We start from the raw sequence: 115343 nt of genomic DNA, 5'->3' as shown, positions 1-115343 counted from the left end.
ATATTGACAAAGAAGCCTATACTGGCGATGGTGAACATATTAACTCTGAATTCTTAAATGGCTTGGATAAAGCAGAAGGCATTCAAAAGATGATTGCTTGGTTAGAAGAAAAGGGAATCGGAACGAAGAAAGTCACTTTCCGTTTGCGTGACTGGCTATTCAGCCGCCAGCGTTATTGGGGCGAACCGATTCCAATTATCCATTGGGAAGATGGCACAATGACTGCGGTTCCTGAAGATCAGCTTCCATTGATGTTACCAAAAACGAAAGAAATTCGACCATCTGGAACTGGGGAATCCCCGCTGGCAATTATTTCTGATTTCGTCAACGTGGTGGACCCAGAAACAGGTAAAAAGGGCCGTCGTGAAACCAATACAATGCCGCAATGGGCAGGCAGCTGCTGGTATTATTTACGTTACATTGATCCGAACAATGATCAAGCACTTGCTTCTCAGGAGAAATTAAACCACTGGCTTCCTGTTGACATTTACATTGGCGGGGCAGAACATGCTGTTTTACATTTACTTTATGCGCGTTTCTGGCATAAATTCTTGTATGATATTGGTGTTGTTCCAACCAAAGAACCATTCCAAAAGCTATTTAACCAAGGCATGATTTTAGGTGAAGGAAATGAAAAAATGAGTAAATCAAAAGGGAATGTCGTAAACCCTGATGATATCGTCGGCAGCCATGGTGCTGACACCCTTCGCCTCTATGAAATGTTCATGGGACCGCTTGATGCATCAATTGCTTGGTCAACAAATGGACTGGATGGTTCCCGCCGCTTCTTAGATCGCATCTGGCGTTTATTGGTTGAAGAAAACGGGGAATTAAATCCAAAGATTCAAGTAAATGAAGAAGCCTCAAATTTGGAAAAAGTTTATCATCAAACGGTGAAGAAAGTGACTGAGGATTACGAAGGCTTAAGATTTAATACGGCGATCTCACAGATGATGGTATTTATAAATGAGGCCTATAAAGCAACCGTACTGCCAAAAGAATATATTGAAGGTTTTGTTAAAATGCTTGCACCTGTTTGCCCGCATATTGCTGAGGAGCTTTGGGAGAAGTTAGGTCATAGTGAAACAATATCTTACGAAGCATGGCCAGCCTATGATGAGGCAAAACTAGTAGATGATGAAGTTGAAATTGTTGTCCAAGTCAATGGTAAAGTAAAGGCAAAGCTTTTGGTACCAGTGGATGCAAGCAAAGAGTCCCTTGAGGGAATCGCAATGGAGGATGCCCAAATTAAGGAACAAATTGAAGGGAAAACAATCCGCAAAGTCATTACTGTTCCTGGCAAGCTTGTAAATATCGTCGCAAATTAATCTATAGAATGGCCCCTTTTTCGGGGCTGTTTTTCCTAAAGGGGATGGACTTGATGGAAGAAATTCAAACAATTACACCAGAAGAATTACAAAAGAAGCTTGAGTCAGGGGAAAAACTTGAGCTAGTCGATGTAAGGGAAGATCATGAGGTCGTTTTCGGGATGATCCCAGGAGCAAAGCATATTCGCATGGGAGATATCCCTGATAAACTCGACTACTTTGACAAGGATAAAGAATATATCTTTATCTGCCGCTCCAGCGCAAGAAGCGGAAATGTCTGCCATTATTTGCAGGATCAAGGCTATAAGGTTCGTAATATGACAGGCGGCATGCTCTCTTGGACTGGTGAAACAGAATACACAGAATAACCGATTCCACAATGGAATCGGTTTTTTTGTGCGGCGGCAAATCAATCTGCTGGTGACAATGTAGGTATTCATTAAGTACCACCAGTAGTTGTATAAAAGCCTCCACTCAAAATAATCTTAACTTTTTATAAAGATTAAATTTTTAAAATTTCAGAAAAGTGGTAAGAATAGTAGTAAAAAAAGAGAGGGAGAGAACATTGATACAGGTAAAGTTGTTTGATCGGGAGCATGAGAAGGATCTGGAAAAGGAAATGAATCGATTTTTAAAAGGACTGGATGAAACAAGTCTGCTTGATATTAAATATAATGTGGCAGCAATGGCAGAGGAAGAAGAAGAGGAACAGATTTATTGTTTTTCAGCGATGATTATTTATAAGGCCTGACAACTTGTCAGACCTTTTTATTTTTCACATATATGGCTGCATTACTTCCAGCTAATCTTCCGGTTACAAGTGCAGAAGTAATATTATACCCTCCGGTGTACCCATGGATATCTAAGATTTCACCGCAAAAATATAAACCATTCATAAGTTTCGAGCCCATCGTTTGCGGCTCAATTTCTTTAACTGACACACCGCCGCCCGTGACAAACGCTTTTTCAAGTGGCAGGGTGCCATTAACTTTAATTAGGAATTGCTTACAACTCTTGGAAAAGCTGCGTATTTTTTCATTAGAAATCGTTCCAGCTTGCTCAGCAGGATCGATTCCATTTTGGTCTAATAGAAACAGGAGGTACCGTTCAGGGACGAGCCCTTTGAGTGTATTTTTAATGCTTTTCTTAGGCTCACTTTTTACAAGTGAGAGAATTTCTTGAAAAACTTCTTCCTCTTTCTTATCTGGTAAGACATTAAGGCTCATGGTTACTTCTTGTAACTTCCATTTCTTCATCGCTTTCACCACGAACTGGCTGCAGCGAAGGACAGCAGGACCGCTTAGTCCAAAATGGGTAAAAATCATATCCATTCGATGAGAGATGAGGGGCTTACCCTTTGGGTTCAAGACACTTAATTCGATATCTCTTAACGACAACCCTTGAAGGACTTTGTTTTTTATAAATGGTTCATTCGAGGTCACTGGAACCTCGGTGGGAAAAAGTTCAGTAATGGTATGGCCCGCTTTTTCAGCCCAGGCATAGCCATCACCCGTCGAACCTGTATGAGGGACAGACTTTCCTCCTACAGCAATCACGACGGATTGAGCAGATATGGTTTGTCCGTTCTTAAGTACCACAGCCGAAACACGCTCATCCTCATACATGAGTTCGCTGACAGGGCTATTTGTAAAGACACGTACATGAAGTTTTTCTAGTTGATTTAGTAATGCATCCACAACGGACTGTGCTTTATTAGAGACTGGAAACATCCGGCCGTGATCTTCTTCCTTTAAGGCAATTCCTAATTTCTCAAAGAATTTAATAATATCTTCATTACTAAAGATAGAAAAAGCACTATATAAAAATTTCCCGTTTCCAGGCAAGTGCTTGATAATTTCCTCTATTGGCAGACGATTGGTCACGTTACAGCGGCCGCCGCCAGATATCGCTAGTTTTCTGCCAAGTTTGTCACCTTTATCTATTAAAAGGACTTTTGCGCCTTTTTCACCAGCGGCAATAGCAGCCATTAAACCTGATGGGCCGCCGCCGATGACAATAACATCATATTCCATATTTACACCAACTTTTTATTAATCCATCACTCCATTATAAACATTTATCATCAAAATAAAACGAATGTGCCCATATTTTCATAAATTTCACTTGGTTGTTAGTAGCGTCCGGGGACAAGAAGTTGTAAACTACTATAGTGTGCAAAAAAATAGTCGATTTATATATGTGAAGAAGCGCACGTATTTCTTCGGGTAGGAAGGGATTTTATGCAGTCTAAGCTTTTAAGAGGAACATTTATATTAACGCTAGGAACGATACTTTCAAAGGTTATCGGCTTAATTTATGTTATACCATTTTTTCAAATTGTCGGTAGGGAAGGGACTACGCTTTATCAATTTTCCTATGTACCGTATACGATTTTTATTAGCGTTGCAACAGCCGGTGTGCCGCTCGCCGTTTCGAAATTTATTTCAAAATATAATGCTCTAGAGGAATATGCAGTTGGCAGGAAGCTGTTTAAATCTGGTTTAGTCATTATGATGTTAACAGGGATTATGGCTTTCTTAGTGATGTATCTTGCGGCACCGACATTAGCGGAAATGAGTGTTGGTGATAAAAAGGCAAATTTAGATTCGGTCACCACGGTTATGCGAGCTGTAAGCTTTGCGTTAATTGTTGTTCCATTTATGAGCCTCATTCGAGGATTCTTTCAAGGGCATCAATCGATGGGCCCCTCTGCACTTTCACAAGTTGTGGAACAAATTGTCAGGATTGCCTTTACTCTTCTAGGGGCTTTTGCCGTCTTACATATTTTTCATGGAAAAATGGTAACAGCGGTAAGTGTGGCGACGTTTGCTGCCTTTATTGGCGCGATTGGCGGTTTATTTGTTTTATTTTGGTATTGGTATAAACGAAAACCGTATTTAGACGAACTCCTTTCACAGGATAAGGGCACAATAGATATCTCTCTTAAGGATATCTATAAGGAAATTCTTATTTATGCATTTCCGTTCGTGTTAGTGGGGATTGCCAACCCTTTATTTCAGGCGATTGATCAATTCACCTTTAGTCAGGCAATGGCAGAAATCGGGAAAGCGAAATTTGCAGAATCCTTTTTCTCTATTTTGAACTTTGAATCCCATAAAATTGTCATTATTCCAGTATCTCTGGCAACAGGATTTTCGTTAACGCTTGTACCAAGTATAACGAGGGCCTTCGTTGAGGGGGAAGGAGCAAGCTTAAACCAACAGTTAAATCAGACATTTCAGGTCCTGCTATTTTTAACATTACCAGCAGCTATCGGTCTTTCGTTATTGGCAGAACCTGTATATACAGCGTTTTATCAGCATGATGTAATTGGTACGGAAGTATTAAGGGCATACGCACCTGTAGCCATTCTTTTTTCCTTATATTCTGTTACTGCAGCCATATTACAAGGAATCAACGAACAACGATTTACGGTGTTAAGTTTACTTGTCGGATTATTAATTAAACTGTCTCTAAATATTCCGTTAATAAAAATGATGGAAACAAGAGGAGCAGTATTAGCCACAACACTTGGATATGTTGCAGCCATTCTCATCAATTTTATTGTTATTAAGATATATGCCCGTTATCCATTCCGACTTGTATGGAGAAGAAGCTTGTTAATTGTTATCTTTGCTGGATTCATGTGGGTGGGCACAGAATTAATGTACAAACTATTATTGTTATTCCTCTCTCCTGCATTAAAAGTTCAATCAGTAATAATAATTGTTATTTGTGCCGCAGTAGGAGCTGGAATTTATTTTTATCTTGGCTTAAAATCAGGACTTGCGACCCGTTTATTTGGGGATAAACTTGATCGGATCATGAACAAATTAAAATTACCTGGGAGGAAGAGAAGCGTTGAGAATTGATAAAATGCTTGCAAACCTAGGCTATGGAAGCAGAAAAGAAGTTAAGCAATTGTTAAAAAGCAGTGCGGTTAAAGTGGATGATGTGGTAGTAAAAGATGCAAAACAGCATGTGGATCCATCCTCACAAACTGTAACCTTAAACGGAGAAATTATCGAATACAAAGAATTTATTTATTTGATGATGAATAAGCCACAAGGAGTCTTATCTGCTACAGAAGATAGTTCGACTGAAACAGTCATCGATTTATTAGAACTCGAAGACCAAGTTTATGAGCCTTTTCCGGTTGGACGATTGGATAAGGATACTGAAGGGTTGCTGCTAATCACCAATGATGGCCAATTGGCCCACCGTTTGCTTTCTCCGAAAAAGCATGTTCCGAAGACGTATTTTGCGGTCATTGATCGTGAAGTGACTGAGGACGATATTGAAGCGTTTGCTAACGGCGTTACCTTGGATGATGGCTATGAAACCAAGCCAGGTGAATTGAAAATCTTAAAGTCTGGAATCCGATCCGACATTCAATTAACAATTACTGAAGGGAAATTTCATCAGGTGAAAAGAATGTTTGAAGCTGTTGGGAAAAGAGTAGTCTATCTCCAACGGATTTCGATGGGTCCATTACCACTCGATGAGACACTTGAATTAGGTGAATATCGAGAACTAACAGATGAAGAAGTGGAGTTACTCCGAAATTATCAAGTGAAATAGACTTATATATGAAAAAGCAGCCTCATTTGAAGCTGCTTTTTCTCTTTTTATAGCTTGTCCTTACAGTATTAAGCCTGTAAAAAAGATTGTAACATCCAGTTATGTTTCTTAAGTTTTCCAATTAAGCCTAAAAACATGTCGCTAGTGACTTCGTCATCATTTTGCTCGGCGACTTCCATCCCAACTTTTAACTCATCAATGAGTAAAGAAAAGTCATGGATGATTGCTTGTACCATTTCCTCAGCTGTTAGTGTTTCGTTCGTTTCTTCAATCGTTGCAAGTTGAAGATACTCTTTTAGGGTAGAAACAGGACGGCCTCCAATCGTTAATAATTGTTCTGCAAATTCATCAATGGAAGCGGCTGCTTCTTCATATAATTCTTCAAATTTTCCGTGCAAGGTAAAGAAGTGAGGACCTTTCACATACCAGTGAAAACGATGTAATTTAGTATATAGGACATTCAAGTTAGCGATTTGTAGGTTGAGCATTTGTTCGACTGTCATTTAACATTCCTCCTAATTTCTTATCTGAATTAATTATAACACATATCAGTTAAAAGTAAATATTAAATTATAATTATTATAAATAAGGCGAAAAATAATTAACTATACGGTTCTCTGGGTATCTTAATAATATTTACTTGAAAAGGATACCTTAATATTAAGGGGGAACTGTCATGAAACTTACACACGAGCAGGCAATTGAGTTACACGGCTTTAATAACTTAACGAAATCGTTAAGCTTTAATATGTATGACATTTGTTTTACGAGAACGAGGGAAGAGCGTGAAGCTTATTTAAAGTATATTGATGAACAATACAGTGCGGAAAGGCTGCAAAATATATTAAAGCATGTTTCAGATATCATTGGTGCCCATGTATTAAATGTTGCGAGTCAGGACTTTGAACCGGCTGGGGCGAGTGTGACCCTGTTGGTTTCTGAGGGGCCGGTTGCGAATGCACCAGATGAATCATTTGAAGAATCACCGGGACCACTGCCAGAATCGGTGGTTATGCAGTTAGACAAGAGCCATATCACGGTTCATACATATCCTGAATTTCACCCCGATGAAGGAATCAGTACATTTAGAGCGGATATTGATGTTTCCACTTGCGGCGAGATTTCGCCGCTTAAGGCTCTTCATTACTTAATTAGATCGTTTGAAACGGATGTCATGACAATTGATTACCGTGTGCGCGGGTTTACACGGGATAAATCGGGACACAAGCTCTTTATTGATCATGAAATCAATTCGATTCAGAATTATATCCCGGAAGATGTTGGTGAACTATTCGATATGATTGACGTCAATGTCTATCAGGAGCATATTTTTCACACGAAATGCAAACTGCGTGAATTCGATTTAAATAATTATTTATTTGGATATAGCAAAGACACTTTAACACCTGAAGAACATATTGAAATCACTGAGCGGTTAAAGATAGAGATGGATGAAATCTTTTATGGGAAAAATATTGTTCAATAATAGGAAAAGGAGCAGTAATATTAAGGTCACTGGAACAGATGTGTGGTCGGTTCTTAGGTGGCTCAAAAAGTAATTGATTAAGACTAAGGTCACGTAGAAGGAGTCTACGTGACTTAAATCATGTCAGAATAAAGACGAAGGTCACGGAGAGGTTAGCAGCCTTAAAAAAATCGCTTGACGCGAAACCAAATGGTGTTATATAGTCTTTATATGAAACCAAATGGTTTCGTATTGAAAAATATCGCAGCAAAATTCGAGGAGGCAATTAATATGAGTAACGAGTCACAGGCAACATTAGAGGATATAAAGTATACGGTTGTTTATAATGCTCCGATTGCAAAAGTATGGGATGCAGTAGCGACTGCAGAGGGTCTAAGTGCCTGGTTTATGCCAAATGATCTACAGGCAGTTGAGGGACATGAGTTTCATTTAAATGCAGCGCAATTTGGCATGTCGCCATGTAAGGTAACCCATGTTGATCCTCCAAACCGTCTATCCTTTAATTGGGGGAAAGATTGGACACTAACATTTGAATTAAAAGAACTGGATGATAAAACGGAGTTAACATTAATCCATGGAGGTTGGGACGCGAATAAAGTCACTGAATTTGGTCAACCGCATACTCCAATCCGTGAACATATGAATCAGGGCTGGGCAGGTATTGTGAAAAAATTGCAGGGATATGTTGAGGCATAAATGGCGGCTTCCTCGGCAAAGCATGATGTCTTTCAAGCCATCGCTGATCCAACAAGAAGAAAGCTGTTAAAACTGCTTAGCAAGGAAGAGATGCCCGTAACGGCAATAAGTGAACACTTCCCGATAAGCCGTACCGCCGTGTCTAAGCATCTTCGTGTTTTAGCGGAGGCTGGGCTGGTTAAGGAACGAAAAGCTGGCAGGGAAACAAGGTACAAGCTGGAGCCAGAACCGTTATATGAATTAAAAGATTGGCTCCAATATTTTGAGCTATTTTGGGAAAATAAATTATCCGCACTTAGGCTATTTGTAGAGTCAGATGATCAAGATACCCCAACGGATCCAAAGGATTGAGATTGAAAAAGCAAAAAGGCCAACCAATATTTGGTGGCCTTTTTAAGTTCATATTAAACAGTAATTTCATTCAACCCATTTTTTCTAACAAGAAATGAGAGGGTGATTAGCAAGCCTATTATTGTTAGGCTTACCGATGAACCAATAATATTATTTGGATTAAACACAAATCCAATAAAGATAATACTTAAAGATGCAAGTGCGAAAATGGTCGTATATGGAAACCATTTTATTTGGAACGCTGGTTGATTTTTGTAAAGTGGTCTTAATTTTAACTGCGCTGCACAAATACTACTCCAGAGTAACATGACTGTAAATCCTGGAATGGTCATAAGATAGCCGATAACCTGACTAGGTGTTAAATAAGCTAGAAAAACTCCTGCTAGTATACAGACACCCGTAAGGAAAATTCCTGTTAATGGGATTCCCTTTGCGGAGAGTTTTGCAAAAACCTTAGGCGCAACACCACTTTGTGCCATCGAAAATAGTGTTCTTGATGTCGCATAGATTCCTGAATTTGCAGCCGATAGGACAGCTGTCAAAAGGACAAAGTTCATAATATGTGCTGCTCCCGGTAACCCGGTTGCGCTAAAGACCTGAACGAAGGGACTGTCTGTACCAGTAACTTTGTCCCAAGGCATGAGTCCACAAATGATTAGAATTGGTAAAATATAAAAAATCATGACACGCCATACGGCACCTTTAATAATTTTTGGCAATACTCGCTCGGCATCCTTTGTTTCGGTTATAGCTACCCCGATTAATTCCGCTCCGCCATAAGAAAACATGACTACTAAAAATGCGCTGAACATTCCACCCATTCCGTGCGGGAAAAATCCGCCATTAGCTGTATAGTTAGAGAGTGGGTCCTGAATCGAGCTGGGAATAATACCAAAAAGGAGTGAAAAGCCTAAGATAATAAAGGCCACAAGTGCAATGATTTTAATCCCTGCAAACCAAAATTCAAGCTCCCCATAATTTTTTACTTGAGTTAAATTGATTCCTACGATTACAACTGCACAAAGGAAACTTAACAGCCATAAAGGTATCGCAGGAAACCAAAATTGTAGAAAACTTCCCGCAGCTAGTAATTCAACAATCGTAACAAGAGTCCAATTGATCCAGTACAGCCATCCGACGATATAAGAAACTTGGAAACCAAATGCTTTGTTTACTAAATGCTGTACATTTAAATTTGGAAAAGCAAGGGCCATTTCCCCAAGGGCAGCCATTATGATAAATAGTAATAGACCGCCAAGTAAATAGGCCACGACTACACTAGGTCCAGCAATGGCTAATGTATCGGAACTGCCTTTAAATATCCCCGTCCCAATCATACCAGCCAAAGCAATAAACTGGACATGCCTTGATAATAATCCTTTTTGTAAGTTCTGATGATTTTTTTTCATATCTTCTCCTATTAAACTTTTTTGCTTAAACGCTTTTAAGCACTAAAGTATTTTTCTATAATAATATACTACCATACTATTTAAATCTGTCAAATGGAGTCGAGAGACTGAGCAGTTAAGCCATATCCCTATTTTGACCTGGACGGTCGCATTATTTCATTGGGAATTTTGAAAACAGTTTAAAATATTAACCAGAAGAATTTTTTTTGGTTGAAGGAAACTTTGTTTGAAGAGGAGAATATAAATAAAGTAAATTAGGAGGATGATGCATATGTTTATTACCCCTCGATTGCAGCGGAGAATTTTCATGTATTCATATGTTTTTAGAAAGCTCGGCATCATAAGTGAACAAGAATATAACAAAATCACTAATCATGTACATGGCAGGACTTAATATTTTGACAAACAAAAAGCACCGAGAGTATCTCGTGTGCTTTTTTATGCTATCCTGTTACGTTACTTTTCGTTTTAAGAAGACATTTTAACTCTTTTTTGTGTAGTCGTCCATTTTCCGCGGCTTGGGCTTATTACCAAGTCATTATAGGCTAAGACATTTAAATCTCGTTGTATGGTGCGAGGAGTGATACCAAATTCCTCTACAAGTTCCTGCGTTGTGACTGTTCCATTATTGCGAATAAACATGTAGATACATTTGATGCGGTTTAACATCCGGTTAGTCGAAGGTTTCAAAAAACCACTCCCTATCCTTTTTTCAAACCTATGGCTTAATCCCTCTACCGACAGCCTGTTTGAAGATTCCTCTTCAAGAAATATGTAGTTTTCTTTTCCGCGCAGACAACTCCTTTTTATGGATGTTTACTGTGGATACTTAGATGGTGTCCACCTATCCTTATTGTAACCACAAAAACTGAAAATTTCCACCAATATACTTTATTTTACAAAATAATCTTCAAAAATTAACAAAAATTGTTCGGATATTCTCCCTCCCTTGTAGTACTCTTACTATAGGTTATGGGTTATAATGTATGGATTATGACAAATTATTTGAATTTTTAGTTAAATTATTATTTTTAATTTTGCATAATAAAAAGTCGAAGTTAAATTGATAACAGATTTGAAAAAATGATATGGTTACATTTATGAAGATTTAAATAAAATGCTGTGTTAATGCATAATTTTGATTTACACTCTGTTGATTGGAGCGGAAATCAACAGACAAGTTTAACACAGCAAATAAAAAATAAAAGGGGAAATGGGAGAATGAAATATGCAATCATGGATGGAAAAATAATTGAGCGAAGTCAGGCAAAGGTGGATGTAGAAGACCGAGGCTATCAATTTGGGGATGGAGTGTACGAAGTGATCCGTGTCTACAACGGAAAAATGTTCACAGTAACCGAACATCTAAATCGTTTATTGAAAAGTTTAGATAGTATCGGCATCCAACTACCATACACAATGGATCAATTAACAAATTTGCTGGAAGAACTGATTGAGAAAAATAACCTTCAGTTAGGAACGATTTATATGCAAATTTCAAGAGGAGTTGCCCCTCGTAATCATGCTTTCCCAACAGAAAATGTGAGGCCAAGTCTAGTAGCATATACGAAGGAAGTGTCTAGGCCATTAGAGAGTTTGAAGATGGGCGTAAGAACAATCATTACAGATGATATACGCTGGCTGCGCTGTGATATAAAAAGTTTAAATTTGCTTGGAAATTTATTAGCAAAGCAAAAAGCTGCCGAAGCAGACTGCTTTGAGGCAATTCAACACCGCAGCGGGAATGTGACGGAAGGAAGTTCATCAAATATCTATATGGTTAAAAATGGCAAGGTAATCACACATCAGTCGGATAACTTAATTTTAAAAGGAATTACAAAAGATGTTATTTTGCATGTCTGCGAAAAAAATAACATTGTTGTTGAGGAACGAACATTTACACTTGATGAACTTATAGATGCTGAGGAAATATTCCTTTCTAGTACGACCGCAGAGGTAATGCCAATTATTGAAGTGGATGGGAAGCGTGTAAGGGATGGTTTGCCTGGTCCTGTCACAAAATTACTGCAGGAACGTTTTGAGTTAGAAATTGAAAAACAATGCGGAGCACTTATTGACAAAATTCTTCATTAGCAATTAAGACGTGTACACAGAAGTGTCCACGTCTTAATCTTTAATCCATATGCTTGGTACCTTTAGGGGAAAAAATGAACTACTTTTTTCCCACATCAAGGAACGTCCACTTTTTATTTTTAGGCTGTGTTAAACTTGTCTGTTGATTTCCGTTCCTGGCACTTCGCTTTCCGCGGGCGTGCCGGGGAGCCTCCTCGCCGCTTTTAGCGCCTGCGGGGTCTCCCCTGCCCCGTACTCCCGCAGGAGTCTTCGTGCCATCCACTCCAATCAACAGAGTGTTAAAAACAACATTAATCTTTAACACAGCCTATTTTTAATACTGGAACAAATCGCTCGATAAGTATCTTTCGCCTGTATCACAAGCAATACATACAACGACATCATTAGGGGTTAATCGTTTGGCAACTTCTATCGCTGCAAAGCAAGCCCCGCCTGAGGATGGCCCGACAAGAATTCCTTCTTCTACAGCCAACCTGCGTGCGATATCATAGGCATCTTCATCATTAATTTGATGGATTTCGTCATAGACATCCTGATTAAGAATGTCTGGAATAAATCCTGGACTTGTTCCAACAAGTTTGTGCTTACCAGGTTTTCCGCCTGACAAAACAGGCGAGCCTTTTGGTTCCACCACGTGGACAGATATATTTTCAAAATGTGCTTTCAAGGTTTCGCCTGTACCAGTTATGGTCCCACCTGTTCCAGCGGTGGCAACAAAGGCAGCAAGCGGTTTGCCAAGTTCGTTCATTGCTTCAATGATTTCTACAGCGGTAGTATGACGATGTGCATCTGAGTTCGCATGATTTTCAAATTGCATTGGAATAAAACTATTGGGAATCTCGTTAGCTAATTCAATGGCTTTTTTGATGGCCCCTGGCATTTTTTCATCTCCAGGTGTAAGGACAACTTCCGCACCGTATGCCCTTAAAATACTGATTCTTTCTTGCGTCATCGTATCTGGCATGATGATAATCGATTTATATCCTCGTGCAGCAGCATTCATGGCAAGGCCAATCCCTGTATTTCCACTTGTTGGTTCGATAATCGTGGAACCTGTGGTTAATTTCCCAGCCTTTTCCGCTTCAACAATCATATTAAATGCAGCACGGTCTTTTACGCTTTTACTAGGGTTAAAGTATTCCAACTTTAGATAAACCGATGCCCCACCCCTAGGTGCTAATTGATTTAGTTTAACAAGTGGTGTATCTCCGATTAGTTCAGCTATATTATTGACTACTTTCAAGAGGCCCGCGTCCTTTCCATCCTTTGAAGTAAATAACTATTACTTGATTCATAACTAATAATAAATAAAAATTAATACTTTGTAAAAAAATCGGCTAATTGTCTGTTTGCTAATAGATACATTTAGGACAAAATAGACTAGAATTATTTATAGAAGGGAACATAACGATGGAAAAACGCCCCCATTATTTCTTTGCCGTAAGAATACCAGAGCATGCGAAACTAGTGATGAAAGACCATTTGGAAAAAATCAGAGACATGATCCCGTTTAGTCGCTGGGTCCATGATCAGGATTTACATATAACCCTAGCGTTTCTTGGTGGTGCAACGTCAGATATATTAACAGAAGCAGTTAAAAACGTTAAAATTGCCCTTAGCGATGAGAAAACACTAACATTGAACATCAACAAGCTTGGTATTTTCGGTAGTGTGACTTCTCCCCGTATTTTTTGGGCCGGTATAGAGGAAAGCACACATTTACAAGTTATTAGAAAAAAAGTATTTTTCGCTTGTGAGCTGGCAGGGTTCCAACTGGAAACAAGACCATTCCGTCCCCATATTACTCTTGCGAGAAAATGGATAGGTGAACATCCTTTCCAAAACGAAATGCTTAAACTGTGGGAAGAGCTCCAGCCTACGCCCCTTTCATTTGATGCTGTTGATGTGGTGCTTTATCAAACACACCTGAACAAAACACCAAAGTATGAAGCAATTAAAACATATCCTTTAACCAGCACAAAAACATTAAATAAATAAAGGTTGGTAGTATGAAACAAGTATACTTTATTATTAATCCCAAAGCTGGCAATGGTCATTGCTTTAAGATTTGGGAAAGAGTGGAGCACCAACTAAAAGTTAATCATGTAAATTACCTTGCATTTTTTACTGAATACCCTGGACATGCAAAGATTCTTACAACGCAAATTGTGCAAAAGACTTCTGAGCAAAAGATTGTTATTGCTGTGGGTGGAGATGGAACGATGCACGAGGTGATGAATGGGGCAGTCAACGATAATAAAATTACACTAGGATTTATTCCTGGAGGGTCTGGAAATGACTTTTCTAGAGGTTTTCAAATTCCTGTTGATCCTGTTGAAGCCATAGGAGTAATACTCCGTCTTGCAAAACAAAAGGGTTTGTCAATCGATATCGGGAAAATTAAATTGGCTGAATCAAATGAGCGCTTTTTTATTAATAACATGGGTGCTGGATTTGATGCCCTCATTTCCTATGAAGTAAATCAATCCCGGATGAAAGCCATATTAAATAAACTCATGATGGGTAGAATGGTTTATGTTTATTTTTTGTTAAAAAAATTATTTACTTATAAAACCACTACAATTGATTTATCAATTGACGGTAAAAAGCATATATTTGAACAGACATGGTTTGTAACTGTTTCGAATCAACCCTTTTATGGCGGTGGGATGAAAATTGCCCCTGATGCTGAACCAGATGATGGCCTTTTTGACATTACCGTGGTCCATCAATTATCACGATGGAAACTGCTGCTTGTTTTTATAAGTGTATTTTGGGGAAAGCACACCCATTTTAAAGAAGTGAAAACTTATACGGGCAGGAGTGTGTCCATCCATTCTCCAACAAAACTTTTTGTTCATGCAGATGGAGAGCATATCGGAACTACACCATTTAAGATAGATCTTCAAGTAAGCGCTCTAGAAGTGTTAACAAGAAGAAATCATCCGAAAGAAGTGGAGATGAAAGAGAGGGACTCGAATGATTGCTACTGACCGAAATTTCTTCGCCTATCTAGATGAGATGAAGATCATTACGATTCTTCTACCTCTTTCCTATCATCACGGATTGTCATCCTCCTTTTCGATTACAAGTGATTTTCAAGAACACCCATTGAAAATCATCGAGAAGAGACAAATAGATAATAAAATGAAATATATTTGCGAATTTTCAAAAGAGTATTCCTTTGAAAAACAATATCTAATTATCGATGAGCATGGAGGGAAAACTGACCTCCAAATTGGTGCCGTGATTCGAACAGAGGAATTTGACGAGAAATTTTATTATGACGGAAAGGATCTCGGTGTTACCTTCCAACCGGGGCTAACCCGGTTTAAGCTTTGGGCACCCACCGCAACCCAGGTTAAATTAAAGTTGCGTCCATCTAAAAGTACTTTTTCAGAAATTGTAAAAATGAAAAGAGAAGATCACGGCATTTGGACCGTAGCTGTTAACCGTGATTTAGAGCTCTATCAATATAGTTTTCTAATCTTAGTCAATCAAGAATGGCGTGAGGCTGTGGATCCTTATGCTAAAGCTGTGACCGTTAATGGAGAACTTGGAGTGATTGTAAGATTTGACGAAACCCAGCGAACGCGTCCTAACTTACCTAAAATTGAAAATCCAGTGGATGCCATTATATATGAGACCCACATAAGGGATTTAACGATTCATCCTAAAAGTGGTGTGAAGAATAAGGGTCTGTATCTAGGTGCTGGTGAGCAAAATACAAAAGGAATGGATGGGGAACCCACGGGGTTAGCGTATATTAAAGACTTAGGTGTTACCCATATTGAATTCCTTCCTTTCCATGATTTTGCTGGTGTGGATGAACTGCATCGAAATAAGGAATATAATTGGGGATACAATCCTCTTCATTTCAATGCCCCTGAAGGAAGCTATTCAACGAATCCTGCCAATCCATATTCAAGAATCATCGAATTAAAGCAGTTAATTGATCAAGTTCATAGTCTTGGTCTTAGAGTAATCATGGACGTCGTATATAATCATGTATATGTTCGTGAGACCTCATCCTTTGAAAAGGTGGTTCCTGGGTATTATTTCCGTCATAACGAGATTGGACTTCCTTCAAACGGTACGGGAGTTGGAAATGATATTGCATCGGAACGCAAAATGGTCAGAAAATATATTGTGGATTCCATTCAATATTGGTTGGAAGAATATCATATCGATGGGTTCCGCTTTGATTTAATGGGGATCTTGGATGTGGAGACCATGAAAGAGGTAAGGAAAGTTTGCGATAGGCATTCAACAGGGACGATCATCATCGGTGAAGGCTGGAACCTCAATACACCACTTCCAGCAGAGCAGAAAGCAACAATTGGAAATCAGGCAAAAATGCCAAGTATTGCTCAATTCAATGATAAATTTCGTGATTCTATAAAGGGAAGTTCTTTTAACTTATTTGATAAAGGCTTTGCCTTAGGTAATGACCATTACCTCGAGGCAGCTAATGAAGTGATAACTGGGAGCATCGGTTTTACTAAACACGGTCCGGGTACTTTTAATGAACCTTTTCAATCATTAAATTATGTAGAATGTCATGATAACCACACGATGTGGGATAAACTTCAAGCATGTCTCCCCGATGCTGATGAATCGTTACGAATAAAGTATCATCGGCTCGCTACAGCGATTGTTTTGTTGTCCCAGGGAGTCCCCTTTCTACACAGTGGCCAAGAGTTCTTTCGAACAAAAAAGGGGGAGGGGAATAGTTATCGTTCCTCTGATGAAATCAATCAACTGGACTGGGAAAGAAAAATTTTATATAAAGATAATGTAGAATATGTAAAAGGACTTATTCAAGTACGTAAGAAATTTTCTTGTTTCCGAATGAGAACTTCTGCAGAAATCCGATCAAATATCCGCCAAATGCCATTAGCTTCACCACTGTTAGGATATAGGTTTATAGGGGATAATGAACTAATTTTACTAATCAATCCCACCACGAAAGAGCACAATATAACGTTACCTGACGGGGATTGGACGGTCTTAGTTGATGATGTAAACGCAGGGATTACTGCCGGGCGGATTATGTATAGGAAAGAATTGAGTATTGAACCAGTCTCCATAAATGTTTTGCTAAAAAAATAGTTTCTGCAGATATACTTGACGAAAAAAGGTAATCCGAGATAAAATTTAATAAGATGGCTATTGTGTGCAATGGTTTCAATAGCTTTTTTTTTATTTCAAAAAAATAAAAGCTGTTGATGAAACTGTGGTAATATAAGACCTTCCGGCAACGCAGGTTATACCTCTAAATATAGAGGAATAAGCCCATAAGAACGGCATAAATTGAAGGTGAGCAATTTTGGATCATATACTAGGACAAGAGTGGGAAATTACCCCTGCTGGAGGCAAAACAGGTGAAGCCTTTTATGCAAAATATCAAGACCAAAGGCTTTTTTTGAAGCGGAATTCGTCTCCGTTCCTTGCTGTACTCTCAGCAGAAGGTATTGTCCCAAAGCTTGTTTGGACAAAAAGGTTGGAAAGTGGAGATGTAATTACTGCACAGCAGTGGCTTCCCGGCAGAGAACTAAAGCCGTCAGAAATGAATCAAGAACTCGTGGCAAGACTGCTGAAGAAGATTCATTGCTCAGAGCCAATGCTGGGAATGTTAAGCCGGATAGAGACTTCTCCATTACATCCAGAGCCTATATTGAAATCGGTGGTAAATGAGTTAGATGAGCAGACACTTTCCTTGCCTGAAGTGCAAAATGCAATGAGCTTTTTAAAAAAGGAAGCATTAAATGTCTATTGCGATGAGAAAGTGGTTTGTCATGGTGATGTTAACCATAACAACTGGCTGCTTGCAGAAGACAACCAGTTGTATTTGATTGATTGGGACGGGGCAATGATCGCCGACCCCGCCATTGACCTAGGATTGCTCCTATATTGGTATATTCCAAAAGAGAATTGGCAGGATTGGTTAGGCATGTACGGCAAAGAGCTGACCGATAACCTAAAGTTACGAATGAAATGGTATGTTACCATTCAGACGCTTTCTTCAATTCAATGGTATAAAAATAAAAATCGCTTGGAAGAAATGAACAAATGGATAAAGTTCTTGGGTGAAATTCTCTAATCAGGAAAATTGGTCTATATTACTTACCCAGCTTGATAAGTTTGCTTGGTTAGATAAAATATGTTGATCTAAATCAGCAGTACCAACTCCATGGTGGCTGTATTGATATACTTCCTGTAAGATATTCTTAACATTTTGATCCACCTCGGTGTTCACCATTAGAGATTTCACCAATCGCTCTAATTGTTCACATTCGGCAACGGACCCACAGCAATCGGTTTGATGATTGTTTAATATATCTTTTAATAAAGTGACTTGGTCATCATGACTTAATGGCATGAATGGACACCCTCTCAAGTGTTATTTAAAAACAAGAATTCACACTGTTAGGTTGTGAATTCTTTTTTTGTTTATTCATGATCTTATTTTCCATTAAGTTAAACTTGTACTGAAAAATGGTGCATGATATATGTAACGAACAAAATTATTATTAGGAGTGTCATAAATGAGAGTTAGACATAAACCTTGGGCAAAGGAAAAAATAGAGCAGCATCCACAATATATTGTTGCCAATCCTGAAGAATATAAAGGAAAATGGCATGAAGTATTTAATACCGATCAGCCGCTACATATTGAGGTGGGTACAGGCAAAGGTCAATTTATTACGGAAATGGCTAGAGCGAATCCGACGATAAATTATATTGGTATTGAATTATACGACAGTGTCATCATTACTGCTTTAGAACGATTAATTGAAGCGGATTTACCGAATCTAAGGCTCCTTAATGTAAATGCAGTGGATTTGCCGAAATATTTTGCCAAAAATGATGTGGACCAGGTCTATTTAAACTTCTCTGATCCATGGCCAAAATATCGTCATAGAAAAAGAAGATTAACATATAAGGATTTCCTAAAGCTTTATGAGGATATTATGGTTGATGGTGGTGAAATCCATTTTAAAACAGACAATCAAGGCTTATTTGAACATTCCTTAATTAGCTTTTCAGAGTATGGATTGTTATTAAAGTACATCAGTCTAGATCTTCATAAAAGTGATTATGAAGGTAACATCATGACAGAGTATGAAGAGAAATTCTCAGAAAAAGGAAGCCGTATTTATCGCTGTGAAGTAAAATATCAAAACTAACTTTTTAAGGACAGTTCATTAGTGAACTGTTCTTTTTATTTCTTCAAGTATATACAAAATGTTAATATATAGAAAATGTGCAAAGGGGGCAGAAGGATTGGAAACAGTAAAAGTTGGCGGTGTGACACTTACCTGGTTATCAGGAGGAGTAACAAATTTAGATGGCGGGGCTATGTTTGGGGTTGTACCGAAAGGAATGTGGTCGAAGAAATACCCCTCCAATGAAAGAAATCAAATTGAATTACCAACGGATCCGATGTTCATTCAAATGGATGGGAAAAATTTCTTAGTTGAAACAGGAATTGGTAAAGGGAAATTATCAGAAAAACAATTAAGAAATTTCGGTGTAACGAAAGAATCAGAGTTGGATGAATCTTTAGCTAAGTTAGGTTTCCATCCAGAAGATATCGACTACGTCTTGATGACTCATTTGCATTTTGACCATGCAGGCGGCTTGACAAAACTAGAAAATGGACGATACGTTTCAGCCTTTCCCAATGCAAAAATCATTACATCACAAGAAGAATGGGATGAAATGCGTAACCCTAATATCCGCTCGAAAAATACATATTGGAAAGAAAACTGGGAAGCGATTGAATCGCAGGTAGTTCCTTTTGAAGAAAAATGGAACTTAGGGGCGTTGACCTTGGTTCATACCAGCGGTCATAGTAACGGACATTCCATCCTTATTATAGAGGATCGGGGAGAAATGTTGATTCATATGGCTGATCTGATGGCAACTCATGCCCATCAACCAGTGTTATGGGTGATGGCTTATGACGACTATCCGATGACATCGATTGCAGCAAAGGAAAAATGGCTTCCATACGGATTACGGAATCACGCATGGTTTAGTTTTTATCATGATGCTTTTTACCGGGCAGTGAAATGGGATACAGAAGGAAAGCAAATTGTTGAAAGTATTAAAAGAGAAAATTAAGTAAAAAAATAGCCGTAACCATTCAGGTACGGCTATTTTTACTATGAAACAAGTTCGTTGGACAAAGATCGAATATCCAAAAGGGTACCAGTTTGGGCATCGGCAATGAATTCGAATTGCTCAGTTGTCCCATTATTGTTTTTAGAAATACCGCCTTTATAGACGAGGTAATCGATGTGTTGTTTTTCATACGGCTCTGCTTCCATATGTATCCATGAACCATTGATTGGTCCATTCTTAGTAAATTGCTTTTTTACTTGTTCTAATACTTTTTCGGGCGATACATTTGTTCTACCATAAATGATTTCTTTGGCAGCATACCCGCTAATCAATCCGACCGCTGTACCAAGGAGAAATGACTTCCAATTCATAAAGGACCTCCCAAGGATAAAATTTGGAAAAGATAGGATTCTCTTCTCAGTATATCGTATTTAGGGATAGGAACATACTATTACAAATATTAAATTCAATTGATGGAAAGAGAACTCAAAGTTCTGTAAAATTATAATATACATAATTAAACCTGAGAAACCTAAAGGAGCTCAAAAAATGAACGATCAAACCTTAAAACTTTTTCAAACACTAACAGAACTTCCCGGTGCTCCCGGAAATGAACATTTGGTCAGAAAATTTATGAGAGAACAATTATCTCAATACGCAGATGAGCTTGTTCAAGATAATCTGGGCAGTATTTTTGGCATGAAAAGAGGAGAAGAGACAGGCCCGACGGTCATGGTTGCAGGTCATATGGATGAAGTAGGCTTCATGGTGACGGCGATTACGGAAAATGGCATGCTTCGCTTTCAGCCTCTTGGCGGCTGGTGGAGTCAAGTAATTCTTGCTCAGCGTGTTCAAGTGATGACCAATAATGGTCCAGTAATTGGTGTCGTTGGTTCGATACCTCCACATCTTTTAGACGATGCAAAGCGTAATAAACCAATGGAAATTAAAAATATGCTGATAGATATCGGCGCAGATAATCGTGAGGATGCCAAACGGATAGGGATTAAGCCAGGTCAGGCAATTCTGCCAATTTGTCCATTTACACCGATGGCTAATCCGAAAAAAATATTAGCCAAAGCATGGGATAACCGCTATGGTTGTGGTTTAGCTATTGAGTTACTGCAGGAATTAAAAGATGAGACTTTACCAAATACACTATTCTCAGGGGCAACAGTTCAAGAAGAGGTTGGTTTACGTGGTGCCCAAACTGCTGCTAATATGATAAACCCGGATATCTTTTTTGCACTTGATGCAAGTCCTGCAAATGATATGACAGGTGATAAGAATGAGTTTGGCCAATTAGGTAAAGGGGCATTGCTTCGCATCCTTGACCGGACAATGGTCACGCACCGCGGGATGAGAGAGTTTGTCCTTGATACAGCTGAAACGAATAAAATTCCTTACCAATATTTTGTTTCACAGGGAGGAACAGATGCCGGCCGGGTTCATCAATCAAATGAAGGTATTCCTAGTGCGGTTATTGGAATATGCTCACGTTATATTCATACCCATGCCTCAATCGTTCATGTGGATGATTATGCAGCTGCGAAAGAACTAATTGTTAAACTAGTCAAGGCGTGTGACAAAACAACGGTTGATACGATTAAAGCTAACAGTTAGGTTACCTTTTTAGGGGGGCATTTTTATGCTCCCTTTACTTTGTTAAAAGGAGTAAATATCATCATGAAAATTATCATTGGGTCAAAGAATCCTGCTAAAATTAGTGCGGTGAAAAATTGTTTTACTGAGGACCATGAGTTTGTTGACTTAGACATCCCATCAGGTGTTAATGAGCAGCCGTTTTCCGATGAGGAAACAATTAAAGGTGCTATTAATCGGGCAAAAGGTGCTTTAAACCTAGGAAGTGGTGATATTGGGATTGGACTTGAAGGAGGTGTACAAGAAACCAGTTACGGTTTATTTATATGTAACTGGGGAGCACTTGCAGCCAATGATGGAGAACCGATTATTGCCGGCGGGGCAAGGATCCCACTTCCGGAAGAAGTTGCGGTCCGATTAAGGGCGGGTGAAGAACTCGGACCAGTTATGGAAGATTATGCGAACAGTAAAAATGTAAGGAAACAAGAGGGTGCGGTTGGTATTTTTACTAACGGAATGGTAAATCGCACTGAAATGTTCACTCATGTTATGAACCTGTTAGTGGGACAATACAAAAGGGGCAGATGATTGGACTGAAAAGTAGTCTACTGCTATGATTTAAGAAGATAGCCATAAAAATGAGCAAAAGATTCTAACGGAGGCGTTGAATTTGAAGAATTTAGAGTCAGTTGAGCAATTTGAACAGCTGCGCGATCATGGAAAAACAATTTTCATGTTTTCAGCAGGCTGGTGTCCAGATTGTCGAATTATTGAGCCGATTTTACCAGAAATAGAATCAAAATTTAATGAGTATACATTTATTCATGTTGATCGAGATGAGTATATTGATATATGCCAACAATTAGATGTCTTCGGAATCCCAAGCTTTATCGCATTCGAAGACGGAAATGAACTAGGCCGATTCGTAAGCAAAGACCGAAAGACACAAGAAGAAATAGAAAACTTTATCTCAGGTTTAAAATAATTTTTGTACTCTGTTGATTGGAGCAGAAATCAACATACAAGTTTTAGCAGAACCAAAATTATGTAGAACTCTCCATCACTTTGAGATGGAGGGTTTTTCATGTAAAATAGAAAAGCAGCTCCTAAAATGGAGGAATTTAAAATGAAAATGGATAGCAGAAAAATGAAAACCGAATTAGAGAGACGCCTGGCTCGTAAAGATCGGGTGATTACCTATGATCGAGAGAAGGACCAATTGCGCTTTGAAAGCAAAGAGTCAGGAAAAGGTATAACAGTCGCTTTACCTGGGATTATTGCCAAATGGCATATCGAAAAGGAGAAAGCCATAGATGAAGTCGTTTATTATATTGAAGAAGGGCTTCGTGCGATGGAAGACACAGTTCAGTTAACCGATCATGAGAGGAAAATCTTCCCCGTCATTCGCTCCTCATCCTTCCCAAAGGAGGCAGAAGAGGGGGTGCCATTTTTAATTGACGAGCACACAGCTGAAACAAAAATTTATTATGCCTATGACCAAGGTAACACCTATCGGTTAATCGACTCTCGTATTATGGCAAAAGAGGGCTGGGAAGCAAACAGAATTAAGGAAATTGCTTTATTTAATGCCAGATCCCTTTCTACTCCCCTAAAAGAGGATCAAGTTGCAGGTAATAGCTTTTACTTTTTAAACACAAATGATGGATACGATGCGAGCCGGATCTTAAATAAGGTGTTCTTAAATGAATTCCAAAAGAAGATGACGGGGACAATGGTGCTAGCTGTTCCACACCAGGATGTGTTAATTATTGCTGATATTCGTAATGATCGAGGATATGATGTGATGGCACAGATGGCCATGAGCTTTTTTGCAAACGGTCATGTGCCAATAACAGCTTTATCATTTTTATATGAAAATGGTGAATTAGAACCCATTTTTATTTTAGGAAAAAACAAATAATTAAACATAGATGAAGGATCACATTCACAGTGATCTTTTTTCATTGAACTATTTTCACAGAGTGTATTTTGCCTCATTTATAAGAATTATGTCGATAAAATCTAAAAAACTGATAAAATAAAGTGATAGATTTAAAGTAGTTAGTAGAAAGAGTGATAGTTTTGAGCTGGTTCCAAAACCTATTTCAAAAATTAAGAAAAGAAGAAGATGATGAATTTGAGAGTTACTTAATACATAAACAAGAAGGCCAGCCGTTTCTAAACAAAAAAGAAAATTTTAAGGATTTAGAGACCAAGGTGTCCTATCAGTACCCAAAAGGCAGTAATCATCCTTTTCATCCGCCAAAACTTAAGGAAACACCAAAGGAAAAAGAACAAACATTACGACAAAAAAGAAAAAATTCCCATCCAGAACCGCCTAAGCGGATCATTAGGGAAAAGCCAGAAGTTCAAATGGTAAAACAGGAAATGCCCAAGAGAATCATTAAGGAAAAGCAAGAAGTTCAAACGGTAATTCAGGAAATGCCTAAACTTAAAAAAGAACCATCTCTGAAGAAGAACGGTACCTTCCAACCGACAGAAATTCCTTCTCCCGTTTTTGGGTTTAATCGGCCCAAGAATACGGATAAAATTGTCGAGCATGAATTAAGCCGCTTTTTAGAAGAGAATGAAGGAAGTCTGGTTGACAGTCCAACTGCTTCAGAAGTGATGACAACTGAAATAGAAATCACTAAACAATCAGAAATTGACATGGAAATTTTCGAAGTGGAAACAATTCCTGGAGAAATGATTCAAAAAGAAACCGTAGTAGAAGCACTTGATGAAGACTCATATGAAGAGGTTAAAGAATTAATAGCAGCAGCAAACGATTCAAATGATGCAGAAGAGGATTTACCTGAACTAGAGACCTTATTAGAACCAGAGTCCGAATCAGAACTAGAGATCATCTCAGAACCAGAGACTAACTCAGGATTAAAGATCATCTCAGAACCAGAGACCAACTCAGGATTAGAGGTCATCTCAGAACCAGAGGCCATCTCGGAACTAGAGGCCACACCAGAACCCACAGTACCAAAGCGTTCCCATTTGCCATTTAATGTGATGATGTTAAAACAAGATAAACAAAAATGGGAAGAGCGAAAGAGAAACAGTGGATTGGAAGCACAAGTTGTGCGGTCACAAGAACATGTACCTCCTGAACAAAATAACCAAGTGATTGACCTATTCCCAAAAAAGGAAGAAGTCATCCAAGATAAACCAGATGATACTGATTATGTGCTGCCAACATCTAGTTTGCTAAACCCTCCTGTGACAGTGGGGAATGATACGAAATGGTTATTAGAGCAAGAGGAAATATTAAACGAAACCTTAAAAAACTTTAATGTGGGCGCTAGTGTCGTTAATGTAACACAGGGTCCTTCAGTAACTCGTTTTGAAGTTCAGCCGGAGCCAGGTGTTAAGGTAAACAAAATTACCAATTTAACGGATGATATTAAGTTAAGCCTTGCTGCTAGAGATATTAGGATGGAGGCCCCCATCCCAGGAAAGCATACGATTGGGATTGAAGTTCCCAACCAAAAGTCACGTCCTGTATTCATTAACGAAATTATTCAAAGTAATACTTTCAAAGAATCTAGCTCTCCCTTAACAGCTGTGCTTGGTCTGGATATTGCCGGAAAGCCGATTGTCACAGACTTAAAGAAAATGCCGCACGGTTTGATTGCTGGTGCGACAGGATCAGGGAAGAGTGTGTGCATTAACACGATTTTAGTTAGCTTACTTTTTAAAGCCAGTCCTGAAGACTTAAAGCTATTATTAATTGACCCAAAAATGGTGGAACTCGCACCATACAACCGTATTCCGCATCTTGTCAGTCCAGTTATTACGGATGTTAAGGCGGCGACAGCTGCTTTAAAATGGGCGGTCGATGAAATGGAAAGACGCTACGAATTGTTTGCCCATACCGGTGTTCGTGACATTAATCGCTTTAACGAACTGGCAATAAAGCATAAACAGTATGCGGACAAACTTCCATTTATTGTGATTGTTATTGATGAATTAGCTGACTTAATGATGATGTCACCAGCAGATGTGGAAGAAGCTATTTGTAGAATTGCTCAAAAGGCAAGAGCGTGTGGGATTCATTTAATAGTCGCCACACAAAGGCCATCAGTGGATGTAATAACCGGCTTAATTAAAGCCAATATTCCTACCCGAATCGCCTTTTCTGTTTCTTCCCAAGTGGATTCACGCACAATCATAGATATTAGTGGGGCAGAAAAGTTACTCGGCCGCGGTGATATGCTATTTTTAGAAAATGGTTCATCTAAGCCTGTCCGTTTGCAGGGAACGTTTGTCTCGGATGAAGAAATTGATCTGGTCGTAGGTCATGTAAGGGAACAGCGAGAACCAGATTACTTGTTTGAGCAAGAGGAATTATTGAAAAAAGCTCAAGTATCGGAAACAGAAGATGAACTTTTTTATGAGGCCTGTGAATTTATCATTGACCAAGGCGGAGCATCAACATCAAGTCTGCAAAGGCGTTTTAAAATAGGCTATAATCGTGCGGCAAGATTGATGGATATGCTTGAGACTAGTGGCTATATCACTAGTGCAAATGGAAGCAAAGCGCGTGAAGTATTAATTACCCATGCAGATTTAGAATCGATTTTAGAGGCTAATGCAAATAATTAATTGATAGTATTCTTTCATGACTAGGACAAATAATATATAGTGAAATAACTAGTCAGAATCTAAAGAATTTGTTTACAAATAGTTTTTCAGTGTGATTAATGATATAATAATTAAATATGTTTTTTAGAGGTTATTGAAATTATAGTGTACAATAGCTCTCTGTTTTCTTGTTAGCAAATACAGACAGATGTCATATACTGTTCTACAGATAGACGTTGTTGGAGGTTCTTCTATGACTATTTACCATTTTGTCGGTATAAAGGGGTCTGGAATGAGTGCACTCGCACAAGTTCTACATGATATGAAATTTCAGGTGCAAGGCTCCGATGTCGAAAAGCGCTTTTTTACACAACTGGCCCTTGAGCAATCAGGGATTACGATTCTTCCTTTCCAAAAGGAAAATATCAAGCCAGGAATGACGATAATTGCAGGGAATGCTTTTCCGGATACACATGAGGAAATACAGGAAGCGATGAAACTTGGGCTTCCTATTGTGCGTTACCATCGCTTTTTGGGTGACTTTATGCAAAACTTTACAAGTGTGGCAGTTACTGGTGCGCACGGAAAGACGTCTACAACAGGCCTGCTTGCCCATGTGATGGAAGGAGCTAAGCCAACATCATTTTTAATTGGTGATGGGACTGGTAAAGGAAAAGAAGGCTCAGAATATTTTGTATTTGAAGCTTGTGAATACAGAAGGCACTTCTTGTCTTACTTCCCTGACTATGCAATTATGACGAATATAGATTTTGATCATCCTGATTATTTTGCAAATATTGATGATGTCTTTTCAGCGTTTCAAGAGATGGCCATCCAAGTGAAAAAAGGAATATTTGCTTATGGTGATGATGAACAGCTTCAGAAAATTCAGGCAAAGGTTCCCGTTTTGTTTTATGGTTTTGGCGATGAAAATGATTATCAAGCAAAAAATCTTGTGAAGACAACTACTGGAACGACGTTTGATGTCTTCATTCGTAATACATTCTATGACACATTTACTATTCCAACTTTCGGCGATCATAGTGTATTAAACGCACTTGCCGTTATCGGTTTGTGTCATTATGAAGAAATTAGTGTAGAAATAGTCAAGAACGAATTAATTACCTTTCAAGGTGTAAAGAGAAGGTTTTCAGAAAAAAGAATCGGTTCACAAATATTAATCGATGATTATGCCCATCATCCGACTGAAATTAAAGCAACAATTGATGCGGCAAAGCAAAAATATCCCGACCGTAAAATTGTGGCTGTATTCCAACCACATACTTTTTCGCGAACTCAAGCGTTTCTTGAAGACTTTGCCAAAAGTTTAAGAGAAGCAGATAAAGCCTATTTATGTGAGATTTTTGGGTCTGCTCGTGAAAATCATGGGAAACTAACCATCAAGGACCTTCAAGCAAGAATCGAAGGATCTGAAGTCATTACGGAAGAGCATACTTCGGTTTTAAATGACTATGACAATAGCGTCATTATTTTTATGGGTGCTGGTGACATTCAAAAGTTCCAGGAATCCTACGAAAAACAGTCAGCTAAATAAGAAAGAAAGGATGCCAGCAAGTTGTTGGCATCCTTTCTTTTATTTTAAGTTTTCCGGATTTAATACCTCTAACTCTGGAAGAACAAATAGGCCATCTTTTCGTATTAAGACATCGTCAAAATAGATTTCTCCTCCGCCATACTCCGGCCGTTGAATGTTAACCATATCCCAGTGGATATTGGAATGGTTGCCATTAAAGGCATCATCATAACATTGTCCAGGTGTAAAATGGAAGCTGCCAGCGATTTTTTCATCGAACAAGATATCTTGCATTGGATTAAGAATGAACGGATTAACGCCAATAGCAAATTCACCAATATAACGTGCACCTTCATCGGTATCGAAGATTTTATTAATCCGACTAGAATCATTGGATTCCGCTTCAACAATCTTCCCTTCTTTAAAGGTTAACTTCACATTTTCAAACGTAAACCCTTGGTATGGTGAAGGAGTGTTATACGTAATTACGCCATTGACTGAGTCGCGAACAGGAGCCGTATAAACCTCACCGTCAGGAATATTTAATCGTCCGGCACATTTTATGGCTGGTATATCCTTAATGGAAAAGCTAAGGTCAGTTCCTGGACCCGTGATTCGAACTTTGTCTGTTCGGTCCATTAGCTCTTTCAGACTATCCATTGCTTTATCCATTTTACCGTAATCAAGGTTACAAACATCAAAATAAAAGTCTTCAAATGCCTCTGTACTCATCTTAGCTAATTGAGCCATGGAAGAAGTTGGGTAGCGAAGAACAACCCATTTTGTCTTTGGAACACGAATGTCGCGATGAACTTTTTTACCAATCGTATTTCCGTGGATTTTCATTTTATCATCTGGGACATCGGATTGTTCACTGATGTTATCCCCGGAACGAAGGCCTATGTATGCATCCATTTTACTCATTACATTTGCTTCGAATTCGGCCATCATGTTATATTGCTCTTCTTGGGCTCCAAATAAGAGTGAGCGGTCTACCTGATGGTCCTTTAACAGCACAAAAGGGTATCCCCCCGCTAAGTAGGCTTCCTTTACGAGGGCGGTCACAAGCTCACGCTGCAGCCCGAAGTTCTCAATTAAAACCTTTTCTCCTTTTTGGAGCTGGACCGAATAATTAATTAAGTTTTTTGCTAGTTTTTCAATACGAGGATCTTTCATACTTTACGCCTCCAACAAAAAATAATGTTCTTACTAACATATTGTAACCGAATAAGCCTTAAAGTTGATAAATAAAACTATTGTAGCCCATACTTGTTGAAATTTTTTAAAGAAACGGCAGGAAAAGAGGACAAAAATATGGAAGTAGTATAAGATAATTAGCGAGGTTTATATCTTTCCATGATGGGATATACATATTGATAGGATTAAGGCGGAGGTGCACGATGCAAATAATTTTATACTTAAGCGTAGCCTTGATAGCAATCGCGTTTTTTGTGCTTGTCATCTTTTTATCGACAACGCTCAAATCATTTCAAGTTACACTTACAAGCGTTTCGAAAACTTTAGCAGGATTGGAAAAACAGTTGGATGGTGTAACAGCTGAGACAACCGTACTTTTACAAAAAACAAACGCATTAGCAGATGATCTCAAAGAGAAAACGGAAAGCTTAACAAGCGTTGTAGATGCGGTAAAAGATGTGGGTACAACAGTCAATAGATTCAATGGAACACTTAAAAATATTACAAAAACAGTGGATATCCAAGTTGAGGAAAGCAAAGAAAAAATTTCGCAAATTGTGCAATGGAGTAATGTCATTCTAGAATTGAAGGATAAATGGCAGGCAAGAAAGCAACAAAAAAGTGAGATAAGCGTAAATGAAGGTAAGAAGGTTAGATCCCATTAAGAACTAGAGGAGGAATTTGAAGATGTCAAATAGGGAATTTGATTCAAGAGAGACGAATCAAACTCGAAATGAGGAGTCATCCAATAGTTTTCTGCTTGGTGCAATTATTGGAGGAGTAGTTGGTGCTGCTGTTGCTCTCTTTCTGGCTCCCAAATCGGGAAAAGATCTGCGGAATACGTTTAGTAACCAAGCTGGGTCCATCATCGATAAGACATCGACAATGAAAGAAAATGTAATGAGCAAAAGTAATGAATTAGTCTCTAAGAGTTCCTCGCTGTCCCAAGGAATCGTCCTGCAATCTACAGGACTATTGGATAAGGTTAAAGGGAAAATAACAAACCAAGGCGAACGAGAGGACGAAACAGAATCAACCTATATTCCCATTCAGCCCTTGAAAGAAAAGAGCAAAGCAAAGAAATCCATCGAAATTGGACACTTAGATAGCACTGAAATAAGAAAAAAACTCGAGGAAGCGGAAAGGGCATTAGAAGAGGAAGAAAATAAGGTTAAGCTTTAAAAACATGGATGAATTGAATCAGTTTATTTGTGATAGAAACGGTGGAGTGATAAAATTACTTCACCGTTTATTTCATTTTTGGAGGAATGTACATATGTTAGAGAAAATTGATTCCATTGAACAATTTGATGAAGTATTGAAAAAGGAGAGTAAGTTCTTTCTCTTAAAGCACAGTTTAACATGTCCCATTAGCCATGCAGCATACAAGGAATATGAAAAGTTTGCAAATGAAAATCAGTCTGTACCCACTTATTTCCTTGCTGTTCAGGATTCTCGTCCATTGTCTAATGAGGTGGCTGAAAAATTCCAAATTAAACATGAATCACCGCAAACGATTCTATTTTCAAATGGGGAGCCATTATGGAATGCTTCCCACTGGAAAATTACAAACCGCTCCCTAACAGGTGCTATTGCTGAAAATCAATAAATTCATTAAAGTTTGTGGTAAATAAAGTGCAGATTTCGTTCTAATATTATACACGATGCTTTAGTGCTTAAAAGCGTTTAACCATTAAAGAAAAAATTAGTGACAAATAAAAACATATCCGATATAATAAGCCTAATTATAAAGATGAATATATTTGAATGTACACGTTAAGCTTTTCACAAAAGAACATATATGCATTCAGAACTTTTTAACGGAAGATCTGTTTAGCAAAGGAAAAGGCGGGGACGAAGGATGGGCAAAAAAATCGAATTAGAACAATTGAGGGCACGGGTCGATGAGCTAAACTTAGAATTGTTAAGATTAATTAATGAAAGGGCACAGCTGGTTCAGGATATTGGCCGAGTGAAAGAAAACCAAGGTGTGTACCGTTATGATCCAGTCCGTGAAAGAAAGATGCTTGATATTATTAAAGAGCATAATGATGGTCCTTTTGAAAATTCAACAATTGATCATATTTTTAAAGAGATTTTTAAAGCAGGTCTTGACCTCCAACAGGATGACCATAGTAAGGCATTGCTTGTTTCTAGAAAAAAACAGCCTGAAGATACCATTGTAACATTAAAAGGTGAAAAGATTGGCGATGGCAAGCCACACTTCGTATTTGGTCCGTGTGCAGTCGAATCATATGAACAAGTGGCAACAGTAGCGAAATCGATGCAAGAAAAAGGCTTAAAGCTTCTTCGTGGCGGAGCTTATAAGCCAAGGACATCTCCTTACGATTTCCAAGGGTTGGGGGTAGAAGGCTTAAAAATCCTAAAACGGGTTGCTAAGGAATTTGATATGGCCGTAATCAGTGAAATTGTCAGCCCTGCCGATATTGAAATGGCGATTGATTATATCGATGTCATCCAAATTGGGGCACGTAATATGCAGAACTTTGAATTGTTAAAAGCAGCGGGTTCTGTAAATAAACCTGTATTGTTAAAAAGAGGGATTGCGGCGACAATCGAAGAATTTATTAATGCGGCCGAGTACATTGCCTCACAGGGGAATAGCCAAATCATTCTTTGTGAACGAGGCATAAGGACTTATGAGCGCGCTACAAGAAACACTCTTGATATTTCAGCGGTACCAATTTTAAAACAAGAAACACATTTACCTGTCATGGTTGACGTAACTCACTCTACTGGCAGAAGAGACCTTTTATTACCATGTGCGAAAGCTGCTATTGCAATTGGTGCAGATGGTGTGATGGCTGAGGTACATCCAGACCCGGCCGTGGCGCTTTCCGATCAAAAGCAGCAAATGGATCTTAATCAGTTTGATAAATTCTATAACGAACTTCTCGCATCCAACTATGTTCGGGTTTAATTGTAAGAAATAGTAATAAAAACCTTCTGCATCTTCATTGCAGGAGGTTTTTTTGATATTATTTAGTATTTTTGCAAAAAATGTTGACAAATGCAATTGCGGCTTTTCCCTTCTTATCGTATGATTAAATACATATTAAAGATTGTTTACGTTCTCACAAACAAAAACAAAAAACAAATGATTAAGTTTATACAACCTGTTGTAAAATAATGAAAACAATGATCGTTTTAGGAGAGTGTGTATTAGGTGAATATAACAATTTATGATGTCGCAAGAGAAGCAAATGTTTCGATGGCTACGGTTTCCCGTGTAGTAAACGGAAATCCGAACGTTAAACCAGTAACACGGAAAAAAGTGTTAGAAGTGATTGAAAGACTAGGCTATCGTCCGAATGCTGTAGCAAGGGGATTGGCTAGTAAAAAAACAACCACTGTCGGGGTAATTATTCCCGATATCTCAAATATCTTTTTTGCAGAATTAGCTCGTGGGATCGAAGATATTGCCACAATGTATAAGTACAACATTATTTTAAGCAATTCAGATCAAAACAAAGACAAGGAATTACATTTGCTTAATACAATGCTTGGCAAACAAGTGGACGGGCTAGTATTCATGGGTGGCAATATCACAGCAGACCATGTCGAAGAATTTGAAAAATCACCTGTACCAATTGTGCTTGCGGGTTCAATTGAAGAATCCAACACAATACCTTCCGTAAATATTGATTATGAGGAAGCGGTATATGACTCCATCAAGGAATTTATTGAAAAAGGTCATAAGAATATTGCTTTTGTCGTGGGTCCACTTCATGAACCTAAGAATACAATCAAGAAACTTAGAGGGTACCAAAGGGCATTACAAGAAGCTGGCATTGCTTATAACGAGGAGCTTATCGTTGAAGGTGATTATACCTACGACTCTGGGATTGAAGCAATCGAAAGACTACTGGAAATCTCAGCTAGACCTACGGCGATCTTGGTTGGATCTGATGAAATGGCTCTTGGCGTTGTGCATGGTGCAGAGGACAAAGGTTATAAAATTCCTGAGGATTTTGAGATCATCACATCTGATAATACAAGGCTGTCACTGATGGTGCGTCCGCAATTAACAACCATCGTTCAGCCGTTATATGATATTGGAGCAGTTGCGATGCGACTTTTAACCAAATTGATGAACAAAGAAAAGGTATCAGATCAAATTGTGGTTCTTCCACACCGGATTGAACACCGTCGTTCAACAAAATAATTAAAAAGATGGGTTGACCAAACTTAGTCAACCCATCTTTTTATATTGACTCACTTTTTTGTTGGCTTCTAATTGGGTAAAGAGCTTTTTCGAGTGTTAATAAATTCTTTTCGGTAATCTCTGCTTTTCTCGGGATGGGGGTATATAAATTTTCTGGGTCATCCCATTCCTTTGGTAATGCCACTGGAGATTCTTTTTGCCAAGTATCTATCCATTCTTGAGGTAAACGGCCATAACAGTTTGAGTTTTCGGTCATCTCATGCCAAATTATAGCCCAGGCTCTTGGAACGACACGCCAAATATCATAGCCACCGCCGCCAACAGCAATCCATTTTCCGTTACAATATTGATGGGCGATTTCATGGGCTAGTCTAGGTATTTCCCGATAGGTTTTCATGGTTGAAGATAGATGTGTTAATGGGTCCAAATAGTGAGAATCTGCACCGTTTTGGGTAAGAATCACATCGGGTCTAAAAAAATCAGCTACTTCTCTAAGGGCATGTGTATAGGCGTAAAGCCAAGATTCATCTTCGGTAAAAGCATCAACGGGTATGTTAAATGAATAACCATAGCCCATCCCTTGACCGCGTTCATTTACATTGCCAGTGCCAGGGAATAAATATCTTCCTGTCTCATGGATGGACAGTGTGCATACCTTGGGATCATCGTAGAAGGACCATTGAACACCATCTCCATGATGAGCGTCAGTATCTACGTATAAAACACGAGCATTATATTTTTCCTGTAAATATTTGATGGCGACCGAACTGTCATTATACACGCAAAACCCAGACGCTTTTCCCCTGAATCCATGATGCAGCCCTCCGCCTAAATGGAGAGCATGCAGAGCCTTTCCAGTCATAACTTGATCGACGGCTGTTAATGTCCCTCCAACAAGTAAAGCGCTCGCTTCATGCATGTTAGGGAATATAGGGGTATCTTCTGTACCAAGTCCATAGTTTTCGGCTATTCCTGGAGATAATAGACCATTGCCTGCTTTTTTTACTGCTTCTATGTAATTTATGTCGTGAATTAAGGCTAGCTCTTCATCAGAGGCTATTCTTGGCGGGATGACATTTTCTGAATGAAGCGCATTCATCTTTTCTAATAAGTCCACTGTTAATTTAAGCCGGAATTGGTCAAAAGGATGTTGATTACTGAATTTGTATTTCAGAAGCTCATCTGAAAATACGAAGGAACACTTATCACTCATAGTGAAATCCCCGGCAGATTAGGCCAAAGTACGTGAAAACCCGCCTGTTTAAGATCTTGAATTAATAAAGTGGGATTCATTGTCTGTACTCTAATCACAAGTATTTTAAACTGATCATCCAACTTATCAGGGTAAACGAGGACACTCAGAATATTTGCATTCCGTTGCTTAATCACAGTGGTTATTTCACTAAGTTTACCGGCAAGATTAGGAACCTTGATTTCAATTTGAGAACCTGGCTGATGGGCACCCGTTAATTCCACCATTGTCCAAAGTAAATCGGTTTCAGTCACGATTCCGACTAATTCCCCATTATTGATGATAGGAAGACAACTGATTTTATGTTCATAAAAAACGCCAGCTACTTCCTCTACAAAATCTAAGGGATGACCGGTAATAACGTTTCGTTCCATAATTGAGTTAAGTGGTTTTTTTATATCTTCTGGATGCTCATTCGCATGGAAAATAGATGGAGTTGCTTCATGGATTTTTGCCACTGTTACAAGGCCCACTAAATGTTTTTCATGGTTGATAATAGGGATATGGCGTATTTTTCTTGATTCCATTAATTGAATGGCGTCTGCAATGGTATCTGTCGGAAGGAGTGTGGCGACATCTGTTTTCATAATTTGTTCTATTATCATTTGAACATCCTCCTTTTCTTAAGCATTTAACATTGAGTTAGTACATAAACCGGTTCATAAATCTGAGGCGGTCAAATTTTTGGATGGTTTCTTGATCGATCCTTTTCCCCATCCGTGCCATGAGACAGTTGGCAGGGTGCGAGCAAATTTCAGGATCATCGGTTGCATACCATTCAAGACCACCTGCATTCATCATTTTCTCCATAACTTTCCGGTACTCCCACACATTCAACTTGGTACTTTTTAAATCCCAGTGCCAATAATACTCTGTCGTGATAATGAGGTAATCTTCCATCGCATCATCCATCATGCCGACGATAAGAAGATTTTTACCCACAGAACAGCCCCTATATTTTGGAATGACTTCGATTGCGCCTAGTTCAATTAAATTTTCAATTTTGCCCTCTGACCATCGTTCAAGCGGATCAGGGTATAGGAAGGTCACATAGCCGACAATAGTATTTTGATGTCTGGCGATAATAATTCTGCCTTCTGGAAGGTTTGCTATTCCAATTAAGGCCTGATGCTGCTGCGGGGGCTGGCGGAATGCAACGAGGTCTTCATGGAAATCAAATCCTGCCAGTTTATCTGCATTAATGGGTCCTTCAATAATTATAGAACCATGGGGTGTTTTTAATTGTTTGGCATTGTATGTCTTTTTGTGTTCCATACGATCACCTACCTTGGGAAAATCCATCAATATTAATTCTATTATACATAAAATCTATCAATGATAAGTAACTTCACAAAATTTTCTGTAAGATAAAAATAATATTTTTCTAGGCATTTAGTAAGTAAAAATAAAAAATGTATATAATTTACTTTTTAAAAAATTGCGAATAGTATATATTTGTACTATAGTAATTTTAAAATAAGTTCAAAGGGGGAGATTGAATGAAAGTGGAAGCGTTACCAGTCGTACAAGGGGATCATAATCTAGTAAATTATCAAGAAAAGTATAGGGATTTTGATTGGAAAGAAACGGAAGGGGAATTTACATGGAGTGAAACAGGTCTTGTCAACATGGCTTATGAGGCCATCGACCGTCACGCGAAAACCTTCCGGAAAAATAAAGTAGCCCTATATTATCGAGATGGTTCAAGAAATGAAAAGTATACTTTTAAGGAAATGAAAGAACTATCAAACAAAGCGGGCAATGTTTTAAAAACATTCGGGGATGTCGATAAAGGCGACCGTGTCTTTATTTTTATGCCGCGCTCTCCTGAACTTTATTTTACGGTATTAGGTGCCATCAAACTTGGGGCAATTGTTGGACCATTATTTGAGGCATTTATGGAAGGGGCTGTCAGGGACCGCTTGCAAGACAGTGAGGCGAAGGTTTTAGTTACCACCCCTGAACTGTTGGAACGTGTACCTGTTCAAGAGCTGCCAGCTCTTAAGTCTATTTTCCTTATTGGTGGGAATGTAGATGAACAAGGACCATACATTGACTTTCTGAAAAAATTTGAATCTGCAAGTAAAGATCTTCAAATTGAATGGGTAGACAGAACCGATGGTCTCATCCTGCATTATACATCCGGGTCTACTGGGAAACCAAAGGGCGTACTGCATGTACATAATGCCATGATTCAGCATTATCAAACAGCAAAATGGGTGCTCGATTTAAAAGAAGACGACGTATACTGGTGTACAGCTGACCCAGGCTGGGTAACAGGGACAACATACGGAATCTTTGGACCATGGCTTACAGGAACATCAAATGTGATTGTAGGAGGGCGGTTTAGTCCAGAAGCTTGGTATCAAATGATTGAAGACTTTGGAGTAACGGTCTGGTACAGCGCACCAACGGCGTTCCGGATGTTAATGGGTGCAGGTGATGAGTTGGTGAAGAAATTCAACTTAAGCAGCCTCCGCCACGTCCTGAGTGTTGGAGAGCCTTTAAACCCAGAGGTAGTTAAATGGGGGGCAAAAGTATTCAACAAGCGCATTCATGATAACTGGTGGATGACAGAAACTGGTGCGCAGCTGATTAGTAATTATCCTTGTATGGAAATTAAGCCTGGTTCCATGGGGAAACCAATTCCAGGTGTAGAGGCAGCGATTGTTGATAATCAAGGAAACGAACTGCCTCCATACCGGATGGGGAACCTTGCGATTAAAAAGGGCTGGCCTTCCATGATGCATACAATTTGGAATAACCCTGAGAAATATGAATCTTACTTTATGCCAGGTGACTGGTATGTCTCAGGCGATTCAGCTTACATGGACGAGGATGGCTATTTCTGGTTCCAAGGCCGTGTAGATGATGTCATTATGACTTCAGGTGAGCGTGTTGGACCGTTTGAAGTAGAAAGCAAGCTTGTCGAGCATCCTGCCGTTGCAGAAGCTGGCGTCATCGGTAAACCAGACCCAGTTCGCGGGGAAATCATTAAGGCGTTTATAGCACTACGGGACGGTTACTCAGCTACAGACGAACTAAAAGAAGATATCCGTCAGTTTGTCAAAAAAGGACTAGCCGCTCACGCTGCTCCACGTGAAATTGACTTCCGTGATAAACTGCCAAAAACAAGAAGCGGTAAGATCATGAGACGGGTTCTAAAGGCGTGGGAACTAAACCTTCCAACTGGTGATCTTTCTACGATGGAAGATTAAAAACCAGCCGAACAATAGGAAAATAATAAAACGCACCGACACATTGCTGTCGGTGCGTTTTAATTATTTACGGCGTTGGTGGATTAGTCGGTTGATTCGGTTGATTCGGCTGAGTTGGAACGTTTGGGTCATTCGGTACAACGGGGATCGTTGGTTCCGTTGGTTCCGTTGGTATAATCACTCCTGCATCGACTAAATTCGATGGAGCAGACTCCCTGCCGGCAATATCAACTGCTGTTACATAGAAAGATCCGGTCCCCACTTTAAATGACCGCTTAGAACCATTGACTACACTTCCTACTTTTTTAGCACTTGCCCCACCTTGATAGATGCGGTAACCAACAACATCCTTATCCCCTGAGGCTGACCATGATAAGGTATTTCCTTTTGCGTTTACGCTAACACTAGCAGGAGTTTTTCCGTTATCGTACATTCTTGCGGTTGAAACAAGAATTTTTCCCCAACGATCCTTCTGTGGAATCAGTTGACTATAATTGTGGAAGTTACTTCCAACAATCCGCTTAATAAAATCAGGATTTAATATGAGACCAAATTGGGAAAACTCTTTTGGTGTAGAGTCTAAGGCTAAATATTTTTTGTTACCTACAGTGACATAGTTTGCTTCAATTAAGCTATCGTCGACTTTTGTAGGTACATTATTGACATTAAAGTAATCACTTTCGATTAAACCTGCTTTTGAACAAGCTTTAGATGGAAGCATTCCTGAAACAGCACAATAGGAGCGTTTCACGATTCCTTTTGGCATTTTAAATGACTTGTCTGGATCAATTAAATCTGGCCTAATTTTATAGGCAGCGTTCATTAACTTTGCCCATAAGTTATTGGTCCGTGCACTATAAGACATTCCAGATGTCTGAAGCGATTTTGGTGTATCATATCCTCTCCAAAGACCAAAGGTGACATTAGGGTTTGAAGCAACAAACCAGGAGTCAATATATTGATTTCCTGTTCCTGTTTTCCCTGCCCAGTCGCTGCTAAAGTTTAACTGGCTTCTAACACCTGCTGCCGTCCCCATTTTAACAACGTCTCGCATCATATCGAGGGTTAAATAAGCTGTTTGAGGTTTAAAGACTTTAACGGGTGTTACCTGATGCTGATAGATAACCTTGCCATTTTTATCAACAATTTTATCAATCATATAAGCATCAATAAATTTACCATTGTTAGCGAAGGTGCTGAATGCATTGGTATTTTCTTCAATTGTTACCCCATTTGTCATCGAGCCAATCGAGGTAGCTAGATTTGTATAATCGTCTTTTCGTAAAGAGGTAAATCCCATTTTTTCAAGATACTTGGCAGGACGCTGCTCGACTATACTCTTGTATAGTTTAACAGCAGGAACGTTATAAGATTTCGCCAGAGCATATCGTGCTGAAACCAATCCGCTATAGCGATAGTCATAGTTTTGCGGCCATGGATCACTTCTGCCGGGCGCTAAAGCTAATGCTACGTTTGGCAGCGGTGTGCCTGGAGCTGCTTTTCCTAACTCAATCGCAGGTGCATACACTAGAAGCGGTTTCATTGTGGAGCCGTTTTGTCGAATGGCATTGGTTGCGTGATTAAGCTGTTGATCATCATAATTCCTTCCAGCCACAAAACTGATAATTTTTCCAGTTTTGTTTTCAATCAGCTCTGCTCCCACCTCAGCAGGTTCCATAACAGTTTTGACCTCTCCAGTTTCTGGATCCTTTTTTTCTTGAGGTTTATCAGGTCCGTAATATTGATAATTATCTTTTACCTTCTGCATAGCATCATAGATTTTTTTGTCAATCGTCGAATGAATCTTGTATCCATTTTGACGCAAAGCATTTCTAGCTAAAATTTGATATTTATAAGCGAGATTATCATCGTTCTTTAACTCTTTTTCTGAAATCCCATCATTTTTCGCTAAGACGGTAGTTAAAACTTCAGTGGAACGCTTTTCAATTTCGACTGTTAGCCAAGGATATTTTTCGAGTGGATTTGCGACAGGTTTGATAAAATCCTTCTTAATATCATAGGCAGAGGCCTCTGTATACTGCTTTTGGGTGATATAGCCACCATCAAACATTCTTTTTAGGACCGTTTGCATCCTTGTAAGACCTGGTTCAAGATATTTTGGTTCTTTTATCGTCCCTTCTCTTGTGAAAGGCGTATATCCGAATGGGCTTTGAGGCAATCCTGCAATGAAGGCTGCTTGTGGTAGTGTTAAATCACTTGCCTTTTTACCAAAGATTCCTTTTGCCGCTGCTTGGACACCAGCAATATTTCGTCCTGACGAGTTTCTTCCTAACGTAGACACGTTTAGATAAGCTTCCAAAATTTCCTTTTTATCAAAAAATTTCTCTAAACGAAGGGCAAGTAATATTTCACTCGCTTTTCTTTGAAATGAAACTTCATTGGTTAAAATTTGATTTTTAATTAATTGCTGTGTTAAGGTACTACCGCCGGATTGTACCGCGGAGTTTGTCACTTCTTGGAAGACTGCCCGAAATACGGCTTTTGGTACGACACCTTTATGTTTGTAGAAGTATTCGTCTTCAGTCGCAACAACTGCGTTCACCAAATAATCGGATACATCTTCTAGCTTTACTTCTTCTCGTTCTAAATCTGTACGGAGTTTTCCAAGATATTTATTATCAGCAAAATATAACTCAGATGTTTCCGTGTAGTTATAAATGTCCTTTTTCATGCTGTCATAGGATCGGACAGGTTCATCTTTAACAAGTGAGGCAAAATAACCAGCACCGACACCTGTTGCAAATGATCCACCCAGAATTACTACTGTTAGTACAAGGAGAAACAGATTCCAAACGACTTGATATGTGATTCTTGCACTTTTAACCGTTTTTCTATGGGTAAATATGTTCAGTACGGATTTTGATTTTTCGAGCCATGCTTGTAATTTTTCAACCATCTATAGTATCACCTCATCTAAAATCACATACATTATAGCATATCAAAGGTATAAAAACTGACAAAGTTCTACATTATCTGAAATTTCCAGTTGTGTTTGACAAGTAACTATAATTATGGTAAAAAAAGCTATACATTAATTTAATAAAAAGCTATGAAGGGAACCAACTGTAGTTCTTCTATCCCTGTTTGTAGAGAGTCAGCGGTGGTGCAAGCTGATACATATAGAAGAATGAATTACGTCCTTGAGCTTTCTCTGTGAAGATTGATTGACAGTAGTGGAGAACGGTCTAAACCGTTAATTTTATGAGTTGGAGGAATGTTCCTATTCCTCAAGCTGGGTGGTACCGCGTAAATTTACGTCCCTGCATTTTGCAGGGGCGTTTTTATTTTTTTACATTATTGGAGGGAATATTTATGGATTTATTACAAGATTTGACTTGGAGAGGGATTATTTACCAGCAAACGGATGAAGAGGGGTTAAAGGATACCTTAAGTAAGGAGCCAATTTCTTTGTATTGCGGTGTCGACCCAACCGCAGATAGTATGCACATCGGCCATTTACTGCCGTTTTTAACATTAAGAAGATTTCAACAGCATGGACACCGTCCGATTGTCTTAGTTGGCGGAGCAACAGGATTAATTGGTGACCCAAGTGGAAAAAGCGAAGAACGAAAGCTGCAAACTCTTGAAACAGTTCAAGATAACGTAGCGGGAATTAAGAAGCAGCTTGAATCTATTTTCGAATTTGCAGGCGAAAATGGGGCTATTATGGTTAATAACTATGATTGGGCAGGCTCTATGGATGTCGTTACATTCTTGCGTGATATTGGTAAACATATCGGCGTGAATTATATGCTTGCAAAAGACACTATTGCCAATCGCCTTGAGACAGGAATTTCATTCACTGAATTCACATACACCATTTTACAAGCGATGGATTTCCTTCATTTGTATGAGAACCATAACTGTAAATTGCAAATCGGAGGAAGTGACCAGTGGGGGAATATCACTACAGGGTTGGAATTAATCCGTAAAGTTCAACCAGAAGGCTCTAAGGCATATGGGTTAACGATTCCGCTTGTGACAAAGGCAGACGGTACTAAGTTTGGGAAAACGGAAAGCGGTGCGATTTGGTTAGATCCTGAAAAAACAACGCCTTACGAGTTCTACCAGTTCTGGATTAATACCGCAGATGCCGATGTTGTTAAATACTTAAAGATTTTCACATTCCTTTCGCACGAGGAAATTGAACAATTAGAGAAGGCTGTTCAAGAAGAGCCTCATCTTCGTAAGGCCCAAAAGGTATTAGCAGAAGAAATGACTCGTTTGATCCATGGAGAAGATTCCTTACAGCAGGCAATCAAAATTTCTCAGGCATTATTTAGTGGGGATGTAAGCAGTCTTTCAGCGATGGAAATTGCGCAGGGTTTTAAAGATGTACCAGCATATACTTCACAAAATGAGGAGAATTTGGTCGACCTTTTAGTTGCGGCGAAAATTTCTCCATCCAAGCGTCAAGCACGGGAAGACATTTCAAATGGTGCCGTCACAGTTAATGGCGAAAAAATCACAGATACCGCTTATGTATTAGCAGAAACAGATCGGATTGAAGGACAATTTACAATTGTTAGAAGAGGTAAGAAGAAGTACACATTAATCAAATACTAATAGGAAAAGGGCTTTGGGTTCAAAGCCCTTTTTTTGGCTGAAATGAATCCTTGTAACAACGTGTTAAATTAGTGTATTTATATCGGAAATCAATCCAATGGGTCAACCGACGATAGACAAAGCCCCGTTACCAACATCTATAAAAACCAAAAAGGCACAACTAGCTATTCATCACTAGTTGTGCCTTGTCTTTTCCCATATGACAGCTTAGGCAGCCTGTTCTTCGATGTGTTCTTTAACTTCATGACCTTCCCATTTAGTGATAACAATAGCAGCTAGTGAGTTACCAACAATGTTTACACATGTACGGGCCATGTCCAGCAGCCTGTCTACGCCTAAAATAAACGCCAAGCCCTCGACTGGAATACCGACACTTCCTAAGGTTGAAAGCAGGACGACAATTGAAACACCAGGGACACCTGCAATTCCTTTTGAGGTAATCATTAAAATAAGGACTAATGTAATCTGTTGTCCAATGCTCATATGAATGCCATACATTTGAGCGATGAACAGTGCTGCAATCGCTTGGTACAAGGTTGAACCATCGAGATTAAAGGAATAGCCAGTCGGAATCACGAATGAAGTAATCCCTTTCGGACAGCCGATTCGCTCCATTTTTTCCATAATTTTCGGAAGGACGGTTTCCGAACTTGCTGTGGAATACCCTAAAATTAATTCGTCTTTCAAGTAAGCTAATAGTTTAAAAATATTATAGCCGGCTATTTTCGCAACGATGCCAAGAATGACAATAATAAAGAATATCATTGCGCCATAAACGGTCAAAACCAATTTTCCAAGCGGTATTAATGATTCCAACCCAAATTTTGAAACCGTAACCCCAATTAAGGCAAACACCCCAAATGGAGCAATCTTCATAATTTGATTGGTTACATAGAACATCGCATCAGCTGTACCCCTAAAAAACGTGATAATCGGCTTGCCTCTTTCACCGATTGCTGCAACGCCAAGTCCAAACATTACGGAGAAGAAAATAATGGCCAACATGTCCCCGTTTGCGAACGCCTGCACCACATTAGTCGGTACGATATTCACAATTGTATCAATATGAGAGTGTGCCTCCGTTGCTTTTTCAGTCGTTACATAGGAGCTGATGTCCGATTTAACGAGTTGTGAACGGTCCACGCCTGTACCTGGATGGAAAACATTGGCGATTAATAATCCAACAATGATTGCGAGTGTTGTAATAATTTCAAAATAAAGGAGCGTTTTTCCGCCGAGCTTCCCTAACGATTTCATATCACCCGTACCTGCCACACCGACAACAAGGCATGAAATAACAATCGGCACGACAATCATTTTAATTAATCGTAAAAAGATGTTTCCAATCGGCTGTAAAAATTCCTCAATATGTGGATTTCCGTAAAAAATGGCACCAACAATAATCCCAAGAATTAAACCAATAAAAATTTGCCATGCTAAACTAATTTTTTTCACTCGCTTCTCTCCCATCGTTAAGTTTTTTGATAGTATTATAGTAGAATATATTCTGTAAACGTTTCCAACATTTACATCATACCTGTAGTACTACGATAAACTACAAAAAACTACAAAGTGGATAAAAATATTTTTACAATTTATAATATTTTTTTTACGATAGAAAGGGAGTAATTGTATTCGCGATAAATTATTAGCGTATTTATTTATGATTATTGCTGTGCCCATTACTGGAGAATTGAAGTTTTACCCCTTAAGCGGAGCTGCTTTAAGATTCAGTATGAGTACAACTGTATTCTTTTTCATTTTATTATGGTCACGAAAAATCCATCCTGTTTTAGCTGGCTTTTTAACGGGAAGTGCAGTTGTTTGCTTTCGGATTATTCTGGACAAGGTACAGGTTGGCTCATTCGAATTCCCAATCCATTTTCCCGTGTTTTTTTATTACATGATTTTTGGCATGTTTTTTCATATTTTCAAGGTAAAGAAATTGTATCATCAGCCGCTTCTCATTGGTCTGCTTGGCATGGTGCTCGAAATCATGGGGAATGTTACCGAAATGACCATTCGTCATTTTACAACCGATATGAAAATGACAACCTCGAGTTTCTTGATTATTATAGGGGTAGCAATTATCCGCAGCTTCTTTGTCCTTGGTTTTTTCAATACCATCTTAGTGCGGGAAACTAGGTTGGCTGAAGAGCAGCAAAAAAAGAGGACCGAAGAGGTTTTACTATTAGTCTCAAATTTGTATGTAGAAATGTTTCAATTGGAAAAATCAGCGAGAGATGCGGAGAAGTTAACTAGCGACTGCTATGCAATATATCGTGATTTAAAAGCTCTAAACAATCAGAATCAAGCACAAGCGATGCTGAAAATCGCCGGGGAATTACACGAGATTAAAAAAGATAATCAACGTATATATGCTGGTTTGTCCAAATTAATGACCAAAGAAAAATTGGATGATTTTATGAACATTCAGGAAATCATTTCTGTTGCAACTATCTCGAATAAAAATTATAGTGAGTTGCTTCGGAAAACGATTGATTTCCAAGTAGGAATTTCCGGTGAACATCCGGAGTACCGCACTTTTATCCTCCTTTCCCTAATCAATAATCTTGTCGCCAATGCTGTGGAAGCCATCGATCAGGAGGGGCAGATTGTGGTAACGGCTGAAAAGGTTCAAGACCTAGTCAAAATAACTATAAAGGATAATGGAAACGGGATATCAAATAAAAACAAAGTGTATATTTTTGAACCAGGCTTTACGACGAAATTTGACCAGGCCGGAATCGCTTCTAATGGAATAGGTTTATCCTACACAAAAAATGTCATTGAAGATCTTGATGGTAAAATTAACCTGATAGAGTCCTCAAAAGAAAATGGAACCACCTTTGAAGTTCAGCTTCCGGTTGTGAATTTAACGAAAAAGGGGTGATATACAGTGAAATTTTTTATTGTCGATGATACCCCAACTATCAGAGGGATGTTATCCAATATTATTGAAGAAGAGGGATTGGGTACGGTTGTGGGGGAGGCAGCTGACGGGTCTGAAGTAGATGCACATACCCTCGATATACAGGAAGTTGATATATTAATGATTGACCTTCTCATGCCCATTAGGGACGGGATTGAGACAGTCAGAGAAATTGCTCCCTCCTTTCGGGGAAAAATCATCATGATCTCCCAAGTCGAAACGAAGGATATGATTAGTGAAGCGTATTCCCTAGGTGTCGTGCATTATATCACCAAGCCGATAAACCGACTTGAGGTGGTAAGTGTCATTAAGAAAGTGAGTGACTATCTTTTACTGGAAAAATCACTTCATAACATTCAAAAGTCATTAAGCTTTTTAACTACGCATAATACAAAAAAACGGCAGATTGAGAACGACCTCCCAAGTAAACAACCCATGTTTCCGTCCTCTGCCAAAAGCATCTTGCTTGAACTTGGAATTGTTGGCAAAAACGGTGAAAAGGATTTGTTGAATCTTCTAGAAATTTTACATCAATGGGACATGGAGGGGAATCGGGAGCTCCCGCCTATGAAGGATCTTTATGAGCGAGCGGCCAAAAAGCGGCTTGGTTCTTCCGTCTCTCCGGAGGAAATTAGAAAAGAAGCCAAGGCTGTGGAACAACGGATCCGCCGAATCCTCCAACAGGTGCTCGAGCATCTTGCTTCACTGGGATTAACCGATTATGCCAACCCAACATTTGAGTACTACTCATCCAAATTGTTTGACTACACCCAAGTAAGAATGAAGATGCTCGAACTGGAGGGAAAAAACCATACCACAACTACCCGAATCGACATCAAAAAATTCCTCTATGCTTTGCAAATGGAGACAAACGGCAGACTATTCCCTAGGTAGTTTACTCTCGTTCAAACAAGTATCCTCTTGGGGAAAACAAAAAAGGGCCAGGACAGCCCTTTTAAATATGTTAATTCCTAGTAAAATAGAATGATATAATCGTTATATTATAAAAAATAAATAAGTTATCATGACTAGAATGGAGTATGAAAGTAGATGTTTAAAAAAGGATTTGCAATCTTAGTTGCAATGTTAAACACGAGGTCAATGGAAGAGTGCTGAAAACATGAATATCTCAGCTTACACCTACGGTTTCGTTATTAACTACAATACACAACGAACTCCGGATAAAGGCAGTGCTATCTTCTTCCACATTGGAAGTGGCTACACGCTCGGATGTACCTCAACTTCTCAAAAGAATGTTGTAAACATCTTGAAATGGTTGAAGCCTAAAAAGAATCCAGTTATCATTCAAACTCCGATTAAGGAGCTAAACAAATACTAATTCTCCACGGAGAAAAAAACAGAATATTTTTCTGTTTTTTTTTTGTCTCTTGTTTATGTACCTTATCATATATAGAACATAGATATCACCGTCATGCTATTACCGGAGTGAAAAAAAAGCCCTAGAAACGTTGATATAACGCGGTTTCTAGGGCTTTTGTGATTGCTTTTTAATAAGCAATTCAATTAACGTGAGTAGAATTCAACGATAAGAGCTTCGTTAATTTCAGCAGGTAATTCAGAACGCTCAGGCAAGCGAGTGAAAGTACCTTCTAATTTGTCAGCATCAAAAGTTAAGAAGTCAGGAACGAAGTTGTTTACTTCGATTGCTTCTTTGATCACATCAAGGTTACGTGATTTTTCACGAACACTGATTGTTTGACCAGGAGTTACGCGGAATGATGGGATATCAACTCGTGAACCATTAACTAAGATGTGGCCGTGGTTAACTAATTGACGTGCTCCACGACGAGTACGTGCTAAACCTAAACGGTATACAACGTTGTCAAGACGTGATTCAAGAAGAACCATGAAGTTTTCACCGTGGATACCAGCTAATTTGCCAGCTTTATCAAAAAGATTACGGAATTGACGCTCAGTTACGCCATACATATGACGAAGCTTTTGCTTCTCTTGTAATTGTAATCCGTATTCAGAAAGCTTTTTGCGTTGGTTTGGACCATGTTGTCCAGGAGCGTAAGGACGCTTTTCTAATTCTTTACCTGTGCCGCTTAGAGAGATTCCAAGACGACGGGAAATTTTCCAGCTAGAGCCAGTATAACGAGCCATGAATGACTCCTCCTTCGTGTTTTTATTTTGGTAAAATAAAAACCGTTATGAGACTCTTTGACAGCCATTTTATTTTCATGCACCTTCGCCCTTGCAGCTAAGGGTTACGAGATACACCATCATTTAAATATGAGGAATAAAATGAAACTATTCAAAGTGAACACAATAGGCTGCAATATTTTACACAAAAAGTATTATATAATTTTTATTCCTCCAAAGTCAAGAATATTTTTAAAGAAGTAAGTACAAACGAATTTTGTAAGAAACATTATTTTAATAAAAGTTAATAATTTATACAAATTAATATCGCCAAAATGTCTGAACATTAACTATAATTAAGAGACTATGTATATATCTGGAATTAGATCGGGTGAAACCTAAATGGATATTCTCGAGTGTGATTTACAGTGGCAAATAAAAAGATACAAACAATTAATAGAGATTACAGAAACACTACATTCATCTTTAGATGTAGAGAACCTTTTAGGTGAATTATGTGTTATTTTGAAAGAATTATATCCTGACTCCTCCTTTTCCTTATTACTTTCACAGGATACATATAGTCATAATGAACTTCCGATTATTGAACTTGAATATGATAGTGAAAATATTGCAGCTATTAAAGCATATGGATCAGGAGAACTTCAATTTGAGTATTCTGCAACTGGTGACCATGCGATTATTTATGCCCCCCTCAAAGGAAAACAAGTAACCTATGGTGTCTTACAGGTAGTGTCAGCAACCACGGATGAATTCGATGAGTTTGAGGTGGAATTTATTTGTTTACTTGCGAGTGCTGCTGGTTGTTCCTTGGAAAATGCCTATCTTTATCAACAATCAAGGCAGGAAATTGCCAATTTACAATTCATCAACGAAACTTCGCATTGCTTAAATTCTAACTTGCGATTAGTTGATACAATGACATATATGTCAGAAAAAATCATTTCATCCATTGATGCACAAGAAGTTGGATTTTTCTTATTCACAAACGAACATGCTAAGGTGAAAATACTCCCAGGTTCAACTCCTTACTTTTACACACCACAAGCCAAATTTTATATTGATTATTTAAAGGGAAAAATTGAAAGAGAAAAAAATCCTTTATTTATTGGAGATTTCAACCTCCAAAACATAAAAAATACACCAAGATTTCATTCGATTCTTGCAGTGCCAATGATTCATAGCGAAAAATTAAAAGGTTTTTCCATTGTAATGCATCAAAAGCCCTATTTCTTTTCTTTTGATACATTTAAACTCCTTCAGTCTCTTATTCATCATTCATCGCTTGCACTAACCAATTCCATGCTCAGAGAAGAGTTGGAGCATATGATTATTACCGATCATCTAACAAAGCTCTATTCACGTAAATTTTTAGATGAGAGGATTCAGGGGTCAATGAAAGAGTCCGGAGAAGGTACTTTTATCCTGCTCGATATTGACAATTTTAAAGAAATAAATGATACATATGGCCATCAGGTGGGAGATCAAGTTCTAGTACAGGTTGCAAAATTGATAAAAAACAATATTCGTGGAGAAGATATCGGTGCCCGCTGGGGTGGGGAAGAGTTGGCTCTTTATCTTCCGGAAGTTCCATTAGACAAAGGGGCGGCTGTAGCTGAAAGATTAGTAAAAAAAATTGCTGAATCCTCTGTGCCGCATATTACGGTGTCTTGTGGTGTTTCTTATTGGAATAAGGAGCAGGTTGATGCCTACAGTTACCTATTTAAAAGGGCAGATGAAGCCCTTTATATTGCAAAGGGGACAGGAAAGAACAAGGTTGTCATTCAAAAGCAAAGTATTAGAGTTTGTTAGGAGAGGGCACTCATATGAAGAGTGCCCTAACGATATTTATCAAACTGACATATTATAAATTAACAAAATGCAAACGTTTTCAAACAGGAGGAATTAAAAATGGAGAAAAAGAAATCGCGGTTTGAAACGGAAGTTATTCATTCAGGCTACAAGGCGGATGAACATCAAGACAGTTTAGTTCCCCCTTTATATCAAACATCCACCTTCATTTTTGCCAACGCCGAACAAGGGGAAAGAAGGTTTGCCGGTCAGGAAGAGGGATTTATTTATTCACGCTTGGGAAATCCAACCGTGAAAATATTGGAAGACAGGATCGCCGTTCTTGAACAAGGTGAAGCGGGCTTAGCGTTTTCGTCTGGAATGGCAGCCGTCAGTGCAGTGTTAGTGGCCTTAACAAAGACGGGGGATCATATTCTTTGTTCACAAGGAGTATATGGTTGTACCTTTGGTTTGTTAGAGCTATTAAAAGAGAAATATGGTATCGACCACCACTTTTCTTTAATGAACTCGGCGGATTTATTAGAACAAGAACTCCGTCCAAACACCGCATGTATCTATATTGAAACGCCGATAAATCCTACCATGAAGTTGGTAGATTTAGAATTAGTGGCGAGGGTGGCGAATGAAAAAGGGATTCCTGTTGTGGTGGATAACACATTTTGTTCCCCCTATATTCAAACCCCTCTAACACTTGGGTGCGATGTTGTCATTCATAGTGCAACCAAATATATCTGCGGACATGGAGATGTCATTGCGGGGCTTGTCGTTGGAAAGAAGGAGTTTATTAGACAAGTATCAAAGACGACCCAAAAAGACATTGGTGGGATTATCTCACCTTTTGATGCTTGGCTTTTATTAAGAGGGATGAAAACACTGCCACTACGCATGGACCGCCACTGTGAAAATGCCAGGAAATTGTTTCGATTTTTGAAAGACCATCCGAAAATCGAAACAGTTTATTTTCCTGGCGATCCAGAGCATCAAGATTTTTCAATTGCAAAAAATCAAATGAAACAACCAGGCGGGCTTATTTCTTTTACAATCAAGGGAACAAAGGAAACAGCACAACAGTTGATGAATCAACTCCAATTAATAAAAATTGCTGTTAGTCTCGGTGATGCTGAGTCATTAATCCAACATCCTGCGACGATGACCCATGCAGTTGTACCAGAGGAAGAACGAAAAAAAATGGGCTTTGATGATACCTTGCTGCGGCTATCTGTTGGCCTAGAAGCATGGGAGGATCTTCAAGAAGACCTCGAACAAGCGCTGGATAAGATATAATAGAAAGAGCATAAAAGTAAATAGGCGGAGAATTTCCGGTTAAATGCATAACGAAGCTCGTTTCGGGGTAAATAAGGGAAGTTTTTCCGCTTATGCAAGGCAAAATCTCTCATTTTCACGTTTTTCGAGTCAATAGGCGGAATTTCTCCGCCTATTTTGGTTATTTTTAATGATAATTTCTAAATAAGCGGAATTTTTCCGGTTATTTATTAGCTCGAGTGCTTAACCTGAAAGAAACCTTTATGAATAAAGAAAAAGACGTATGCCCATTCATACGTTAATTCTTTTGTCTTTTAATAATAAAGCACCCCAAAACGCACCCCTTTGGGAAACTTCCTCTGTGGTTTTTCTATATATGTTCAACCAGAACAGCCACAAACTCTTCTAGTTTTTGTTGATCTAACTCATCAAAGCGATTCTTTTCTGGGGAATCAATATCAAGAACACCAAGTAGCTCTCCATCCTTTATCAACGGAACGACAATTTCTGATTGGGACGCAGCATCACAGGCAATGTGGCCTGGAAACAGATGAACGTCAGCAACTAGAACCGTTTCCTGTTTTAAGGCAGCCGTTCCACAAACCCCTTTACCAACCGGAATTCGGACACACGCAGGAAGACCCTGGAATGGCCCCAGGACAAGCTGTCGGTTTTTATCCATTAAATAAAATCCAACCCAATTAATTCGATCAAGAAATTGATTCAGCAGGGCACTTGCATTGCTAAGATTGGCGATTTGATTGTCCTCATCATGAATGAGAGCATGCAACTGTTTTATGACAAGATTATAATTTTCTTCGCGGCTCCCTGAATACATTTCGACGTTAAACATGAAATTTCCCCTTTGTTTCAACAATTTAATATAAGTATTTTATCAAATTTACAGGAATATAAGCAGACTTTGTCGATAATTTTATAAAGGAATCTGTCGTGTAACAAAGAATTTTTAAGTAAGGGGATTATCGGGTATTCCAGAAAGGGGCCACTATTATGAAGAAAAATGCTAAAGAAGCAATAGTAAAGGCTGCTATCACATTGTTTACGTCCAATGGTTATACAGGAACGTCCATAAGGGATATCGCCCGTCTTGCTAACGTAAATACGGCAACCATTGCCTACCATTTTGAAAACAAACCAGGTCTATTAGAATATTGCTTTACGCATTTTTTTGAACAATATATTAGTAAGATGGAAGAAGCCTATGCATCCATTGAAAGGGGAGCAAAGGAATGTTTAAAACGAATTGTCGCGGATTTATTACACTATCAATGTGAAAATAGTAAATTGGCTAGTTTGGTTTACCGAGAAATGTCGATGGACTCACAAATAGTAAGAGAAATCATGTCTACTTATTTACTTAAAGAAAAATACTATTTTCAATTAATCTTTGAGAGGGGTTTTGAATGGAATGAGTTTCGTCCTCATTCGATTCCCTATTTAATTATTCAATTAAAAGGACTACTTATGATGCCATTTATGAACACCCATTACATGAGGGAAGTGTTATATGTTTTTCCTAATGAACCATTTTTTGAACAGAAATATTTAAAAGATATAAATTTATGGATTGATAAAACATTATGTTCGGATGTGCCAAGGAAATTAGGGGCAGTCGTAAAATAGCGGCAATCGCTATTTTTTTTTATTTTACAAAAAAAATGAAATTAATAGTCAAAAAATGTCGTTTACATGGTATCATAATAGCATTGAACAGAACATTATTAGATTCATTTAAAATAGATGTACGATAACTGCATTTGGAAAGAATGTTTTTGGAAATAGGGGGCTTACTTGTGAAATTTTTCATTGGATTTTTTATCCTAATACTGGCCTTAATCGTAGTAGGGTATCTAATTAAGAAAAAGTACTTTAAGGAAATGGATCGATTGGAAGCTTGGAAAATCGATTTAATGAATCGTCCAGTACTGGATGAAATGTCAAAGGTTAAGCTGCTTAATATGACAGGTCAAACGGAAGAGCTTTTCGAACGTTGGCGAAATCAGTGGGACGAGGTTGTTACGGTGCAACTTCCTAAATTAGAAGAAATGCTTTTCGATGCAGAAGAGTACATAGATCGGTATCGTTTTAATAAAGCTAAAGGTGTCCAACTAGCAATCGCTGGGAAGTTACAAGAAACAGAGGATCAGATAAAAAGTATTTTAGAAGAGTTACATGAATTGGTTGGCAGCGAGGAAAAGAACCGTGTTGAAATTGAGGGATTAAAAGAGCAGTATCGGGAATCTAAGAAAATGCTGCTTGCCCACCGCCACAGTTTTGGCAATTCAGAAAAGTCTTTAGAAGAACAACTTAATGGCGTGTCACAAAAGTTTCAGGAATTTGATGAAAAAACGGAACAAGGTAATTATCTTGAAGCCCGTGAAGTAGTTTTGTCGATTCAAAGTCAGCTGGGGACGATTAAAAAAGATATGGAATTAATCCCGCAGTTATTAATTGAATGTCAATCGCTTCTTCCGAATCAGCTATCCGATATTCTTGAAGGGTACCGTGAAATGTCTGGCCAAGAATATTACTTAGAACATATCAACGTGGATGAAGAGCTAAAACGCTTAGAGGAAAAGCTGTCTGAGAATTTAATACTCATCGAAGCGACGAAGATTGACGAGGCAGTGGAAGGTATAGCAGAGATAAAGGAAAGAATCGATATCCTATTCGATCAATTGGAAAAAGAAGTTCATGCTAAGCATTTTGTGTTAAAAAATGAACAAATTGCTAGTGATCTCCTCCTTTCCGCGTATGAGGAAAATAGTCATCTATCAAGTGAACTCCTTCATGTTCAAGAAAGTTACCAGTTGTCCGATAGTGATTTTGAAACACAGCGTCATCTGGAAAAGGAACTTTCTAGTGTCTATAAACATTTTGAGATCCTAATAGAAAAAGTAAAATTAAACGAAATAGCACAAAGCGTCATAAGCGAAGAGTTGGCTCAGATTAAAGAACAGCTGGATATTATCCGTGAGGGACAGCAAGATTTTGCTTTAAAACTCCAAGCCCTTAGGAAAGATGAATTTGAAGCAAGAGAGACACTTAAAGAACTTACAAAAAAGGTGGGGGAAACCGTTCGTCTCGTGACGAAGGGCAATGTGCCAGGCTTACCAGAGGATTATAAGTATTTGTTTGAGGATACAAATGAGAGTATTCAAAATGTGAAATACCAACTTGAAGAAAAACCGCTTAACATTTCCGCTTTAAATCAGTATTTAGAAATTGCTGTTTTAACAGTGGATAAACTTACTAATTCAACGATTGAACTATTAGAAAATGTGATGCTTGCAGAAAAAGCTATTCAATATGGGAATCGATATAAAACCCAGTACCCAGCAGTAGCTAAAGGCTTAAAGGAAGCAGAAATTGCGTTTAGACATTATGATTACCAACAGGCTCTTGAACAAGCGGCAGCAACACTGGACGTTATTGATCCCGATGCTTTGAAAAAAATAAAAGCTTCATTTGTCAGTGAGTAAATAATTAAAAACCGATCAGTGCACTCTTTGGCTGAATCGGTTTTTTGTTTTTCCTTTTATTTATCTTTATGATAAGATTTATTTTTGTAAGTGCAATGGTTCGGAAGTTCGGAGGAGAAAAAATGATTTATTTAGATAATAGTGCAACGACTAAACCGTTTAAAGAAGTGTTAGATTCTTTTGTTACAGTATCGAGTGAATATTATGGGAACCCGTCCTCACTACACAATATGGGTGCACAAGCAGAAAAGTTGTTATCCCAGGCACGAGAACAAGTGAGCAAGCTCCTAAAGGTGAAGCCCTCCGAGATTTATTTTACCTCTGGAGGCACTGAAGGAAATAATTTAGCAATTAAAGGGACTGCATTATTGCATAAAAATAAAGGACGCCACTTGATTACATCAAGTGTAGAGCATCCATCCGTACGATCTGCGATGGAACAGCTTGAACAGGAGGGTTTTGAGATTACCTACCTGCCTGTGGACCGGTACGGAAGGATTAGTGTCGCTGACCTTGAAAGCGCGATTAGGAAAGATACTATTTTAATTTCGATTATGCATGTGAATAATGAAGTTGGAACGGTTCAGCCGATAGAAGAAATTGGTGACCTATTAAAAAAATATCCGACGATTTTATTCCATGTGGATGCTGTTCAAAGTATAGGGAAAATTCCTCTTTTACTAAAGGAAGGCAGGGTGGATTTCTGCTCGCTATCCGGCCATAAATTTCATGGTTTAAAGGGGACTGGTGCCCTTTATATTCGTGAAGGTACAAGACTCGCTCCATTATTTTCTGGGGGGAATCAGGAACGGAAACTTCGCAGCGGTACTGAAAATGTGGCAGGTGCAGTTGCGATGGCCAAAGCACTCAGGATGACCTTAACGAAAGCGGAAACCGGGTTAGTAAGAATGAAGAAGATTCAAAGCATGCTCAGGAATGGATTAATTGAAATAGAAGATGTTCAAATTCATACGCCACATGAACATGCAGCCCCGCATATCATAAATTTTTCACTAAAAGGAATTAAGTCGGAGGTATTTATCCACTCGCTTGAGCAGAAAGGCATCTATGTTTCAACAACAAGTGCATGTTCCTCAAAGAAAAAATCGCCTAGTAAGACGCTTCTAGAAATGGGTGTTCCTGAGACGTTAGCGGAAAGTGCCATCAGAATAAGTCTTTCCTTTGAAAATAGTATAGAAGAAGCAATTACGGCTTTAGAGGGCTTCAAAGAATCTGCAGACCAATTAAGGAAGGTAATGAAATAAATGGAATACGAACGAATACTAATACGCTATGGTGAAATCTCAACAAAAGGCAGAAATCGTAATAAATTTGTTGATAAGTTAAAAAAAAGTGTAAGAATCGCGCTTGCTCCTTTTCCGAACGTGAAAGTGGAAGCAGGCCGTGACCGGATGTATGTCTTATTAAATGGTGAAGCTTGCGAAAAAGTTATTGATAAATTAGAGAATATTTTTGGAATCCAGTCTTTTAGCCCTGCGATTAAGGTAGAAAGAGGTTTGGAGGAATTAAAGCAGAGCTCGCTAGAATTAGTTCGCTCTCTTTATAGGGATGGACAAACCTTCAAGATAACACCTAAAAGATCGGATAAATCGTTTGAGTTGGATACTGATGGAATCAATCATACCATCGGCGGCTATTTATTGCAGAATATCCCAGGGTTGAAAGTGAATGTGAAAAATCCAGATATTAATTTACGAATTGAAGTCAGAAAAGAAGCCATTTATCTTTCATGTCAAACCATCCAAGGTGCTGGCGGGCTTCCCGTTGGGTCAAGCGGTAAAGCTATGCTCATGCTTTCAGGTGGGATTGACAGCCCTGTTGCAGCTTATATGGCAATGAAAAGAGGAGTAGAAGTCGAAGCAGTCCATTTCTTCAGTCCTCCATTTACTAGTGAAAGGGCAAAAGAAAAGGTCATTGATCTTTCAAAAAAACTAGCTGAAATATATGGCTCACTGAAATTGCATATTGTCCCGTTTACAAATATTCAGCAAACGATTCGTGAACAAATACCAGAAAATTACTCGATGACATCCACCAGAAGAATGATGCTGCGAATTACAGATGAAATTCGAAAAAAACACGAAGGTTTGGCGATTATTACCGGTGAAAGCCTAGGTCAGGTGGCGAGCCAGACATTAGAAAGTATGTTTGCAATCAATGAAGTAACCAATACTCCTATTTTGCGGCCATTGATTACAATGGACAAAACAGATATTATAAAAATTGCGCAAGAAATTGATACACTTGAAATCTCAAACAGGCCTTTTGAAGATTGCTGTACCATCTTTGTACCTTCCTCACCGAAAACAAAGCCAAAAAGAGAAAAGGTTCAGCATTTTGAAAGTTTTTTTGATTTTGAACCCTTGATCCATGAAGCAGTACAGGGGACAGAAACAATTGTCGTCAAACCGGATCAAAAACAGCACTCAGAATTTAGCGAATTATTTTAAGAAGGTAAAATTCGAACAATTTGTGAACAATTACCAATTGTAAGATAGAATGAAGTTCTTAAGTTCTACACATTCTATACTCACAAGGAGGTGATATCACATGGCAAACAACAACAACTCAAATCAATTATTGGTTCCTGGTGTTGAACAAGCTCTAAGCCAAATGAAATATGAAATTGCTTCTGAATTTGGTGTAAATCTTGGAGCTGACACTACTTCACGCGCTAACGGATCTGTTGGTGGTGAAATCACAAAGCGTCTGGTAGCAATGGCTGAATCACAATTAGGCGGCGGATTCTCTCGTTAATAAAAAATTAATACGATGGCTACAGAGAGCGTGGGGGTTTCCCCACGCTCTCTTTTTATGGTCCAGATAGTAAAAAATAATTGTATCTGAATAATAATACAAAATTATCTAATAATTTTGTATAATTAATATTGTGGGATAAAAATAACATATTGTTAGGGGGAGAAGCATGAAGCGGGAAGATTTGATTGCACCGGAAAAGTATAATCTAGTCTCAGAAGTGGAGCATTTTGCGAAGAATCCAAACAGAGTGGCATTAAAGTGGGAGAATGAAGCAGGTGACACCCAACAAGTTACATATGAACAATTAATGAGAAAAGTGAATCAAGCGGCAAATGTGTTCGCTAGGAATGGCTTAAATAAGGGAGATGTAGTCCTTGTCATCGTACCGCGACTCATTGAAGCATATGTCGTTTATTTGGCTGCTTTAAAAGCGGGATTGGTCGTTATTCCAAGTTCGGAAATGTTAAAGGAAAAGGATTTGCAATATCGGATAACACACGGTGATGTAAAGGGTGTAATAAGTCATTATCCATACGCGGATCAATTTGAAAATATCAACAAAACCCAGCCATTGCTCAGATTTACGATTGGTGGAACTGAACCGGACTGGATTGACTTGGACACTGAGATGGCAACTGCTTCCGAATCCTTTGAACAAGCAGACACCCTTAGAGAAGATATGGCCTTTTTATCCTATACATCTGGAACAACTGGGAATCCTAAAGGTGTGGTCCATACACATGGCTGGGCTTATGCACATTTAAAAACAGCTGCACCACAGTGGCTTTGTATTGAAGATGGTGACACAGTTTGGGCAACTGCTGGCCCAGGATGGCAAAAATGGATTTGGAGTCCTTTCTTATCCGTTCTTGGCTCCGGTGGTACTGGCTTAGTTTACAGTGGAAAATTTGAACCGAAAAAATATTTAAGTCTCCTCCAAAAATATGATGTAAATGTCCTTTGCTGTACACCAACGGAATATCGACTAATGGCGAAAGTTGATAACTTAGCTGATTACCAATTACCAAATCTTCATAGTGCTGTCTCGGCAGGGGAACCATTAAATCGAGAAGTAATTGACACGTTTAGAAAACATTTTAATATTGATGTCCGTGACGGTTATGGACAAACAGAGAATACTTTGCTTGTAGGCGTTACCAAAGGAATGGAATTGAAATCTGGTTCCATGGGCAAGCCGACGCCTGGGAACAGAGTTGAAATCATAAACGAAGAGGGCATGGTGTGTGCAGTCGGTGAAGTGGGTGATATCGCTGTCCATGTAGAAACGCCAGCCTTATTTAAAAACTATTATAAAGACCCGGAAAGAACAGCAATGCAGTTCCGGGGTGATTATTATGTAACCGGTGATAAAGCAAAGATGGACGAAGAAGGCTATTTTTGGTTTGAAGGACGTGGGGATGATATTATTATCAGCTCTGGCTATACGATTGGACCATTTGAAGTGGAAGATGCACTTGTTAAACATCCGTTTGTAAAGGAATGTGCAGTCGTGGCAAGTCCCGATGAGATTCGCGGCTTTATTGTCAAAGCATTTGTTGTCTTAAAAGAAGATGTTGATTCCTCCGACCCTGAATTAACAAAAACATTACAGGAGCATGTAAAAACGCTTACAGCGCCATATAAGTATCCAAGGAAAATTGAATATATCACAGAACTTCCAAAAACAACCTCTGGGAAAATTCGCCGGATTGAACTTCGGAAAAAAGAACTTGAGGGAGCGAAACAAGCATAAGGTTTGTTGGAGAGCGAGCAGGCGGAATTTCGTCTGCTTTTTGTGCGACGGGCAGTCGCGTAGAGTGTTGACTCAGTCGACACTCTTCTTTTTCATTATCTGAAAGAGACGTCATCTCGGTGAAACGACTTGGTGAGGATAATGAATAGGAATCCCAGATGGTGAAAATCCATACCCAAGGAGACTGACCTAGCTTGGGAAGCTTAATCTAGGGCAACACCGTGAGGTGTTGTCTGAAGGAGATGCGGAAAGTCGAGAGACCCGTAAGCGAATAGGTAGACCCTAATGCAATAAGTGTGAAGCACGGCGGCGAGATAAGTTGGCGACTTTTCGAAGAGTAAGGAAGCCCACTCAGGAGACATTTTCCTCAGAAGTCAGAACGAGAAAATGTAACTTATAGCGTGATGGTGCAGGGTATGCTTAGAAGGGAAATGCGATGACCCCGTGAGGACTCCACCTTACCGAACAGGCAGGGTTCTAGTCTATAAGGGTAATCCGAAGTGACAAAGAACAGGTGGAGTAGTCAGACATTCTCATAGTACGGGAGTAACTTGATGACCAGAACATCGAGTGAACGGAAGGGGAATGACCTATGGCTCCAAGCCATGAACAAGATGTAATGCCAACAATCATGTTACTGCGGTAAAACCGTTTGAATGTACATCAAGGAAAGGCGTGGAATATGCAATGAATCAAGAGTGGAAAATGAAATTACATAGTGTATATGGACAACTCTTATTTGACCGTAAATTAACCGAAAGTTTTCTTAAAGTAAAAGAAAACAAAGGTGTAGGTGGGATTGACGGAGAAACCATTGAAAGTTATGAAGCTAAATTAGATGAGAACATTCAAATCCTCCTTAACAAATTAAGGGCAAAATCGTATCAACCTCAACCAGTAAAAAGAGTATACATTCCCAAGAAGAATGGTAAGAGGCGTCCTCTTGGAATCCCTACGATAGAAGACCGTATTGTGCAACAGAGTGTGGTAAACGTATTACAACCAAAATTCGAAGATATGCTCTTTCACAATTGGTCAGTGGGTTACCGTCCAAATCGTGGAGTCAAACGAGCGTTACAATTAATTTTATGGAACATAGAATCTGGTTATAATCATATTTACGATTGTGATATTAAAGGATTCTTTGATAACATACCTCATAATAATCTCCTTCTAGTATTAAGGAAATATGTATCGGACCGTACGGTCCTTAATATGATTGAGAAATGGCTCAAAGCTGGGCATATGGAAGAGGGGAAAACCATTCATTCTGATTACGGGACACCTCAAGGTGGTGTCATTTCACCTCTCCTTGCCAATGTCTATCTAAACGAAATGGATTGGGAATGGGATTTAAACGGGATACGATTTGTCCGTTATGCAGATGATTTTCTACTATTTGCTAAAACAAAAGAGGATATTAAGAAGGCTGCCGTAATAACCAAGGATAAGTTAAAAGAACTCGGACTAGAAATTTCTAAAGAAAAGACAAAAATAGTAGATTTTAAGAAAGACGATTTCGATTTTCTTGGCTTTACATTTCACCATTGGAGAGAAGGAAAGAAAGACAAAAAGCCTGTCTTTCATGTAACACCAAAGGAAGAATCCATTAAAGACTTTCGTCTTAAGATAAAGGAAAAGACACGCAAAACACTTACATTGAGTAAGGAAGAGTGGATTGAACGTGTTAACCCTATAATCAGGGGGAAAGTCAATTACTACCTAACTGTAGTTGATGCAGTAAAAGGAAATATAAAATTAGGGATTTCAAACCATTGTATTACAAGGTGGGTTCGAAGAACCCTTTCTTCTCTAGATGGTTACATAAGAAAAAGACTAAGGGTGGCTTTTATTCATAATCATCCCTCGCAAAGAAAAGAGAGGAAGATGCGTAGTCTTTGGAGTAAAGCCTTCTTTCTCAAAATTAATCTGATTCCCACATATTGGCTCTATTTAAATAAAGCATATGGGTACACAAAGGAACAGTATTTAAACGAAATGACTAGTAAAGCAAAAAGGGACCTTCAAAACAGCATCAAACGTTCAAAAGCAAAAGGTGAGGAATATTATTCTCCTCACCGACTTCAAAAGATGCAAAATGCCTGGAACGCATCCTCTTGATAAACATTGTAACATTTGGTAAGCCGTATGCCTTAATAGGGCACGTACGGTTTGATAAGGGGGAAGCCTTGAGAAAGGTTTCCCTACTTTATTCTTTAGGCTGTGTTAAAGGTTAACGTTGATTTTAGCACTCTGTTGATTGGAGAGGAAGGCACGAAGACTCCTGCGGGAGTACGGGGCAGGGGAGACCCCGCAGGAGCAAAGCGACGAGTTATCATGAACGAAACTAGCTCCTTACTCGTAACATCGTAGGTTAATTTGGTTAGAATGTTTACTGAAAAAAACATAACCAAATCAGAGCTACATTACGGAAGGAGCTAGTTATTATGAAGGATACCATAAAATACGTAGGTTTAGACGTATCAAAAGAAAAAATAGCTGTTGCGATTGCAGATGAGGGTCGAGATGAGCCTAGATATTGGGGCATGATTTCGAATACACCAGAAGCAGTTAAGAAATTGATGAAAAAGTTAGGAAACAGCGAGAACTTACGAGTGTGTTACGAAGCAGGTCCTACCGGATATGCATTGTATAGGTTATTCCTTACTCTAAATATTCACTGTATGGTTATAGCGCCATCTTTAATTCCTCAAAAACCTGGTGAGCGTATTAAAACGGATCGTAGAGATTCCGTTCGACTGGCTCAATTATATCGAGCTGGAGAATTAACTTCTGTTTACGTTCCTACTCCAGAGGATGAGGCTTTACGAGATCTTGTTAGATGTCGAGAGGATGCAAAAGAAGACGAATTAAGGGCTAAACACCGGTTAAGTAAATTTTTACTACGTTATGATATCCAACCTCCATCAAAGGGAAAAAAATGGACCGTTAGGTATTATAGATGGTTGGACACGGTAAAGTTTGAAAACTCAAAACTACAAGTGGTTTTTCAAGAGTACTACCATCAAATTAAAGAGATACAACAACGAGTCTTGAGACTAGAAGAAGAAATCAGAATACAAGCAACGAACAGTATTCATGCCCCAATCATTCAAGCTTTACAAGCTTTAAGAGGCGTTGCGCTAATAACAGCGACAAGTATTGCGGCGGAAATAGGTTCTTTTAAGCGCTTTTCTACCGCTAGACAGTTTATGGCGTATTTGGGGTTAGTACCTAGTGAATTTTCGAGTGGTGAAAGTAGAAGACAAGGTAAGATCACCAAAACAGGAAATCGGCATGTCCGGCGACTACTCGTGGAATCGGCGTGGAGTTATAGATATAAACCGTCTGTTAAAGGTGAATTACAAAAAAGACAAGATGGACAGTCGCCGACTGTTCTAGCAATATCCTGGAAAGCACAAAACCGACTTCATAAGAAATATTTTCGATTATTATCAAGAGGAAAAGAAAGTGGTAAAGCCATCACGGCAGTAGCAAGAGAGCTAGCAGGTTTTATTTGGGCAATCACGCAGGAATTAGACGAAGTAGTACCAGCAGCTTAAAGAAGTACGATTCTCTATGACATTAGTACATTAGAAATAAAATAGATGGATGAGAATAGGGCTCGAAGGCAAAGAGAAAAACCGGAAAGGAAAACCCACGTGCCTCCTCTGTGCTATATCTAATTAGATTAACGCACGTCACGAGTTAGTGGATAAGGCCTTTATACGGAAAGATAAAATGTGAAAACCCACGGATATCAGAGCGCTAACCGCAGTAGAAGTTTTTGCCTTCGTGCCGTGTCCTTAACATCTATTCCAAGAAGGATGAAGGAAGGAAGATTATTCCAACTTTAGCTTAATAAAGTGTCTCATCTCTTTGAATGGCTGTCAAGGAGAGCACTTGACAGCCATTCAAAGAGATGAGAAATGGTCTGTAAGCTAAAGAAGGAGCTACCCTAGCCTAAACGGCTAACTATCTAACCAAGTAAGCGAAGAAGCGAGAAATAGCTTCTCTTCTTAGAGTTGGTCAAAAATAAACCAAAACCGAGTTTAAGTGGGGAGCCTTGACAGTTTCGTTCATATCAGGAGGCTCCCCGGCACGCCCGCGGAAAGCGAAGTGCCTGGAACGGAAATCAACAGACAAGTTTAACACAGCCTTTCTTTAAAGTAAAAAATTCCCCTATTTACGAAGTTTCGCGTTATAATAGAAATTATTTCGAAACTAGAAAGAATAGGGGCTCGTACACATATGAATAAGACAGAAACACAAAAAGGAGTAATACATGCCGGATTTTCTTATTTACTTTGGGGATTATTACCAATCTATTGGAAGCTTTTAGACCATGTTAATGCTAAAGAAATTTTAGCCAGTCGTGTTGTTTGGTCGTTTATTTTTATGGTCGTCATTCTTCTCCTAACCAACAAATGGGGGCTTTTTCTTCAGACCATTAAAGGGTTTGCGAAAAATAAAAAACAAATGGCTGCATTGACGATTGCCTCCCTGTTAATCAGTGTGAACTGGTTCATTTATATTTGGGCGGTTAACAGCGGTCATATGATTGAAGCAAGCCTTGGATATTACATCAATCCATTAATTAGTATTTTATTAGGAATGATTGTGCTAAAAGAAAAATTGACGATTTATCAATACGTCTCATTTATCCTAGCAGCCATTGGTGTATTAATCATTTCTATTTCCCATGGTCAGTTTCCATGGATTGCGATTGTATTAGCCCTTTCCTTTGGATTATATGGATTAGCAAAAAAGTTAATCAATGTGGATTCTGAAGTAGGGTTAACCCTAGAAACTCTAGTGATTACACCGATTGCTGTGATTTATATAGGCTTCTTATTTCTTAATGGGTCTAATGATTTTTTAAAGGAAGGGATACAAACCGACCTTTTATTAATAGGTGCAGGGATAGCAACCGCAGTACCGCTCCTGTTTTTTGCAAAAGGCGCACAAAAGATCCCTTTATCATTATTAGGTTTTCTACAATATATTGCACCAACATTAACCTTACTTTTAGGCGTATTTGTTTACCATGAACATTTTTCAAAAATACAGCTATTATCCTTTATGTTCATATGGTCCGCATTAACGATTTATTCTTTATCAAAAACAAAGCTATTTTCTGCACAATGGTTCCATTTGCGAAAAGAAAAGGGCACTAGCATATAAAGAAAAACCTTATCCGCTTTCTTGGATAAGGTTTTTTGTGAGTAAATGCTGTTTTTAAAGGAAAGACCGCTTCACTTTTTGCCAAAAGGAATTGTCTTTTAGTTTAAGAGTTTTTAACTTTTTATCACTTATTTTTATACTGATTTTCTCTACGTGACGGATGCTTAATGCTTCATTATCCATACCCATTGTTGGATGGTCATTACCTTCAGAGATTACTTTAAGCGTAAGGGTTCTTTCACTGCCAACAATAAAGGAGGAACCTAGCGTTCGATAATTGTTGGTATTAACAGAGGCTACTTCACTCACCTGCATGCAAGGTAGAAGGGGATCAACGATCGAACCATTCACCGCTTTATTATAGCCAGTACTACCCGTTGGTGTTGCGACAATAAGTCCATCGCCGCGGAAGGTTTCTAAGTGAAGCTGGTCAATATAGACATCTACTACTAGTGTCTTAATGATTGAAGAGCGAATACTGAATTCGTTTAAGCAAGGAAACGTCCCTTGTCCATCAACTTCTACTTCAATTAACGGATAACGGCGCACCTTTACATTTTCATTGGTGACAATCGCATCAATCATTTTAGATCTATCATTAATTCGGAAATCACAATACATACTCAGGTTATCTTCGGTTGAAATCCCCGTATAAAGGCAATCCTCCCGGAAGCCAGTTTTCCTAACTGCTTGGAGAAATGTTCCATCATCCCCGACACTAGCAATGATATTTGCGTTTCGGTAATCAGTGACAATTGTAAATCCATACCGATTTGCTATTTCTACAAGCGGTGCCACTTTTGACAGCATGTCCGAATCGCGTTTGTGATAAAAGTAAATATTGCGTCTATTCTCCATATTATGTACCTCCCTAGTTAATGAGATTTTTGTAACATTATCCCCATCACAAAAATTTTCTCTAAGAAATAATGCTAGTCTGAAATTAGTTTAGCATTTTATTGAGACAATATGAAATAGGACTTGATTTTTTGAGATAAACAAAAAGGGGGACTTACGTATTTATGAATGGAAAGCGGTGGGCCGCACTAGGGATTGCAGCAGCGTTATTTTTCATCTCGGTTGTCATTAATTTTTTATCCTCTTTTGCCTTTAAAGGATGGGAATCAAATTTTACCGATTTTATGGATTCTGAGGAACAGCCTTTTACAGAAGAGGTTGTCAATGAAGGGAATGAATTAAAGAAAATAGTGATTCTTGATGTAAATGGGGTCATCCAGGATACAGGGGAAACAGGTTCTATCCTGCAAAGCTCTGGTTTCAATCATCAGGACTTTATGAAAAAGTTAAACCATATTAAAAAAGATGATACGGTGAAGGGAATAATTATTAAAGTCAATTCCCCCGGTGGCGGAGTGGTTGAAAGTGCAGAAATTCATGATAAATTAACTGAAATCCAAAGAGAAACCAAAAAGCCAGTCTATATTTCAATGGGATCCATGGCTGCATCGGGAGGTTATTATATTTCAACAGCGGCTAAAAAGATTTATGCCAGTCCCGAGACAATGACTGGCAGTCTCGGTGTGATTATGGAAGGGGTCAATTATAAAGGGCTTGCCGATAAATATGGTGTTGATTTCGTTACGATTAAAAGTGGTAAGCATAAGGACATTATGAGCCCAACAAGAAAAATGACTGAGGAAGAACGACAGATCTTACAGTCGATGATAAATAATTCATATCAAGGATTTGTTAAAGTTATTTCAGAGGGACGAAACCTCCCAATCACGCAGGTGAAAAAAATAGCGGATGGTCGTGTCTATGATGGCCGTCAAGCCAAGGAATTGCAGTTAATTGATGGTTTTGGTTACTTAGATGATGTGGTGAAACATATGAAAAAACAAGAGAAACTTAAAGGTGCACAAGTTGTCCGTTATTCAGACTCACTTGGGCTGGGATCCTTATTTACAATGCAGACAAAAAAATTAATGGGTAAAGATATGGAAATGGCAGGTTTGTTGAAGGTTCTATCAAGACCGAATTCTCCGCGGCTTATGTACCTGTATGCGGAATAGGGGGAGTATCCATGGAAACGAATGAGTATCAAGAATACTCGAACGACAGAAAAGATGAACTTTCCTTTCGATATGCGGGCTTCTGGATGCGCCTATGGGCTTATCTTCTTGATTTGGTGGTAGTGGGAAGTATCGTTAGGATATTGATTAAACCAGTTTTTCGAATCGTGAATTATTCTTTATCGGAATCGTCCATGTTTGCTCCAATCTCAATCATATCCGCGTTAATCTTCTATCTGTATTTCGTACTAATGACCAATTATCTAAATCAAACCCTAGGAAAAATGGTGTTTGGATTGAAAGTAGTTGATTTAAGAAGGGATCAAATGACATGGGGGACGATTCTCTTTCGTGAATGGATTGGCCGTTTTATTTCATCAACAATCATTGTTGGATATATAATTATTGCTTTTTTACCCAAAAAACAAGGCTTGCATGATCTATTCACTGACACAACGGTCGTACATGTGGAACGGTGATCTTAAACCTATCAACATTTGTTGGTAGGTTTATTTTTTTTTGAAAAAGCAAATACTACCCGCTGAAAGGTTGTGATTGAAATTGTTCTGGGTGCTCGTAGTTTTATCGATTCTATTGCTCTTTTTCATTCTCATTCTTTTTACTAAATTAACAATACTAATTAATTATTATCATCATAATGACAATGATGATTTAAAGATAAAATTTAAGATTTGGTTTGGATTAATAAAATATACAATTAATGTACCTTTAATAAAAGTGGATGATAATTCTCCTAGCATTGTTGTAAAAAGTAAATCTAAAATGGGGGATTCCTCAACTGAATCAACTAGCGAGGACTCCAAGCAAATCACAGCTGAAGAAGTTGAAAATAATTTATCAAATGCCAAAAAATTACTGCATCATGTATTTGGGCTACATCGAATTGTAAGGAATTTTTTTCAAAAAGTTACAATGAAAGGATTTGAGTGGAATACTTTGATAGGTTTAGGAGATGCAGCACACACAGGGACGATAACGGGTGCCATTTGGGCATTTAAAGGGAGTATCATAGGTCTTATTAGTCATTATTTAAAACTGAAGGAAATGCCAAAAATAACAGTGACTCCACACTTTCAGGCAGCCGTAATTCAAACAAGACTAACATGTATTATTCAGTTTCGTATCGGGCATGCTATTCTAGCAGGATTAAAACTGTTTATATTCTGGAGGGGCGGACTTCCGCACTTTAAAAAGAAAACAAATTTTGCAAATGATAAAACAAAATCCATTTGAAAAAGGAGGAAACAGCCATGTCTGACCATCCAATTCAAGGTTTGATGACAACTGCAATGGAAAGCCTTAAAGAAATGATTGATGTGAATACGATCATTGGTGATCCTGTTGAAACCCCTGATGGTAGTGTTATTCTGACTGTGTCAAAAGTAGGTTTTGGATTTGCCGCAGGTGGTAGTGAATTTAAGCTTGAGGGGTCTCAAAGTCAAGGGCAAGGTCAAAGTCAAAGTCAAAGTCAAAGTTCATCCCATCCATTTGGCGGCGGGAGCGGGGGTGGGGTCTCGATTACCCCAATTGCCTTTTTAATTGTCAACTCTCATGGCGTAAAAATGCTGCATTTGGATGAAAGCACTCATTTGTATGAAAAAATATTAGAGCTGGCACCACAGGCGATAGATAAAATTCAGCAAATGTTCTCAAAAAAGGACCAAGGCCAACAGCAAAATAGTTTGCAAGGTTTGAAAAACGAGCACAAACCAAAAGAAGAACTTGAATTATAGCAGAAAAGGTTAATCTTCCAGAACATGAGGAAGGTTAACTTTTTTCATGCAATATGTGAAAATTCAAAAGGCTTATTAATTGCAAAATAGATTTTGAAAAGATATATTTACACTGTACATATTTGAAGGGAAGCGGTTTTCTATTATCCGCTAGAACTTGAACATGACAAAGGAGGATGTAAAATGGCAAATGTAACATTTAAAGGGAATCCAATTACACTTTTAGGCAATGAAGTAAAGGTAGGGGACAAAGCACCTAACTTTACTGTATTGGCAAATGATTTGTCAGAAGTTACCTTAGAAAGTACCAAAGGTCAAGTACGTTTAATTACCTCTGTCCCTTCATTGGATACGGGTGTTTGTGATGCGGAAACACGTCGTTTTAATGAAGAAGCAAACAGTTTAGGTAACGTGAAAATATTAACGGTAAGTGTTGACTTACCATTTGCACAAAAACGCTGGTGTGCTGCTAGTGGAATTGAAAATGTGCAAACACTATCTGATCATCGTGATCTCTCATTTGGTGAAGCATTTGGTGTTGCTATCCAAGAATTAAGACTGTTGGCTCGTGCCGTATTTGTTGTTGATTCTAACGATACAGTTACATATGTTGAATATGTAAGTGAAGCAACCAACCACCCGAACTACGAAGCAGCACTTGAAGCAGCTAGAGCAGCTAAATAATGTAATGATTTAGAAGGCCTCTGTTGTATTGCAGGGCCTTTTTCTATGCTTAAAACTTGTATAATATGTCGATACTCATTAAAATGAATAAGGAAATTAATGAGGGTGGGGATCAAATGAGAGTTTCTCCAGTGGAACAACTGTTTACGTTATTTAATGAAACTGCACTTCTTCTGCAGGAAGAATTAAATTGTACATATTTAGAGGCACTCGCTGAGACAGGAGAGAATTTATTCCAAGGATCAATCCTGCAAGATGAGGTCAGCGAACTAACAGAAAAAAGAATGAAGAAACAATATGAACAGATTCATTTAGAAAAGTTTTCAAACGATGAAATTCGGAAAGCTTTTCAGCTGGCTATTTTAAAAGGGATGAACGATAGTGTTCAACCGAACCATCAAATGACACCTGATTCTGTTGGGATACTTATTGGCTATTTAGTTGAAAGATTTATGAAACAGTCAAACTTCCGCTTGCTTGATCCAGCAGTGGGGACGGGAAATTTGCTAACAACTGTTTTAAATCATCTTCAAAGAAAAATTGATTCTGTCGGCGTTGAGATTGATGACCTTCTTATAAAGCTTGCCTATGTTAATGCAAATTTACAAGCTCATCCTATTCAACTCTTCAATCAAGACAGTCTTGAACCGATGTTTATTGATCCTGTTGATGCAGTAATCGCAGATTTGCCCGTAGGCTTTTATCCAAATGATGTCAGAGCTGCAGATTATCAAGTCAGTGTAAGTGAAGGGCATACTTACTCTCATCATCTATTCATGGAACAAAGTGTCCGTCATACAGTGCCAGGCGGGTATTTATTCTTTCTTATTCCAAATGGATTATTTGAAAGTGACCAAGCACCACAATTACATGAATTTTTTAAAGAGCATGTGATTGTTCAAGGATTACTCCAATTACCAATAAGCATGTTTAAAAATAAAAATACAGCGAAAAGTATCATTATCTTGCAAAAAAAAGGAGAAGGTGTAATGCCTCCTAAGCAAGCATTACTGGTTGAATTACCAAATCTTTCAAGTGCTGTAGAGATGGACAAAATACTATTCAAAATGGATAAATGGTTTCAAGAAAACAAAGGATGAACCGAGATTATTCTCTAGGTTCATCCTTTTTTTAATATTGTAAAATAAGAAATATCAGAATACATTTTCATTTGTAATGTAACCGCTGCCACGAGAAATTTGCCTTGAAATAAACTATACACAATGATTCAATTAAGGATGGAAATAATCAATAGTGGTTTGAGCAAAATAATGTTGTACTACTCAAAAAAAATGCCAAACCAGTGTTGTTATATAAAAGGAGCGGTAACAATATGTCAAAAATTATTGCAATTAATGCGGGGAGTTCTTCCTTGAAGTTTCAATTGTTTGAAATGCCAAGTGAAGATGTCATTACAAAAGGATTAATTGAAAGAATCGGTTTAAATGATTCAATTTTTAATATAACGGTTAATGGTGAAAAAATCCAAGAAATAATTGATATTCCTGATCATGAAGTAGCTGTAAAAATGCTATTAGATAAATTAACAACTCTAGGTATTATCAAATCCTTAAATGAAATTGTTGGAATGGGACACCGTGTGGTCCATGGTGGAGAAACATTTAATGATTCTGCGCTCATTACTGACGAAGTAATAAAGAAAATTGATGAATTATCTGAACTTGCGCCATTGCATAACCCAGCCAATCTAACAGGAATTAAGGCATTCATGAGCGTACTTCCTAATGTTCCAGCAGTAGCTGTATTTGATACGGCATTCCACCAAACGATGCCGGACAGCTCTTACCTATACAGCTTACCAATGGAGTACTACGAAAAGTATGGTATTCGTAAGTATGGTTTCCATGGAACTTCTCATAAATATGTTTCACAACGTGCAGCAGAACTTCTTGGGCGACCTGTTGAACAATTGCGTCTAATTTCTTGTCATTTAGGAAACGGTGCAAGTATTGCAGCAATTGAAGGCGGTATGTCCATTGACACATCTATGGGCTTTACACCACTTGCCGGGGTGACCATGGGTACTCGTTCAGGTAATATTGACCCAGCATTGATCCCATATATTATGGAAAAAACCAATCAAACAGCTGAAGAAGTACTTGATGTCCTTAATAAAAAGAGTGGTATGCTAGCCATGTCCGGTTTCTCAAGTGATTTACGTGATATTGAAATTGAAGCGAAAAAAGGCAATGAGCGTGCGAAACTTGCCTTGGATGTTTTTGCTAATCGAATTCATAAATACATCGGTTCTTATGCTTCACGAATGAACGGTGTCGATGCGATTATTTTCACAGCAGGAATTGGAGAAAATAGTGACACAATTAGGGAAAATGTTTTAAGAGGTCTAGAATTTATGGGTGTTTATTGGGATCCGGCTCTTAACAAAGTTAGAGGCGAAGAAGCATTTATTAACTACCCACACTCACCAGTAAAAGTATTAATCATCCCAACAAACGAAGAAGTAATGATTGCCCGCGACGTTATACGTCTTGGTAACATTCATTAATCGATAATATTAAAAGGCAAAAGCTAGGGTAAAGCTTTTGTCTTTTGTCTTTTTATCAAGGTAATTCTTTATGATATACTTGAAAAAGAAAGCCTTGCCGTGGGAGGAATCAAACATGCCATTAACAGACCGTGAAGCAATGGTCTTGAATGAAATACAGGAATGGGAAAGAAATTTATTTGAATTCGAGCCGAATGATTTCCAATTAACCTATGAAAAATTTCTGCAGCAATCATTTTCATTATTGCCTGAAAAGGTTCAAAGCCAATTCTTTTCAGTGATCGATAGCTGGCTGTTTCATTTACATAGCATGATCCAAGGCTCTCAGCTGCAAATGGATGCAAAGGAGAGAATTCTTTCATCGGGGCGAATCTTTTATAAGGATCTAGAAAAAATTGCAGATCTAAAAAATTTAAGCATTGAACAATTACAATATATTGCTGAGCAGCAAATTGCCCGTCATCGGTTTTATTCCTTTGCGCAAGGGGGATTAGCTGGGACTGGTGGTCCACTGCTATTAAGCACAGATATACCAGCAATAGCAGTAATTAATTTAAGGGTTGTCCAATTAATAGCGATGACTTACGGGGTGGAAGTGAATACCCCATTTGAAATGATGACCTCTCTGAAGGTCTTTCACACGGCTACATTACCTCCAAGACTGCAAAGAGCAGGCTGGACCTCGCTGATGGAAGAATTAGAGGCGCAGGAAGATTATTATTTTTATGAAGGAAATGAAGAAATAACTGATATCACCTGGCTTGAACAACCAGTTCAACAACTTATGAAAGCGCTGGTCATTTCGCTGTTCAGAAAAAAAACGATTCAAGGAATACCGCTTGTCAGCATGGCCATTGGTGCTGGTGCAAATTATCAGTTAACTAGAAAAGTAACGGATGTGGCTCATAAATATTATCAACTACGTTACCTACGAGAAAAAGAGGAGTTAATGGGATGAGTACTCAAGAACATAAAAAGGCCGCACCTAGAATAGTTAATTGCAAAGTTATAACGGTTAGTGATACGAGAACAAAGGAAACAGATAAAAGTGGAAAGTTAATGATGGAATTACTTGAACATGCAGGACACGAGATTGTTGATTACGTCATTGTAAAAGATGAAGCTGAGCCCATCCAAGATGAAATCGTAAAAGGATGTGCAATAGAAGAAATTGATGTCATTATAACAAATGGCGGAACGGGGATTGCCAAGCGGGACGTAACGATTGAAACGGTAGAAAAACTACTTGATAAAGAGATTGTCGGTTTTGGTGAAATATTCCGGATGTTGAGTTTCCAAGAAGATATTGGTTCGGCGGCCATTCTTTCTAGGGCTATTGCTGGTGTGGTAAAAAATAAAGCAGTATTCTCTACCCCTGGCTCCACAGGTGCCGTGAAGCTCGCCATGAATAAATTAATTCTGCCTGAACTAGGGCATGTAGTTAGAGAGATACAAAAAGACCTCTAAATAGAGAAAACTCCCTTTTTCGATGGAAAGGGAGTTTTCTATTGATGGGCTTTTGTTGAAAGCACTTCGTTTGCTCGGTACCATAGCCATAAATCATTAATAATGGAAGCGAGTTCTGCGATTTCCGTGTTCAGTTGACATGAACGTGGAAAATTACTTTCATTGGAGAGAAGTGTTTGTTTCAAATTAATTTCAGTTTCAAGTTCACTAATCCGGTCAGGGATCGAACCGCGGACTTGTTCCCAGTAAAAGAGAATCTTTTGTTGTGTTTCCTCGTTGTATTGGTCCCATTCCAAAGTTAATTCCGGTACTGGAATACCAAGACGATGATCAAAAGAAAAATATTCTTTCATACGATTGCCTCCAATCCGACTGACTACTTTTTATTTTACTATAGATTTACCACCCATTCACTACAAATCTATGTTTAATATTTTTAAAGAAAGCACGAAGCTTAAAATCAGCTGCGTGCTTTCGACTATTAGGCGATATCTTTTTCTGTGCGAATTACGAGTACGTCACAATGTGCATAACGAGTAATATGTTCAGATACGCTGCCGATAATAAACCTCTCGACAACATTTAATCCAGTTGCACCGCAGATAATCAAATCCACTTCGTGTTTTTTAGCTAAATCTCTTGGGATACGTATTTTTGGAGAACCATAATCAATTTCATATTGCACTTTAGTTAGGCCCGCATCCTCGGCTTGCTTGCGGTAATTTTCAAGCATATCTTTTGCAGCCTTTTCCGCTCGATCTCCAACGACCGTGTCATAAGCCTCAATTAATGCAAATGTTCTAGTGTCAATAACGTGGACTAATAATAGGGTGGCATCATTTCTCTTGGCTATTTCAATCCCTTTTTTAAAAGCCCAATCAGCCTCTTTTGAACCATCAATAGCGACTAAAATATTTCTATATTTAAGTCCCATGATTAATCATCTCCTTACTTAAATTATACATTATTTAACAAGGAATAACTGTTGCAACTTTTCGAACAATATAGAGGTAACCTCAATGGAAAGGAGAATTGAATGATGGGTAAAAATGAACAAAACAAAAAGTTTTTGTTTGAGTTTAATGAGCATGGTGCCAATGAAGTTAGCCAGCTAATTTTGGACTCATATAACAGTGGATTTATTGGCGAAGGTACAGCGATTGCTGATAGTGATGATTTTGCAGGAACCGAGAATTAATGTAATGTCGTACGGACTGTCCTTAAGGGGATAGTTCTTTTTTTGTGGACAAATGTCTTGGAATTTTCGAAATCAAGGGCAAATACCCAAGAATATGCATTTACTTATGCATATTCTTTAGTGTGTCTATTAATAAAAATGAGGAGGAGAAACATGAGCACAGAAATGTATGGAATGCCTAATAACATTGACGTGAACTATAATGTGATGGATCCTAACGATGAAAGGATTCGTCCAGGGTTTGGACATTTTGGTGGTTTCCATGGAGGTTTCGGCCGTCCGGGATTTGGTTTCGGTTTTGGTCGCCCAGGATTTGGATTTGGTTTTGGACGCCCAGGATTTGGTTTTGGTGGATTTGGCTTTGGGGTCCCATTCTTAACTGGTTTAGCAGCAGGTGCTTTATTAACTCCAGGTTGGGGATACGGATATCCTTACTACCCGCCATACCCATACCCATACCCATATTATCCTTGGTATTATTAAAAAAAAGGGCTTTGCCATTTTGGCAAAGCTTTTGCATTAGTTTTTGTCGAAATCTAATGTTCCTTCGTTAATGTTACGAAGTTACATCTTCCTTTGGAAAAAGGTTATAATTAAATTGTCTTGGTTAATTTTACTAATTTGAATTTATTTGGAGGTAAGTACATGCGGATCGGAGTACCTAAAGAAATCAAAAATAATGAAAACCGTGTAGCCATGACACCAGCCGGAGTAATCAACCTGGTTAAATTTGGTCATGAGGTTTTTATTGAAAATGGAGCTGGGCTTGGATCTGGTTTTTTAAATGAGGATTATGAATCAGCAGGTGCAAAACTTGTAGATTCAGCAGAAGAAGCATGGTCCATGGAAATGGTGATGAAGGTGAAAGAACCGCTTCCAAGCGAATATAAATACTTTCGTGAAGGATTAATATTATTTACATATTTACATCTTGCGCCTGAACCAGAATTAACGAAGGCGTTAATTGATCAAAAAGTAATAGGTATCGCCTATGAAACGGTGCAGCTGCCAAATAGAAGCTTACCATTGTTAACGCCGATGAGTGAGGTAGCTGGCAGAATGGCACCACAAATAGGTGCCCAATTCCTTGAAAAAGTTCATGGGGGAATGGGAATTCTTTTATCTGGTGTCCCGGGGGTCCAAAGAGGAACTGTTACCATTATCGGCGGAGGTGTGGCCGGAACGAATGCGGCTAAAATGGCGATTGGATTAGGAGCTAAAGTGACTATTATTGATTTAAATCCAGATCGTCTTCGTCAATTAGATGATATTTTTGGCTCAGAAGTGACGACCCTTATGTCCAATCCTTATAATCTCGCTGAAGCAGTGAAGGATTCGGATTTGGTGATTGGTGCCGTTCTTATTCCTGGAGCAAAAGCCCCGAAACTCGTAACGGAATTAATGATTCAATCGATGAAACCAGGTAGTGTTGTTGTGGATATTGCGATCGATCAGGGAGGGATTTTTGAAACCACTGACCGTATTACCACGCATGACAATCCAACCTATGTGAAACATAATGTTGTTCATTATGCTGTTGCAAACATGCCGGGGGCGGTCCCAAGAACTTCTACCATTGCCTTGACAAATGTAACGGTCCCTTATGCCGTGCAAATTGCCAACAAGGGATACAAACAAGCTTGTCTCAGCAATGAAGCATTGTTAAAAGGAATCAACACACTGGGCGGCTACGTAACCTATCAAGCAGTCGCAGAAGCACACGGGCTGGAATTCTTAGATACAAAAACGCTACTTGAAAAATAATAACCTTACACGGGAGGAGGGACAGAATGTTCCTCTTCTTTTTTATAAAATAAAAACCAGCTCCTAAAAGGAACTGGTTTAAAATACATACTATGTAGCCGCATTTGCCGTATTAATATAAGAAAGTTTTAAACCACCACTCCTCAAAGTGGGTGTTCTCAGAAACCCTTCCTGCATGTCCTCCAAGTCTTATAGACAGAGGCTTGTCATTCCAGCTCCAATGGTTAAACTCCCTTTTACAGCTTAAAGGTTAAAACTTTATTATGACTACGAACAACGCAGCTTGTATTAGTATAATATATCAATTCTGCTTAAATTTCAATGTAAAAAAATTACAAATGAAATTATTTTATGATCTGCAAGTCTTTAGGGAACTTTGTAAGAACTTTTGCCCCGTCTGCAGTAATATATATGTCATCTTCTATCCGAACACCGGCCACATTTGGTACATAGATACCTGGCTCAATCGTGTAGATCATACCTTCCTCAATAATGAGTGGGTTTGTTTCTGTCAATGATGGATACTCGTGGACGCTAATTCCGAGCCCATGACCGAGTCTATGTGGAAAATATTCTCCATAGCCCGCATCAGAAATAATTCGACGGGCAGTCAGGTCTACTTCTGCAGCTGTTACTCCTGGCTTGCTTACTTCAATTGCAGCCAGCTGAGCTTTTAATACAGTGTCATAGATGTCTTTTTGCTTGTCATCAATGTCCCCGTAAGCCACAGTTCTAGTGATATCCGAACAATACCTATCAACAACCACACCCAAATCAAATAAGACAAGATCTCCTTTTTGAATTTTCGTCTCTCCTGGGTTTCCATGTGGAGAAGCAGCATTAGCTCCGGCAAGAACCATGGTTGAAAACGACATTTCGGTAACGCCCTTTTGTTTTAAGGCGTACTCTAAAGCATTTAGTATTTCCAGCTCTGTTTTGCCTTCCTTAATTTCACTAGCCCCGAATTCAACGGCGAAATCAGCAAGAGCACATGCTTCTTCAATAATTTTTAATTCCTTGGCGTCTTTAATCATTCGAAGCATGCGCAATTTTTCTTCAGCAGAAACAAAGGCTGCTTGTGGGAATAATTTTGAGAGGTGTTCATAGCGTTCTACATTCATATGTTCTTTTTCAATGGCTGCTTTTGATACACTCTTTATTCTATTATTAATAGAATTTAAAATCATTTCCCATGGGTTTTCGATATCACTATAACCTAGAATTTCATGGTCCCAGCCTGACCGTTTGGCATCGGGCACTTCCATTGCAGGGCAGACAAGGAATGGCTCTTCCGTTTGAAAGACTGCAAGTGCGAGCAGCCGTTCATGTGGATTGGTGTAATATCCGCTTAAATAAAATACATTCTCTGAAGAGGTTAGAAAACTAACTTCTATATCGTTTTCCCTCATCCATGATTGAAGTTTAGTTAATCGTTGATTCATGTTAACTCCCCCTATGTAATTCATATCCTATTTGAGAGTATCAATTAAAACATGAAAAGTAAACTTTCGTTACATTTAGGTCTACCTGCTTAATTTCGATAATCTAGGATTATACTAGAGATTATGGAAGGAATTCCATTCATTGTATGGAAATAAGTAAAGGAAGAAAATGAGGGGAGCGAATGTGATGAAAATATCATATCACGGACATTCAGTAGTTCAAATTCAAACAAATGGAAAAAATATTATAATTGACCCATTTATTAATGGGAATCAATTAACAGACTTGAAAGTGGATGAAACAAGCCCTGATGTCATTATCTTATCACATGGACACAACGACCATGTCGGGGATACGGTCGAGTTAGCAAAGAAAAATAATGCTCTTGTTGTGGCCAACCATGAACTTTCCACTTACCTAAGCTGGCAGGGAGTGAACACCCATGGCATGCATATTGGCGGAGCCCATCAATTTGAGTTCGGCAAAGTTAAATTAACGCAAGCTTTTCACGGTTCAAGCTATACAACGGAAAATAATGAAATCATTTATTGTGGCATGCCTGCTGGGATTTTATTTATGAATGAGGGAAAAACCATTTATCACGCTGGAGATACCGGATTATTTTCAGATATGAAACTAATTGGTGACCGCCATCCGATTGACGTAGCGTTCCTGCCAATAGGTGATAATTTTACCATGGGTCCTGAAGATGCAGCATATGCTGCAAAACTGCTAAGAGCTAAAACAGTTGTACCAATTCACTTTAATACATTCCCGCCAATTAAACAGGATCCTTTCAAGTTTATAGAAATGCTGGAAGATAAAAACGGAAAAGTACTCCAACCCGGCGAAGCATTTGAATTTTAAATGTTCTAGGTAATTTACATACTTTTTTCGCTCCCCTATGCATAAATATGGAACAAGCAGTCTTTATAGGGGAGGAAATGAAGATGAAAAAGAACAGATATTTACTTTGCCTGTTACTCTGTGGCTTCTTGCTTTATTATGGAGTCCCGCGCATATCCATTTATGCCGATGGTGCCGAAGGGATATTTTCAGTAGCCTGGCTTGCATTTGCGTTAATGGTCATTGCCGGAAATCTAACTGGTTTGCTTTATAGCCCAAAAAGGCAGGGTCAAAAACCTCATGTCGAGCGACGAGTAAAGAGGAAATCCAGATCCTTTCATTGATAATTAACGGCAATGTGAGAATCCGCATTGAATCAAGGCTTTTAACACTCTATAATAAAATTTATACGTAATCCGGATTATTCGTAACTGAATGATTGGAACTTGACTATAAAAAGGGTGAAGGTCTTGGCCACAAAGCATGAACAAATTTTACAATATATAGATGGACTCCCAATTGGGGAAAAAATATCTGTCAGGCAAATTGCTAAGGCGATGACTGTAAGTGAAGGTACTGCCTACCGCGCGATTAAGGAAGCGGAAAATAAAGGATATGTTAGTACCATCGAACGCGTTGGAACGATTAGAATCGAACGGAAGAAGAAAGAAAACATTGAAAAGCTGACTTTTGCAGAAGTAGTAAACATTGTTGATGGACAGGTGTTAGGCGGAAGAACAGGGTTGCATAAAACATTAAGTAAGTTTGTGATTGGTGCAATGAAATTAGAAGCCATGATGCGCTATACGGAAGCTGGAAACCTGTTGATTGTTGGAAATCGAACGCAGGCACATGAACTAGCCTTAAAAGCAGGAGCCGCTGTACTCATTACCGGTGGATTCGATGCGGAAGAACATATTAAGAAACTAGCAGATAAACTCGAAATACCGGTGATCTCAACTAGCTATGATACGTTTACGGTTGCAACAATGATTAACCGGGCGATTTATGACCAATTGATTAAAAAAGAAATAATACTGGTTGAAGATATTCTAACGCCTCTTGTCGATACTTTTTATCTCAAAACCACGGATAAGGTGTCCAGATGGCACGAATTTAATCAACAAACTGCTCACAGTCGCTATCCTGTTGTCGATCAGAATATGAAAATACAAGGGATGGTTACAAGCAAAGATATTTTAGGTCAAGGTATGGATACTACTATCGATAAGATTATGACCAAACACCCAATGTCTGTTAATGGGAAAACAAGTGTGGCCTCAACAGCGCATACAATGGTCTGGGAAGGAATTGAAGTTCTTCCTGTTACGGATGATGCTAACCGGCTAGAGGGGATCATCAGCAGGCAGGACGTATTAAAGGCCTTACAAATGAACCAACGGCAGCCACAGGTGGGAGAAACCATTGATGATATCGTTACCAACCAAATGGCATTAATTCAGGGTAAAGCTAAAGGAGAAGAGGTTTACTCTTGTGAAGTAACACCACAAATGACTAATCAACTGGGAACTATTTCATATGGCGTTTTTACTACGATCGTCTCAGATGCTGCCAATCGAGTGTTACGATCCTATAAAAAAGGTGACCTTGTTGTTGAAAATATGACCATTTACTTTATTAAACCAGTTCAGATGGAAAGTACATTAGAAATATATCCAAAAGTCCTTGAAGTAGGGCGCAAATTTGGAAAAGTGGATGTTGAGGTTTTCAATGAAGGCGTATTAGTCGGGAAAGCGATGATGATGTGTCAACTGCTAGATCGAAGTTAGAAAAAAAAGCGGAAGCTGCTTGGCACTGGATCTAGATAGTTATCCAAATAAACAAAGCCGCTTCAAAGAGAAGCGGCTTCAGACTTTTTATTTTTGTAATTCAAAATTCTTTGCTTCCTCGATTGCGAAAGGAAGGTAATGTTTGTATTTTTTGAAACCAATCCAGCTGAATATAGCTCCATAAACAATAAAAACTGCGGCAACAATATACATAACCGTTGTTTCGGAAATAAATAACATGTGATTAATTCCGAATAAAGAGACAAAAAGACCTAATGCAATATTTGATTTAGCCGCAAGCCATTTCTTTTCTACTAAACGGTTGCTTCTGATGTATTTTGTTTTATAAAATAGGTAGAAAGCAAAGAGTATAGCAATTAATATAACAAGTACAAACATATTATTTCCTCCAAGCATAGAAAATCTTCTATTATTGTACCTGTAAAAACAAAAAAATACCACCATGGTTTATGAGTTGGTAAAGGAGAAGCGCCCATGATTGAGCAAATATTAGCAGAGATTGAAAAATATGAAACCATAATAATTCACCGTCACGTCCGTCCAGACCCGGATGCATATGGTTCACAAGGCGGCTTGGCAGCTATTTTACAAGAATCCTTTCCGGATAAAAAGATTTATGCTGTTGGTCTAGAAGAACCAACTCTTCATTACATGCGCAGGCTGGATGTGATTGAAGATGAAGTTTACAATGGGGCATTAGTAATCGTTTGTGATACTGCAAATGAGGAAAGAATTTGTGACAAACGCTACACACTTGGTGATAAATTAATAAAAATTGATCACCACCCAAATGAAGACCCATATGGTGATTTACTATGGGTGGATACAAGTGCCAGCTCATGCAGCGAAATGATTTATGAATTTTATCTAAAGGGACAAGCCAAAGGGCTAAAAATGAACGATTCAGCAGCGAGACTTCTATACGCTGGAATAGTAGGAGATACGGGCAGATTTCTATTCCCGAGTACAACAGAAAAAACGCTGGGCTATGCTGGAGAATTGATCCATTATAATTTTTCTCGTACCGAGTTATTTGACAAGATGTATGAATTAGATCTCAATATCGTTAAATTAAACGGATATATACTTCAAAATTTTGAACTTCAGGAAAACGGTGTTGCATCTGTTAAATTAACAAAAGGACTTCTCAAAGAATACAATGCAAAACCAGCAGAAGCATCACTGCTTGTCGGAATATTAGGGAATGTAAAAGGGATTAAGGCATGGGTATTCTTTATTGAGGAAGACGAGCAAATAAGAGTCCGGCTGCGTTCCAAAGGCCCAGTTATTAATGTAGTTGCAAGAAAGTTCAAAGGAGGAGGACATCCACTAGCTTCCGGAGCCTCCATCTATTCGTGGAACGAAGTAGACGATGTATTAAAAGCACTTGGTGAAGTTTGTGAAACCTATTCTTTAAGCAAATAGAAAAAATCGGCCCTCGTAGAAGGGGCCGATTTCTTATTATTCAAATTGAATCTCTAATTGAATGGATAGGTTTGTAAAAAAAGCCATTTCTTTAACCTTGAGTTTATACCTTTTATCATTTATTTTTACGGGTTTATTTTCAATAATCTTTTTCAGAAGGTCCTTACTTTTATAGACGGTTTCAATATCTTTTGCTAGCATCATACTAATATCATCCTTCACTGAGTCTTCTGTCTCTAAAACACTTAATGAATCAAGTTTATACTTTTCCCAGTTTGTAATTCGAATATTGATTTTCTGTACCGTCAGCTGTTCGATGTTCCGTTTGTTGATTTCTTTATATTCTTCTTGCCAAATTTTTTTCTCCTCGTTTAAGTCCACAATCTCCTGGGCTTGTTTCCGAATTAATTCGGTGTTCTCTTCCTGCCAGACTCCGTAAATATATAAAAAAATGCACCAGCTTATAGCGCCCCCGACGGCCATTCCTGCAAAAAAACGCTGCCAGGCAGGTTTTCGATATAATGGCGGAATTCTCATGATGAGATATGCTCCTGTGTTAACCAATTAATGATAAGGGCTCCAGTCTGGGCACCACCTAAGGCGGAGAGGATTAATAAAAACTGTTTAAAAAGATCCTTTGTATCGGCATTAAATAAACCTCTTTCAAATGTATAAACCGCGTCGAACGTTCCACCTATAGCGGATACAATGGCCCAGATTCTTAGAGCTGAAGATAAGCGATAAACAGTTGTCAGCGGAGGCTGCCCGGTTAGGAATGAAGCAATTCCCCCTATAAGTGATCCGCCGAGTACGACTCCCAAGGCAATAAAGTAGCTTTCAATAAAAGCAGGAAAAAAACCAATCTCTTTCATCATGTCAACCGCCTCTACACATAGTCAATACCCAATACTCATGTATATGGACAATCATGTGTAAATATGTTTTTTAGAATGAGAACATATTTTCCTTTTTTTGAATTAAGTTTTATAATAGAGGGAGAGATTTTCGAATTAAGGGGGTGACAATATGTCTTTTATTCACCTGCATGTATATAGTGCCTATAGTTTATTATCAAGTACGGCATCAGTCCCGGATTTAATAAAAAATGCACAGTCAAAAGGTTTTTCTGCCATTGCGTTAACGGACAGGAACGTCATGTACGGAACCATTGAATTTTATAAATTGTGCCAAAAAAATAATATGAAACCTATTATTGGATTAACAGTGGATGTGGAAAGTGAGTACACCTCTAATGAATCCTTTCCACTAGTCTTACTCGCTGAAAATGATTCTGGTTATAGAAATCTTTTAAAAATATCTAGTACCGTTCAAACCAAAACGGATCATGGAATCCCTTTGAAATGGCTGAAACATTATTCAGATGGTCTCATTGCGCTTACTCCTGGTCTCGAAGGAGAAATTGAGCAGTTGCTCATTAATGGCAACGAGGAAAGGGCTAAAGAACTAATTAGAAAACTAGATTCCATTTTTGGCAAGAATAGCTTTTTCCTAGCAATTCAAAATCACCAACTCGAACAAGAATCAAAAATGAGAAATATGCTTACTAGTTTGTCTAAAGAAATGAATGTCCCGATTGCAACCACAAATCAGGTCCATTATTTAGAAAAAGAAGATATGTTTGCCCATGAGTGTTTGTTAGCCATAAAAAATGGTGATAAATTACAAGATGACCACAGAGAAAAGTTAGAAAACGATCAGTTCTATTTAAAAACTGCAAGTGAAATGGTCGATTGTTTTTCAGATTTCCCCGAAGCATTAGAAAACACAATCCGAATTGCTAACAGATGTCAATTTAACATTGAGTTAAATAAAACCTACTTACCTGCATTTCCAACAGAAAAAGGGATTCCTGCTGAGGACTACCTTGAAATGTTGTGCAAACAGGGATTAAGTGAACGTTTTTCCTCGCCTTCACAGGAACATTTTGAACGGTTGTCCTATGAATTAGCGGTCATTAAACGGATGAAGTTTAGCAATTATTTTTTAATTGTGTGGGATTTTATGAAATACGCACGTGAGAATGGGATTTTAACTGGACCTGGGAGGGGTTCAGCAGCTGGTTCATTGGTGGCTTATGTTTTATACATTACAGATGTGGATCCACTAAAGCATAATCTACTTTTTGAGAGGTTTTTAAATCCTGAACGAATTTCTATGCCGGATATAGATATTGATTTTCCAGACCATCGCCGTGATGAAGTGATTAACTATGTTGCAGGAAAATACGGTGAACTGCATGTCGCACAGATCGTTACCTTTGGAACGCTTGCAGCCAAGGCAGTACTTAGAGATATTGGCAAGGTATTCGGGTTAAATTCCAAGGAGCTTGAACATATATCAAGGATGATCCCGTCACGATTAGGAATTGACCTTAAAGGTGCCTATAAAGAATCAGAAGCCCTAAGAAAGTTTATTAATGAAAGTCCTATGAATAAACGCCTATTTGAAACGGCTTTAAAACTAGAAGGACTGCCGCGTCATACTTCCACACATGCAGCTGGTGTAGTCATAAGTGAGAAGCCGCTCATTGATTTAATCCCCATCCAACGAGGGTCTAACCATGTTTTTCTAACACAATTTTCAATGGAACATCTGGAGGAAATCGGCCTCTTAAAAATGGACTTTCTAGGTTTGCGGAACCTTACATTGATTGATTCAATTGTATCCTCAATCACACGTAAAACAGGTAAGAAAATAAATATAGGTTCGATACCATTAGATGACACATTGACTTTTGCGCTATTAGCCAAAGGTGAAACAACGGGTGTATTTCAGCTGGAGTCAGAAGGAATGCGCAAGGTTTTAACACGTCTTAAGCCTTCCCGATTCGAAGATATTGTTGCAGTCAATGCCTTATACCGCCCAGGACCAATGGAAAATATCCCGCTCTTTATTGATAGGAGACACGGTATTCAAAAAGTTGACTATCCACACCCTGATTTACGGCCAATCCTTGAGAATACATATGGTGTTATAGTCTACCAAGAACAAATTATCCAAATAGCTTCAAAAATGGCTGGATTCTCACTTGGTGAAGCCGATTTATTAAGACGGGCAGTTGGAAAAAAGAAAAAGGATATTCTTGATCAAGAGCGCAGCCATTTTGTTCAAGGAGCCCTAAAAAAAGGATATGAACATACCTTAGCTAATGATATCTATGATTTAATCGTTCGCTTTGCTAACTATGGCTTTAATCGTAGTCATGCAGTTGCCTATAGTATGATCGCCTATCAATTAGCATATTTAAAAGCAAATTATCCGGTTTATTTTATGGCTGGTCTGCTTACCTCGGCAATAGGAAACGACACGAAAATAGCACAATACGTGATGGAGACGAAACAAAAAGAAATCACAGTCCTGCCGCCATCCATCAACTATAGCGGGTACTCCTTTCAAGTGGAACAAGAGGGAATCCGTTTTAGCCTGGCAGCGATTAAAAGTGTGGGGGCTGCTGCCTTAAAAGAAATCTTTCAGGCCAGGAAAAAGAAAAAGTTTGTTGACTTATTTGATTTTTGTATTCGGGTATCTACTAAAGCCATCAATCGAAAGACGCTCGAGTTCCTGGTTCACTCTGGCTGCTTCGACGAATTTGGTGAAGATCGTGCTGTATTGCTTGCTAGTTTAGATGTGGCGATGGAACATGCACAAATATTTAAACCAGCTGACAATAACCAATTTGATTTGTTTGAAGATGAATTCATGCCAAAGCCGAAATACCTGCAAGTGGATCCAATCAGCCAGGAGAATAAGCTGACATTTGAAAAAGAGGCCCTTGGTTTTTATCTTTCTGACCATCCGGTATCTATTTACCAAGAGCAGCTGAAACGAAGTGGTGCACAATCCTTATTTGGAATAACACATAAGAACCAGCGGGTCGCTTCTGGAGTATATATCACCTCAATGAAATCAATTCGTACCAAAAAAGGTGATTCAATGGCCTTTTTAACGATCAGTGATTCAAGCGGTGAAATGGAAGCCGTCGCCTTTCCTAATGTATACAAGAAATATTCGCACCTATTAGGACATGGGAAGTTTACATTGCTCGAGGGGAAAATCGAAGAACGTGATGGGAAACAGCAATTTATCATTCAACACGTTTTTCATATAGAAGAGTGGCTAAAAACAAAAACAAGTAAACAATCAGTATTATATTTGAAAATAATAGAGGAAAAACAAGATGACAAATTACTTTTCCAAATTCACCAGCTCATTAAAGAAAACCAAGGAACTGCATCCGTCATTTTACACTATGAAAAAAGCCGCAAAACAATAAAGTTAGGTGAAGAAAATAATATCAATCCAACCTTTGAATTATTGCAATTATTAAGAGGGATGCTTGGCCCGAAAAATGTCGTCCTGAAGGAATAATTCTTTACAACTATCACAGATATGTTATAGTGATAATGAGACAAGTGTGGTCTGACCACTAATAATAGCGGGCTGCATAAGAGGGAAAGTTTGTAAATGTTTGTAAAAATTTGAGGGGTGGATATCTTGACATTACGTGAAGAAGCATTACATATGCATCGAATTAACAAGGGAAAGTTAGAGTCGAAATCAAAAGTTCAAGTCCGAAATGCACATGATCTTAGCTTAGCTTATTCACCAGGTGTTGCAGAGCCATGTAAAGATATCTATGAGAAACCAGAATTGGTTTACGAATATACCATGAAAGGGAATATGGTTGCCGTTGTTTCCGATGGAACAGCCGTTCTTGGACTGGGGAATATTGGACCAGAAGCAGCCCTGCCTGTAATGGAAGGTAAGTCAGTATTGTTTAAAAGTTTTGCCGGTGTTGATGCATTTCCAATCTGTTTAAACACAACCGATGTAGACAAAATTGTTGAAACGGTGAAATTGCTTGAACCTACTTTTGGCGGCGTTAATTTGGAAGATATTGCTGCTCCCAATTGTTTTGTCATTGAAGAACGATTGAAAAAGGAAGCAAATATCCCAATATTCCATGATGACCAGCATGGTACAGCTATTGTAACAGTAGCAGGGCTTGTTAATGCACTAAAGTTAGTTGGCAAAAAAATGACCGAAATTAAAGTTGTCGCAAACGGTGCCGGCGCTGCTGGGATTGCAATTATTAAATTGTTATATAGTTATGGTGTAAGGGACATAATTATGTGTGATACCAAAGGAGCCATTTATGAAGGGCGTCCACAAGGTATGAATTCGGTGAAAGCAGAAGTTGCAAAGTTTACAAATCGGGATAATCTATCAGGAAGCCTTGAAGATGTAATCAAAGGTGCGGATGTATTTATTGGGGTATCAGTTGCAGGTGCACTTTCTAAAGAAATGGTCGCGTCCATGAATTCTGATTCTATTATTTTTGCAATGGCCAATCCGGACCCTGAAATTATGCCAGCTGATGCAAAAGCTGTTGGAGCAAAAGTGGTAGGAACTGGTCGTTCAGATTTTCCAAACCAAGTTAACAATGTTCTAGCCTTTCCAGGAATTTTCCGTGGTGCACTCGATGTTCGCGCTACACATATAAATGAAAAAATGAAAGTCGCGGCAGCAGAAGCTATTGCCAACCTGATCAGCCCGGATGAACTTAATGCGGATTATGTTATTCCTGGACCTTTTGATCCAAGAGTAGCACCAGATGTAGCCGCAGCTGTGGCAAAAGCAGCGATGGAAACAGGTGTTGCCCGTATTAAGGTTGATCCAGAAGAAATAAAGGAAAAAACAAAGAGGCTCGCTATTATTGGTAAAAGTGAGTGATCGATAAGTGGTAAATAACACCAAGGTCTACTTAGAAGTTGTTAAGCAACTACGAGAAATGATTACCAATGATGGTTTAGAAACTGGAGATAAGATTCCTTCTGAACGAGAATTGTCTGAGCGCCTGAATTTCGGGCGCTCTTCCATTAGAGAGGCCCTTAGAGCATTAGAATTGCTTGGTCTAATTGAAACAAGACGTGGTGAAGGGACGTTTATTCGGGATTTTAGGGGAAATCATCTCGTTCAGTTGCTTAGTACATTTATTTTGCAAGATGAAAAAGCGAAAAGAGATGTGTTTGAAACAAAGAACTTTATTGAGATGGATTGCCTTCGATTAGCCATTCATAAAATAGATGATCAAAGTATTGAGCACTTAAAAAAATGGGTGAATCAGCAAGGAATTATAGATGATAATGATTTTTTTTATCAAATAGTTGAAATCGCAGATAACCACCTCTTCGCTAGAATTTGGTCCATCTTAAAGGATTATTACGACTCTTTTGGTTCAAGCAAGATGATCTATTCTCGTGAAAACTATTTAAGCTTGCTTGAGGCTTTAGCTGAAAAAAATGAATCAAAATTATTGACTGCTTATAACGGTTTACGGAATTTGTCAGTTTTTAACGACAAATACTAACAGATTTTGAACACATTTTATTTTATAGTGAAGTTTATCCAAGTCCAAAGAAAACTAGGTGTTTTTTAACTATAAGTGGTCTGACCACCCATGAGAAGCTATTAGGTATGAAGTAAAGCAACAATAGAAAAACTTTTAATATGTAATTATTGGAGAAACCTAACATTTGGCGTTACCGTAGCACAAAGGAGGTAGAATTTTGGCGCTTAAAGATCTGTTTTCAAAGAACCAGACAAAAAAGAAGAAATACGCTCAAATACCGACGGAAACTGCAAAAAGTGATGTACCTGAAGGCATAATGACAAAGTGTCCATCATGTAAGAAAATCATGTATACTAAAGAATTATTAAAAAATCTAAAGGTTTGTTTGAATTGTGGACATCATTTTCCAATGAACTCAAGGGAACGTTTAGAAAGCTTTATTGATGAAGGAAGCTTCGTAGAATTTAATGAAAGTATGATTTCTAAAAATCCATTAAATTTTCCTGACTATCTTGAAAAGCTTGAAAAAGATCGGGAAAAAAGCAAGATAAATGAGGCTGTTGTAACTGGAATTGGAACAGTTAACGATCATAAGGTTGTCCTCGCCATCATGGATGCTTCGTTTCGAATGGGAAGTATGGGCTCCGTTGTCGGCGAAAAAATTACACAAGCTATTGAAAAAGCGGATGAGTTAAATCTCCCTTTTATTATTTTTACCGCATCAGGCGGTGCCAGGATGCAGGAGGGTGCACTAAGTTTGATGCAAATGGCAAAAACTAGTGTTGCGTTAAAGAAATTTAGTAATAATGGTGGACTAATTATTTCAATTATGACTCATCCAACAACTGGCGGGGTTTCTGCAAGCTTTGCGTCATTAGGTGATTTCAACCTTTCCGAACCCGGTGCGCTTATTGCTTTTGCGGGACGAAGAGTAATCGAACAATCCATACGTGAAGAATTGCCAGAGGATTTTCAAACATCCGAGTTCCTGCTAAAACATGGGCAACTGGACGCAATCATTCATCGGACGGAATTAGTTGAGAAGATCACCAATATTCTAGAAATCCATCAACCTGGAGGTGAGCTCGGATGGTAGGAGAATTAGAATTTGAACGCCCTGTAATCGAATTAAGGAAGAAAATCTCTGAGTTACAGGAGTTCACCAAAACAGCTGATGTTGATTTAAGTTCAGAAATAGAAAAATTAGAAAAAAGACTTGAAAAACTTGAACAAAGCATATATGAAAATATTAAGCCATGGGACCGGGTACAAATTGCCCGTCTTCCTAACAGGCCGACAACTTTAGATTATATACCTTATTTGTTTGAGAATTTCTTTGAATGTCATGGCGACCGTACCTTTGCTGATGATGAGGCAATTGTAGGCGGGGTTGCTAAATATCGAGGATTACCAGTTACAGTTATTGGTCATCAGCGTGGAAAAGATACAAAAGAAAATATTCGCAGAAACTTTGGAATGCCACATCCAGAAGGATATCGAAAAGCACTTCGATTAATGAATCAAGCGAATAAATTTAATCGGCCGATTATTTGTTTCATTGATACTAAGGGTGCCTATCCTGGGAAGGCCGCAGAAGAACGAGGACAAAGTGAAGCAATTGCCCGCAATTTATTTGAAATGGCTGGATTAAAGGTTCCTGTTATATGTATCGTGATTGGCGAAGGCGGAAGCGGTGGTGCACTTGCACTTGGAGTAGGTAATCGGATATATATGCTCGAGAATTCCACATACTCGGTTATTTCTCCAGAGGGTGCTGCAGCTATTTTGTGGAAAGATGCATCATTAGCTAGAAATGCAGCCGAAACGATGAAAATAACTGCTCCTGATCTAAAGGAACTAGGCGTTATTGATGATATTATTCCAGAGGTTAAGGGTGGAGCTCAAAGGGACGTCATGAAACAAGCAGAGGAAATCGATCATATACTGAAAAAAGCTCTGCAGCAGCTTCTTAAGCTTTCAGAAGAGGACCTTATTTCGGATCGTTACAATCGTTTCAGAACAATTGGTGAATTTGCCACCATTAATGATTACATTGGTGTGAATTAAAAATAATGTGCTCATAATTTATGGGCACATTATTTTTTTGACCATTTCACAAAATGTTCACGAGATTCCACAAAAAAACCAATGTTTCCGCTTACACATAAGAATGAAACGTTTTCATTTAACTGACTATTCCGACTCTTAAATTTACTAATATCATAAGGTTGTTATAGTTATTTCTTCGTGTTATTTTATAAATATTCGCGGGTTTTATGTAAATAATAAAAGAAGTAATTTATAAAACTCTTTGTTCCTTTTTTTTTTACTACATATGGATTTATACATAATTTCCTAATCAAATAACTGAGGTGAAAGCTATGAAAAAAATAGGAGTTCTTACAAGTGGTGGAGATTCTCCGGGGATGAATCCAGCGATTCGTGCTGTTGTACGGAAAGCCATTTATCATAATTTAGAAGTATATGGTATTTACGGAGGTTATACGGGGTTAATTTCTGGAAATATTAAAAAACTCGAGTTGGGCTCGGTTGGCGATATTATTCAACGCGGAGGAACTATGCTGCAATCAGCCCGCTGTCCAGAATTTAAAACCAAAGAAGGACAACAAAAAGGAATTGAACAGCTTAGAGCACATGGAATTGAAGGATTAGTGGTAATCGGCGGCGATGGTTCATACATGGGTGCGAAGGCTTTAACAGAACATGGCTTTCCGTGTGTGGGGGTTCCTGGTACGATTGATAATGATATTCCTGGAACAGAACTTACAATTGGGTTTGATACAGCATTAAATACCGTGATTGATTCATTAGATAAAATTCGGGATACCGCTACATCTCATGAAAGAACTTTTGTCATTGAAGTAATGGGACGAAACGCAGGTGACCTTGCTCTATGGGCAGGACTAGCGGGTGGTGCAGAAACAATTTTGATTCCTGAAGAAGGTTATGACATGGATGATATTGTCGACAAACTTCGTAAAGGGCATGAACGTGGTAAAAAGCATAGTATTATTGTGGTAGCAGAAGGTGTATGCAGTGGTGTAGAGTTTGGGAAGCAAGTAGAAGAAGCAACCAACTTTGATACCAGAGTTTCTGTCTTAGGGCATATTCAACGTGGTGGATCACCAACAGCTGCTGACAGAGTCCTTGCTAGTAGATTAGGAGCCAGAGCAGTTGAGCTTTTGATTGAAGGAAAAGGCGGTCGTGCGGTAGGGATTGAGAAAAATCAACTAGTGGACTATGACATAATTGAGGCTCTTGGTCGTGAACATACCTTAGACCTTGATTTATATAAACTTTCGATGGAATTATCAATTTAAGAATATTAAATTAAGAAAACTTTAAGTGCTTTTTTAATATAGGAGGAAATCACGGATGTTACGAAAAACAAAAATAGTTTGTACGATCGGTCCAGCAAGTGAAAGTATAGAAAAATTAACTCAATTAATCAATTCGGGAATGAACGTGGCTCGTTTGAATTTTTCTCATGGTGATTTTGAAGAACACGGAGCACGAATTAAAAATATCCGTGAAGCAGCAAAACTAACTGGGAAAACAGTGGCGATCTTGCTTGATACAAAAGGTCCTGAAATTCGGACAAATAATATGGTAAACGGTGCAATTGAGCTTGAGGCTGGAAATAATATAATTGTCTCTATGATAGAAGTTGAAGGGACCGTTGATAAGTTTTCCGTTACATACCCTGGATTAATTGATGATGTCCATGTTGGTTCTAAAATTCTTTTAGATGATGGCTTAATTGGTCTAGAAGTTACGGATGTAGATAAAACAAATAAAGAGATCCATACGAAAATTTTAAATAGTGGTACATTGAAGAATAAAAAGGGCGTGAATGTCCCAGGTGTATCTGTTAACCTGCCGGGTATCACAGAAAAAGACACACAAGATATTCTTTTTGGAATTGAACAAGGAATTGATTTCATTGCTGCATCATTCGTGCGGCGTGCAAAGGACGTATTAGAAATTCGTCAGCTTTTAGAAGCGAATAAAGCAACACATATCCATATTATTCCTAAAATTGAGAATCAAGAAGGTGTTGATAACATCGACGAAATTCTGGAATTCTCAGACGGTTTAATGGTAGCACGTGGTGATTTAGGCGTTGAAATTCCTGCTGAAGAAGTTCCGCTAGTTCAAAAAATGTTAATTAAGAAATGTAATGCATTGGGGAAACCAGTGATAACAGCTACACAAATGCTTGACTCCATGCAAAGAAATCCACGCCCAACTCGCGCTGAGGCAAGTGATGTAGCGAATGCGATTTTCGACGGTACCGATGCGATTATGCTTTCAGGTGAAACAGCTGCAGGACAATATCCAGTCGAAGCTGTCCAAACTATGCATAATATTGCTTCCAGGGCAGAATCAGCATTAGATCACAAAGAAATTCTCTCAAGCCGCAGTAAAGATACAGAGCACAATCTTACCGATGCAATCGGACAATCTGTTGTCCACACTGCCTTAAATCTTGAAGTGAAATCCATTATTACCCCAACGGAAAGTGGACACACGGCTAGAATGATTTCTAAATATCGCCCGAAAGCAGCGATTGTAGCGGTAACTTCTATTGAGCAAGTTTGCCGTAGGCTATCCCTTGTTTGGGGTGTTTACCCGCAGTTTGGCAATATTGCGACCACAACAGATGAAATGCTCGATAATGCGGTTGAAGCGAGCTTAAATAGCGGTATAGTGAACCGTGGTGATTTAGTAGTCATTACAGCAGGTGTCCCTGTTGGTGAAGCTGGTACCACGAACCTAATGAAAATTCATGTGGTTGGAGATATCATTACTAAAGCACAAGGCATTGGCCGTAAGTCTGCATTTGGGAAAGTTGTTATCGCACATGATGCTAAAGAGGCTTTGGATAAGGTAAAACAAGGTTCCATTTTGGTAACGCTAGGTACCGATCGTGACATGGTCCCAGCTCTTGAAAAATGCGCTGCCGTGATTACCCAAGAAGGTGGATTAACAAGCCATGCGGCTGTTGTTGGTCTAAACCTAGGCATCCCTGTGGTTGTAGGGGTAGAAAATGCTTTTGGTTTGTTTAAAGAAGGTCAAGAAATAACCGTTGATGCTAAACAAGGTGTTATTTACAACGGTCACGCTAGCGTATTATAATCTGTTTGTAAAAAAAGGAAGGGGAAACCCTTCTTTTTTTATATCTGACAAAAAGATCCCCATTCGTAATATAATGAAACTAAGCCTTTTGGAAAGGGGACAATCTATGCGTTATTTATTTCTATTAATTATAGTAATTCCAGCTCTGGATATTGGTGTACTGCTTTTTTCAGGAAAGACAATTGGTGTATGGCCTACCATTGCCTTAATTATTTTAACTGGAGTTATTGGGGCTTATTTAGCCAAGAGAGAGGGCTTGCAGACGATCCGAAGGGTTCAAGAACAGTTGAGCTATGGACAACTTCCAGGAGATGCTTTATTAGATGGAATATGCATTTTAATTGGTGGAACACTGCTTTTAACACCCGGATTTATGACTGATGTATCCGGTTTCTTCTTCCTTTTTCCACCAACCCGGAAGCCAATAAAAATATTAATCATAAAAATGTGGCAAAGGAAGATTAATAAAGGGAATATAAAAATAATAAAATAAAAGTCAGCTTCCGATTAGGGAGCTGACTTTTAACTTAAAAGCATTTATTTTTCTTTCCCCATGATAAATCCCCATAAATCATGAAAAACATGGGCCCGATAAAGAGTACTAATGATTACTAGAGTGACAGGACCAACAATTAATCCTAATAATCCAATTAATTTAAATCCGACGAATAAGGCAATCAGTGTTGCTAATGGATCGAGGCCAATATTAGATGAAAGGATCTTTGGTTCCATAATCTGCCGCTGGACGAGAACAATGATATAAAGAACACCTAATCCGATGGCAAGCCCCATATTTCCACCAATCGCCGCATAAATAATCCAAGGAACAAAAACAGCACCTGTTCCCAAATAGGGAATAATATCGACAATGCCAGTGACTAAAGCAATTGTTATGGCATAATCAACACGAAGGATAAGTAGGCCGATTAGAATAATTACTGTTGTAATGGAGATTAATGTTAATTGGGCTTTAATAAATCCAAAAAGCGCCTTTTTTAAATCGATAAAAACCGATCTGCTACTTGCTTTTGCTTTCTCGGGTAGAAGTTTGCCGCCGAATGTCGAAAATCGGTACCAATCTTTGCTAATAAAAAACGTAGCCAATAAAGAAAAGATTAAAACTGTCGCTGCATTCGGAAGCCAAGCAATAATATTGGGAATAATCCCGAATAAATTTTGAATAAAACTCCCAACAGTGGTGCCTATTCTAGTCCCGACATTCTGAATATTACTAATAATGGTATCCTGCTGCCCAGAATCAAGTTTTTTAAAGACGCTAGATAATTGTTCATATATCGGCAGGATCTGCGCTGTGAAATAATTCTCTATATACTCTATTAACGTATCAAGATGTTTTGGTACCACAGTAGATAAATAATTTGCACCCGAAACAATTTCGGCGATAAGGAGTGTAATAAGTCCTGCAAATAAAGCAAAAATAATAATGAGTGCAATAAAAACTGCCAAGGCACGAGGCATCCTTGCCTTTCTTTCAAAAATGTCAACAAGCGGATTAATCAAAAAGGCAATAATTAAACCTATCAAAAATGGATAAATCAGTTTTGATAAATAAAAACAACATAAAAGTCCTAAAACAATTGCTCCAATGACAATGATAAATCGTATTGTCCGGTTTACATACTTTAAATTCAAAGACAAACCTCCTTATAACGGAAATTATCATAATTCCAGTTTAACATTTTACGAAATAATCTGCATATTTTAACAAATATATATCCTTTTGAAAATATTACAATTAATATTACAATCACTTTTTGGAAGAACAGTCGTAATGGAATATAACGGAAGTCTGGCATTAACATAAATTTCGCTCATTGATTGACATTATGTTACGATAATTTTGATAAGAAAGGGTGAAGTCATGTTGAACGAGTCAGTCTTATTTTTACTATTACTGCTTGTCATAGGGTTTATCGCGAAAAATAGTTCATTACTAATCGCAATTGCTGTCCTCCTAGTTTTAAAAATTGGAGGATTAGATACTAAAGCATTTTCATTTATACAGTCGAAAGGAATCAATTGGGGGGTAACGATTATAACCATTGCCGTATTAGCACCGATTGCAAGTGGAGAAATCGGTTTTAAAGACTTAACTGGAGCGTTTAAATCCTCCTTTGCATGGATTGCCCTTATCTCAGGTATGATTGTCGCTCTTCTTGCAAAAGGAGGGGTAAAATTATTAGCCGATGACCCCCAGATTACCACAGCATTAGTTCTTGGAACAATCCTATCTGTGTCTATTTTCAAAGGGGTAGCGGTTGGTCCCTTAATTGGAGCTGGAATCGCCTATACCGCAATGAAAATTTATAGTTTTTTTACGTAGATTTTTTGTAAAATAATATTTTTTTCACTTTTCTAAGCCTTTCCATTCACAAAAATCTGATAATTGTTTATAATAGGCTTGTAAGCGTTTCTTTTTTACATAAACCACTTATATATGCTGATTGCTTATTAACTAATTTTAGCCTAAAGAAATAGCATTTTAATTGTTTGCTTTTTACCCGAGCAGTCGCTCAGTTAATTTAAAGGATGGACAATGGGATTTTTTCACTTTACTGGTATGGGGAAATTTAGAATGAGAAGGAGAGATTTACTATGACAGTAACACGCGGTCTTGAAGGGGTAGTGGCAACAACTTCCTCCATCAGCTCAATTATTGATGATACGCTTACTTATGTTGGCTATGACATTGACGATTTAGCTGTAAATGCTAGTTTTGAAGAGGTAATCTATTTATTATGGCATCGTAAATTGCCGACAGCAGACCAGTTAACTGAATTGAAAAAACAACTTGCTGAAAATTCAGCATTGCCACAGGAAGTAATTGAACACTTTAAATTGTTTCCAATTCAAGAAGTACATCCAATGGCTGCCCTTCGTACAGCCGTTTCGCTTTTAGGTATTTATGATGATAAAGCAGATTTAATGGATGCTGATTCAAATTATCAAAAAGCTATTCGCCTTCAGGCAAAAATGCCTGCGATTGTTGCAACATTTGCCCGTATTAGAAAAGGGTTAGAGCCAATTGCACCTAAACCAGAACTAAGCTTTGCAGCCAATTTCTTATACATGTTGACTGGGAAAGTACCAGATCCGATTGCTGTTGAAGCGATTGATAAAGCGCTTGTATTACATGCGGACCATGAATTAAACGCATCTACATTTACAGCCCGTGTATGTGTAGCTACATTATCCGATGTTTATTCTGGTGTAACTGCTGCAATTGGTGCTCTTAAGGGACCATTACATGGTGGAGCAAATGAAGCGGTCATGAAAATGTTAAAAGAAATTGGTACGCTCGAAAATGTTGAACCATATGTACGTGGTAAGCTTGAGAAGAAAGAAAAAATTATGGGCTTTGGCCATCGTGTCTATCGAAAAGGAGATCCACGTGCCAAGCACTTAAGAGCCATGTCTAAAAAATTGACTGAATTAACAGGCGAACCCCATTGGTATGATATGTCTGAAAAAATTGAAAGTATTGTAACAGGGGAAAAGAATCTGCCGCCTAACGTGGATTTCTATTCTGCTTCTGTTTACCACAGCTTAGGGATTGACCATGATTTAATGACACCAATCTTTGCAGTAAGCAGAGTATCAGGCTGGCTTGCTCATATTCTTGAACAGTATCAAAACAACCGCTTAATCCGCCCGCGTGCAGATTATACAGGTCCTGGAATGCAAAAATATGTACCAATTGAGCAACGAGGTTAATTATTTACTTTTGTCGCAATAATTGGTCTAATAAGAATGTATGATAAGGTTAGAGACAAACATCTCTAACCTTTCCATAAGTCATAACGTAGCTTTTTTACATAATAGGAGGGAAAATCAACTATGCAAGGCGAAAAAATTACAGTTACTAACGGAGTATTAAACGTACCAAACAATCCAATTATCCCATTTATTGAGGGTGACGGAATCGGACCAGATATTTGGGCAGCTTCTGAGCGAGTTTTAAATGCAGCTGTTGAAAAAGCGTATAAAGGTGAACGCAAACTAATCTGGAAAGAAGTTTTAGCTGGAGAAAAAGCATTCAACCAAACTGGCGAATGGCTGCCATCTGAAACACTTGATGTAATCAATGAATATTTGATTGCCATTAAAGGACCATTAACTACACCTGTTGGCGGCGGAATTCGTTCGTTGAATGTTGCACTGCGTCAAGAGCTAGATTTGTTTGTCTGCTTACGTCCAGTTAGATGGTTTGAGGGTGTTCCTTCACCGGTTAAACGTCCACAAGATACAGACATGGTTATTTTCCGTGAAAACACAGAAGATATTTATGCAGGTATTGAATATGAAAAAGGTACAGAAGCAGTTAAAAAGGTAATTGACTTTTTACAAAATGAAATGGGCGTTAACAAAATTAGATTCCCAGAAACTTCTGGTATCGGTATTAAGCCTGTTTCTGAACAAGGTACTTCACGTCTAGTCCGTGCGGCAATTAACTATGCCATTAAAGAAGGCCGTTCGTCAGTTACACTCGTACACAAAGGTAATATCATGAAATATACTGAAGGCGCATTTAAAAACTGGGGCTATGAGCTTGCTGAGAAGGAATTCGGCGATAAAGTATTTACATGGGCTCAATATGACCGCATTAAAGCGGAGCAAGGTTCTGAAGCTGCTAATAAAGCTCAAGCTGATGCAGAAGCAGCAGGCAAAATTATCGTAAAAGACGCAATTGCTGATATCTTCTTACAACAAATTCTTACACGTCCACGTGAATTTGATGTTGTTGCAACAATGAACTTAAATGGAGATTTCATTTCAGATGCACTTGCAGCCCAAGTAGGCGGTATTGGTATTGCACCAGGCGCTAACATCAACTATGAAACAGGACATGCGATTTTTGAAGCAACACATGGTACTGCACCTAAATATGCAGGTCTTGATAAGGTGAATCCTTCATCTGTTATTTTATCAGGTGTGTTATTGCTTGAGCACCTAGGCTGGAACGAAGCCGCTACAATGGTTATTAAATCAGTAGAAAAAACAATTGCTTCTAAAGTTGTAACATATGATTTTGCTCGATTAATGGAAGGCGCAACAGAAGTAAAAACTTCTGAATTTGCTAACGAGCTTATTAAGAACATGGAGTAAAGAATTGATGCAGATGTGGGCTGTTCTTTAATAGCCCCGCCTGCATTTTAAGGTTCAAGACCAACAAAAACGTTTAAAGGGGAGAGTTATAATGTCATTAAAACGTAAAAAGGTTTCTGTAATCGGCGGAGGATTTACTGGAGCAACTACGGCATTTTTACTAGCTCAAAAGGAACTTGGAGATGTAGTTTTAGTAGATATCGCTCCAATGGAAAACCCTACAAAAGGTAAAGCATTAGATATGCTTGAAGCAAGTCCAGTACAAGGCTTTGATGCTAATATTACTGGTACTTCAAACTATGAAGATACTCGTGATTCAGATATCGTCGTGATCACTGCTGGTATTGCTCGTAAACCTGGTATGAGCCGTGATGATTTAGTTCAGACAAACCAAAAGGTTATGAGAAGTGTAACTCAAGAAATCGTGAAGTATTCCCCTAACTGTACTATTCTTGTTTTAACTAACCCAGTTGATGCAATGACATACACAGTATTTAAAGAATCAGGATTCCCTAAAAACCGTGTAATTGGTCAATCTGGTGTTCTTGATACTGCTCGTTTCCGCACATTTGTTGCTCAAGAATTGAACCTCTCTGTTAAAGACATTACAGGTTTCGTTTTAGGTGGTCATGGTGATGACATGGTTCCCCTTGTACGTTACTCATATGCTGGTGGAATTCCATTAGAAACATTAATTCCTAAAGACCGTCTTGAAGCAATTGTAGAACGCACTCGTAAAGGCGGCGGTGAAATTGTTAACCTTCTAGGTAATGGAAGCGCCTACTATGCTCCTGCTGCTTCTTTAGTTGAAATGTGTGAAGCCATTCTAAAAGACCAACGCCGTGTTCTTCCATCCATTGCCTATCTTGAAGGCGAATTTGGTTACGATGGCATCTACCTTGGTGTACCGACTATCCTTGGTGCAAATGGTATTGAAAAAGTCATCGAGCTTGAATTAACTGCTGACGAAAAAGCTGCTTTAGATAAATCAGTTGAATCCGTTCGCAATGTGATGCAAGTATTAGCGTAAAAAAGGATAAAGGAGAAATTCGGGGTTACAATGGTTCCCCGAATTTCTTTGTATACATTTGAAATCGCTTACATGGAGGTGGAGTTTTTTGCTTTTAGGTAAAAAAAGAAGGTTAGGACGTAAAATTGAAGAAATTTCTGTCGGTGAAAAATTAGCTATGACTGAAAAAATAGAAGACAAGGATCTGCTTCTTTATTTAGGATTAACTGATGATGCAAATCCCCTCTATATTCAGCATGATTATGCTTCACAGACTCCATTTGAAAGGCCGATCGTTCCGAGCATTATGCTGACAGGTATGATCACCTCAGCCATTTCAAAATATTTACCCGGCCCTGGAAGCCATATTTTAAGCCAAGAAATCAGTTTTCCTAAACCTGTTTTTCATTATGGAGCTGTTGAGTTGTTATTCGAAGTCGTTGAAGTAACAAGGAATGAGCATACCATTGTGATTAGTGTGGCAGGAACCAATGAAAAGAACGAGACCGTCATTCAAGGTAAGGTTAAAGTATGTCCGCCACACCGATTAGAAGAAATTCATGGCAGGGCTTTAGAGAATTTTTAATAATGTTATTAATAAGGAATGTGACCTGTTCACATTCCTTTTATTTGTTAAAGTTTTGTAAAGCTAGAAAATACACAAACTTTATTATTATAATGGAGGTAACTAATAAAGTGGGGGTTACTATGAAAAATAGAGTGCTTGTTGTCGATGACGAACAGTCGATTGTTACTTTACTACAATATAACTTGGAGCAAGCGGGGTTTGATGTAATAACAGCAATGGATGGTGAAGAGGGAAAACAATTAGCAGAGACACAATCACCTGATATCATTGTATTAGATTTAATGCTGCCTAAAATGGATGGAATGGAAGTTTGTAAGCAGTTGAGACAAAACAAGATTATGACTCCGATTCTAATGTTAACCGCTAAAGAGGATGAATTCGATAAAATCTTGGGGTTGGAACTTGGTGCAGATGATTACATGGTCAAACCTTTCAGTCCAAGAGAAGTAATCGCTCGTGTCAAAGCCATACTTAGAAGGACTCAAATTCAAACAGATGCTGGACAAGTAGGTGGAGAAGAGACGGGATTGCTGCAAATAGGTAATCTGAAAATCAATTCTGATAAATATGAGGCTTATTTTAACGGCAAGTTGTTGGAGTTAACCTTAAAAGAATTTGAATTGCTTCTTTACCTCTCCCAAAATAAAGGGCGTGTTATGACCCGTGATCAATTACTAAGTGCTGTTTGGAATTATGACTTTGCTGGCGATACTAGAATAGTCGATGTACATATCTCGCATTTAAGAGAAAAGGTTGAAGCGGACACAAAAAAGCCGGCCTATATTAAAACAATTCGAGGCTTGGGCTATAAACTGGAGGAGCCAAAGGGAGAATGACCAAATTCCGAAAAGGACTGCTAATATCACTAATCATATTAGTTATTATTGTATTAGTTGGGGTAGGAATTTTGATAGGTCAATTTTTTAAAAGCTATTACCTAGAGTCACTAACTCAACATCTGAAATTTGAAGTTTTATGGGTTCTTTCCATTTGTCTTGGGATTGCCATCATTATTATTCTTTTTCTATGTGTAAGAATTACCTCAAAGTATACCAAACCAATTGAGGCTGCAACCAACGTTGCCATTGAACTGGCTAAAGGAAATTACCGTGCTCGAACTACGGTAAGTAGATTAGATGAAACGGGGATGCTTGGGTCATCAATCAATATGCTGGCCGAAAACCTGCAAGAACTCACTAAAGCGCAAGAAATGCAGCAGGACCGACTAAGTGCACTAATTGAAAATATGGGCGCTGGTCTAGTTCTAATTGATAGTCGAGGGTACATCAACCTAATTAATAAAGGATTTATTGATATTTTTCATGTCAATTCTAGCGATTATTTAAATAAAGTCTATTATGAAGTTATTGAATATGAAGAAATTTGTCAGTTAGTGGCTGAAGTTTTTCGAACGGAAAAAAAGGTCAGCAAACAAATACTTGTTCCACTATTCATTGAACGTAGGTACTTTGTTGTCTATGGTGTTCCGATTCTTGGAACCAACAATGTATGGAAAGGTGTATTGCTGGTATTTCATGATATTACTGAAATTAAAAAACTCGAGCAAATGCGCAAGGACTTTGTGGCCAACGTGTCGCACGAATTAAAAACCCCGGTCACTTCTATTAAAGGATTTACTGAAACACTGATGGATGGTGCCATGAATAATAAAGAAACCTTGGAAGCGTTTCTTTCCATTATTCTAAAAGAAAGTGACCGACTCCAAACCCTCATCCAAGAATTATTAGATCTTTCAAAAATAGAACAACAGGGATTCAGATTAAATATTCAGGAACTAGATTTGAACGAGCTGTTAAAAGAGGTTATTACGATTCTTAGTGGAAAAGCCCAAGCAAAGAATATCCGGGTTAGCCTTCTTTGTAAGCAAGATCAAGTGATGATCCAGGGTGATTTAGACCGTTTAAAACAAGTGTTTATTAACTTGATTGCCAATGCCATGAACTACACTCCGCCTGAAGGGAATGTGGAAATAATCCTACTCGAACAAGGTGAAAAGGTACGAGTCCATGTAAAAGACACTGGGATCGGAATTAATAAGGAAGAAATTCCACGTATTTTTGAACGTTTTTACCGTGTTGACCGAGCGAGAAGCCGGAACTCCGGCGGGACTGGACTAGGACTAGCGATCGTTAAGCATTTAATTGAAGCCCATCATGGAAATATAAGTGTTAGAAGTGAATTGGGTGAAGGAAGCGAGTTTATAATTGAATTGTATAAATATTTAAGGTGATTTTGGAAGGTGGATATAAATGGAAAAGAAGAAACTTGTCCTTATCGATGGTAATAGTATTGCTTACCGGGCATTCTTTGCACTACCCTTGCTTAATAACGATAAAGGAATTCACACGAATGCCGTATATGGTTTTACGATGATGCTGATGAAAATACTTGAAGATGAAAAGCCAAGCCATATCCTTGTCGCATTTGACGCGGGAAAAACGACCTTTCGACATAAGACCTTTAGTGAATATAAAGGCGGCAGACAAAAAACGCCGCCTGAGCTATCGGAACAATTTCCATTCATTCGTGACCTTCTAGATGCCTATGGAATCTCTAGGTACGAACTTGAAAATTATGAGGCTGATGATATCATTGGTACCTTGTCATTAAGTGCTGAACATGATGGGTATGAAGTGAAGGTGATTTCCGGAGATAAAGATTTAACTCAACTCTCTTCACCAACGACTACCGTTGGAATTACGCGCAAAGGTATTACAGATATTGAGGAATATACCCCTGAACATGTCTCTGAAAAATATGGACTAACACCAGAGCAAATCATTGATATGAAAGGGCTGATGGGGGACCCTTCCGATAATATTCCTGGTGTACCCGGCGTTGGTGAAAAAACAGCGATCAAACTTTTAAAGGAGTTTACTACGCTTGAAAATTTATTAGCCTCTATTGACCAGGTTAATGGTAATAAGCTTAAAGAGAAGTTGGAAGAATTTAAGGATCAAGCCATAATGAGTAAAGAGCTGGCAACGATTGAAAGGCAGGCACCTATCGAAGTAAATTTAGATACGATTGCTTATGAGGGGTTTACGCGCGATAAATTAGTAGCTCTCTTTAAAGAATTAGGATTTCATTCGTTATTGGAAAAGCTGGGTGAAGGTCCAGACATGGCTGATGTGCCAGAACTGGAAGAGATTGAGTTTCAAACTCCAGCAGAAATCACGGAATCGTTATTTGCAGACGACAATTATTTTTATGTTGAAATGTTGGATGATAATTATCATTTTGCAGAAATTATTGGCTTTTCCCTTGTCAATGAAAACGGGCATTTTTATTTTCCTACAAATCAGGTATTGCAATCAGAGGCTTTCAAAAAATGGGCGGAGGATGAAAGTAAAAAGAAAACGGTTTATGATGCCAAGCGTTCTGAGGTCTCTCTACGAAGGTATGATATTCATTTAAAAGGAGTCGATTTTGATATTCTGATGGCATCTTATATCATAAATCCTTCAGAAAATATTGAAGATCTCGCATCGATTACGAAACGATTTGATGTACATACAATCCAACCAGATGAATCCTTTTATGGGAAAGGGGCGAAGCGAAAAGTCCCTGAAGTAGCACAGCTTGCAGAGCATCTTGTCCGTAAAAGTCTTGCCATGTCTGATTTAAGAGGAAAACTTGAAGATGAATTAAAGAAAAATGAACAATATCAGTTATTTACTGAACTTGAAATGCCATTATCGCTTATATTAGCTGATATGGAATCATGCGGAATCAAAGTGGAACAGGAACGCCTTCAGACAATGGGAAAAGAACTAAATGAAAGACTAATTGAAATTGAAGAGAAGATATGTCAATTAGCTGGAGAGAAATTTAATATCAACTCACCCAAACAGCTTGGCGTTATCTTATTCGAAAAATTAAACTTGCCTACATTAAAGAAAACGAAAACAGGGTATTCCACTTCGGCAGATGTATTGGAAAAATTGGCGGAGGATCATGAAATTATTGAATACATCCTTCTATACAGACAATTAGGTAAGCTGCAATCTACCTATATAGAAGGATTATTAAAGGTGATTAATCCTAAAACGGGAAAAGTCCATACTAGATATCAACAAACCTTAACAGCGACAGGGCGGTTAAGTTCGATTGACCCTAATTTGCAAAATATCCCGATTCGTTTGGAAGAAGGTCGGAAAATTCGTCAAGCCTTTGTTCCATCTGAGGAAGGGTGGATCATTTTTGCTGCGGATTATTCCCAGATTGAACTTCGCGTACTTGCCGATATTGCTGGTGATGATAAGCTGATTCAAGCATTTAAGGAAGATATGGATATTCATACGAAGACTGCCATGGAGGTTTTCCATGTCAATAAGGATGAGGTAACCTCAAATATGAGGCGACAGGCAAAAGCTGTAAACTTTGGAATTGTCTATGGAATTAGTGATTATGGACTATCCCAATCCTTAGGAATAACTAGGAAAGAAGCCGGACAATTCATTGAACGCTATTTAGATACTTACCCAGGTGTCAAAGAATATATGGATGAAATTATACACTCAGCCAAGCAGAAGGGGTACGTTTCAACCCTAATGCAAAGAAGAAGATATATTCCTGAAATTACTGCGCGTAATTTTAATATCCGAAGCTTTGCAGAAAGAACGGCAATGAACACACCAATCCAAGGCAGTGCTGCTGATATCATAAAAAAAGCAATGATAGATATGGATGAGGCATTAAAGGATATGGGGTTAAAGACACGACTTTTACTTCAGGTACATGATGAATTAATTTTTGAAGCACCTGAGGAAGAATTGGAAACTTTAAAGAAATTAGTCCCAGACGTGATGGAAAATGCCCTTGAATTAAAGGTACCATTGAAAGTGGATTTTGCTTACGGGCCAACTTGGTTTGACGCTAAATAATAGGAGGAGGCTACAATGCCAGAACTTCCGGAAGTAGAAACTGTTCGAAAAACATTAAAAAAATTAGTAGTGAATAAAACCATCAAAGATATAACGGTCTATTGGCCGAAAATCATAAAAAATCCACTGGAAGTGGAACAATTTGTCGATGCCTTGATTGGGGAGACCATTCTTGATGTCGGAAGAAGAGGGAAATTTTTAATTATTTATACAGGAAATTTCGCCTTAGTTTCTCATTTGAGAATGGAAGGAAAGTATGGACTATATCCTAAGGATGAGCCCTATGATAAACATACACATGTTCTCTTTCATTTTACAGATGGGACAGAGTTAAGATATCGGGACGTTCGCAAGTTTGGAACCATGCATCTTTATAAAAAAGGGGATGAGTTTTTAACGGAGCCCTTGATCGGACTTGGCCCTGAACCATTTTCGGAGGAATTCACCATCGAATATTTAGCTGAAAAGCTGGCAAAAACGAATCGGAAAGTTAAAACAGCTTTATTAGACCAAAAAGTCTTTGTTGGACTTGGCAACATCTATGTGGATGAAGCACTTTTTAGGGCCGGAATCCATCCAGAGCGTTTGGCTAACACTCTGGATAACAGCGAAGTTACCCTTCTTCATCGTGAGATTGTAGCAACCTTGAGTGAAGCAGTCAAAAAGGGAGGAAGTACAATCCGTTCGTATGTAAACTCTCAAGGTGAAATAGGAATGTTTCAGCTTGAATTATATGCTTACGGTCGAAACGGTGAAGAGTGTAAACGATGCGGGACACCTTTAGAAAAAACAACTGTTGGTGGGAGAGGAACCCATTACTGCCCTCAATGCCAAAAAATCGAAGCAGAACCGAAAAAGTAAAAGAGTGAAAAGAGAATAACATTAACCATGGATAGGCTCCTGCCATATACTATCGTAATGATTTTGGTGGAAGGAGCCCTATACATCATGGTTCAGTTGTTATCACTTCTCATCCTCGCTTTTGCCCTTAGCCTTGACAGCTTTAGCGTAGGATTTACCTATGGACTAAGGAAAATGGTCATGCCGCTAAGGTCAATAATTATTATTGCAAGTTGCTCTGCTGTTTCATTAATGATCGCCGTGTCAATTGGACATGGACTTGAGAAAGTTTTATCACCAAGAATTACCGCAAGCCTAGGGGGGATTATCCTAATTGGTCTTGGTGCTTGGGTTTTGTATCAATTTTTTCGGCCAGAAAAAGAAAAGGACGTACTTGATCATGAAAAGACCATCGTGAATTTTGAGATCAAGTCCCTTGGATTAGCCATTAATATATTGAAAAAGCCGATGTCGGCTGATTTCGATCAATCTGGTACGATTACTGGGATTGAGGCGTTAATGTTAGGGTTCGCCTTGTCGTTGGATGCCTTTGGAGCTGGGATTGGTGCAGCGATGCTTGGCTTCTCTCCTTATTATTTAGCGTTTACTGTTGCGATTATGAGTTCGTTGTTTGTGCTTTTAGGAATAAAAAGTGGAACTTTTTTCCATAAGTTTGAATGGATTCAAAAGTTCACCTTTTTACCAGGTATATTATTAATTATTATAGGGATTTGGAAATTATAAGAATCAGAAAGAGGATTTTGGGATGTCATTAGTTATCGGTTTAACAGGTGGAATTGCAAGTGGAAAAAGCACCGTCTCTAACTTTTTCAAAGAAATGAATATCACTGTGGTTGATGCAGATATTGAAGCACGCCTTGCGGTAATGAAAGGTGAAGCGGCTTATTTTAAGATCATTGCTGAGTTTGGCGAAGATATATTATTAGCCGATGGAGAAATTGACCGGTCTAAACTGGGCTCGATTATTTTTCATCAAGTCGAAAAACGGCAATTATTAAATGACATCGTTCACCCAGAAGTCAGAAGAAGAATGAAAGATCAAGTCGAAACAGCAAAAAAGAACGGCGAAGAAGTGGTTGTTCTTGATATACCGTTACTATTTGAAAGTAAACTTACCTATATGGTGGATAAAACATTACTAGTATTTGTTGACAATGAAACGCAATTAAAAAGATTAATGGCGAGAAATAACCTATCTGTCATGGATGCTGAAGCAAGGATTCATTCGCAAATGCCGTTGTCTGACAAACTCAGGCTGGCGGACGCAGTAATTAATAATAACGGATCGGTCGAGGACACAAAAAAACAGCTTCTTGAAATCTTAGCGAAGTTTGGCATCAATAAAAAATAAGATGAAATAATCGAGAGAAGGAGCCCCCTTCTCTTTTTTTATATTATTAAGTTATCTAAATTATTAAACATTAAAAAATCCGCACATAATTCATCACAATTCCACCTAAATATGTTATACTAATTACAATAATACAAGTATTAAGTATGTCACTAATACAAAAAGGGGTTGCAAAAATGAAGACAAAAGTTGCGATTAATGGGTTTGGAAGAATTGGAAGGATGGTTTTTAGAAAAGCGATCCTTGAAAATAAACTTGATGTTGTAGCCATAAACGCTAGTTATCCCGCAGAAACATTAGCACATCTACTTAAATATGATACTAATCATGGACCATTTCAAGGAGATGTTATTCCTCTAGATGAAGAGTTACTTGTAAATGGAAAAAGGATTAAACTATTGAGCAGTCGTAATCCAGAGGAACTTCCATGGAGAGAGCTTGGGATTGAGATTGTTATCGAAGCTACTGGGAAGTTTAATGCCCGTGAAGCGGCGGCATTACATTTAGAAGCAGGAGCAAAGAAAGTGATTTTAACTGCTCCGGGAAAAAATGAGGATGTTACAATTGTCATGGGTGTAAATGAGGAAATGTTAGATGTTAATGTTCATGACATTATCTCCAATGCGTCATGTACAACCAACTGTCTAGCACCAGTTGCAAAGGTATTAGACGATAAGTTTGGAATTGAATGCGGATTAATGACCACAATTCATGCCTATACAAATGATCAAAAAAATATTGATAACCCTCATAAAGATTTACGAAGGGCTCGTGCATGCGGTCAATCAATCATTCCAACGACAACAGGGGCAGCGAAAGCCATTTCTTTAGTTTTACCTCAGTTAAAAGGGAAATTACATGGTATGTCACTTCGTGTACCTACACCAAACGTTTCACTAGTTGATTTAGTAGTGGATCTAAAGCAAGATGTGACGGTCGATGAAGTCAATCATGCCCTTATGGAAGCAGCAAATGGACCATTAAAAGGTATTTTGGATTTCACGATGGAACCGTTAGTATCTGTTGATTTTAATACGAATGAGCATTCTGCCATCATTGACGGTTTATCCACTATGGTGATGGGCACAAGAAAAGTAAAGGTTTTGGCATGGTATGATAATGAATGGGGCTATTCGTCACGTGTGGTAGATCTCACTCTGTTGGTTGCTCAGCAAATAGCAAAGTCCTCAGAGTTAAAGGTTGGGTAAATAAAGCGCAAAAAAAGCTGTCGATTTGACAGCTTTTTTTTTGTGTGCTAACTTGTGCCATTTTGGTGAAATAGGCATAAAATAGCTTTGTTGAATTTATTAACAAATGGATGACAAAGCCCGTCCTAATAAAGTTTTTTATATTGATAGGTTGCAAAAAAAATATAAACAAAGTATACTAGTCATCGTGAACTTCTTGAAATTAGGTAGCGATTGATTACTTAAAGGGTTAGGACCTCTCTGGACTAACTTTCCCCCGTGGTAGTTATAAGATACCGTCAATACATGATTTCAAGAAAGAACAAAAAGGTTAGAGGGGGAAAATGAATATGGAAACAATGGGACGTCACGTGATCTCTGAGTTATGGGGATGCGACTTTGAAAAACTAAACGATATGAATTTTATTGAAACGACTTTTGTTGAAGCAGCTCTTAAATCTGGGGCAGAAATCCGTGAAGTAGCATTTCATAAATTTGCTCCACAAGGTGTGAGTGGTGTCGTCATTATTTCCGAATCACATCTAACTATTCACAGTTTCCCTGAACATGGATACGCCAGCATTGATGTCTTCACTTGCGGCGATTTAAATCCTAATGTTGCAGCAGATTATATTGCTGAGGCATTAAATGCCCAAACACGTGAAAATATTGAAATTCCACGCGGCATGGGTCCTGTCCATGTAAAACAGGCAAAAATACTATAATCTATAAACATAATTGGTGAGAGGTGTATCTAAACATACACCTCTTTTTATATTTTGTCTGTGTTAAAGTTTATTGCTGAATTAGGCACCCTGTTGATTGGAGTGGAAGGCACGAAGACTCCTGCGGGAGGACGGGGCAGGGGAGACCCCGCAGGAGCGCAGCGACGAGGAGGCTCCCCGGACCGCCCGCGGAAAGCGAAGTGCCTGGAGCGGAGATCAACAGGCAACTTTAACAGAGGCTATATTTTAAGCGAAAATGTTGTACAATAAAACAAAAGACAATTGGGGAGGAAAAGTATGGCTATGTTAGGTAACTTATTTGTTCGATTTAAGCAGCAAATTGAGACTTCAGACCAAATTGCTGACGATTCTTTAAAAACGCATTATTATAAGGCAAAGTTTAACCGAGTTTTCGATTCAGTTGAAAAATTATTTCATGAAGATGCCGATTGCCAAGTAACAACCGTTTCTAAAGATCATGGAGAAATTGCTATTGAAATCAATAAACCAATTAAATGCTTTCTAATTGTTACCATTGTCTCTGTAAAACCAATGGAAACCGCAGTAGACTTTAATATTTCATCTGAAAAAATTTCGATTCTCGGCACCTATCCTGCTTTAAAAAAGCGGATTATTTCTTATTACGAGCGAATTAATCAATTACATAACTTCGTAGGAATAAAAAACTCCTAATACTTACTTGTATAAAGATATTCTTTTTTATAAGATGAAAGTAAGCGTTTAGTTCGGAAGCTACAGTGTAGATTTGGAGTTGATTACAATGAAATGCCCTTCTTGTCAAAATTATGGTACACGTGTCCTTGATTCCAGGCCTGTTGATGAAGGCCGGGCCACACGGAGGAGACGCGAATGTGAGGAATGTGGGTATCGTTTTACTACATTTGAGAAGATTGAAGAGATCCCGTTAATTGTAGTCAAAAAAGAAGGTACCAGAGAAGAGTTCAGTCGTGATAAAATCTTACGAGGCTTGATAAAAGCTTGTGAGAAGCGGCCTGTGGCCTTAAAGGAACTAGAAGATATAACCCACGGTGTTGAAAAAGACCTGCGCAGTCAGGGGGTCTCTGAAATAAAAAGTGAAGCCATAGGTGAAATGGTAATGGACAGGCTAGCGCATGTGGACGAAGTTGCCTATGTCAGATTCGCATCTGTTTATCGACAATTTAAGGATATCAATGTTTTCATTGATGAATTAAAAGAATTAATAAAAAAAGAAAAATCGTAAGAGCTAAATAGGTTTTTGGCTCTTTTTGACTTTATAACAGGGGAAGGTTGTAGTATTATGGCGCAGCATTGGCAGGAAATTCTTCCTATTGACCGTTATATCGTAACTGCTGATGGGCTACTGCATGATTATGACCGGAAAGTGCTGACGTTTTTATATCAGCCTTTGATTGGTTCAACTTGCTTTAGTTTATATATGACTCTCTGGGCAGAGGTAGAGGAAAACCGTTTATGGTCTGAGTCCTCCACACACCATCTGTTGATGAATCTCTTAGAGATGAACTTAAAGGACATTTTCGAAGCAAGGTTAAAGTTAGAAGGCATAGGTTTGTTAAATACCCGTGTCAAAACAGATGAAGGAGGCAGGTCGTTTTTATATGAACTTCGTCCTCCATTAAGTCCCCAACAATTCTTTTTAGATGGGATGCTAAATATTTATCTTTACCGAAAGATCGGAAAAACCCATTTTTTACGGTTGAAACGCTTTTTTAGTGACCAACAAAAGCCGAATGAAGATGAGTATGTTGATGTTACTAAAGCCTTTCAGGATGTGTTTGCTTCAGCTGCACCAGGCAGTATGCAATATATACATGGGATTTCTGAAGAGTTACATGAGGAAGAAAATCAGCAGTTTATTGGCCGTTCGGATTCCAATCCGATTCAAATCGGTTTGGACACGTTTGATTTTGATATGTTGGCAGCCGGGCTGAATGAGTCACTCGTTCCGAAAAAAGCATTAACGCCAAAAGTAAAAGCAGTGATTAGTAATCTTGCATTTCTGTATCAAATCTCCCCATTAGAAATGAAGAATTTCATCTTAGGCGCTATTAACGAACATGATGAGATTGACATTGAAGACTTAAGAAAAGGTGCTCGGGATTGGTATCAGTTTGTTAATTATGACCAGTTACCAAGTCTTATTAACCGAACCCAGCCTATTGTCCACCAAACTCAAATCACTGAACCTAAAACTCCGGAGGAGAAATTAATCCGTTCTTACGAAACGACCCCGCCGCTTATCGTTTTTAAAGAATTCTCAGGCGGAGTAGAGCCTTCGAATGCCAATTTGAAGACATTAGAAGAAATTATGATTAAATATAAACTGCCACCGGGTGTTGTCAATGTTTTAATTGAAGTGGCAATGAGAAAGACGGACATGAAATTTACCAAGGGTTTTGTGGAGACCATTGCTAGTCATTGGGCAAGGAAGCAGGTTAAAACGGTGAAGGAAGCAATGGAACTTGCGAAAAATGAAGAACTCAAGGCAACCGAGAGTAAAAAAACGGGGAAATCAACTAGTAAAAAGCCGATACGGACAGAGTTAATCCCAGATTGGTTTGATGAGGGCACTAAGGACACAAGCAAAGAGCCTTCGCAGGGAACTAATAATGAGGTCGAAGCAAAGAAACGGGCAATTGAAGAAAAATTAAAAGCGTTCCGCAAATAGGGGGTGCCGTAGTTGGAGAAAATCAATAAAACCTTAAATAGATTGGCTTCAAATGAAAGTTTTCAAAAACGCTATGAACAACAGCGAATGCAAGTCCTGCAAAATCCTGATGTTAAAGCATTTCTGTCACAGAATCAAGAGGCTATTGATTCTGTGATGATTGATAAAAGTATGAGTAAACTGTATGAGTACATCAATCAAAGCAAGGATTGCAATAAATGTGAATCCCTTGATGGCTGCATCAATTTTATGAAGGGGTATCACCCTGATTTGGTTTTAGCTCGGAATTCTATCGATGTCGTGTATAAACAATGTCCTCGAAAAATTATGGCTGACGAAAAGAAGAAAAATGAGAAGTTGATCAAGAGTTTATATGTCCCTAGAGATATCTTGGAAGCCTCCTTTGAGGAATTTGAAGCGGACACTGGCCGACTCGATGCCGGCGATCAAGCTGCAACGTTCTTAATGAATTATGAGGCAGGAAATAAGCCAAAAGGTCTTTATCTTTATGGGAAATTCGGTGTGGGGAAATCTTATTTATTAGGTGCAATTGCCAACGAATTGGCGAAGAAACAAATTTCTTCGATGATTGTCTATGTGCCAGAATTGTTGCGAGAGATGAAAGGGTCAATCGCGGATTCCACATTGAATGAAAAAATTGAAGCATTAAAAAAAGAACCCATCCTTATGCTTGATGATATTGGCGCTGAAGCTGTATCAAGTTGGACGAGGGACGAGGTGCTTGGCCCCATTCTACAATTTAGAATGCTTGAGAGTCTTCCTACATTTTTTACATCAAACTTTGACTTTAAAGGGCTTGAGCATCATTTAACCTACAGTCAGAGGGGCGAAGAGGAGAAGATGAAGGCAAGACGAATCATGGAGCGGATTCGTTCCTTGAGTGTGCCTGTGATGGTCGAGGGACCAAACAGAAGGTAATTTAAATCAATGTAAGTAGTATTAGGATTGTCGTAAACAAGTCGGCAGTCCTTTTTCTATCCTTTTTTTCTGTAAATAACAAAAGCATGTACCAGCTAACTTCTATTTTAGCCAAGTCCCCCATATATATTAATACAAAGATTGGCTTAAAGGGGGGATTCGGTTGGCGGAAATCATCTTCCAAAGCAAGTTGGATGCTGAAAAATTTTATGACCACTTGCTGAAGTACTTACCAAATAATCATGACAAAGAAACTATTCTTCTAATTGAAGATCGACATATAGTAAAATTTTTTGGCAGTATGATATCGGTTGAAATTTCTAGAATTGTTAAACATGCTTTTTATGAATTCATTACGATCATAAAGAGGGATGATTGGTTTAGGGAAATATTAAAAGGCCATTATTTCTACAATGAATATGAAGAACAGCAGCAAATTATCGAGATTATTGATTCCATCCTCGAAGGTCAACGAGAAGACCTGTCTATTTTTTTAAACGATACAAATGAAGAGAGACAGATCAAATCTGCAATCGACCATATTTTTCAAGATAATATCTCTTTTTCGTTTGACTCGTTCCTTAAATTTCGTTTACGTCCGTATTTACAGTCCTTGCAAGGGTATGTCGAGATTGCGATTGATGAATATAAAATGGAGCAAGAATATCAAATATTCGTGCAGATGCTCCGTGAGTTCTTGGTGAATCGTGAACCAAAAATGGAGGTGCTCCATTTATTGTTTGATGAGGAAATCACCTTTTATAATGAGCAGTTTGTCGAAATGAAACGTGCTGAATTAACAAGAATGATTGACCGTAAACTCCTGGTAAACCATCCTGTATATGTCGACTCAGCATCGATTGCCCCATTATTATCACTTGCGCCTACAACTATTTTTTTGTATACAAAGGACCCGGATGAGCCCTTAGTAAGGACTATTAAAAATATTTTTGAAGAAAGAGTAACCATTAAATCTTTTGCTGCACTAAGAGATGTGAATAAATGGGCAGAGAATCAGCAATCTTCTGAAAATCAGGCTTGAGAAGAGGAATTGTGTGAAAATTTGTCTTATTAGGTTGATGTCTCTTGATTTTTCAAAAATTAATCATTATAATTGCATACATAGTATAGTCATAGCAAAAGTGATGATAAGGATAACAGTATTTTTTACGGTTTCTAGAGAGGGAGGACATGGCTGAAAGCCTCCTAACACGAAAATAATACTTACCACCTTTAAACTTCAGCAGTGAACGCTTCATGTCTTCATGCGGTTAGTAATTGACTGACGGCTCTCGACCGTTAACAGACCAAAGTCATTTTCAAAATGTCATTATGTGAAAATGAAAAATTGGGTGGAACCACGTGTTTATCAAAACTCGTCCCTTTTCCAGGGACGGGTTTTTTATTTTTTTTAAAGCGGATTTTTGGGCAAAAATTGACCCGAAACGCTTATTTCAAAGGAGGAATTACCATGTCAGACGTTGTTAAGATTTCGTTTCCAGATGGGGCGGTAAAGGAGTTCCCACAAGGAACAACAACGGAAGATATTGCCGCATCCATCAGCCCAGGCCTAAAGAAAAAAGCGATTGCCGGCAAATGGAACGGACAGTTGTTTGATCTTCGCCGTCCAATTAATGAAGACGGTTCAATAGAAATCGTCGTCCCAGATTCCGATGATGCGTTAGAAATTTTACGCCACAGTACTGCGCATTTGATGGCACAGGCTGTTAGAAGACTTTATCCGGGTGTGAATTTAGGTGTTGGACCTGTTATCGAAGGTGGATTTTATTATGATATGGACCTTGAAGAATCATTAACCCCAGAAGATCTGCCAAAGATTGAAAAAGAAATGGCCCGAATCGTTAATGAAAATATTGAAATTGTCCGCAAAGAAGTAAGCCGTGCGGAGGCTGTTCAGCTTTTTAAAGAAGCAGGTGACCCTTATAAACTGGAATTAATTGAGGCTATTCCTGATGAGGAAACAGTGACAATTTACGAACAAGGTGATTTCTTTGACCTTTGCCGCGGAGTCCATGTCCCATCAACAGGTAAAATCAAAGAATTTAAGCTGTTAAACATTGCAGGTGCTTATTGGCGCGGTGACAGCAAAAATAAAATGCTGCAGCGCGTTTATGGAACAGCCTTTTTCAAGAAAGAAGACTTAGCAGAACACCTTCGCTTACTTGAAGAAGCGAAAGAACGTGACCACCGTAAAATTGGGAAAGAGTTAAACCTTTTCACTAGCAATCAATTAGTAGGACAAGGATTACCGTTATGGCTTCCAAAGGGTGCAACTATCCGTCGGGTGGTTGAACGTTACATTGTTGATAAAGAACAGCGCCTGGGCTATGACCATGTATACACTCCAATAATGGGCAGTGTCGATTTATATAAGACTTCAGGACACTGGGATCATTACCAAGAAGATATGTTCCCGGTAATGGACATGGATAACGAGCAATTAGTTCTTCGTCCAATGAACTGTCCGCATCATATGATGGTGTACAAAAACAGCATCCACAGCTATCGTGAGCTGCCAATTCGAATCGCAGAACTTGGAACAATGCATCGTTATGAAATGTCTGGTGCACTTTCAGGACTACAACGTGTTCGAGGAATGACTTTAAATGATGCACATATCTTCGTTCGACCTGACCAAATTAAAGATGAATTCAAACGGGTTGTGAACCTCGTTTTAGCCGTATACAAAGACTTTGATATTAATGACTATTCCTTCCGCCTTTCTTACCGTGACCCGCAAGATACTGAAAAGTATTTTGACGATGACGCAATGTGGGAAAAAGCCCAAGGAATGCTGAAGGAAGCAATGGATGACCTTGGTCTTGATTATTATGAGGCAGAAGGAGAAGCAGCCTTCTACGGTCCAAAGCTTGACGTTCAAGTGAAAACTGCATTAGGAAAGGAAGAAACACTTTCCACAGTTCAATTGGACTTCTTATTACCAGAACGTTTTGATTTAACATATGTGGGTGAGGACGGTAAACCGCATCGTCCTGTGGTAATCCACCGTGGTGTTGTATCCACAATGGAACGATTTGTAGCCTTCTTAATTGAAGAATATAAAGGTGCTTTCCCTACTTGGCTCGCTCCGGTACAGGTGCAGGTCATTCCTGTTTCTCCTGGTGTGCATTATGATTATGCGAAACAAGTTCAAGAACAGCTTCAAAATGAAGGTATTCGTGTTGAATTGGATGGCCGTGATGAAAAAATCGGTTATAAAATCCGTGAAGCACAAATGCAAAAAATACCATATATGCTTGTTGTTGGGGATAAAGAAGTCGAAAATCAGGCGGTTAATGTCCGCAAATATGGCGAGCAAAACTCAGAAACAAAGCCATTCTCAGACTTTTTAACTTCATTAATTGCTGAAGTGAAAAGAGGATAAACAGTAGAAAGAGAGGTTCGCCTCTCTTTTTGTTTGAAAAAAACTATTGAATAATTATTTATTTCTTGCTAAAATAAATTTCGTTGTCAAAGAAAATAGTTCATTTGACATTGTATCTTTGCTTATGTTATATTTACTAAGGTGAAAAATTGAATACTTGTTTTTGGGAAAAGAAGAAGCACCCGCTTCTCACCTGATTGACGCGAATAGAGCAGTTAGCAGGTTTTACTTGAACTTTTTGGTTTGATTACTTTTGTTCTGTAAAGTGTGGGTGCATTCATCCGCACTTTTTTGTTTGTGCACTTATAGCACTGCTAAAAAGTTTTATACCTGTGGATTCTTGTATAGCGTTTTACGTTAAGGTTTGAAAGGGCTCGTAATGATTTTCTTGACCATGACGTTGTATTCGTGATAAAACCTTGGAGGTGGCTAATTATTAGCAAAGACATGTTATTAAATGAGGGCATTC

At 38.5% G+C, this 115343-nt stretch carries 107 protein-coding genes, 1 other RNA gene, 2 pseudogenes and 2 other annotated features (2 of these 112 running past the window's edge); of the genes and pseudogenes, 86 read left to right on the top strand and 24 right to left on the bottom strand.

Annotated features, from left to right (window positions below; genetic code table 11):
- From leuS to AC4QJR_RS22335, 3 genes are all read left to right on the top strand, one after another.
- Window positions 1-1328, top strand: partial view of a leucine--tRNA ligase gene (gene leuS, locus AC4QJR_RS22345; RefSeq protein WP_496524221.1) — the 3' portion only. Its footprint begins 1090 nt before the window's first position; 1328 of the gene's 2418 nt are visible here — the last part of the coding sequence; the start codon falls outside the window, past its left edge; the stop codon is at window positions 1326-1328.
- Window positions 1329-1381: 53 nt separating this feature from the next.
- Window positions 1382-1696 (top strand): rhodanese-like domain-containing protein, encoded by a 315-nt coding sequence (locus AC4QJR_RS22340; RefSeq protein ID WP_496524220.1) that lies wholly within the window; start codon window positions 1382-1384, stop codon window positions 1694-1696.
- Between the two features lie 197 nt (window positions 1697-1893).
- Window positions 1894-2079, top strand: coding sequence for a sporulation protein Cse60 (locus AC4QJR_RS22335; RefSeq protein WP_026563254.1), 186 nt, complete (start codon window positions 1894-1896; stop codon window positions 2077-2079).
- A gap of 7 nt (window positions 2080-2086) precedes the next feature.
- Here AC4QJR_RS22335 and AC4QJR_RS22330 read toward each other — a convergent pair whose 3' ends face one another.
- Window positions 2087-3361, bottom strand: coding sequence for a BaiN/RdsA family NAD(P)/FAD-dependent oxidoreductase (locus tag AC4QJR_RS22330; protein WP_496524219.1), 1275 nt, complete (start codon window positions 3359-3361; stop codon window positions 2087-2089).
- 207 nt (window positions 3362-3568) lie between these two features.
- Here AC4QJR_RS22330 and AC4QJR_RS22325 point away from each other — a divergent pair, with 207 nt between their 5' ends.
- Window positions 3569-5200: a putative polysaccharide biosynthesis protein gene (locus AC4QJR_RS22325; protein ID WP_496524218.1), complete on the top strand. Its 1632-nt coding sequence runs from the start codon at window positions 3569-3571 to the stop codon at window positions 5198-5200.
- Window positions 5190-5909, top strand: coding sequence for a 16S rRNA pseudouridine(516) synthase (locus tag AC4QJR_RS22320; RefSeq protein WP_496524217.1), 720 nt, complete (start codon window positions 5190-5192; stop codon window positions 5907-5909). The genes AC4QJR_RS22325 and AC4QJR_RS22320 overlap by 11 nt, the downstream gene beginning before the upstream one ends.
- A gap of 68 nt (window positions 5910-5977) precedes the next feature.
- Here the strand turns inward: AC4QJR_RS22320 and AC4QJR_RS22315 are convergent, their stop codons facing one another.
- A complete protein-coding gene (locus tag AC4QJR_RS22315) occupies window positions 5978-6412 on the bottom strand; it encodes a Dps family protein (protein WP_496524216.1) in 435 nt (144 codons plus the stop codon).
- A gap of 173 nt (window positions 6413-6585) precedes the next feature.
- Here AC4QJR_RS22315 and speD (AC4QJR_RS22310) point away from each other — a divergent pair, with 173 nt between their 5' ends.
- The 3 genes from speD (AC4QJR_RS22310) to AC4QJR_RS22300 all read left to right on the top strand — a co-directional run bounded on the left by speD (AC4QJR_RS22310) (window position 6586) and on the right by AC4QJR_RS22300 (window position 8442).
- Window positions 6586-7395, top strand: a complete 810-nt coding sequence (speD, locus tag AC4QJR_RS22310) for an adenosylmethionine decarboxylase (RefSeq protein WP_098574567.1) — start codon at window positions 6586-6588, stop codon at window positions 7393-7395.
- Window positions 7396-7665: 270 nt separating this feature from the next.
- Window positions 7666-8091 carry an SRPBCC family protein gene (locus AC4QJR_RS22305; RefSeq protein WP_496524215.1) on the top strand — a complete coding sequence of 142 codons (426 nt, stop codon included), beginning with the start codon at window positions 7666-7668 and terminating at the stop codon, window positions 8089-8091.
- Complete coding sequence (locus AC4QJR_RS22300) at window positions 8092-8442, top strand: ArsR/SmtB family transcription factor (protein ID WP_098574565.1); 351 nt, start codon at window positions 8092-8094, stop codon at window positions 8440-8442.
- Between the two features lie 53 nt (window positions 8443-8495).
- On the opposite strand, the gene AC4QJR_RS22295 is transcribed toward AC4QJR_RS22300, so the two are convergent.
- Both AC4QJR_RS22295 and AC4QJR_RS22290 read right to left on the bottom strand, forming a co-directional pair.
- Entirely contained in the window at window positions 8496-9851 is a 1356-nt protein-coding gene (locus AC4QJR_RS22295; protein ID WP_496524214.1) for an amino acid permease, read from the bottom strand.
- Between the two features lie 468 nt (window positions 9852-10319).
- Window positions 10320-10541, bottom strand: a complete 222-nt coding sequence (locus AC4QJR_RS22290; protein WP_081825309.1) for a DeoR family transcriptional regulator — start codon at window positions 10539-10541, stop codon at window positions 10320-10322.
- 531 nt (window positions 10542-11072) lie between these two features.
- On the opposite strand from AC4QJR_RS22290, the gene dat reads away from it, so the two are divergent.
- Window positions 11073-11945, top strand: coding sequence for a D-amino-acid transaminase (dat, locus tag AC4QJR_RS22285; protein ID WP_496524213.1), 873 nt, complete (start codon window positions 11073-11075; stop codon window positions 11943-11945).
- A 313-nt stretch (window positions 11946-12258) separates the two neighbouring features.
- On the opposite strand, the gene cysK is transcribed toward dat, so the two are convergent.
- Window positions 12259-13188, bottom strand: a complete 930-nt coding sequence (gene cysK / locus AC4QJR_RS22280; RefSeq protein WP_375376941.1) for a cysteine synthase A — start codon at window positions 13186-13188, stop codon at window positions 12259-12261.
- Between the two features lie 167 nt (window positions 13189-13355).
- On the opposite strand from cysK, the gene thpR reads away from it, so the two are divergent.
- The 4 genes from thpR to AC4QJR_RS22260 all read left to right on the top strand — a co-directional run bounded on the left by thpR (window position 13356) and on the right by AC4QJR_RS22260 (window position 18048).
- On the top strand, window positions 13356-13943 hold the full coding sequence (gene thpR / locus AC4QJR_RS22275; protein ID WP_496524212.1) for an RNA 2',3'-cyclic phosphodiesterase: 588 nt from the start codon (window positions 13356-13358) through the stop codon (window positions 13941-13943).
- Between the two features lie 11 nt (window positions 13944-13954).
- The gene (locus tag AC4QJR_RS22270; RefSeq protein ID WP_496524211.1) at window positions 13955-14938 is read left to right on the top strand and encodes a diacylglycerol/lipid kinase family protein; all 984 of its coding nucleotides are present in this window, start codon (window positions 13955-13957) and stop codon (window positions 14936-14938) included.
- Window positions 14925-17057 carry a type I pullulanase gene (gene pulA / locus AC4QJR_RS22265; RefSeq protein ID WP_496524210.1) on the top strand — a complete coding sequence of 711 codons (2133 nt, stop codon included), beginning with the start codon at window positions 14925-14927 and terminating at the stop codon, window positions 17055-17057. The genes AC4QJR_RS22270 and pulA overlap by 14 nt, the downstream gene beginning before the upstream one ends.
- Before the next feature lie 217 nt (window positions 17058-17274).
- Window positions 17275-18048, top strand: coding sequence for a phosphotransferase family protein (locus AC4QJR_RS22260; protein WP_098574558.1), 774 nt, complete (start codon window positions 17275-17277; stop codon window positions 18046-18048).
- On the opposite strand, the gene AC4QJR_RS22255 is transcribed toward AC4QJR_RS22260, so the two are convergent.
- Window positions 18049-18327: a YtzH-like family protein gene (locus AC4QJR_RS22255; protein ID WP_098574557.1), complete on the bottom strand. Its 279-nt coding sequence runs from the start codon at window positions 18325-18327 to the stop codon at window positions 18049-18051.
- A gap of 166 nt (window positions 18328-18493) precedes the next feature.
- Here AC4QJR_RS22255 and trmB point away from each other — a divergent pair, with 166 nt between their 5' ends.
- Complete coding sequence (trmB, locus tag AC4QJR_RS22250; protein WP_496524209.1) at window positions 18494-19135, top strand: tRNA (guanosine(46)-N7)-methyltransferase TrmB; 642 nt, start codon at window positions 18494-18496, stop codon at window positions 19133-19135.
- Between the two features lie 97 nt (window positions 19136-19232).
- Window positions 19233-20075 (top strand): YtnP family quorum-quenching lactonase, encoded by an 843-nt coding sequence (locus AC4QJR_RS22245; protein ID WP_496524208.1) that lies wholly within the window; start codon window positions 19233-19235, stop codon window positions 20073-20075.
- 41 nt (window positions 20076-20116) lie between these two features.
- On the opposite strand, the gene AC4QJR_RS22240 is transcribed toward AC4QJR_RS22245, so the two are convergent.
- The gene (locus AC4QJR_RS22240) at window positions 20117-20446 is read right to left on the bottom strand and encodes a PepSY domain-containing protein (protein ID WP_375376946.1); all 330 of its coding nucleotides are present in this window, start codon (window positions 20444-20446) and stop codon (window positions 20117-20119) included.
- A gap of 178 nt (window positions 20447-20624) precedes the next feature.
- Between AC4QJR_RS22240 and AC4QJR_RS22235 the strand changes: the two genes are divergently transcribed.
- From AC4QJR_RS22235 to murC, 6 genes and pseudogenes are all read left to right on the top strand, one after another.
- The gene (locus AC4QJR_RS22235) at window positions 20625-21698 is read left to right on the top strand and encodes a M42 family metallopeptidase (RefSeq protein WP_098574553.1); all 1074 of its coding nucleotides are present in this window, start codon (window positions 20625-20627) and stop codon (window positions 21696-21698) included.
- A gap of 63 nt (window positions 21699-21761) precedes the next feature.
- A complete protein-coding gene (locus AC4QJR_RS22230) occupies window positions 21762-22265 on the top strand; it encodes a DUF84 family protein (protein WP_496524207.1) in 504 nt (167 codons plus the stop codon).
- Window positions 22266-22323: 58 nt separating this feature from the next.
- Window positions 22324-22662: pseudogene (locus AC4QJR_RS22225) on the top strand (thioredoxin family protein); the annotation flags it as partial.
- 147 nt (window positions 22663-22809) lie between these two features.
- Entirely contained in the window at window positions 22810-23598 is a 789-nt protein-coding gene (locus tag AC4QJR_RS22220) for a DUF1444 domain-containing protein (protein WP_375376963.1), read from the top strand.
- 161 nt (window positions 23599-23759) lie between these two features.
- Window positions 23760-26291: a DNA translocase FtsK gene (locus tag AC4QJR_RS22215; protein ID WP_496524206.1), complete on the top strand. Its 2532-nt coding sequence runs from the start codon at window positions 23760-23762 to the stop codon at window positions 26289-26291.
- A 232-nt stretch (window positions 26292-26523) separates the two neighbouring features.
- Window positions 26524-27825, top strand: coding sequence for a UDP-N-acetylmuramate--L-alanine ligase (gene murC, locus AC4QJR_RS22210; protein ID WP_098574549.1), 1302 nt, complete (start codon window positions 26524-26526; stop codon window positions 27823-27825).
- A 39-nt stretch (window positions 27826-27864) separates the two neighbouring features.
- Here murC and AC4QJR_RS22205 read toward each other — a convergent pair whose 3' ends face one another.
- Complete coding sequence (locus AC4QJR_RS22205; protein WP_098574548.1) at window positions 27865-28980, bottom strand: aminopeptidase; 1116 nt, start codon at window positions 28978-28980, stop codon at window positions 27865-27867.
- A gap of 224 nt (window positions 28981-29204) precedes the next feature.
- Between AC4QJR_RS22205 and AC4QJR_RS22200 the strand changes: the two genes are divergently transcribed.
- The 5 genes from AC4QJR_RS22200 to ccpA all read left to right on the top strand — a co-directional run bounded on the left by AC4QJR_RS22200 (window position 29205) and on the right by ccpA (window position 33187).
- Window positions 29205-29666: a DUF948 domain-containing protein gene (locus AC4QJR_RS22200; protein WP_496524205.1), complete on the top strand. Its 462-nt coding sequence runs from the start codon at window positions 29205-29207 to the stop codon at window positions 29664-29666.
- Window positions 29667-29688: 22 nt separating this feature from the next.
- Window positions 29689-30183, top strand: coding sequence for a YtxH domain-containing protein (locus AC4QJR_RS22195; protein ID WP_251460197.1), 495 nt, complete (start codon window positions 29689-29691; stop codon window positions 30181-30183).
- Window positions 30184-30277: 94 nt separating this feature from the next.
- Window positions 30278-30610, top strand: coding sequence for a bacillithiol system redox-active protein YtxJ (gene ytxJ / locus AC4QJR_RS22190; protein WP_098574544.1), 333 nt, complete (start codon window positions 30278-30280; stop codon window positions 30608-30610).
- A gap of 252 nt (window positions 30611-30862) precedes the next feature.
- On the top strand, window positions 30863-31942 hold the full coding sequence (locus AC4QJR_RS22185) for a bifunctional 3-deoxy-7-phosphoheptulonate synthase/chorismate mutase (RefSeq protein ID WP_098574541.1): 1080 nt from the start codon (window positions 30863-30865) through the stop codon (window positions 31940-31942).
- Between the two features lie 246 nt (window positions 31943-32188).
- Window positions 32189-33187 (top strand): catabolite control protein A, encoded by a 999-nt coding sequence (gene ccpA / locus AC4QJR_RS22180; protein ID WP_496524204.1) that lies wholly within the window; start codon window positions 32189-32191, stop codon window positions 33185-33187.
- 40 nt (window positions 33188-33227) lie between these two features.
- Here ccpA and AC4QJR_RS22175 read toward each other — a convergent pair whose 3' ends face one another.
- From AC4QJR_RS22175 to AC4QJR_RS22165, 3 genes are read right to left on the bottom strand one after another with little or no spacing between them, the layout of a single operon-like run.
- Window positions 33228-34400: an acetoin utilization protein AcuC gene (locus tag AC4QJR_RS22175; protein WP_098574538.1), complete on the bottom strand. Its 1173-nt coding sequence runs from the start codon at window positions 34398-34400 to the stop codon at window positions 33228-33230.
- Window positions 34397-35044 carry an acetoin utilization AcuB family protein gene (locus AC4QJR_RS22170; protein ID WP_098574535.1) on the bottom strand — a complete coding sequence of 216 codons (648 nt, stop codon included), beginning with the start codon at window positions 35042-35044 and terminating at the stop codon, window positions 34397-34399. Before AC4QJR_RS22170 ends, AC4QJR_RS22175 begins: the two co-directional genes overlap by 4 nt.
- A 37-nt stretch (window positions 35045-35081) precedes the next feature.
- Window positions 35082-35714 carry a GNAT family N-acetyltransferase gene (locus AC4QJR_RS22165; RefSeq protein WP_496524203.1) on the bottom strand — a complete coding sequence of 211 codons (633 nt, stop codon included), beginning with the start codon at window positions 35712-35714 and terminating at the stop codon, window positions 35082-35084.
- A 224-nt stretch (window positions 35715-35938) separates the two neighbouring features.
- Between AC4QJR_RS22165 and acsA the strand changes: the two genes are divergently transcribed.
- Entirely contained in the window at window positions 35939-37657 is a 1719-nt protein-coding gene (acsA, locus tag AC4QJR_RS22160) for an acetate--CoA ligase (RefSeq protein ID WP_496524202.1), read from the top strand.
- A gap of 67 nt (window positions 37658-37724) precedes the next feature.
- On the opposite strand, the gene AC4QJR_RS22155 is transcribed toward acsA, so the two are convergent.
- Window positions 37725-40574, bottom strand: coding sequence for a transglycosylase domain-containing protein (locus AC4QJR_RS22155; protein WP_496524201.1), 2850 nt, complete (start codon window positions 40572-40574; stop codon window positions 37725-37727).
- 144 nt (window positions 40575-40718) lie between these two features.
- Window positions 40719-40943 (top strand) — a binding site (T-box leader).
- Window positions 40944-40990: 47 nt separating this feature from the next.
- Between AC4QJR_RS22155 and tyrS the strand changes: the two genes are divergently transcribed.
- A complete protein-coding gene (gene tyrS, locus AC4QJR_RS22150; protein WP_496524200.1) occupies window positions 40991-42244 on the top strand; it encodes a tyrosine--tRNA ligase in 1254 nt (417 codons plus the stop codon).
- Window positions 42245-42451: 207 nt separating this feature from the next.
- Here the strand turns inward: tyrS and AC4QJR_RS22145 are convergent, their stop codons facing one another.
- A complete protein-coding gene (locus AC4QJR_RS22145; protein WP_496524199.1) occupies window positions 42452-43699 on the bottom strand; it encodes a cation:dicarboxylate symporter family transporter in 1248 nt (415 codons plus the stop codon).
- Window positions 43700-43907: 208 nt separating this feature from the next.
- Here AC4QJR_RS22145 and AC4QJR_RS22140 point away from each other — a divergent pair, with 208 nt between their 5' ends.
- From AC4QJR_RS22140 to AC4QJR_RS22130, 3 genes and pseudogenes are all read left to right on the top strand, one after another.
- A complete protein-coding gene (locus AC4QJR_RS22140; RefSeq protein ID WP_496524198.1) occupies window positions 43908-45137 on the top strand; it encodes a sensor histidine kinase in 1230 nt (409 codons plus the stop codon).
- Window positions 45138-45143: 6 nt separating this feature from the next.
- Entirely contained in the window at window positions 45144-46070 is a 927-nt protein-coding gene (locus tag AC4QJR_RS22135) for a response regulator (protein ID WP_496524197.1), read from the top strand.
- Window positions 46071-46269: 199 nt separating this feature from the next.
- Window positions 46270-46515 (top strand): annotated as a pseudogene (locus AC4QJR_RS22130) (SH3 domain-containing protein); the annotation flags it as partial.
- 185 nt (window positions 46516-46700) lie between these two features.
- On the opposite strand, the gene rpsD reads toward AC4QJR_RS22130, so the two are convergent.
- On the bottom strand, window positions 46701-47303 hold the full coding sequence (rpsD, locus tag AC4QJR_RS22125; protein ID WP_026563299.1) for a 30S ribosomal protein S4: 603 nt from the start codon (window positions 47301-47303) through the stop codon (window positions 46701-46703).
- A 381-nt stretch (window positions 47304-47684) separates the two neighbouring features.
- Here rpsD and AC4QJR_RS22120 point away from each other — a divergent pair, with 381 nt between their 5' ends.
- Together AC4QJR_RS22120 and megL are read left to right on the top strand one after the other, a co-directional pair.
- Window positions 47685-49115 (top strand): sensor domain-containing diguanylate cyclase, encoded by a 1431-nt coding sequence (locus AC4QJR_RS22120; protein WP_496524196.1) that lies wholly within the window; start codon window positions 47685-47687, stop codon window positions 49113-49115.
- 99 nt (window positions 49116-49214) lie between these two features.
- The gene (gene megL, locus AC4QJR_RS22115) at window positions 49215-50399 is read left to right on the top strand and encodes a methionine gamma-lyase (RefSeq protein ID WP_375375174.1); all 1185 of its coding nucleotides are present in this window, start codon (window positions 49215-49217) and stop codon (window positions 50397-50399) included.
- Window positions 50400-50748: 349 nt separating this feature from the next.
- Here the strand turns inward: megL and AC4QJR_RS22110 are convergent, their stop codons facing one another.
- Window positions 50749-51231 carry a GAF domain-containing protein gene (locus AC4QJR_RS22110; protein ID WP_496524195.1) on the bottom strand — a complete coding sequence of 161 codons (483 nt, stop codon included), beginning with the start codon at window positions 51229-51231 and terminating at the stop codon, window positions 50749-50751.
- A gap of 158 nt (window positions 51232-51389) precedes the next feature.
- On the opposite strand from AC4QJR_RS22110, the gene refZ reads away from it, so the two are divergent.
- The 9 genes from refZ (at window position 51390) to rarD (ending at window position 63599) form a co-directional block, all read left to right on the top strand.
- Window positions 51390-52022, top strand: coding sequence for a forespore capture DNA-binding protein RefZ (refZ, locus tag AC4QJR_RS22105; protein ID WP_098574509.1), 633 nt, complete (start codon window positions 51390-51392; stop codon window positions 52020-52022).
- Window positions 52023-52192: 170 nt separating this feature from the next.
- Window positions 52193-53881 (top strand): septation ring formation regulator EzrA, encoded by a 1689-nt coding sequence (gene ezrA / locus AC4QJR_RS22100; RefSeq protein WP_496524194.1) that lies wholly within the window; start codon window positions 52193-52195, stop codon window positions 53879-53881.
- A 122-nt stretch (window positions 53882-54003) separates the two neighbouring features.
- Complete coding sequence (locus AC4QJR_RS22095) at window positions 54004-55146, top strand: cysteine desulfurase family protein (RefSeq protein ID WP_496524193.1); 1143 nt, start codon at window positions 54004-54006, stop codon at window positions 55144-55146.
- Window positions 55147-56352, top strand: a complete 1206-nt coding sequence (gene thiI / locus AC4QJR_RS22090; RefSeq protein WP_496524192.1) for a tRNA uracil 4-sulfurtransferase ThiI — start codon at window positions 55147-55149, stop codon at window positions 56350-56352.
- A 100-nt stretch (window positions 56353-56452) separates the two neighbouring features.
- Window positions 56453-56659 (top strand): alpha/beta-type small acid-soluble spore protein, encoded by a 207-nt coding sequence (locus AC4QJR_RS22085; protein WP_088089259.1) that lies wholly within the window; start codon window positions 56453-56455, stop codon window positions 56657-56659.
- A gap of 169 nt (window positions 56660-56828) precedes the next feature.
- Window positions 56829-58415: an acyl-CoA synthetase MbcS gene (gene mbcS, locus AC4QJR_RS22080; protein ID WP_496524191.1), complete on the top strand. Its 1587-nt coding sequence runs from the start codon at window positions 56829-56831 to the stop codon at window positions 58413-58415.
- 687 nt (window positions 58416-59102) lie between these two features.
- Window positions 59103-60536 carry a group II intron reverse transcriptase/maturase gene (ltrA, locus tag AC4QJR_RS22075; RefSeq protein WP_496523769.1) on the top strand — a complete coding sequence of 478 codons (1434 nt, stop codon included), beginning with the start codon at window positions 59103-59105 and terminating at the stop codon, window positions 60534-60536.
- Window positions 60537-60862: 326 nt separating this feature from the next.
- Complete coding sequence (locus AC4QJR_RS22070; protein ID WP_496524190.1) at window positions 60863-61978, top strand: IS110 family RNA-guided transposase; 1116 nt, start codon at window positions 60863-60865, stop codon at window positions 61976-61978.
- A 688-nt stretch (window positions 61979-62666) separates the two neighbouring features.
- Entirely contained in the window at window positions 62667-63599 is a 933-nt protein-coding gene (gene rarD / locus AC4QJR_RS22065; protein WP_251460219.1) for an EamA family transporter RarD, read from the top strand.
- Window positions 63600-63653: 54 nt separating this feature from the next.
- On the opposite strand, the gene AC4QJR_RS22060 is transcribed toward rarD, so the two are convergent.
- Window positions 63654-64457, bottom strand: coding sequence for an NAD kinase (locus AC4QJR_RS22060; protein ID WP_098574477.1), 804 nt, complete (start codon window positions 64455-64457; stop codon window positions 63654-63656).
- Between the two features lie 164 nt (window positions 64458-64621).
- Here AC4QJR_RS22060 and sppA point away from each other — a divergent pair, with 164 nt between their 5' ends.
- The 9 genes from sppA to AC4QJR_RS22015 all read left to right on the top strand — a co-directional run bounded on the left by sppA (window position 64622) and on the right by AC4QJR_RS22015 (window position 72064).
- On the top strand, window positions 64622-65632 hold the full coding sequence (gene sppA, locus AC4QJR_RS22055; RefSeq protein ID WP_496524189.1) for a signal peptide peptidase SppA: 1011 nt from the start codon (window positions 64622-64624) through the stop codon (window positions 65630-65632).
- A gap of 11 nt (window positions 65633-65643) precedes the next feature.
- On the top strand, window positions 65644-66111 hold the full coding sequence (locus AC4QJR_RS22050; RefSeq protein ID WP_496524188.1) for an RDD family protein: 468 nt from the start codon (window positions 65644-65646) through the stop codon (window positions 66109-66111).
- Between the two features lie 76 nt (window positions 66112-66187).
- Window positions 66188-66886, top strand: a complete 699-nt coding sequence (locus tag AC4QJR_RS22045; RefSeq protein WP_496524187.1) for a DUF2953 domain-containing protein — start codon at window positions 66188-66190, stop codon at window positions 66884-66886.
- 17 nt (window positions 66887-66903) lie between these two features.
- Entirely contained in the window at window positions 66904-67386 is a 483-nt protein-coding gene (gene ytfJ / locus AC4QJR_RS22040) for a GerW family sporulation protein (protein ID WP_496524186.1), read from the top strand.
- A 183-nt stretch (window positions 67387-67569) separates the two neighbouring features.
- A complete protein-coding gene (gene tpx / locus AC4QJR_RS22035; RefSeq protein WP_496524185.1) occupies window positions 67570-68070 on the top strand; it encodes a thiol peroxidase in 501 nt (166 codons plus the stop codon).
- 116 nt (window positions 68071-68186) lie between these two features.
- Complete coding sequence (locus AC4QJR_RS22030) at window positions 68187-69170, top strand: class I SAM-dependent methyltransferase (RefSeq protein WP_251460225.1); 984 nt, start codon at window positions 68187-68189, stop codon at window positions 69168-69170.
- A 233-nt stretch (window positions 69171-69403) separates the two neighbouring features.
- Window positions 69404-70597, top strand: coding sequence for an acetate kinase (locus AC4QJR_RS22025; protein ID WP_098574458.1), 1194 nt, complete (start codon window positions 69404-69406; stop codon window positions 70595-70597).
- Window positions 70598-70712: 115 nt separating this feature from the next.
- Entirely contained in the window at window positions 70713-71555 is an 843-nt protein-coding gene (locus AC4QJR_RS22020) for an EcsC family protein (RefSeq protein WP_496524184.1), read from the top strand.
- Window positions 71552-72064: a MogA/MoaB family molybdenum cofactor biosynthesis protein gene (locus AC4QJR_RS22015; protein ID WP_496524183.1), complete on the top strand. Its 513-nt coding sequence runs from the start codon at window positions 71552-71554 to the stop codon at window positions 72062-72064. Before AC4QJR_RS22020 ends, AC4QJR_RS22015 begins: the two co-directional genes overlap by 4 nt.
- 38 nt (window positions 72065-72102) lie before the next feature.
- Here AC4QJR_RS22015 and AC4QJR_RS22010 read toward each other — a convergent pair whose 3' ends face one another.
- A complete protein-coding gene (locus AC4QJR_RS22010) occupies window positions 72103-72417 on the bottom strand; it encodes a hypothetical protein (protein WP_496524182.1) in 315 nt (104 codons plus the stop codon).
- Between the two features lie 128 nt (window positions 72418-72545).
- Window positions 72546-72998, bottom strand: a complete 453-nt coding sequence (locus tag AC4QJR_RS22005) for a universal stress protein (RefSeq protein WP_251460232.1) — start codon at window positions 72996-72998, stop codon at window positions 72546-72548.
- 102 nt (window positions 72999-73100) lie between these two features.
- On the opposite strand from AC4QJR_RS22005, the gene AC4QJR_RS22000 reads away from it, so the two are divergent.
- The 3 genes from AC4QJR_RS22000 to ald all read left to right on the top strand — a co-directional run bounded on the left by AC4QJR_RS22000 (window position 73101) and on the right by ald (window position 75026).
- Window positions 73101-73262 carry a hypothetical protein gene (locus tag AC4QJR_RS22000; RefSeq protein WP_180230122.1) on the top strand — a complete coding sequence of 54 codons (162 nt, stop codon included), beginning with the start codon at window positions 73101-73103 and terminating at the stop codon, window positions 73260-73262.
- Between the two features lie 207 nt (window positions 73263-73469).
- Window positions 73470-73745, top strand: a complete 276-nt coding sequence (locus tag AC4QJR_RS21995) for a hypothetical protein (RefSeq protein WP_496526722.1) — start codon at window positions 73470-73472, stop codon at window positions 73743-73745.
- Window positions 73746-73907: 162 nt separating this feature from the next.
- Window positions 73908-75026: an alanine dehydrogenase gene (gene ald, locus AC4QJR_RS21990; RefSeq protein WP_496524181.1), complete on the top strand. Its 1119-nt coding sequence runs from the start codon at window positions 73908-73910 to the stop codon at window positions 75024-75026.
- 91 nt (window positions 75027-75117) lie between these two features.
- On the opposite strand, the gene ssrS is transcribed toward ald, so the two are convergent.
- Together ssrS and AC4QJR_RS21980 are read right to left on the bottom strand one after the other, a co-directional pair.
- A non-coding RNA gene (gene ssrS, locus AC4QJR_RS21985) (6S RNA) lies at window positions 75118-75314 on the bottom strand.
- A 56-nt stretch (window positions 75315-75370) separates the two neighbouring features.
- Window positions 75371-76468: a M24 family metallopeptidase gene (locus AC4QJR_RS21980; RefSeq protein WP_496524180.1), complete on the bottom strand. Its 1098-nt coding sequence runs from the start codon at window positions 76466-76468 to the stop codon at window positions 75371-75373.
- Between the two features lie 187 nt (window positions 76469-76655).
- Between AC4QJR_RS21980 and AC4QJR_RS21975 the strand changes: the two genes are divergently transcribed.
- The 3 genes from AC4QJR_RS21975 (at window position 76656) to AC4QJR_RS21965 (ending at window position 79105) form a co-directional block, all read left to right on the top strand.
- Entirely contained in the window at window positions 76656-77336 is a 681-nt protein-coding gene (locus AC4QJR_RS21975; protein ID WP_496524179.1) for a metal-dependent hydrolase, read from the top strand.
- An 83-nt stretch (window positions 77337-77419) separates the two neighbouring features.
- The gene (locus AC4QJR_RS21970; protein WP_098574430.1) at window positions 77420-77659 is read left to right on the top strand and encodes a hypothetical protein; all 240 of its coding nucleotides are present in this window, start codon (window positions 77420-77422) and stop codon (window positions 77657-77659) included.
- A gap of 126 nt (window positions 77660-77785) precedes the next feature.
- Window positions 77786-79105, top strand: coding sequence for a DRTGG domain-containing protein (locus AC4QJR_RS21965; RefSeq protein WP_375375153.1), 1320 nt, complete (start codon window positions 77786-77788; stop codon window positions 79103-79105).
- An 87-nt stretch (window positions 79106-79192) separates the two neighbouring features.
- On the opposite strand, the gene AC4QJR_RS21960 is transcribed toward AC4QJR_RS21965, so the two are convergent.
- A complete protein-coding gene (locus tag AC4QJR_RS21960) occupies window positions 79193-79504 on the bottom strand; it encodes a YtpI family protein (protein ID WP_375375152.1) in 312 nt (103 codons plus the stop codon).
- 96 nt (window positions 79505-79600) lie between these two features.
- On the opposite strand from AC4QJR_RS21960, the gene AC4QJR_RS21955 reads away from it, so the two are divergent.
- A complete protein-coding gene (locus AC4QJR_RS21955; protein ID WP_496524178.1) occupies window positions 79601-80551 on the top strand; it encodes a DHH family phosphoesterase in 951 nt (316 codons plus the stop codon).
- A 36-nt stretch (window positions 80552-80587) separates the two neighbouring features.
- Here AC4QJR_RS21955 and ytrI read toward each other — a convergent pair whose 3' ends face one another.
- The gene (gene ytrI, locus AC4QJR_RS21950; RefSeq protein WP_144547912.1) at window positions 80588-81088 is read right to left on the bottom strand and encodes a sporulation membrane protein YtrI; all 501 of its coding nucleotides are present in this window, start codon (window positions 81086-81088) and stop codon (window positions 80588-80590) included.
- Window positions 81085-81426, bottom strand: a complete 342-nt coding sequence (gene ytrH / locus AC4QJR_RS21945) for a sporulation membrane protein YtrH (RefSeq protein ID WP_180230121.1) — start codon at window positions 81424-81426, stop codon at window positions 81085-81087. Before ytrH ends, ytrI begins: the two co-directional genes overlap by 4 nt.
- A gap of 151 nt (window positions 81427-81577) precedes the next feature.
- Here ytrH and dnaE point away from each other — a divergent pair, with 151 nt between their 5' ends.
- From dnaE to AC4QJR_RS21905, 8 genes are all read left to right on the top strand, one after another.
- Complete coding sequence (gene dnaE / locus AC4QJR_RS21940; RefSeq protein WP_496524177.1) at window positions 81578-84940, top strand: DNA polymerase III subunit alpha; 3363 nt, start codon at window positions 81578-81580, stop codon at window positions 84938-84940.
- A gap of 126 nt (window positions 84941-85066) precedes the next feature.
- Window positions 85067-86305: an NADP-dependent malic enzyme gene (ystJ, locus tag AC4QJR_RS21935; RefSeq protein WP_098574412.1), complete on the top strand. Its 1239-nt coding sequence runs from the start codon at window positions 85067-85069 to the stop codon at window positions 86303-86305.
- 7 nt (window positions 86306-86312) lie between these two features.
- On the top strand, window positions 86313-86942 hold the full coding sequence (locus tag AC4QJR_RS21930; RefSeq protein WP_375375149.1) for a FadR/GntR family transcriptional regulator: 630 nt from the start codon (window positions 86313-86315) through the stop codon (window positions 86940-86942).
- A gap of 199 nt (window positions 86943-87141) precedes the next feature.
- Window positions 87142-88020: an acetyl-CoA carboxylase, carboxyltransferase subunit beta gene (gene accD / locus AC4QJR_RS21925; protein ID WP_375375148.1), complete on the top strand. Its 879-nt coding sequence runs from the start codon at window positions 87142-87144 to the stop codon at window positions 88018-88020.
- Complete coding sequence (gene accA, locus AC4QJR_RS21920; RefSeq protein ID WP_375375147.1) at window positions 88014-88991, top strand: acetyl-CoA carboxylase carboxyl transferase subunit alpha; 978 nt, start codon at window positions 88014-88016, stop codon at window positions 88989-88991. The genes accD and accA overlap by 7 nt, the downstream gene beginning before the upstream one ends.
- Window positions 88992-89305: 314 nt before the next feature.
- Window positions 89306-90265: a 6-phosphofructokinase gene (pfkA, locus tag AC4QJR_RS21915; protein WP_375375146.1), complete on the top strand. Its 960-nt coding sequence runs from the start codon at window positions 89306-89308 to the stop codon at window positions 90263-90265.
- A 55-nt stretch (window positions 90266-90320) separates the two neighbouring features.
- Window positions 90321-92084, top strand: a complete 1764-nt coding sequence (gene pyk, locus AC4QJR_RS21910; RefSeq protein WP_496524176.1) for a pyruvate kinase — start codon at window positions 90321-90323, stop codon at window positions 92082-92084.
- A 106-nt stretch (window positions 92085-92190) separates the two neighbouring features.
- Window positions 92191-92577 carry an FxsA family protein gene (locus AC4QJR_RS21905; protein WP_375375144.1) on the top strand — a complete coding sequence of 129 codons (387 nt, stop codon included), beginning with the start codon at window positions 92191-92193 and terminating at the stop codon, window positions 92575-92577.
- A gap of 44 nt (window positions 92578-92621) precedes the next feature.
- On the opposite strand, the gene ytvI is transcribed toward AC4QJR_RS21905, so the two are convergent.
- Window positions 92622-93737 carry a sporulation integral membrane protein YtvI gene (gene ytvI / locus AC4QJR_RS21900; RefSeq protein ID WP_496524175.1) on the bottom strand — a complete coding sequence of 372 codons (1116 nt, stop codon included), beginning with the start codon at window positions 93735-93737 and terminating at the stop codon, window positions 92622-92624.
- A 229-nt stretch (window positions 93738-93966) separates the two neighbouring features.
- Here ytvI and AC4QJR_RS21895 point away from each other — a divergent pair, with 229 nt between their 5' ends.
- The 20 genes from AC4QJR_RS21895 to infC form a co-directional block, all read left to right on the top strand.
- Window positions 93967-94428: a DUF441 domain-containing protein gene (locus AC4QJR_RS21895; protein ID WP_496524174.1), complete on the top strand. Its 462-nt coding sequence runs from the start codon at window positions 93967-93969 to the stop codon at window positions 94426-94428.
- A gap of 272 nt (window positions 94429-94700) precedes the next feature.
- Entirely contained in the window at window positions 94701-95819 is a 1119-nt protein-coding gene (gene citZ, locus AC4QJR_RS21890) for a citrate synthase (protein ID WP_496524173.1), read from the top strand.
- A 123-nt stretch (window positions 95820-95942) separates the two neighbouring features.
- Complete coding sequence (gene icd, locus AC4QJR_RS21885) at window positions 95943-97211, top strand: NADP-dependent isocitrate dehydrogenase (RefSeq protein ID WP_496524172.1); 1269 nt, start codon at window positions 95943-95945, stop codon at window positions 97209-97211.
- Window positions 97212-97302: 91 nt separating this feature from the next.
- Entirely contained in the window at window positions 97303-98241 is a 939-nt protein-coding gene (gene mdh, locus AC4QJR_RS21880) for a malate dehydrogenase (protein ID WP_098574379.1), read from the top strand.
- 88 nt (window positions 98242-98329) lie between these two features.
- Window positions 98330-98806 (top strand): MaoC/PaaZ C-terminal domain-containing protein, encoded by a 477-nt coding sequence (locus AC4QJR_RS21875; protein WP_251460254.1) that lies wholly within the window; start codon window positions 98330-98332, stop codon window positions 98804-98806.
- A gap of 122 nt (window positions 98807-98928) precedes the next feature.
- On the top strand, window positions 98929-99645 hold the full coding sequence (locus tag AC4QJR_RS21870) for a response regulator transcription factor (RefSeq protein WP_496524171.1): 717 nt from the start codon (window positions 98929-98931) through the stop codon (window positions 99643-99645).
- Window positions 99642-101060, top strand: a complete 1419-nt coding sequence (gene pnpS / locus AC4QJR_RS21865; RefSeq protein WP_496524170.1) for a two-component system histidine kinase PnpS — start codon at window positions 99642-99644, stop codon at window positions 101058-101060. Before AC4QJR_RS21870 ends, pnpS begins: the two co-directional genes overlap by 4 nt.
- 19 nt (window positions 101061-101079) lie before the next feature.
- On the top strand, window positions 101080-103716 hold the full coding sequence (gene polA, locus AC4QJR_RS21860; RefSeq protein ID WP_496524169.1) for a DNA polymerase I: 2637 nt from the start codon (window positions 101080-101082) through the stop codon (window positions 103714-103716).
- A 15-nt stretch (window positions 103717-103731) separates the two neighbouring features.
- Window positions 103732-104577, top strand: coding sequence for a DNA-formamidopyrimidine glycosylase (gene mutM, locus AC4QJR_RS21855; RefSeq protein WP_098574368.1), 846 nt, complete (start codon window positions 103732-103734; stop codon window positions 104575-104577).
- A gap of 87 nt (window positions 104578-104664) precedes the next feature.
- A complete protein-coding gene (gene ytaF / locus AC4QJR_RS21850) occupies window positions 104665-105300 on the top strand; it encodes a sporulation membrane protein YtaF (protein WP_496524168.1) in 636 nt (211 codons plus the stop codon).
- Window positions 105301-105322: 22 nt separating this feature from the next.
- Window positions 105323-105928, top strand: a complete 606-nt coding sequence (gene coaE, locus AC4QJR_RS21845) for a dephospho-CoA kinase (protein WP_496524167.1) — start codon at window positions 105323-105325, stop codon at window positions 105926-105928.
- 176 nt (window positions 105929-106104) lie between these two features.
- On the top strand, window positions 106105-107136 hold the full coding sequence (locus AC4QJR_RS21840; protein WP_098574362.1) for a glyceraldehyde-3-phosphate dehydrogenase: 1032 nt from the start codon (window positions 106105-106107) through the stop codon (window positions 107134-107136).
- A gap of 329 nt (window positions 107137-107465) precedes the next feature.
- Window positions 107466-107840, top strand: coding sequence for an adenosylmethionine decarboxylase (speD, locus tag AC4QJR_RS21835; protein ID WP_251460263.1), 375 nt, complete (start codon window positions 107466-107468; stop codon window positions 107838-107840).
- A gap of 297 nt (window positions 107841-108137) precedes the next feature.
- Window positions 108138-108533, top strand: a complete 396-nt coding sequence (locus AC4QJR_RS21830) for a hypothetical protein (RefSeq protein WP_496524166.1) — start codon at window positions 108138-108140, stop codon at window positions 108531-108533.
- An 88-nt stretch (window positions 108534-108621) separates the two neighbouring features.
- The gene (nrdR, locus tag AC4QJR_RS21825; protein WP_098574354.1) at window positions 108622-109083 is read left to right on the top strand and encodes a transcriptional regulator NrdR; all 462 of its coding nucleotides are present in this window, start codon (window positions 108622-108624) and stop codon (window positions 109081-109083) included.
- A 57-nt stretch (window positions 109084-109140) separates the two neighbouring features.
- Complete coding sequence (locus AC4QJR_RS21820) at window positions 109141-110529, top strand: replication initiation and membrane attachment family protein (RefSeq protein WP_496524165.1); 1389 nt, start codon at window positions 109141-109143, stop codon at window positions 110527-110529.
- A gap of 12 nt (window positions 110530-110541) precedes the next feature.
- Complete coding sequence (dnaI, locus tag AC4QJR_RS21815; RefSeq protein ID WP_098574350.1) at window positions 110542-111468, top strand: primosomal protein DnaI; 927 nt, start codon at window positions 110542-110544, stop codon at window positions 111466-111468.
- A gap of 163 nt (window positions 111469-111631) precedes the next feature.
- A complete protein-coding gene (ytxC, locus tag AC4QJR_RS21810; protein WP_251460267.1) occupies window positions 111632-112510 on the top strand; it encodes a putative sporulation protein YtxC in 879 nt (292 codons plus the stop codon).
- Window positions 112511-112939: 429 nt separating this feature from the next.
- Window positions 112940-114874: a threonine--tRNA ligase gene (gene thrS, locus AC4QJR_RS21805; protein ID WP_098574346.1), complete on the top strand. Its 1935-nt coding sequence runs from the start codon at window positions 112940-112942 to the stop codon at window positions 114872-114874.
- A gap of 164 nt (window positions 114875-115038) precedes the next feature.
- Window positions 115039-115173 (top strand) — a sequence feature (ribosomal protein L20 leader region).
- A 148-nt stretch (window positions 115174-115321) separates the two neighbouring features.
- Window positions 115322-115343 carry the 5' portion of a translation initiation factor IF-3 gene (infC, locus tag AC4QJR_RS21800; protein ID WP_142333006.1) on the top strand. 482 nt of this gene lie beyond the right edge of the window, so the window shows 22 of its 504 coding nt (coding positions 1-22); it begins with the start codon at window positions 115322-115324; the stop codon falls past the right edge of the window.

It is taken from the genome of Neobacillus sp. BP17, assembly GCF_059579525.1.
The sequence above is the reverse complement of the archived record's forward strand: the minus strand, read 5'-3'. Positions and strand labels throughout refer to the sequence as shown.

What these genes read in the sequence shown, in the direction of transcription:
- AC4QJR_RS22340 (WP_496524220.1), top strand. Translation starts at nt 1,382, where the DNA reads ATGGAAGAAATTCAAACAATTACACCAGAAGAATTACAAAAGAAGCTT.
- AC4QJR_RS22330 (WP_496524219.1), bottom strand. Translation starts at nt 3,361, where the DNA reads ATGGAATATGATGTTATTGTCATCGGCGGCGGCCCATCAGGTTTAATG.
- AC4QJR_RS22325 (WP_496524218.1), top strand. Translation starts at nt 3,569, where the DNA reads ATGCAGTCTAAGCTTTTAAGAGGAACATTTATATTAACGCTAGGAACG.
- AC4QJR_RS22315 (WP_496524216.1), bottom strand. Translation starts at nt 6,412, where the DNA reads ATGACAGTCGAACAAATGCTCAACCTACAAATCGCTAACTTGAATGTC.
- speD (WP_098574567.1), top strand. Translation starts at nt 6,586, where the DNA reads ATGAAACTTACACACGAGCAGGCAATTGAGTTACACGGCTTTAATAAC.
- AC4QJR_RS22305 (WP_496524215.1), top strand. Translation starts at nt 7,666, where the DNA reads ATGAGTAACGAGTCACAGGCAACATTAGAGGATATAAAGTATACGGTT.
- AC4QJR_RS22300 (WP_098574565.1), top strand. Translation starts at nt 8,092, where the DNA reads ATGGCGGCTTCCTCGGCAAAGCATGATGTCTTTCAAGCCATCGCTGAT.
- AC4QJR_RS22295 (WP_496524214.1), bottom strand. Translation starts at nt 9,851, where the DNA reads ATGAAAAAAAATCATCAGAACTTACAAAAAGGATTATTATCAAGGCAT.
- dat (WP_496524213.1), top strand. Translation starts at nt 11,073, where the DNA reads ATGAAATATGCAATCATGGATGGAAAAATAATTGAGCGAAGTCAGGCA.
- thpR (WP_496524212.1), top strand. Translation starts at nt 13,356, where the DNA reads ATGGAAAAACGCCCCCATTATTTCTTTGCCGTAAGAATACCAGAGCAT.
- AC4QJR_RS22270 (WP_496524211.1), top strand. Translation starts at nt 13,955, where the DNA reads ATGAAACAAGTATACTTTATTATTAATCCCAAAGCTGGCAATGGTCAT.
- pulA (WP_496524210.1), top strand. Translation starts at nt 14,925, where the DNA reads ATGATTGCTACTGACCGAAATTTCTTCGCCTATCTAGATGAGATGAAG.
- AC4QJR_RS22255 (WP_098574557.1), bottom strand. Translation starts at nt 18,327, where the DNA reads ATGCCATTAAGTCATGATGACCAAGTCACTTTATTAAAAGATATATTA.
- trmB (WP_496524209.1), top strand. Translation starts at nt 18,494, where the DNA reads ATGAGAGTTAGACATAAACCTTGGGCAAAGGAAAAAATAGAGCAGCAT.
- AC4QJR_RS22240 (WP_375376946.1), bottom strand. Translation starts at nt 20,446, where the DNA reads ATGAATTGGAAGTCATTTCTCCTTGGTACAGCGGTCGGATTGATTAGC.
- AC4QJR_RS22235 (WP_098574553.1), top strand. Translation starts at nt 20,625, where the DNA reads ATGAACGATCAAACCTTAAAACTTTTTCAAACACTAACAGAACTTCCC.
- AC4QJR_RS22230 (WP_496524207.1), top strand. Translation starts at nt 21,762, where the DNA reads ATGAAAATTATCATTGGGTCAAAGAATCCTGCTAAAATTAGTGCGGTG.
- AC4QJR_RS22220 (WP_375376963.1), top strand. Translation starts at nt 22,810, where the DNA reads ATGGATAGCAGAAAAATGAAAACCGAATTAGAGAGACGCCTGGCTCGT.
- murC (WP_098574549.1), top strand. Translation starts at nt 26,524, where the DNA reads ATGACTATTTACCATTTTGTCGGTATAAAGGGGTCTGGAATGAGTGCA.
- AC4QJR_RS22205 (WP_098574548.1), bottom strand. Translation starts at nt 28,980, where the DNA reads ATGAAAGATCCTCGTATTGAAAAACTAGCAAAAAACTTAATTAATTAT.
- AC4QJR_RS22200 (WP_496524205.1), top strand. Translation starts at nt 29,205, where the DNA reads ATGCAAATAATTTTATACTTAAGCGTAGCCTTGATAGCAATCGCGTTT.
- AC4QJR_RS22195 (WP_251460197.1), top strand. Translation starts at nt 29,689, where the DNA reads ATGTCAAATAGGGAATTTGATTCAAGAGAGACGAATCAAACTCGAAAT.
- ytxJ (WP_098574544.1), top strand. Translation starts at nt 30,278, where the DNA reads ATGTTAGAGAAAATTGATTCCATTGAACAATTTGATGAAGTATTGAAA.
- AC4QJR_RS22185 (WP_098574541.1), top strand. Translation starts at nt 30,863, where the DNA reads ATGGGCAAAAAAATCGAATTAGAACAATTGAGGGCACGGGTCGATGAG.
- AC4QJR_RS22175 (WP_098574538.1), bottom strand. Translation starts at nt 34,400, where the DNA reads ATGAGTGATAAGTGTTCCTTCGTATTTTCAGATGAGCTTCTGAAATAC.
- AC4QJR_RS22170 (WP_098574535.1), bottom strand. Translation starts at nt 35,044, where the DNA reads ATGATAATAGAACAAATTATGAAAACAGATGTCGCCACACTCCTTCCG.
- AC4QJR_RS22165 (WP_496524203.1), bottom strand. Translation starts at nt 35,714, where the DNA reads ATGGAACACAAAAAGACATACAATGCCAAACAATTAAAAACACCCCAT.
- acsA (WP_496524202.1), top strand. Translation starts at nt 35,939, where the DNA reads ATGAAAGTGGAAGCGTTACCAGTCGTACAAGGGGATCATAATCTAGTA.
- AC4QJR_RS22155 (WP_496524201.1), bottom strand. Translation starts at nt 40,574, where the DNA reads ATGGTTGAAAAATTACAAGCATGGCTCGAAAAATCAAAATCCGTACTG.
- tyrS (WP_496524200.1), top strand. Translation starts at nt 40,991, where the DNA reads ATGGATTTATTACAAGATTTGACTTGGAGAGGGATTATTTACCAGCAA.
- AC4QJR_RS22140 (WP_496524198.1), top strand. Translation starts at nt 43,908, where the DNA reads ATGATTATTGCTGTGCCCATTACTGGAGAATTGAAGTTTTACCCCTTA.
- rpsD (WP_026563299.1), bottom strand. Translation starts at nt 47,303, where the DNA reads ATGGCTCGTTATACTGGCTCTAGCTGGAAAATTTCCCGTCGTCTTGGA.
- AC4QJR_RS22120 (WP_496524196.1), top strand. Translation starts at nt 47,685, where the DNA reads ATGGATATTCTCGAGTGTGATTTACAGTGGCAAATAAAAAGATACAAA.
- megL (WP_375375174.1), top strand. Translation starts at nt 49,215, where the DNA reads ATGGAGAAAAAGAAATCGCGGTTTGAAACGGAAGTTATTCATTCAGGC.
- AC4QJR_RS22110 (WP_496524195.1), bottom strand. Translation starts at nt 51,231, where the DNA reads ATGTTTAACGTCGAAATGTATTCAGGGAGCCGCGAAGAAAATTATAAT.
- refZ (WP_098574509.1), top strand. Translation starts at nt 51,390, where the DNA reads ATGAAGAAAAATGCTAAAGAAGCAATAGTAAAGGCTGCTATCACATTG.
- AC4QJR_RS22095 (WP_496524193.1), top strand. Translation starts at nt 54,004, where the DNA reads ATGATTTATTTAGATAATAGTGCAACGACTAAACCGTTTAAAGAAGTG.
- thiI (WP_496524192.1), top strand. Translation starts at nt 55,147, where the DNA reads ATGGAATACGAACGAATACTAATACGCTATGGTGAAATCTCAACAAAA.
- AC4QJR_RS22085 (WP_088089259.1), top strand. Translation starts at nt 56,453, where the DNA reads ATGGCAAACAACAACAACTCAAATCAATTATTGGTTCCTGGTGTTGAA.
- mbcS (WP_496524191.1), top strand. Translation starts at nt 56,829, where the DNA reads ATGAAGCGGGAAGATTTGATTGCACCGGAAAAGTATAATCTAGTCTCA.
- ltrA (WP_496523769.1), top strand. Translation starts at nt 59,103, where the DNA reads ATGAATCAAGAGTGGAAAATGAAATTACATAGTGTATATGGACAACTC.
- AC4QJR_RS22070 (WP_496524190.1), top strand. Translation starts at nt 60,863, where the DNA reads ATGAAGGATACCATAAAATACGTAGGTTTAGACGTATCAAAAGAAAAA.
- rarD (WP_251460219.1), top strand. Translation starts at nt 62,667, where the DNA reads ATGAATAAGACAGAAACACAAAAAGGAGTAATACATGCCGGATTTTCT.
- AC4QJR_RS22060 (WP_098574477.1), bottom strand. Translation starts at nt 64,457, where the DNA reads ATGGAGAATAGACGCAATATTTACTTTTATCACAAACGCGATTCGGAC.
- sppA (WP_496524189.1), top strand. Translation starts at nt 64,622, where the DNA reads ATGAATGGAAAGCGGTGGGCCGCACTAGGGATTGCAGCAGCGTTATTT.
- AC4QJR_RS22050 (WP_496524188.1), top strand. Translation starts at nt 65,644, where the DNA reads ATGGAAACGAATGAGTATCAAGAATACTCGAACGACAGAAAAGATGAA.
- ytfJ (WP_496524186.1), top strand. Translation starts at nt 66,904, where the DNA reads ATGTCTGACCATCCAATTCAAGGTTTGATGACAACTGCAATGGAAAGC.
- tpx (WP_496524185.1), top strand. Translation starts at nt 67,570, where the DNA reads ATGGCAAATGTAACATTTAAAGGGAATCCAATTACACTTTTAGGCAAT.
- AC4QJR_RS22030 (WP_251460225.1), top strand. Translation starts at nt 68,187, where the DNA reads ATGAGAGTTTCTCCAGTGGAACAACTGTTTACGTTATTTAATGAAACT.
- AC4QJR_RS22025 (WP_098574458.1), top strand. Translation starts at nt 69,404, where the DNA reads ATGTCAAAAATTATTGCAATTAATGCGGGGAGTTCTTCCTTGAAGTTT.
- AC4QJR_RS22020 (WP_496524184.1), top strand. Translation starts at nt 70,713, where the DNA reads ATGCCATTAACAGACCGTGAAGCAATGGTCTTGAATGAAATACAGGAA.
- AC4QJR_RS22015 (WP_496524183.1), top strand. Translation starts at nt 71,552, where the DNA reads ATGAGTACTCAAGAACATAAAAAGGCCGCACCTAGAATAGTTAATTGC.
- AC4QJR_RS22010 (WP_496524182.1), bottom strand. Translation starts at nt 72,417, where the DNA reads ATGAAAGAATATTTTTCTTTTGATCATCGTCTTGGTATTCCAGTACCG.
- AC4QJR_RS22005 (WP_251460232.1), bottom strand. Translation starts at nt 72,998, where the DNA reads ATGGGACTTAAATATAGAAATATTTTAGTCGCTATTGATGGTTCAAAA.
- AC4QJR_RS22000 (WP_180230122.1), top strand. Translation starts at nt 73,101, where the DNA reads ATGATGGGTAAAAATGAACAAAACAAAAAGTTTTTGTTTGAGTTTAAT.
- AC4QJR_RS21995 (WP_496526722.1), top strand. Translation starts at nt 73,470, where the DNA reads ATGGATCCTAACGATGAAAGGATTCGTCCAGGGTTTGGACATTTTGGT.
- ald (WP_496524181.1), top strand. Translation starts at nt 73,908, where the DNA reads ATGCGGATCGGAGTACCTAAAGAAATCAAAAATAATGAAAACCGTGTA.
- AC4QJR_RS21980 (WP_496524180.1), bottom strand. Translation starts at nt 76,468, where the DNA reads ATGAATCAACGATTAACTAAACTTCAATCATGGATGAGGGAAAACGAT.
- AC4QJR_RS21975 (WP_496524179.1), top strand. Translation starts at nt 76,656, where the DNA reads ATGAAAATATCATATCACGGACATTCAGTAGTTCAAATTCAAACAAAT.
- AC4QJR_RS21970 (WP_098574430.1), top strand. Translation starts at nt 77,420, where the DNA reads ATGAAAAAGAACAGATATTTACTTTGCCTGTTACTCTGTGGCTTCTTG.
- AC4QJR_RS21960 (WP_375375152.1), bottom strand. Translation starts at nt 79,504, where the DNA reads ATGTTTGTACTTGTTATATTAATTGCTATACTCTTTGCTTTCTACCTA.
- AC4QJR_RS21955 (WP_496524178.1), top strand. Translation starts at nt 79,601, where the DNA reads ATGATTGAGCAAATATTAGCAGAGATTGAAAAATATGAAACCATAATA.
- ytrI (WP_144547912.1), bottom strand. Translation starts at nt 81,088, where the DNA reads ATGAGAATTCCGCCATTATATCGAAAACCTGCCTGGCAGCGTTTTTTT.
- ytrH (WP_180230121.1), bottom strand. Translation starts at nt 81,426, where the DNA reads ATGATGAAAGAGATTGGTTTTTTTCCTGCTTTTATTGAAAGCTACTTT.
- dnaE (WP_496524177.1), top strand. Translation starts at nt 81,578, where the DNA reads ATGTCTTTTATTCACCTGCATGTATATAGTGCCTATAGTTTATTATCA.
- accA (WP_375375147.1), top strand. Translation starts at nt 88,014, where the DNA reads ATGGTAGGAGAATTAGAATTTGAACGCCCTGTAATCGAATTAAGGAAG.
- pfkA (WP_375375146.1), top strand. Translation starts at nt 89,306, where the DNA reads ATGAAAAAAATAGGAGTTCTTACAAGTGGTGGAGATTCTCCGGGGATG.
- pyk (WP_496524176.1), top strand. Translation starts at nt 90,321, where the DNA reads ATGTTACGAAAAACAAAAATAGTTTGTACGATCGGTCCAGCAAGTGAA.
- AC4QJR_RS21905 (WP_375375144.1), top strand. Translation starts at nt 92,191, where the DNA reads ATGCGTTATTTATTTCTATTAATTATAGTAATTCCAGCTCTGGATATT.
- AC4QJR_RS21895 (WP_496524174.1), top strand. Translation starts at nt 93,967, where the DNA reads ATGTTGAACGAGTCAGTCTTATTTTTACTATTACTGCTTGTCATAGGG.
- citZ (WP_496524173.1), top strand. Translation starts at nt 94,701, where the DNA reads ATGACAGTAACACGCGGTCTTGAAGGGGTAGTGGCAACAACTTCCTCC.
- icd (WP_496524172.1), top strand. Translation starts at nt 95,943, where the DNA reads ATGCAAGGCGAAAAAATTACAGTTACTAACGGAGTATTAAACGTACCA.
- mdh (WP_098574379.1), top strand. Translation starts at nt 97,303, where the DNA reads ATGTCATTAAAACGTAAAAAGGTTTCTGTAATCGGCGGAGGATTTACT.
- AC4QJR_RS21870 (WP_496524171.1), top strand. Translation starts at nt 98,929, where the DNA reads ATGAAAAATAGAGTGCTTGTTGTCGATGACGAACAGTCGATTGTTACT.
- pnpS (WP_496524170.1), top strand. Translation starts at nt 99,642, where the DNA reads ATGACCAAATTCCGAAAAGGACTGCTAATATCACTAATCATATTAGTT.
- polA (WP_496524169.1), top strand. Translation starts at nt 101,080, where the DNA reads ATGGAAAAGAAGAAACTTGTCCTTATCGATGGTAATAGTATTGCTTAC.
- mutM (WP_098574368.1), top strand. Translation starts at nt 103,732, where the DNA reads ATGCCAGAACTTCCGGAAGTAGAAACTGTTCGAAAAACATTAAAAAAA.
- ytaF (WP_496524168.1), top strand. Translation starts at nt 104,665, where the DNA reads ATGGTTCAGTTGTTATCACTTCTCATCCTCGCTTTTGCCCTTAGCCTT.
- coaE (WP_496524167.1), top strand. Translation starts at nt 105,323, where the DNA reads ATGTCATTAGTTATCGGTTTAACAGGTGGAATTGCAAGTGGAAAAAGC.
- AC4QJR_RS21840 (WP_098574362.1), top strand. Translation starts at nt 106,105, where the DNA reads ATGAAGACAAAAGTTGCGATTAATGGGTTTGGAAGAATTGGAAGGATG.
- speD (WP_251460263.1), top strand. Translation starts at nt 107,466, where the DNA reads ATGGAAACAATGGGACGTCACGTGATCTCTGAGTTATGGGGATGCGAC.
- AC4QJR_RS21830 (WP_496524166.1), top strand. Translation starts at nt 108,138, where the DNA reads ATGGCTATGTTAGGTAACTTATTTGTTCGATTTAAGCAGCAAATTGAG.
- nrdR (WP_098574354.1), top strand. Translation starts at nt 108,622, where the DNA reads ATGAAATGCCCTTCTTGTCAAAATTATGGTACACGTGTCCTTGATTCC.
- AC4QJR_RS21820 (WP_496524165.1), top strand. Translation starts at nt 109,141, where the DNA reads ATGGCGCAGCATTGGCAGGAAATTCTTCCTATTGACCGTTATATCGTA.
- thrS (WP_098574346.1), top strand. Translation starts at nt 112,940, where the DNA reads ATGTCAGACGTTGTTAAGATTTCGTTTCCAGATGGGGCGGTAAAGGAG.